This is a genomic window from Mesorhizobium carmichaelinearum (assembly GCF_900199455.1).
GTDB lineage: Bacteria > Pseudomonadota > Alphaproteobacteria > Rhizobiales > Rhizobiaceae > Mesorhizobium > Mesorhizobium carmichaelinearum.
The window spans coordinates 271,538-366,063 of record NZ_FZQR01000007.1 but is presented as its reverse complement, the minus strand read 5'-3'; the positions used below and the strand labels follow the sequence as shown (position 1 = coordinate 366,063).

The window sequence follows — 94,526 nt, the reverse complement described above, 5'->3', positions numbered from 1 at the left end:
TCTTCGGCCCGCCCCTCTCCGGTTTGTCGTCGCCTGGCCAAATCATCCCTCCCCCGCGGCGACGGACAAGCGTGCCGTCGCCGATTCTGCGTGCTGGCCTAGTATCGCCTATTGATCTACCAATCGATAGGAACAATGTAGAGTTGGTGGCCGGCCCCTCGCTGGCCGCCCTCCATGGCACTTTCGAGGCGATCCGCGATGCTCCGACAAATCTCCGAAGACGTCCGCGTCAATCTGAAGGACCGGTTGCGGGAAGTCCGCGACATCATCCGCCAGAGCCGCCATGACGGCACCGGCGACGCCAGCGTCCTGCGCGAAGCGACCAGCCATCTGCCGCCATTTCCGGGCAAAGGCATCGAGGGCCTGCTCAGCCATGCCGCCAGCGCCTTCGACGAAGCGTTGTCGATCGCCGAATCCTTTGTCCCGCACGAGCGCCCGATCAAGGTGGACGGCACGACCGTAAAGGGCCTCGGCACCTATTTCCCGGCCGGAAACGAAGACCAGCAGTTGAGTGCCGAGCGCCTGTTCCGGCGCGATATGTACTATCTGACCAAGGCTGTGCTGGCCGGGCTGAAGATCGAAAATGCCCGCATCCATGAAGCCGATTTCGCCGCCGCGCATGCCACGATGCGCAAGCGCCATGGCGATCTGCTGGCTGCCCTGGCCATGCCCGGAGCTGCCGGACTGCAGGCAATCGCGGCCACCTGCGCGGCGCTGCTGGTCGAGTTGCTCAACCAGCGTCCCGTCCGCTTTGGCGAGGCCGCGCCGGAAACGGCCGCGATTGGTGGTAGGGCACCTGACATAAGCTGCCTGGCGCCGGTGGTTCTGGCCTGCGGCCTGGCGACGACCGGCCGCGACGGCGCGCCGGAGCCGGACATGCTGGAGATCGCCATCCTGGCTGCCGATATCCGTCATGACCGCGTTGTGCAGGCCTGCGCCAAGGCAAGCCCGGTCGAGGAACTGACACCTGTCTTTGCCACCTTGCTTGCCCACTTGCCGTAAGCTCCAGCGGCGCTTCCGGAAATCTAGTCCCCGGTCGCCATGGCCGTGATCGTCTTCTTGGCGCGCTGAATCGAGGCCGGGCTCATCGAAAGCTCGGTCAGGCCCATCTCGATGAAGGCCGGGATCAGATCCGGCCGTCCGGCGGCCTCGCCGCACATGCCGACCATGATGCCGGCGGCGACGCCGGCTTTGGCCGTCAGCTCGATCGCCGACATGACCGCCGGATTGGTGACGTCGTTGAGCTTGGCCACGGTCGGGTTGAGCCGGTCGGCCGCCATGATGTACTGGGTCAGGTCATTGGTGCCGATCGAGAAGAAAGCCACCTCCTTGGCCAGCGCCGGAGCAATCAGCACCGCGGCCGGGGTTTCGATCATCACGCCGAGATCGAACGTCGCATAGGCCACGCCTTCGGCCTTGAGTTCAGCGGCGCATTCACCGACCAGTGCACGGGTGCGTGTGACTTCGGAAATATCGGACACCATCGGCAGCATCACCTTGATGTTGCCGTGCACGGCGGCCCTCAGCAACGCCCTGAGCTGGCGCTTGAAGATATCGGGCCGGTCGAGGCACATGCGGATGCCGCGCCAGCCGAGGAAGGGGTTCTCCTCGTCGGGAAACTCGATGCCGGCAATCGGCTTGTCGCCGCCGATGTCGAGCGTGCGCACGATGACCGGATGGGGCGCGAAGGCCTTGGCCAGCGCCGCATAGGTCTCGGCCTGCATGTCCTCCGAGGGAAGATGCATGTGGCGCATGAACAAAAGCTCGGTGCGGAACAGGCCGACGCCCATGGCGCCCGCCTCCTGCGCCGCCTCGATTTCCTCCAGCGAGCCGATATTGGCCGCGACCTCGATCACCTTGCCGTCGGCGCGCTTGGGCGTCACCGTCTTGAAAGCGGTCAGCCCGGCACGCTCCTTCGCCCCCGCTTCGACACGACCGGCGTATTCGGCGCGCGTCGCCGCGTCGGGGTCGATGATCACATGGCCCGTATTGCCGTCGAGCGCCACGTCGTGCGCGGTGCGCAAGGCATTGACCTGGTCGCCAAGACCGAGCACCGCCGGGATGCCGTGCGAACGGGCGATGATGGCGATGTGCGAGGTGGCGCCACCATGGCCGCAAATAACCCCGCCAATGCGTTTCAGCGGCGCGCGCGCCAGATCCCAGGCACCGATGTCGTCGGCGATGAGAATGGCGCCCTCGGGGATGTTTTCGAGACTGACGTCGTCCTGGCCCAGCAGCACCAGGCAGATCTGCCGTCCGACCGCATGGACATCGTCCGCCCGTGCATTGAGGTAATGATCGTCGACGGCGCTGAAATCGGCGGCGATGGTGGCGGCTGCGGTGATGACGGCCGAGACCGCATCATTGCCGCCCTTGATCGCCTTTTCGGCCTCGCCGGTCAGGCTGTCGTCGGCGGCGATATCCCTGAGTGCCGCGACGATGCCACGGTCTCCCGCCGACAGGCTGTCCTGCGCCAGGGCTCGGTCCATGCGCGCCTGGACGGCGGCGACGGCGGCACGGAACCTGTCGATCTCGCCGGCGATTTCGTCAGCCTGCAATAGGCGGCCCTGTCCGGCGATGTCAGGCGGGAAATGTGCGAAAGCCGGCCCGATGGCGACGCCCTCGCTGGCTGCGACACCGCGCAAGCCGTTTGCCTGACCGGGCACGGATTGGAGCACCGGTGCGGGTGCCGTTTCTTGGCCGGCATCATTGGCCGGGCTGTGCGGCTCGGCTTCATCGTCGAGGCCCGCCTTGGGGTTTTCCAGATAGCCGATCAGCGCTTCGATCGCCTCGATGGCGTCGGCGCCGTTGGCCCGCACGGTGACTTCCTGGTTTTCCTTGACCGCCAGCAGCATCAGCTTGACGGAACTCTTGGCGCTGACCGCCTTGCCGTCCTTGACCAATTCGACATCGGATTCGAAGCCCTTGGCGAGCTTGACGAACCGCGTGGCGGGACGAGCGTGCAAACCTTCATGCACTCTGACGATGGTCGAGCGTTCCATGGCAAATACTCTGCTTTTCCTAGCGCCGTGACCAGACGGGCAGCGGCGCGAATGCTTCAGGCGGCGATGGTGATGATCGCGTCTGTCTTCAGGGCGGCCACGAGCGCTTGGGCGTCGACCTGCGATGCGCAGATTTCGCCCGGCCTCTCGGCCTCGGTGGCGCCGTTGAACGAGATGACGACGTGGCCCATCTCGAGCACCTTGCTCCATGCACTGGAGCCAACCGCGGTAATGGTCGCGGAAACATCGCCAAGGGTGATCGAAGCGCCCTTGGCGGGCGCTCCGTCACTTGGTCCCTGCTCCGTCTTGTGGAGCACCGACACCTCGGCAAGCTCCGGCGGCGAGCCATCCGCAAACAGGATGACCACGCCCCCTTCGGCAAGATCCGCCACTTCGGGCCCGATGGCAGTGACCCGTGTTCTCAGCAGAACCGTCATATGGCGAACCTCATTTCCTTACTCTCTTTAAAACACGATCAGGCTGACGACCCAGGCGATAAGCACCGAGACCGGGCCCATGATCTGACGGCTGATGAGCACCGCCGGAACACCGATTTCGATCGTCTTCGGCTTGGCTTCACCGAGCGCCAGGCCGACGGGAACAAAGTCGCAGCCGACCTGGGTATTGTAGGCAAACAGCGCCGGCAGGGCCATCGCCGGTGAAATCGTGCCGTTGGCGATCTGCGGGCCGATGATGGCCACGCCGATGACCTGCGCGATGACGGCGCCTGGCCCGAGGATGGGAGACAGGAACGGCAGGCCGCAAATGGCCGAGATGATCAGCAGGCCGACGATGTTGTTGGCCAGCGGACCCATCGGCTGGGCAAGCACGTCACCGATGCCGGTGTACAGGATCAGGCCGATGAGCATGGTCACGAAGGCCATGAACGGCAGCACGTTGCGCACCACCTGGTCGATCGTGCGGCGGCCGGAATTGAAAAAGATGCCGACCACCCGGCCCATGACGCGGCCGATCGAGCTGATCAGGCCGATAAGCCCGCCTTCGCTCGGCAGCGGCTGTGGTGCCGCGGCAGCGTTGTTGTTGTTTGAACTCATCGATGCTGCTCCCCCCGCAGTGGTGACCGCCTCGGATCCGTCCGCCATTGTGACGTTGGCCGGCTTCACGCCCGAAACGTAGATATCCTCGGTGATGAACTGGGCGAGCGGCCCAGCCTGGCCGACCGGCGTCAGATTGACGGTCGGGATACGCTTGCGCGGATAGACGCCGCAGCGTGCGGTGCCGCCGCAATCGACGACGACAACCGCCATCTCGCCTTCGACCGGCGGCGCCTTGAAGCCGTCGACGGCTGTGGCGCCGGTCATGTCGGCGATCAACTGAGCCACGGGATGGATGCCGCCGCCGGTGACGGAGACGACCTTGTCGCGCTGGCTGGTCGGCTCGATGACGAGCGGGCCGCCCCAGCCTGTGTTGCCCCGGGAGATTTTTACGGCTTTGAATGTCTTGGCCATGATGTCCTCCCCGCCCTTACAGCTCGACGCCCTGGCGGCGTGCCATGATCATCGTGATGCGCTCGGTCAGCATGCCCTTGAGCAGGATGACGACGAGGCCGACAATGGCGTACCAGATCGCCACCTTGACGTGGTAACCGGCGACGACAACGCCCTTCTTCTCAAGCTCGAGCAGAGCCACGAGAATACCGCCCCAGACGAAATATTCACCCGGATTGATGTGCGGGAACAGGCCAAGCGGCGGGTGCACGTAGGACACGGCCGCGTCGTAGAAGGCCGGCTTGTGCTTTTCTTCCAGGAACGATCCGAACGTGTAGGCCATCGGATTGGTGAGGAAGAACACCGCCAGCAGCGGCAGCAGCGTATAGCGGGTCAAGGCAATCCTGCCGGCGCCGCGCGCCAGGCCGTGCACGCGCTCCTCGCCGACCAGTTCGGTGACGGCGTAGAAGGCGGTCATCAGCACCACCAGCGTCGGAATGATGCCGGTGACGAAGCCGGCGAACACTTCGCCACCCTTCTGGAAGATGCCGATGAAGTACTTGCCAATGGCGGTCAGCCAGCCAAGCTGCTCTTCCTGCTGGACTTCCTTCAGCTTTTCCTTGAACTGATCGACGGTTATCGGTCCGCTGTCTGCTTGCGCCAGGACAACGAGATGGTCGGATGCATGCTCGACGGCGAGCTTGCCATGCAATGCAGCATCCGAGACCATGGCACCTGCGACATGCAGATTGTGCACGGCCATGTCGGCATGCTGCGCCAACAACGAAAATACAGACATTTCTCCTCCTTATGCCGCCCGCCGGTTATCCCAGTCGGTGCGCGGCGTCCTCTAAGCCCTTGCTACGTTCAAACCGGACAGACCCGGCTTCTTCCCCGGCTCCGACCGTGCTTTGTCGATCTGTTCGATCGCTCGCTTCACGGCCTCGGCCACACCGGGTTCCCCCTCCCCCATGATCGCAGGGTTGGACCGGAGTCGATCGAGGGGAACACCCTCGAATTCTTGATGTCTTTTGAACTTGGTGAAGACGGACCGGCCGCTCATCACCATCAGGCGGCGCACGATCAGGTCAGGCGTCACCACGACGAGCGCGATGGTGCCCTTGGCCAACCGGCCGCGAAAATTGCCGGCTCCGACGAAGCCGTCCTTGTACTGGTCGGTGACGCCCCGGAAGACATCCGAATAGTGCCGCATCTGCAACCAGACGCCGAGCGACTGCAGCGCCCACACAATAACCAGCAGAAGCAGTCCCCACTGCCAAATCGCCATTCGGTTCTCCTCCCGAAGCCTCCGTTGAACCGCACCTTGGACCGGCACGAGACAACAGCAAAGTGAGAACATTTGTTTCCGCGAATGTCAATATGTATGATATTGGCCTCCACCACGCCATCCACAGGTCGTCTGCCGATTTCGGCGGCGGCATGGCTGTGCTAGCCTGTCAGCAAACGGGATGCATGAAATGGAACTGCCCTTCAGGGATGAACTGGCCCTAATGCCCGACCTGCGCCACCGCTTGCGGCAGCTGCGCTGGTTCCGCGCCACTTTCCGCGGCAGCGCCAAGGTGGTTTCCGACACGTTCGGCGTGCGTTTCGAGATCGACGAGGCGAAGCTGACAAGGGCTTTTCTCGACTGGGTCGAGATCATGGAGGCGCAGAAGCGCTTCGCCGCGATAGACCGCGCCGACTTCATCGTCTTTGCCGCCGGCCTCGTGCTGCGCGAGCTGATCAAGCAGGCGCCGGCCCGGGAAATCTCCGGCCTCGCCGAGCTCATCGAAACGGATCAGAATGCCGGCACGCTGGAAATCATCCGCTTCTGGCCGGAAGGCTTCCTCTACACCAACTACTGCGTCTCGGTGATTTCGGCGATCTATGAGCAGGAATTCGGCAAGGCGCCCAGCATCGACAAATGCGCCGACGATTTGCGCACCTGGTGGTCCTATCGCGAGAACGTGACCGAGATGCCGGCCTACGCGGTGGCTTTCCTCGACCGCTTCCTCGGCGCCGAACCGAACTGGATCACGCCGGACCGGGCACAGTCCCGGCAAGCCATGCAAAGGGCGCTCGGATCCGCGCGCGCAAGCGATGCGCTGCGCCAGCTTTGACTGCCCACCGTCTCATGCCCAAAACGCGCTCAAGACACCGCACTATTGAACATTTGGCTTTTTGCCGATAGCGATGTGCGAAATTTGACGTGAGGAGACGAGCGCGTGGCGCGACCAAGGCCTATCATTTTCGATTGCGACGGTGTTCTCGTCGACAGCGAGCCGCTGGCTGCCAGGGCCTATGAGCGCGTCTATGAAAAGCACGGCATGCCAGGCGTTCATGGCGGTATCATCGCCCAATGCGTCGGCATGAAGCAGTCCGACATCATCGCCAGGATCAGGGAATTGACCGGGCATCAATTTCCCGCCACGGCCGACGGCGACATCTGGGCCGAGACCAAGGTGCTGTTCACCGAGGAATTGAAGCCCACGCCAGGGATCGCCGCGTTCCTGCAAACGCTTGAGGGCGATCGCTGCGTCGCCTCGTCATCCTCCGTCGAGCGCATCAACCACAGCCTTGCTGTCACCGGACTGGCGCATTTCTTCGGCGAGGCGATCTACAGTTCCTCGATGGTCAAGAACGGCAAGCCGGCGCCCGATATCTTCCTGTTCGCCGCCGCCAGGATGGGCGTCGCCCCGGCCGACTGCATCGTCATCGAGGATTCGCCCTTCGGCATCCAGGGTGCGGTCGCCGCCGGCATGACGGCGATCGGCTACACCGGTGGCGGCCACACCTATGCCGAGCATGCCGCGCGGCTGACGGCGGCCGGTGCCGATTTCGTCTGCGCCGACTGGCAAGAAGTTAGCCGGCAACTGTCCGGGCTCGGCGTGCCGGCGTAGACTAGTACAGGCTGGGCAATCCAAGACCGGCCCATTCGCTGGGCGGAATCACTGCCCCCACACGGAAGTTGAGGGACAGCACCCTTGTCGCATCGGTGTCGACCTCACACCGAAAGCTCAAATGGTACCATGTGGTTGTCGTGCTGAAAGCGACATCCGACCCGTCAACTATATTGCCCGACTTCAGCGGAACTTTTGGCCATATGTAGGGAAAATAAGAAGCGTCCAACAGTTGCTGGTGCAACTCGCTGAAGCAAAGTAGGGAAGCACGCTCATTGCGAGGCACGCCGCCCATCGAGGTCGTAGCCAGCGCATCGCCGGTAGCGTCCTGCGAGTAGAGCCTGCGAACACGCGGAAGGCCCGAACCGTTCCGAGATGCAGACTTCGAGGCCTTTGAAGGGCTGGGCTTCGGCGCATTTGCCGGTTTGGGCTTTGGCGCTTCGGCTGATGTGGGAAGCTCGATCTCGCCGTCGCCGCCATCATCTGCCAAAGGCGCTGGTGCCGCGCCCTGTTGCTTGGCTACGTCGAGCGCCGCCTGCTTCTCCGCATGCTGTGTCGGCTTGGCATCCGCCGTCGCGGTTACCGGCTTCTCGTCGGCCTTGGTTGGATCTGCCGGCTGCTCGGAGTCAGGCGGCGTGGCAGACTGGTTCTCTGTGGGCTTCGGCTCGACAGGCGGCTTCGCATTGTCATCCTTGGCCGGCAACGGCGAGCTATCCTGAGCGCTGGCCCCATCCAGGGATTTCCTCGGGCCGGTATCCTTATCGCCGAACTGAAAGACAGGCTTCAGCACCTCGTTTGGCGGGGGCTTCCGAGGTTGCTTTCCCGGCGGAGGTGGGTTTTCAGCCTTCGGTTCAGGCGGCTTTTCGGCTTTGGGCTCCTTTGGCTGCGGTTTCGGCTTTGGCTGATCGGGCGGAGGGACGAGCGCGACATTGACCGGCTCCTCCTGCGGCTGTGGGGAAGGCACGGGCAGGCCATACACCAGAAGCGCCGCGACAAGCACGTGCAGGATCAGCGATGCGGGAATGCCCCACAACAGATACCGACGCCGTTCTCCTGTCTCGCCCATCATCCTGACCGATGTGGAATGAAATAGCGGCGGCTTCAAGCATAAGCACTGGATTGGCGTAAATTCGCCGCTGACAGCTTGTCGGTTTGGATCCCCACACCCAGGACAGCCCCACCAAGGCGCCGGGCGGCTCAACGAGCGGCTGCCCCACGATCCGATCCATCAAGACCCGGGATCAGCCAGTTCCCCGCCGCAAGGACGGGCGCCAATCCGGCCGACTGCATCGTCATCGAGGATTCGGCCTTCGGCAATCCAGGGCTCGGCGTGCCGGCCTAATTTAGCGGATACTTCGTGAATCCACGGCTGGCCCATTCGCCGGGCGGGATCAATGACCCGACACGGAAGTTGAAGGACAAGACCCTCGTCGCGTCGGCGTCGACCTCGCACCGAAAGTTCAGATTGTACCATTGGGTTCTTGTGCTGAAGGCGGCCTGCGGAGGGTTAAGAACGTTGCCTAGCTTCAGCGGAATGGTTGGCACCCATTTGGGTGTATAATCGGCACTTTGCAATTCCTGGTCCAGAACGTTGCCGCAAAGGTTGGCAACGCGCTGATCGCGCGGCACGTTCTCCATGGAGCTTGTGGCGAACGCATCGCCAGTTGCCCCCTGCGAGTAAAGCTTCCTGACGCCCGGAAGGCCGGAATAGATGGGAGATCCCGCAACGTCGGTGTTGGTGGGATTTGACCTTCCTGCCTTCCCGCTTGGGGCTTTGAAGGCCCCTGCGGATTTGAACTTCATCGGCTTTGCAGGTTTAGGCTTTGCCTTTTCTTCCGAGGATGGAGGCACAGGCTTGCCGCCGGGCTCGGCCGCCAATGGCTTTGGCACCGCGACCGCTTGCTTCTCCTCGGTTTGCGGCGGTGCCTCCTGTTTGTCCGGCTGCTGTTTGTCAGCATCCTCAGTCGCCTGCTTCTCCTCGCTTTGCGCAGGCTTGGCCTCCGGCGAGGCAGTTGCCGCCTCCTCGTCGGCCTTGCTGGTATCTGCCTGCTGCTCGGGATTTGCAGGCGGTGCGGACTGGTTGGGCACGGGCTTCGGTTCGACGGGCGGCTTCGCAGCCTTATCCTCGGCCGGCGACGGCGCATTGGCTTGAGCGCTGCCACCGTCGAGAGATTTCTCGGGCCCGGTATCTTTCTCGCCATACCGGAAAACGGGCTTCAGAACCGGAGTGTTCACCGGCTTAGGTGGCTGCTCGGGCGGCTTTTCCACCTTCTGTTCCGGTGGCTTTTCGGCTTTGGGCTGCTTTGGCGGCGGCGGAGGAACAGGTTTCGGCTTTGGCTGATCGGGCGGAGGCACGATCGCGACATTGACCGGCTGCTCCTGCTGCGGCTGTTGGGGAGGCGTGGGTATACCGTATAACAGGAGCGCCACGACAAGCACGTGCAGGATCAGCGATGCGGGGATGCCCCACAACAGATTGCGACGCCGTTCTCCTGTCTCGCCCTTCATCCTGACCGATGTGGAATGAAATAGCGGCGGCTTCAAGCATAAGCACGGGATTGGCGCAATTTGGCCACTGACAGCTTGGTGATCTGGACCACGACGCGCAGGGCCGTGTTCCCGGCGCGCGACTCAAAAGCTGCCAAGCAGATCCAGCATCACGGGGCTGTCCCTGCCGCCGGGATCAGCCAGCCGGACTTTATCCGCAGCCGTGCCTGGGCTCCACTCTCCAGCGTAACCGGGTCTGGCTGCTCGAAATGCAAGGTGAGGTCTGGACCGGCCGCGGGCGCGAATTCGATGCGTGCGGCGCCGCCCTGATAGACCACCCGTTTGACGAGGCCGTCGAAGCCGAGACCATCCGGCGAGACGTCGAGGTCGGCCGACCGGCAGCAGATCTTCGCGCCCGCGCGTGGCCGCTCGCCGGGGCGGCAGCGGACCACCAGCTCGGTTCCGAGAACCCGGACCTTGCAGTGGCCGCCATCTTCACTGGACAAGACATCCGCGGGTAACAAAATTCCTTGCGAGATGAAGGAGGCCACCATTTCGTTTGCCGGCTCATGATAGAGTTCGCGCGGCGTCGCCAACTGCATCAAGCGGCCGTGGTCCATCACCGCGATGCGGTCGGCCAGCGCCATCGCCTCGGCCTGATCATGGGTGATGTAGACGATGGTCGTGCCGGTGCGTTTGTGGAAGGCGGCGAACTCGTCCTCCATCGAGGCTCTGAGGTGGACGTCCAGATTGGCGAGTGGCTCGTCGAACAGCACCAGCGAGGGCGCGGCGACAAGGCAACGCGCCAACGCCACGCGCTGGCGCTGGCCACCGGACAGATTGGCCGGCCTGCGCTCGCCCATCCCCTGCAGATTGACCAAAGCGAGCGCGTCCTCGACCTTGCGGCGCGCAACCGCCTTGTCGAGCTTCGCCACCTTCAGCGAATAGCCGATGTTTTCGGCCACCGTCATATGCGGCCAAAGCGCGTAGTTCTGGAAGACGATGCCGACGCGCCGCTTCTCCGGTGCGACGCTGCCGCCGCTGTTCGACACGAGATCACTGCCGATGCAGATTTCGCCCGAGGTCACTTTCTCGAAGCCGGCGATGAGCCGCAGCAACGTCGTCTTGCCGCAGCCCGAGGGACCGAGCACCGCCAGGAACTCGCCATCGGCGACGTCGATCGAGACATCCTTGACCGCATCGAAATCGGCGAAGCTCTTGGTCACATGGTCGAGGCTCAGTCGCGCCATGGCAGAGCTCCGCTCGGAAGATGCGGGGCAAGCAGATTGGTCACCAGCATCAGCACGAAGGTGACCGCGACCGTGACGACCGACATCGCCGCCGCGTAGTTGGAATCGCCGCCCTGCTCGAAGGAAAACATCACCACACCAATGGTTTCCGAGCCCGAAGACCACAGCAGCGCCGAGACGGTGAGTTCGCTGAGCGCGGTCATGAAGATCAGCAGGCCGCCGGCGATGGCCGCCGGCGCGACCAGCGGGAAAATGATGGTACGCATGCGCGTGAACAGGCCGGCACCCGCCACTTGTGCGGCCTCTTCCAGCGCCCGGTCGATCTGGTGATAGCCGCTGATGGTCGGCCGCAGCGCCAGCACCAGGAAGCGGGCGAGGTAGGCATAGAGGATGATCCAGACCGTGTTGTAGAGTTGGATGCCGGTCAGCGGGATCGGCCGCAGGAAGAGCAACAGCGAGGCGATCGCCAGCACCACACCGGGCAAGGCATAGGGCAGCTCCACAGACAAATTGAGCAGCCGCACCCAACGCTGCTTGCCCCAGGCGATGAGATAGCCGACCGGCACGGCGACGACGACCGCAAAGAAAGCGGCGGCGATCGACAGCCAGAAACTGTTGAAGAAGGCGCGGTTGGCGGCGTCATGCTCGAACAGCACGAAGCGGTAATTGTCGAGCGTCGCCGTCTTGGCGGTGAGCGCGATGCCGTATCCCGGGACCAGCGAGGTCAGCACCAGCCCGAACAGCGGCAGGAACAGCACCAGCACGATCAGCAGCCACATGCCGGCCTGGACAACGGGCCGCCAGCGGCCGAGCTCATAGGGCTCAGCCGGCAGCGATGTCGAAGAAATCCGATAGTCGCGGCGGCGGCTCATCCCCTCCTGGGCGAGAATGCCGGCCATGGCGATGACGCCGATCAGCACCGACAGGAATGCGGTTTCGCCGAGCACGGCCGGACCGCCGCCCGCCAGCTTCTGATAGATGAGCGTTGGCAGCACCAGATAGTTAGCGGGAATGCCGAGGAAGGCCGGAATACCGAAATTGCCGACACAGGACACGAAGGCCAGTGCCGCCGCCGCCATGATCGACGGCGTCATCAAGGGCAGCACGATGGTGACCAGCACGGTGAACCAACCTGCACCGCCGGCGCGCGCGGCCTCGACCAGTTCGCGCGGCAGCTTGCGCAGCCCGGCGCGCACCAGCAGGAAGACCAGCGGACCATATTGCACGCCGAGCAGCAGGATGATGCCCGAGGTCGAATAGAGCGGGTTCTTCGTGCCGAGCGGCGGTGCTGCGCCAAACAGCTTGAGGAAGGGGCTGGCCGGGCCGAACAGTTGCAACCAGGCCAGCGCCGTCACCTGCGGCGCGATCATCAGCGGCATGACGTAGCACAGCACCAGGGCGCTGCGGCCGCGTATGTCGGTCAGCGAGACCAGCACCGCCACCGCCGTTCCCGACAGCACCGCAAGCAAGGTGCCGCCGATGCCGACGACCAGCGTATGCCAGGTCGCGATCCACGTCGCCTGGCTCCGCAATCCGGCCTCCACGGCCACTGTCGACAGCGTGCCGCCGGGTGCCGCGATCTCCTTGATGAGGCGCAGCATGGGCAGCAGCGAAAACAGCACGATGACGACAGCTACCACCGCCGTCAGGGCCATCTCCTGGCCCCGGCTTTCCCTGATGCGTGTCGCCATGATTGCGTTTCCTGGCATCGGTGCGGCGGAATGCCGTCGATCGACATCCCGCCGCGATTGCCGGCTCAGCCGCCGAACAGTTCCTGGAACTTCGCCTTGTCGGCGTCGGTCTTGGCGACGATCGCCTTGGTGTCGAACGGCATCACCTTGACCTTGACGCCTTCCGGCAGCCAGTCGGGGCGGCCGATCGAGGCGCGCGCCGGCAGATAGCCCATGGACAGCGCCAGCTTCTGGCCTTCGTCGGAAAGAATGAAATCGACGAACTTCTTGGCGCCGTCGACATTCCTAGCGGTCTTCATGATGGCGACCGGCTCAGTCACCGCCGGAACGCCTTCCGAGGGGAATACGAACTCGACCGGCGAGCCCTTCTTCTTGGCGTTCATCGCCATGAAGTCGACCAGGATGCCATAGGGCTTCTCGCCTGAGGCCACCGACTTCAGCACCGCGCCATTGCCGCGCACGCTGACGGTGTTGTTGGTCTTCAGCTTCTGGAAGAACTCCCAGCCATAGTTGGCATCGCCGGCGAAGCCCGAAAGCAGATAGGCGGCCGCACCCGAATAGAGCGGGCTCGGCATGACCAGGCCATCGGCATAGGCGGGCTTGGCGAGATCGGCCCAATGTTCCGGCTTTTGCGCGGCCGCGGTGTTGTAGACGATGCCGGTGGTGATCAGCTTGCTGCCGAAATAGGTCTTGTCGGCGTCATAGGCATCCGCCTCGATGCCGTCGAGCTTTGCCTCGGGATAAGGCAGCAGCCGGTCATCCTTCTTCAGCAGCTCCATCGAGACCGCATCGGCGATCAGCAATACGTCGGGCTGCGGGCTGCCAGCGGCGAACTCGGCCGCCATCTTGGTGAGGATGTCGCTGGTTCCGGAACGATAGATGGTCACCTCGATGCCGGGCTGCGCCTTCTTGAAGGCATCCACGGTCTTGGCCGCGTCGGCTTCCGGCTGCGATGTGTAGAGCGTCAGTGTTTCGGCGTTTGCCACGCCGGCAAACAAAGTCGCCGCGAGCGCCAGCTGGCTGGCCAGCAGCTTGATGAGTAGCGTCTTCATGAGACCTCCTGTCTTGTCTGTGCATGACCGGACCGGCCCCTGGCCGGCTCCCTGTCCCTTCCTCCCTGCACGGCCCATATGACTGGTGGATGACAGCGCACATGCGCGATCGGATCAAGCAACAACTTGGCTTGAAATGCTCTCGCGGCACGACAAGGGGGCCCGCGGAACTGGCCTTCCGCGAGCCTCATAACCATTGTGGCGGCTGATTTCTTGGCGTAACGGCACGCCCGGAACCATGCTGTCCCGGCGCTCCCCAAAGGGTGCCTCGACTGCCCTTAAACCAGCATGCCCATCGGGTTCTCGATCAGCCGCTTGAAGGCGACCAGCAGTTCCGCGCCAAGCGCTCCATCGACGGCTCGGTGGTCCGTCGACAGCGTCACCGACATCACGGTCGCTATTTTGATCTCGCCATTCTTGACCACCGCCCGCTCCTCGCCGGCACCAACCGCCAGGATCGTCGCATGCGGCGGGTTGATGACCGCGGCAAAGTCCTTGATGCCGAACATGCCGAGGTTCGACACCGCCGTGGTGCCGCCCTGATACTCTTCCGGCTTCAGCTTGCGGCTGCGGGCGCGGCTCGCCAGATCCTTCATCTCGTTGGAGATGGTGGACAGCGTTTTTTCGTCCGCATGCCGAATGATCGGCGTGATCAGGCCACCGGGGATCGAGACGGCAACGCCGACATCGGCATGCTTGTGCTTCACCATGGCGCTTTCGGTCCATGAGGCATTGGCATCCGGCACTGCTTTCAAGGCCATGGCCATGGCTTTGATCACCATGTCGTTGACCGACAGTTTGTAGGTTGGCGCGTCACCCTTGTCGGTCTTCTTCATCGGTGCGGCGGCATTGATTTGCGTACGCAGTGCCAGCAGCGCATCGAGTTCGCAGTCGAGCGTCAGGTAAAAATGCGGAATGGTGGATTTTGCTTCGACCAGGCGCCTCGCAATGGTCTTGCGCATGTTGTCGTGCGGGACGAGGTCGTAGGAGCCTTGCTCGAAGAGGCGCAGAACGTCCCCCTCCCCCTTGAGGGGAGGGTGGCCGGCCGAAGGCCGGTCGGGTGGGGTCGGTTCGACTGGGCTCGGCGCAAAGGCGGTGCCTTCTGAGGCGACCCCCTCCGTCCGCTTCGCGGACACCTCCCCCTCAAGGGGGGAGGAGATCGCGGCTTCGACATCCGCCTTAACCACGCGGCCATAGGGTCCGGAGCCTGTTAGGCCTGACAGGTTCAGCCCTGCTTCCCGGGCCAAACGACGAGCCAAGGGTGTCGCGCGGGTCTTCCCCTCCCCCTCGAGGGGAGGGTGGCCGGCCAAAGGCCGGTCGGGTGGGGTCGGTTCGACCGGGCTCGGCTCAAGGGCGGTGCTGGACTGGGAGGTGCCTCCTGAGGCGACCCCCTCTGTCGGCCTTGCCGACATCTCCCCCTCGATGGGGGAGATTGGCGCATAACTTTCATCATCGGCATAAATCCACGCAACCGGCGCGCCAACCGGAATATCGACGCCTTCCTTGCCGGTCACATCGCGCAGCACGCCGCTGGCCGGCGCATCAATCTCCATCGCCGCCTTGTCGGTCTCGATCTCGAACAGCACGTCGCCCTTCTTGACCCGGGCGCCTTCCTCGGCGAACCAGCGCGATATCTGTCCGGTCGCCATGTCCATGTCGACCTTGGGAAGAATGACTTCGGTCGGCATGGATCAGCGAACCCCTTTCACGAGGTCGCGCGCGGCGGTGATGATGTCGGGAACCTGCGGCACCGTGGCTTTCTCAAGCTCCGGATTGTAGGGGATCGGCGTCTCGGCGCCGCCCAGCCGCACGATCGGTGCATCGAGATAGTCGAACGCCTCGCTCTCGGCGATCATGGCGCTGACCTCGGCGCCGATTCCCAGTGTCTTGACCGCTTCGTAGACGCACATCAGCCGCGACGTCTTCTTGACGCTGTCGATGACCGTCTGCTTGTCCATCGGCCGGATGGTCCGGAGGTCGACGACTTCGACATCGATGCCTTCGGCTTCCAGCGTGGCGGCGGCATCGAGCGCCTTCTGCACCATGATCGAGGTGGCGACGATGGTGAGATCGCGGCCCTCGCGGCGGATGTCGGCCTTGCCGATCGGCACCGTGTAATAGCCTTCGGGCACCGGACCCTTCATCTTGTAGAGCAGCTTGTGCTCGAAGATCATCACCGGATCGGGATCGGCGACCGCCGCCAGGAGCATGCCCTTGGCATCATAGGGCGTCGCCGGCTGGATGACCTTCAGGCCCGGCACATGGCCAAGCCAGGCTTCCAGGCTCTGGCTGTGCTGGGCCGCCGCGCCCGTGCCGGAGCCGGCGGGAAAACGCATCACCACGGGCACCGAAACCTCGCCGCCCAGCATGAAGCGCATCTTGGCCGCCTGGTTCACGATCTGCTCCATGGCAAGCGTTACAAAATCGGAAAACTGGAACTCGAAGATCGGCCGCATGCCGGTGAGCGCAGCACCAACGGCGACGCCCGCTCCGCCCAGCTCCGAGATCGGCGTGTCGATGACGCGTTCGGTGCCGAAGCGCTCGACCAGATCGCCGGTCACCTGGAAGGCGCCGCCATAGACGCCGATATCCTCGCCCATCAGGAAAACGCGTTCGTCCATCTCCATGGCGATCGCCATGGCTTCCTGGATCGCCTGGGCGTAGCTCAGTTCACGCACCATCGCGTCCATCACGCCTGCTCCGTATACACGTAATTCCCGGTCTCGCTGACGTCGGGCGACGGGCTCGCCTTGGCGAATTCGATGCCGTCGGCGATCTCCTGCGCCACCTCACTGCGAATGGCCTCGATGCCCTTGTCGTCGATGAAGCCGAATTCCCGCAGCTCGTTTTCGAACAGCGTGATCGGGTCGCGGTTCGACATCCAGTCCTCGATCTCTTCCTTGGTGCGATAGCGGTTGCGGTCGCTCTTGGAATGGCCGCGATGGCGGTAGGTCTTGGACTCGATCAGCGTCGGCCCTTCGCCGGCGCGGGCGCGCTCGACGGCCTTGTAGGACGCCTCGGCGACCTCCGAGAAAATGTTGCCGTTGACGATGACGCCCGGCATCGAATAGGCGGCGGCGCGGTCGGCGATGTTCTTCACCGCGGTCGAGCGGGCGGTCGAGGTCGACATGCCGTAGCCATTGTTCTCGCAGACGAAAATGACCGGCAGCTTCCAGACCGCCGCTATGTTGAGCGCCTCGTGGAAGGCGCCCTCATTGTTGGCGCCGTCGCCGAAGAAGGAGACGACGACCTTGCCGGTCTTCATCATCTTGGAGGAGAGTGCTGCACCGACCGCGATCGGAATGCCGCCGCCGACAATGCCATTGGCGCCGAGATTGCCCTTGGCGACATCGGCAATGTGCATCGAGCCGCCGCGGCCCTTGCAATAGCCCGTGGTCTTGCCGAAGAACTCGGCGAACATGCGCTTCACCTCGGCACCCTTGGCGATGCAGTGGCCATGGCCACGATGCGTCGAGGTGATCTGGTCATCCTCGCCAAGCGGCATGCAGATGCCCATGGCGCTGGCTTCCTGGCCGATCGACAGATGCATCGTGCCGTGGATCAGGCCACGCATGTAGCTTTCCTCCGCGCCCTCCTCGAAGCGGCGGATGAGGTACATCTTGTAGAGCACCTGCTTGAGCTGCTCGGCGCTGTACTGGCGATAGACGAAAGGCAGGTTCGCGCGACTGTCCGCGACGGCTTTGCTGGCCCCGGCCATGATCAGGCTCCCACGGTTCCGTAGACGAGTTTGTCCTGGCGGGCGCGCAGTTCGGCGATCTTGGAGCCCGCGGCCGGGGTCGCATTCGCATAGGTGATGAGCTCGCCTTTCTTGATCGGCGCTATCACCGAGCCGCCTTGCAGCAGACCGCAAGGAATGGCCTTGGCGGCATGCGCTTCCGGCGCCGTCATGATCCAGGCGCGGTAGCAATATTCGCCGATCGCATCGAGTTTTTCACCCGGCTCCATGTCCTTCTTGGCCACCGCGGCGACTTCGGCCACCGGCTTCGCCAGCGGCACCATGTCGGCCTTGCCGTAGAGCACGACGCGGGCGCAGGTCAGCGGCACTTCGAGCGAGGTCAGGTGATAGGGACGATGGAAGGTGAAATACGGACCCTTGCCCATCTTCAGATCTTCCATGCGCTCCGAAATGCGCGGATGCGACATGTCGGCGACAACGAAGACGCCGGGCGCGACGCCCTTGCCGATCGAATAGTCGACGACGCCGACCCTGGACAGCACGCCGCCATCCTTTTCAGGCACCAGCACTTTCGACAGTTCGCCGAGCGTCGCGGCCGGGCCATGCATGCCGGCCTTGTCGGGCACCAGCCCGGTGGCATTGGCGATCGCTGCCATCTCGACCATGGTCTTCGAGCCGTCGACGAATTCGACCAGCATGCGCACATTCATATGCCGGCGCTTGGCCTCTTCCTCATAGGCGGGCGGCGTGGCGTCGATGTTGAGCGGGTTGTTCTTGCCCTTGCCGGCGGCAACGATCGGATGGCCCATGGCCGAGACAAACTCGATCAGCTCCATGCAGGAGGACGGCTCGTCGCCGGCACCGAGCGAATAGGTGACGCCCAGCCGGTCGGCCTCGCTCTTCAGATAGGCGCCGATGGTGACGTCGGCCTCGACATTCATCATCACCAGATGCTTGCCATGTTCCATGGCGCGCAGCCCGATTTCGGCGCCGACGGCGGGAACGCCGGTCGCATCGATCACCACGTCGATCAGATCATTGTTGATGACCAGGCTGGCGTCGTTGGTGACGGCCACCTTGCCGGCCTCCATGGCAGCCGTCATCGCCGAGGCGTTCGACACTTCGCGCGCATGCCCGGTTTCCTGGAAGGCGATGTCCACCGCCCTGCTGGCGGCGGGCAGATTCAGTTCCGAGATCGCGCCGATCTCGATGCCGGACATATGGGCAACGCGGGTGACGATGTCGGTTCCCATCTCGCCGGAGCCGATCAGCCCGATGCGGATGGGCTTGCCCGACTTGCCGCGCTCATCGAGATCGCGGGCAAGGCCCGTCAACGAAATATTGGAAGCCATACCGCTCATTCCTCCCACATTGCAGGCTTGTTCATTCGCTTGACGGGTATTGAACATCTGTATTTCTGTCAAGACTAATGTCCAATTTCACATGCTTTTTGGCACCCTTTCGCGGAGACCATGTGTGCGCCAAAAAGAACTGTGAAGCACGGCAACCGCGCAGGACGATGCGCGCAGGCAGACGATCGCCGGGACATGATCCTCGGCGCACCCGAGTTGGGGCTCGTTCGGCTGGTCTCGACGGTCGCTTCGTCACGACCGCTGGAACCCATTCTCGGAATGGAGACCTCTACAGAACTCGATCCGCCACCGGCGGCACCGGAAAATCGTGGAAATGCACGATCACCCCATCGGCATCGATGAAGATCACCGCATAGGCGGGTGGCTCGTGCCCCAGCCGCCACTTGTCCGAGAAATCGAGCGCGGTCTGATGGTTGGTGCTGCGCAGCGTGCTGATTGGTATGCCGCGCCAGCTGCCGGCGATCGGCCGATGGACATGCCCGGCGAAGATATGGCGGACATTGCCGTGGCGCGACAGGACGTCATGGAAGGCATCGGCGTCGGCGAGCCTGACCTCATCGAGCACCGGCATGTGGATCCGAAACGGCGGATGGTGCATGAAGAGGTAGGCCGGTCCGCGCGCTTCCCTGAGCTTTTCGTCCAGCCAGTCGAGGCGCGCCGCGCACAGCCTGCCCTCGACATGGCCGCTGTCCAGCGTGTCGAGCAGGATCAGACGGCCCTCTGTGCCATCGAACACGCTCTGCACGAATCCTTGCTCGACGGCAGCCTCCGGGAACATCTCGAAAAACAACGCCCGGCAGTCATGGTTGCCGAGCATCAGCCGGCAAGGCGGAGAAAATTGCGCCAGCCTGTCCCGCAGCGCCGCATAGGCGGCACGCTCGCCATCATTGGTCAGGTCGCCTGAGATCACCACCAGTTCGGCATCGGCATGGTTCTTGCCGACATCGGCAAGGCAGGCTTCCAGCCTCGCCAGTGGATCGGAGCCGTAGAGAAGGCTACCCGGCGTCATCAGATGCGGATCGGAGAGCTGGATGATTTTCATGGGCATCGACCTGTGGCTGCGGATTTCACGATGAACTGCGCAAAAGCTGCTCCGCATCATGCGGAACAAAACTGCCGCGCACGACGAGCGGCACGTTGAAGCGCTCGCGAATGGGCGCCAGATCCGGCTGCCGCTGGCGCAAGTCGAGCAATGCGACAGCCTTGGCGGCCATGGTTTCCGGATCCTGGCGAAAGGTGGTCAACTGATAGGCAAGCCAGCCGGCTTCCGGGACATCGTCAAAGCCGATCACTGCGAGATCGCCGGGGATATCGAACCCGACCTGACGGGCATGATCCATGACCCCGAAAGCGATGAGGTCATTGACGCAGAAGATCGCCTGCGGTCGATCCCGGTTATCGATGAGGGATTTGCCCGCCAGCAGCCCGCCGGCATAGTCCGTATCCCGGCCTCGCGCGATCACGACCTCGGCGCCCAGGCGCGCTGCCTCGGCGCAGAAGGCATCCTCGCGTTCGGTGATGGTGGGCGTGCCGGACAGCGATCCCGCCAAGCCAAGCCTGGTCATGCCGCGCGCGACGAACAGCGCGGCCGCGAGCTTCGCCGCCGCGCTGCCGTCAGTCTGGATGTGGTCGGCCTCGGGTTCGGAACGGCCGATGACGATCAGCGGTTGGCCGTTGCGCCGTGCAAGCTCGAAGAAGGACGATGGCGGCGAACCGGACAGGATGATCGTCGCCTCCGCGCGATGGCCAAGCAGTGTCCTCTGGGCCGATATCAGTTCCTGCTCGGTCTGGCCGGTGTTGATCATGACGGGAACATTGCCGCGATGGATCAGCGCCTTGGTCAGCGCCGCGGCAAGATGGGCGCGAAAGCCGACTTCCGGCTTGGTCACCACCAGCCCCACCAGCCGGCTCTGGTTGGCGAGCAGGCCGCGCGCCAGGTCGTTGACCTGATAGCCGAGTTCCTCGGCCGCGCGCATGATCTTCTCGCGCGTTTCCGTAGCCACGCTGGCGCCCGGTGTGAAGGCGCGCGACACCGCCGAACGCGACACGCCAGCCTGGCGCGCGACATGCAGCGCGCTGACCGAGCGAAGCTTGTCCGAGGTCTTGTCCCCTGTGGTCGAGTTCCTGTCGGCCGTCATCGGTTGACGCTCGAGGAAGTTTTCCTTCGTCATCATTCACCTGTTGCACAGCTGTGCACCGCGAGGCGCAACTGCCCGCTCCCTGGGGTCGAAATAGGAGGCCTAGGTAACGGCTTGATGACGGTTTGAGGGGAAAGCGCCTCCTCCCCCCTTGTCGTCAGCCGGTCTGCGACGCGGCAGGCGGCGGCGAAAACCTCCCGATCTTTCCGCTGCCGCCACCGCGATACAATGGACCGGGCGGCGATAAGGAAAGCATTTTTGCGAGGTAGTGGGAGGAAAAAGGCCGGAACGTGCGCCTTACTGTGCCGTCCAGCCGCCGTCCATCGGCAAGGTCGTGCCGGTGATCTGCCTGGCCGAATCCGAGCACAGGAACAGCGTCAGCGCCGCAAGTTCCTCGACGGTGACGAATTCCTTCGTCGGCTGTGCGGCGAGCAGCACGTCGTGCTTGACCTGCTCCTCGGTCATGCCGCGCGCCTTCATCGTGTCGGGGATCTGCTTCTCAACCAGCGGCGTCCAGACATAGCCCGGCGCGATGGCGTTGACGGTGATGCCGTCCTGCGCGACTTCCAGCGCCACCGTCTTGGTCAGGCCTGCAATGCCATGCTTGGCCGAGACATAGGCCGACTTGAACGGCGAGGCGACCAGCGCATGGGCCGAGGCCGTGTTGATAATGCGGCCCCATTTGCGTGCCTTCATGCCGGGCACCACCGCCTTGATGGCATAGAAGGCCGCCAGAAGATTGATGCGGATGATGGCTTCCCACTTGTCGTCGGGAAATTCCTCGATCGGCGCGACATGCTGGATGCCGGCATTATTGACCAGGATATCGAGGCTGCCGAACGCCGCCTCGGCGTCGTGCACCATGGCGCTGACTGCGGCGCCGTCCATCATGTTGGCGTCGGAATAGCGGCACTTGACGCCGAAATCCTTCTCGATGCCGGCGCGCTCCTGTTCGATCGCGGCGGCATCGCCGAGGCCGTTGATGGTGACATTGGCGCCCTCGGCGGCGAAGGCGCGGGCGATGGCCAGGCCGATACCGCTGGTCGAGCCGGTGACGAGGGCATTCTTCGAAGACAGGGAACCCATGGGAGATCTCGCGAGAGGTGAAGGAGCTGTTGGCGCACATAGTTTGTGCACCGCAACATAACAATGGCATGACCATATGTCATTGCGATTACAATGTTGTGATCCTTCGCAAACGCCTTGACGCTGGCATCGGCGCGGCGTGACATGGCACTGTCATGCTGCCGTGCAACATAATCCGCCTGCACGTCTCGTATGGATCGTTCCTCAACCAGCGGGTGAGAAGCTTGGAAATCGCCGATGTCGTGAAGCGCGCCTATGCGATGCCGCTGACCAACCCGTCCTTCCCACCCGGGCCCTATCGTTTCTTCGATCGCGAATACATCATCATCACCTACCGCACGACACGCGAGGCACTCGAAGCCGTCGTGCCGGCGCCGCTGGAGATTGACGAGCCGCTGGTCAAGTACGAATTCATCCGCATGCCCGACTCCACGGGCTTCGGCGACTACACCGAGACCGGCCAGGTCATCCCGGTGAAGTACAAGGGCCAGCATGGCGGCTACGTCCATTCGATGTATCTCGACGACGATGCGCCGATCGCCGGCGGCCGCGAGTTGTGGGGATTTCCCAAGAAGCTGGCCAACCCCAAGATCGTCCATGAAGGCGAGGTGATCGTCGGCACGCTGCACTATGGCAGCGTCCTGTGCGCCACCGGCACGATGGGCTACAAGCACCGGGAAGCCGATCACGATTCCGTGCTTGCAGCGCTTGCCGCTCCTAATTTCCTGATCAAGATCATCCCGCATGTCGACGGCACGCCTCGCATCTGCGAGCTGGTGCGCTATTACCTCACCGATATCACGTTGAAGGAGGCCTGGACTGCGCCGGCGGCGCTCGATCTGCGGCCCCATGTCATGGCCGACGTGGCCAAGCTGCCGGTGCTCGACATCGTGTCCGCCGTCCACTTCAAGGCCGACCTGACGCTTGGGTTGGGCGAAGTCGTCCACGACTATCTTGACGAGCACAGCCGGCTCGCAGCCAGCACAACCCAGCCGGAGAAAATTCGTGCTTGAACGCAACCGGAACAAGGAAGCCGCCGCGACGATCGCGGAAATCTCGGCGCAGTATGACCGCATCGCTCTGGTGTTCCAGGGCGGCGGCGCGCTCGGTGCCTATCAGGCCGGGGTCTACCAGGCGCTGGCCGAGGCCGGCTGCGAGCCGAGCTGGCTGTCCGGCGTGTCGATCGGCGCCATCAATGCCTCGATCATCGCCGGCAATGAACCCAGCCGCCGCCTGCAGCGGCTCGAACAGTTCTGGCAGACCATCTCGGGCCGCAAGATCTGGTCGTACACGCCTGAAGGCGACATTTACCGCGACATCCGCAACCGCACCTCGTCGTGGATGACGATGACCATGGGCCAGCCCGGCTTCTTCAAGCCACGCAACCCCAATCCCTGGTTCGAGCCGCAGGGCGCCGAGGGTGCGACCAGCTTCTACGACACCGCTGAACTGAAAGACACGCTGGAGAGCCTCATCGACTTCGACGTGCTCAACGACGGCAAGAAACGGCTGAGCGTCGGCGCGGTCAACGTGCGGACCGGCAACTTCGTCTATTTCGACACCGACAAGGTGCGCATCGGACCCGAGCACATCATGGCCAGCGGCGCGCTGCCGCCGGCCTTTCCATCGGTGCGCATCGAAGGCGAGTATTACTGGGATGGCGGCATCGTCTCCAACACGCCGCTGCAATATCTGCTTGACCAGGACGAGGACCGTTCGTCGCTGGTGTTCCAGGTCGACCTGTTCAGCGCTCGCGGCGTGCTGCCGCGCAGCATGCCGGACGTGCTGTCGCGCCACAAGGACATCATGTATTCCAGCCGCACGCGCCAGAACACCGACAATTTCAAGCGCATCCATGGCCTGAAGATGCGCCTGCTCGATGCGTTGAAGCGAGTGCCCAAAGAACAGCTGACGCCGGCAGAAGAAGCGCTGATCGCCGACTATTCCGATGCCGGCATCGTCAACATCGTGCACCTGATCTACCAGCACAAAGGCTATGAGGGGCATGCCAAGGACTATGAATTCTCCGGCACCTCGATGCGCGAGCATTGGGAGACAGGCTTGGAAGACACGCAGCGCACCTTGCGCCATCGCAAGTGGCTGATGATGCCGACCAATGTCGATGGCGTTGCCATCCACGATCTGCACAGAGAAGATCCGACCTGACATTTGCGTCCAGGACAAGCGGAGCAATCTTACAAAGCGGACTTCGCCCGCGAATCCTTCGCCGGTTGGTCAAACCGACGCCGCGCATCGTGCCTGTCACGAGCGCTGCCCAGACATGCGGAACAAGGATGCGATCCGCCTGGGCGTCACGATGAGTTCCGCGGCAGCTCGGAAAACTACAGTGCAAACGCATAGGCACTCCTTCACACCGTCGGGCAAGCTCCGCCAGACTGTGAAGTTCTTCTTCACAGCCTATCAACATTGTCGCGAATATTAGCTCGCTGAAAGCAGGTGTACATCTGAGCGCAGGCAAATGCGCCAGGCTCAATGGAGTACCGCTGATGACCGTCGAAGCTGTTTCACCTGCTCTCGTTCCATCGCGTGACGCCTGGCGCGGCCTACTCTGGTTTGCGCCGCTCACGTCACTTTGGCTCCTGGTGATCTACAGATGGCCGGCGATCCCGGCCACTGGCGTTCCGACCACGGCTCACCAGCTCGCAGCCCACGGGCTCATCGCGCTGGGATTATGGCTCGGCCTCGAGAACACGAGTCTGACGCCAGCTCAACGCCGCACGACCTGGCTGGCGATCATGATCCCGGACACGCTGTGGCTCGCCTTCGCCTGGAGCGCAGCGATCAACGGCGTCTTTCACGCCGGCACTGCGTCTTTTCCGGTATTGCCATCGGCGATCTTCCTACCGGTAATCATAGGGGCGCCGCTCTTGCTGCTCTCGAAGCGGATCGGGCTAGTGCTCGATGCCATGCCAGCGAGCTGGCTCGTCATGCTTCAGCTCTACCGCGTATTCGGCACATGGGCTATCGCGGCCTGGCTGCGTGGTGCGCTGCCCGGCGCGTTCGCAGCGCCGGCAGGCATCGGCGACATGCTGACCGGATTGTTCGCGTTGCCGGCTGCGATGGCAGTGGCGACCGGGACAGACAAAGGCCGGAGGGCGGCAACTCTCTGGAACATTCTCGGGCTTGCGGATTTCGCTGTCGCGATCACCATGGGCATGATCACCTCACCCGGCCCATGGCAGTTGATTGTCCCCGATGTGCAGAGCATCGGCGCAGGCGATTATCCGGGTGTGCTGACCCCTGCTTTCGTGGTGCCAAGCTCGATCCTGCTACACATGTTGTCCCTACGCCAACTGCGACGCCGTAACAGGGCGGAAGTTGCGCGGCGGTAGGAGTGAGCCTCGGCTGGAGCCGGCCAACGATTCCATCGAAAGCTGAACCGTTCGAAGCGGCGCGCCCGTTTGGGAAGGCGCACGCTCTAACTCTTCATTGGTCTTCGCAAGAAAGGCCGACAAAGAGAAACGGCGCCGCAGGTGGCGCCGTTCTTTTGAGGGTCGCCCGCTCAGAAAACCTGGCGGAAGACAATAAACAGCGTGAAGGCGAGCGCGATCGAGCATGGCAGGGTCAACACCCAGGCCAGCAAAAGATTGCGCACCGTCGACCATTGCAGGCCCGAGCCGTTGGCGGCCATCGTTCCGGCGACACCCGACGACAGCACATGGGTGGTCGACACCGGCAGGCCGAGCCGGTCGGCCATGCCGATGGTTACCATCGCCACGAGTTCGGCCGCCGCGCCCTGGCCATATGTCAGATGGCTCTTGCCGATCTTCTCGCCGACGGTCACGACGATGCGTTTCCAGCCGACCATCGTGCCGAGGCCCAACGCCAGCGCGACCGCGACCTTCACCCAGATCGGAATGAACTTCGTCGCATTGTCGACGGCCTTGTGGTAGTCGGTGACCGCCTTCAGGTCGGCGTCCTGCATTGGCAGCAGCTTCTTCTTGTCGATCAGCTTGAGCGCCTCGCCGATCAGGTAGATGTCGTTGCGGGCGTTGCTGACCAGATCGGTCGGCACGTTGTCGACCGAGGCATAGGGCTGCAGCGAAGCGGTCGTGTTGTGGATGTAGGTCTGCAGCGCAACCGTCGTCTGGTCGCTCCAGCTCCGGGTGCGCACGGCATCCTGGACGGCCGCCTTGGCAGCCTTGGCATCAGCGACCGTGACACCGGGCTTCGCATATTTGCCCAGCGCGGTCTCGACGTTGACCGAAGCCGCCTTGTAGGCCTCGAGATAGTTGATGTCGGGCGTACGGTTCAGCGCATAGGCCGTCGGCACGACGCCGATCAGGATCAGCATGATCAGGCCCATGCCCTTCTGCCCGTCATTGGAGCCGTGCGCGAAGCTGACGCCGGTGCAGGTGAAGATCAGCAGCCCACGGATCCACCATGGCGGCGGCGTGTTGCCTTTCGGCGCCTCGTAGAGCGCCGGATTGCGAACCAGAAGCTTCATCGCATAGAGCAGGATCGCCGCGGCGAAGAAGCCGATGATCGGCGACACCAAGAGGGTGATGCCGACATTGGTCGCCTGCGACCAGTCGACGCCGCTGGTGGCGCTGCCGGCCGGGGCCATGAACTGGTTGGCAAGGCCGACACCGATGATCGAGCCGACCATTGTATGCGAGCTCGAAGCCGGCAGGCCGAGGAACCAGGTGCCGAGATTCCACAGGATGGCGGCGACGAGCAGCGCGAACACCATGGCAAAGCCGGAGGAGGAGCCGACCTGCAGGATCAGTTCGACCGGCAGCAGCGACAGGATGCCGAAGGCCACCGCGCCGCTGGAGGTGAGAACGCCAAGGAAATTGAAGGCGCCGGACCACATCACGGCGAATTCGGCCGGCAGGGAGCGCGTGTAAATGACGGTCGCCACCGCATTGGCGGTATCGTGGAAGCCGTTGACGAATTCGAAGCCGAGCGCGATCAGCAGGGCGATGCCGAGCAGGATCCACGGCACGGTCTTGGCCACCGCCAGGTCCTGGCTCAGCGCGTAGCCGACATAGACCACGCCGACCAGAACCAGCACGCCGAAGGCCGGCAGGAACCACTTGGCGCTGCCCGAACTATCCAGCGGATGATCCGGTCTCGGAATGCCCGCCTCACTGGAAATTATGTCCACCATGTCCCACTCCTATTGCATTGCAGCAAAGAACTGGGAAAGACGCTATGTCCGGTCGATGAACCCTGTGTGACGCCAGAAAGGCCCTTTCCCTTGGCGCCCGCTCTCCTTCATGCAGCACCGGGGCTTGTCTTCAGGATCGCCGAGAACAGCGGATCGAAGGCACGGCTGATCGGCGCCGCGGCGGCGCCAAGCGCGATCGACCAGGGATCTGTGGTGCCGAGTTGCAGGCGCGGCAGCATCCTTCCGGGCCGGTCGGCGATCGATGGCAGCAACGGGTGCATCGCCTCGACGAGCCGGCGTGCCAGCGCTTCCGGCGCGCCGCTGGTCAGGATGACGGTCTGCGGATCGAAGATCGTTTCGATGAGATGCACGCTCCAGCGCAGATCATGCGCGGCCCCATCGATCCAGGCCATCATCTTCGTATCTTCGGCCAACACCAGGGCGTTCATCTGTTCGTAGATATCGCTGTCCGCCGGGTTGAGGCCGAGATGCTGGTAAAGCGAGGCCAGCGACGCACGGTGTTCGAGCGGCGTCGAGCCGGGACCGGCCGGCGCCAGCAGCGCCATGCCGATTTCGCCGGCATTGCCATGGCCGCCGCTGTAGAGCTCGCCATTGAGGATCAGTCCGGCGCCGATGCCGTAACCGACATAGAGGCAGACCGCGTGGTCGACGCCATGGGCCGCGCCGACGATGCGCTCCGCCGTGGCGCAGGCAGCGGCATCGTTCTGCAGGCCGACATTCAGCCCCGTGCCTTTGGCCAGCGTCTCCAGCAGCGGAAATTTCTGCCAAGCCGGCATCATCCATTTGTCGTCGGAATCCTTCAGGCCGAAAGGACCGGGCATGGCGACGCCGAGACCGACCAGCCGTTTTTCCGACTGGGCCGAAATGCCGGCCAGATCGCGGCGGACACCTGCGATCAACTCGAGGATGATCTCGACGCCCTTCGACGGCTCATCGAAAGGCAGGTTCGCCTCGGCCCGCGCCAGCACGCTGCCCATCAGGTCGACGGCGACCGCTCGCGTCAGATGGCGGTCGATATGCAGGCCGATGGCGAAGGCGCCTTCAGGCACCAGCCTGTAGGGGGTCGACGGCTGCCCCCTGCCCTTGCGCACCGCATCGAGTGCGACGACCAGGCCGTCGCTTTCGAGATCCTCGATGATGTTGGAAACCGCCTGCTTGGTGAGCTGCGTCGCGCGCGCCAGGTCGGCCCGCGACAGCGCGCCGTTGAGACGCAGCGCCTCGATCATGACACGGCGGTTGTGCGCGCTGGTGCCTTCCTGATTGGTGCCGCTTTTGGCGCGGATCGGGCTGATGTCATCCACCGGCGTTTCCCCTCTTGACTCCATTAGAATATTGATCGACTAATTAAGTCAAGCGAGTTGACTTAATGCAAACCGAATGCCCCAAAACAAGATGGCAAAGGCCCTCGGCCTGTCGCCACTGGTCAGCCGGGTAACCATCAGGTCACGCGACATGGATCCGGGAAGACGCTGCGAAACGCCCGCATCGCCGGCCCGACAACACCGGAAATGGGAGAAGAAGATGCTTAAGACAATCACCAAAACACTGGTCGGCGCGGTCTTCGCCGGAGGACTGCTCGTTCCCCACGCTTTCGCCGAAACGACGCTCAACGCGCTGTTCATGGCGCAGGCCGCCTACAGCGAGGCCGACGTGCGCGCCATGACGGACGCCTTCACCAAGGCCAACCCGGACGTCAAGGTCAATCTCGAATTCGTCCCCTATGAAGGCCTGCACGACAAGACGGTGCTCGCGCAAGGGTCGGGCGGCGGCTACGACGTCGTGCTGTTCGACGTCATCTGGCCGGCCGAATACGCCACCAACAAGGTGCTGGTCGACGTCTCGTCGAAGATCACCGACGACATGAAGAAGGGCGTGCTGCCCGGCGCCTGGACCACGGTCCAGTATGACGGCAAGTACTATGGCATGCCCTGGATCCTCGACACCAAATACCTGTTCTACAACAAGGAAATCCTGGAAAAAGCCGGCATCAAGGCACCGCCGAAGACCTGGGAAGAGCTTGGCGCACAGGCCAAGATCATCCAAGACAAGGGCCTGCTGAAGACGCCGATCGCCTGGAGCTGGTCGCAGGCCGAGGCCGCGATCTGCGACTACACCACGCTGGTCAGCGCCTATGGCGGCGACTTCCTCAAGGACGGCAAGCCGGACTTCCAGAATGGCGGCGGCCTGTCGGCGCTGAAATACATGGTCGACAGCTACAAGTCCGGCCTGACCAACCCGAATTCAAAGGAATTCCTGGAAGAGGACGTGCGCAAGGTCTTTGAGAACGGCGACGCCGCCTTCGCGCTGAACTGGACCTACATGTACAACATGGCCAACGATCCGAAGGACTCGAAGGTCGTGGGCAAGGTCGGCGTCGTGCCGGCACCCGGCGTCACCGGCATCAGCGACGTGTCGGCCGTCAACGGCTCGATGGGCCTCGGCGTCACCGCGGTCTCCAAGCATCCGGACGAAGCCTGGAAGTATATCGCCTTCATGACCTCGCAGGCGACGCAGAACCAGTATGCCAAGCTCTCGCTGCCGATCTGGGCCTCGTCCTATGACGACCCGGCCGTCACCAAGGGCCAGGAAGAGCTGATCGCCGCTGCCAAGCTCGGCCTGGCCGCCATGTATCCGCGTCCGACCACGCCGAAGTATCAGGAGCTGTCGACCGCGCTGCAGCAGGCGATCCAGGAATCGCTGCTCGGCCAGTCTTCGCCGGAAGACGCCTTGAACACCGCTGCGAAGAACAGCGGCCTCTAAGCCATTGTTCTCCAGTTACGGGCGGCCTTGTGCCGCCCGTGCTATGTCTGAAATCATGAATGAAGAGAGGCTGCTCTGATGTCGAGCACCTGGATGACGACCCGTGCCTGGCTCTTGATGCTGCCGCTCCTCGTGGTCATGGTCGCCGTCATCGGCTGGCCGCTGGTCGATACGGTCAACTTGTCCTTCACCGACGCCAAGCTGGTAGGCACCGGCGGCAATTACGTCGGCTTCGACAACTACACCAACATGCTGTCGAGCTCGAACTTTTCGCGCACGCTGGTGACCACGACACTGTTCGCGGTCATTTCCGTTGCCGCCGAAATGGTGATCGGCGTTCTCGCCGCCCTTCTGCTCAATCAGCAGTTCCACGGCCGCGCCGTCCTGCGCGCTTTGATGATCCTACCCTGGGCACTGCCGACGGTGGTCAACGCCACGCTGTGGCGGCTCATCTACAATCCCGAATATGGCGCGCTGAACGCGGCCTTGACGCAACTCAATCTCATCGACGCCTACCGCTCGTGGCTGGGCGAGCCGGGCACCGCGCTGGCGGCGCTGATCGTCGCCGACTGCTGGAAGAACTTTCCGCTGGTGGCATTGATCGCGCTCGCCGCATTGCAAGCGGTGCCGCGCGACATCACCGCCGCCTCGCTCGTCGATGGCGCGGGACCATTCAACCGCTTCCGCTTCGTCATCCTGCCCTATCTCGCCGGCCCGCTGATGGTGGCGCTGGTGCTGCGCACCATCGAGGCCTTCAAGGTCTTCGACATCATCTGGGTGATGACCCGTGGTGGTCCAGCCAACAGCACGCGCACGCTGTCGATCCTCGTCTACCAGGAGGCCTTCTCCTTCCAGCGCGCCGGCTCCGGCGCATCGCTGGCGCTGATCGTCACCTTGCTCGTCACCGTGCTCGCCGTCGCCTATGCGGCGCTGGTGAGGAAGACCGCCGGGAGTGCCGCCTGATGGAACGCAGGAGCCCCGCCTTTACGATCTTTGTCTATGTCTGCGCGCTGCTGCTCGCAGCCATCATCCTGGCGCCCATCGCCTGGCTGTTCATCATGAGCATTTCGCCGGCCGCCGACCTTGCCGCCAAGCCGCTGCGCTGGTGGCCGCAGGCAGCCGACTTCTCCCGCTACCAGACATTGCTGTCGACCGCCGAGAACAGCGCCGGCGCCGCCTTCACCTCGTCGCTGCGCAACAGCCTGGAGATCGCCGGCATGGCGACGCTGGCGGCCCTCGCTCTGGCGATCCCCGCCGGCTGGGCGGTGTCGCGCACGCCGGCGATCGGCTGGTCGCTGTCGATGGTCATCGCCACCTACATGCTGCCGCCGGTGGCACTCGCCGTGCCACTTTATATGGGCCTGTCGCATCTTGGCCTGCTCAACAACGTCTTCGGCCTAGCGCTGGTCTATTTGACCATCTTGGCGCCCTTCACCACCTGGCTGATGAAATCCGGTTTTGACTCGATCCCGCGCGAGATCGAGGCGGCGGCGATGATCGACGGCGCCGGCCTGTTCCAGACCCTGCGCATCATCACGCTGCCGCTGGCGGCACCGGTAATGGCGACATCGGCGCTGTTTGCGGTGCTGCTCGCCTGGGACGAATTCTTCTATGCGCTGCTGTTCACCTCCGACCAGCGCGCCAAGACCCTGACCGTCGCCATCGCCGATCTGGCCGGCGGCCGCGTTTCCGACTACGGGCTGATCGCCACCGCCGGCGTGCTGGCCGCTTTGCCGCCGGTGCTGATTGGCCTCGTCATGCAGCGCGCGCTGATCTCGGGCCTGACCAGCGGCGGTGTGAAAGGATGACAATGACTGCTGAAAAATCCCGGCCGGCCGGGCTGGTCGCCATCGACCGCGAAATGGCGCGCCAGCATGCGGATGCGCGTGCTTCGTTCGAGAACAACGCTGCCATGGCTGCAAACGTTGCCACCTCGATCAGGAGAACCGGTCGTCTGCTGCTGCTCGGCATGGGTGGCTCGCATGCGGTCGGGCGCGCCGTCGAACCGCTCTATCGCGCGCTCGGCATCGATGCGCTGGTGCTGCCGCTCTCAGAACAGCTCGGCCAGCCATTGCCTCTGGCAGGCAAAACGGTGCTGGTTACCTCGCAGTCCGGCGAGAGCGCCGAGGTCGTCAGGTGGTTTGCGCAGACTGGCAGCACTGCCGATGTTTTCGGCCTGACGCTCGAAGGCGGTTCTTTCCTCGCTCGCACCGCACCTTGCCTGGTCGGCGCCGGCGGCACCGAACTGGCCTTCGCCGCCACCCGCAGCCTGACCGTGACCTTCGCCTTGCATCTGGCCATCCTGACCGCACTCGGCGAAGACCCAAGTGCCGCTCTTGGCGCACTGGACCGGCCGCAAGACAACGACATCACGCAGGCGCTCGCCGCGTTGGAAAAGGTGACGAGCATCGTCACCTCGGGGCGCCGGCTGCAAGGTGTCGCCGAAGCGCTGGCGCTTGGTCTTACCGAACTGTCGCGCCTGCCCTGCTTTTCGCTCGAGGGCGGTCAGTTGCGGCATGGGCCAATGGAGATGCTCGGGCCGAAGATCGGCGTGATCCTGTTTCGCGGCAACGACCCGACCGCGGAACTGGTGACGGCGATGGCGCTTTCCGTGGTCGAGGCCGGCGCGCCGCTGGTGATCTTCGACGCCTCCGGGCAACCGCCAGTCGCGGGCGCTGTTACGCTCTCCTTCAAGCCGGCCTCGGGTCTCGCCGCGGTCTTCGCCATGCTGCCGGTCGCACAGCGCCTGATGATCGCCTTCGCCGATGCCCGCGTCGACAATGCCGGCACGCCTGTGCGCTCCACCAAGATCACCAGGAGCGAGTGATGCGTCCGCTTGCGGTGATCGGCAACGTCAATGTCGACCTGATCGTCGGCCCGGTCGCGCCATGGCCAAAGGCAGGCACGGAAACCGTCGTCGACCATGACGAATTGCGCGTCGGCGGCCAGGCCGGCAACAGCGCGCTCGCCTGGCAAGCGCTGGGCGTCGACTTCGCTATCGCCGCCAATGTCGGCGACGACCAGTTCGGCCAATGGCTTCGCGAGGCGTTCGGCAGCCGTGCCGAGACATGGCCGGTTCGCTCCGAAGGCACGACGCTGTCTGTCGGCATGACTCATCCGGATGGCGAACGGACCTTCTTCACCACGCGCGGCCACCTGCCGCGCTTCAGCCTCGCCGATGTCTTGTCCGTCCTCGATGGCAACGCGCTCTCTGGCGGTTACGCGCTGTTGTGCGGCTCTTTCCTGACCGACGACCTCACCCGCGACTATGATGCCTTCTTCGACTGGGCGGACAGCCACAACATCGCCGTCGCGCTCGACACAGGCTGGCCGATCGATGGCTGGACCGAGGCCAATTGCGCCGCCACGCGCGCGTGGCTTTCGCGCTGCGCGCTGGCGCTGTTCAACGAAGTCGAGACGGTAACCCTGGCGGGAATGCCAAGCCCGCAGCAGGCCGCGCGCGAGATCCGATCCAGCATGCGGCAAGGCGCAACCTTTGTCGTCAAGCGCGGACCGCGAGGCGCCATCGCCATCGGTCCGGACAGGGCGCTTGTCGAAGCCGTGGCGCCCGATGTCCGCGTCGTCGACACGATCGGTGCCGGCGATGTCTTCAACGCCGCCTTCCTCGCCGCCCTCGCCCAGGAACAACCGCTGTCCGCTTGCCTTTCCGCCGCGACGCATGTCGCCTCGCGCGCCATTTCCACTCTGCCTCGCAACTATGGCGGGCCGATGCAGTTCAAGGGATCCACGCATGAGCGCGCTTGAAATCCGCAACATCCGCAAGAACTACGGCAGCGTCGAAACGCTGAAAGGCATCGACATCGCGCTGCAGAGCGGTGAATTCCTGGTGCTGCTCGGTTCCTCAGGCTGCGGAAAGTCGACGCTTCTCAACATCATCGCGGGCCTCGCCGAAGCGACGAGCGGCGATGTGCTGATCGGCGGCCGCTCTATCCTCGGCGTCCATCCCAAGAACCGCGACATCGCCATGGTCTTCCAGTCTTACGCGCTCTATCCGAACCTGACGGTCCGCCGCAACATCGGCTTCGGGCTGGAGATGCGCGGCGTTGCCGCCGACGAGCGCGAAAAGGCGGTGGCCGAGGCGGCAAGACTGCTGCAGATCGAGGCCTTGCTTGACCGCAAGCCGAGCCAGCTTTCCGGCGGCCAGCGCCAGCGTGTCGCCATCGGCCGGGCGCTGGTGCGCAAACCGCAGGTCTTCCTCTTCGACGAACCGCTCTCCAACCTCGACGCCAAGCTGCGCCTGGAAATGCGTACTGAGCTGAAGCGCCTGCACCAGATGCTGCAGACCACCGTCGTCTACGTCACCCACGACCAGATCGAGGCGATGACGCTGGCGACACGCATCGCCGTCATGCGCGACGGCAGGATCGAACAGCTCGGCACGCCGGAAGAGATCTACAACGAACCGGCGACGCTCTATGTCGCCGGCTTTGTCGGCGCGCCATCGATGAACATGCTGCAGGCCAGCATCACCGGCGGCAAGCTGGCCATTGCCGAGTCCGATGTGCGGATCCCCTTGCCGGCCCGCTATGCGAATGCGGCGCGTGAGGGCGCACGGCTGGTCGTCGGCATCAGGCCCGAAGCGCTGCGCGTGGCGACCGCCCCGACGGATTTGTCATTGCCCGTGGAGATCGAGGTCGTCGAACTGACAGGACCCGAACTGGTCACCACGGCTCGCATCGGCGCGCAGCGACTGACGGCCTGCCTGCCGCCAAGATCTCAGGTCGCCAAGGGCGAAAAGCGCAGCCTCACCTTCGATGAGACAGCGCTTCGCTTGTTTGACCCGTCGACAGGCAAGGCCCTGCCGACGGTTTGAGAAAGGCCGCGCACGCCTGAAGACATGCGCGGCTTGGACTTTGGATGTCAGCGCGCCGGCGGTGCGTACATCAGGCCGCCAGCATTCCACAGCGCGTTGATGCCACGGGCGATTTTAAGCTGGCTGGACTGGCCGAGATTGCGCTCGAACATTTCGCCATAATTGCCGACCTTGGCGACGATGTTGTAGGCGAAGGCGGGGTCGAGCCCGATCTGCTTGCCATTGTCGCCCTCGACACCGAGGAACCGCCGGATTGTCGGGTTCTGCGATTTCAGCGAGGCTTCCGCATTGGCCTGGGTGACGCCTTCCTCTTCCGCCTCGATCAGCGAGAACAGCGTCCAGCGCACGATGTCGAACCACTTGTCGTCGCCCTTGCGGACGGCCGGGCCGAGCGGCTCCTTCGAGATGATATCGGGCAGGACGGCGAAGGCGGCGGGATCGGTCAGCTTCAGCCGCTGCGCGTAAAGGGCCGAGGCGTCGGTGGTGTAGACGTCGCAGCGGCCGCTGTCGAACGCCTTGATGATGCTGTCGGCGGAATCGATGACGACCGCCTCGTATTTCATCTGGTGGGCGGTGAAATAGTCGGCGACGTTCTGCTCGGTCGTCGTGCCCTGCTCGGCGCAGACCGTAGCGCCAGATAACTTCAGAGCGCTGTCGACGCCGAGCTCCTTGCGCACCATGAAGCCCTGGCCGTCATAATAGGCGGCGCCGACGAAGTGGATGCCCATGCCGGTGTCGCGCGACAGCGTCCAGGTCGACTGCCGCGACAGGATGTCGACGGTGCCGGCCTGCAGCGCGGTGAAGCGCTCCTTGGTCGACAGCGGCACATAGCTCACCTTGTCGGGGTCGCCGAAAACGGCAGCCGAAACCGCGCGGCAGAAATCGATGTCGAAGCCGCTCCATTTGCCCTGGTCGTCCGGCGCCGAGAAGCCCGCCACGCCCTGGCTGACCCCGCAGATGATCGAGCCCCTCTGCTTGACGATGTCGAATGTGTCCGCCTTCGCCGGCACGGCCAACATGGCCGATGCGAGCAAGAGCGCGCTGATCAATGCATGTCTCATGGTTTCCTCCCTTGATGAGGCAAAGCCTCTCCTGCCGCCGGCGCGTGACGCGCCGGACGTTCCCAAAAATCGTTGCTCCTGAATTCTGCTCACGCACCGCCAGGGCGGTGCGCAGATATGTCCTAAGCCCTTTCCGCCAGAACCGCCGCCAGCGTCTCGTCGAGAACGCCGACCAGATGATCGGCATTGGCCCGGCTGAAGATCATCGGCGGGCGCATCTTCAGCACATTGTCATGCGGCCCCTCGGTGCCGATCAGCACGCCGCGTGCCCTCACCCCGTCATTGATGCGGCGGGCAAGTGCGGTCGCCGGCGCCTTGCTCTTGCGGTCCTCGACCAGTTCGATGCCGAGGAAGAGGCCCTGGCCGCGCACCTCGCCGATGATGTCGTAACGGGCCTGCAAAGCCTTAAACCGCGCCATGAGATAGCTGCCGATCTCCAGCGCATTGCGCCTGAGGTCGTCGCGCTCGATGACATCGAGCACCGCGAGCCCGGCGGCGCATGACACCGGATTGCCGCCGAACGTGTTGAAATACTCCATGCCGTTGTTGAAAGAGGCGGCGATCTCTGATGTTGTCACCACGGCCGCCATCGGATGGCCGTTGCCGATCGGCTTGCCCATGGTGACGATGTCGGGCGTCACCCCCTGGGTTTCGAAAGCCCACCAATGGCTGCCGACACGGCCAAAACCGACCTGCACCTCGTCAGCCGCGCAAATGCCGCCGGCGGCGCGCACCATGGCGTAGACTTCCGCGAGATAGCCCTCCGGCAGGAACACCTGGCCGGCGACGCTGGGGATCGATTCCGCCAGGAACAGGCCGGGCGCGCGGCCTTGTCTGGCCATATCGGCGATCTGCTCGGCGACGCTTTCGGCGAACCGTTTTGCATGTTCGTCGACCGGCCATTCGGCCGGAGCATGGTAGCTGTCGGGAATGGTCGCCTCGAACACATGCGCCGGGCGCCCCTTGCCGCCCTTGCGCTTGTATTTGTAAGGGCTGAGATCGATCAGCTCCTGTGTCGTGCCGTGATAGGCCCAATCGAGCACGATCGCCTCGCTGCGCCCGGTATGGGTCTGCGCCATGCGCAGCATCAGGCTGTTGGCCTCGCTGCCCGAGCAGGCGAAGGACGCCACCGACAGCCCGGCGGGCAGCGTCGCGGTCAGCCGCTCCGCATAGGTGACGATCGCGTCGTGCAGATAGCGGGTGTTGGTGTTGAGCTTTGCCGCTTGGGCCGCGATCGCCTCGACGACGTCGGGATGGGCATGGCCGAGATGGCAGACATTGTTGAAGCAGTCGAGATAGGCGCGGCCGCGATCGTCGATCAGCCAGACGCCCTCGCCGCGCACGAACTTGATCGGCTCGGAATAGGAGATTGAGAGATTGGGCAGCAGCGATGCCTTGCGCGCGGCGACGATTTCAGGACGGGACCGACCGCTTTGGCGGAAGGTCTCGGGCGGAATGCCGGCGAGATCGGCGGCATCCGGAAAGAGTTCCTTCCACACGGCGAGATAACGTTCCTCGCCGACCCCAAGAATGTCGCGGGCGGCAAGGCTCGTATCCGTCGATATCTGGAAATGCAGATGCGGCGCCCAGCCGCCATTCTCGGCCGGTGTGCCCATCTCGCCGACAAGTGCGCCAGCCTCCAGACAATCGCCGGCCTTCAGCCGACGCCCGGCCTCATGCGCCATATGTCCCCACAAGGTCACGAAGGGCGGACAGCCCTGCGGACTATGCTCCAGCGCCACCAGGCAGCCATAGCCGAGCGGATCTTCCTCGATCTCGACGCTTCTGACGGTGGCCGCCAGCGGTGTGTAAAGCCGTGTCCCCGCTGGCATGAAAAGGTCGAGGCCGAGATGATTGGCCCGCCGCGCGCCTTCGACGAAACGCGACTGGAAGATGTCGCTGGTATAGACAGTGCGCGCTTCGCCCCATGGGCCGATGCCGAGTGCAATGCCATGCCCGGCGCAATAGGCATCCCACCAGGCGGTGGCCTTTTCGGGCTGCTGCGCGGCCGATGTCACCGTCATCGGATTGTGCGGATCGCCGTAAGGCACGAGCGCCTTGGCAAGCGTCGCCGGATGACGGTCGAGGATCGGCGCGAGCCGTGTTCGGTTTGCCGCGATCCAGCCTGTCACGGCGCGCGCTCCGGGAGCGGCCTCGAAGCCGCAGGCATGGCGCAGGATTGCCGTGGCGAAGCGCCGGTTCATCCTGTCCAGGCGACGCAGCAATCGCCAGGCCGGCGCCTCCGAGATCGAAAGATACGGATTGTCGGCGGTACGGTCCCTGCGCGCGGCCGACAGCGTCACGGAAGTGACGAGACGCATCGCGATGAGGTCGAAGAGCAGGTCGAGCTCATCCTCCCGCAATGGATATTCCGAATGGAAGCCGGCGGCCAACCGTGCGGCGGCGCCGATCGGATCCTCGGCATCGAGGATGGCATAGGCGCAGGCGACGGCAACCTCGGCGATCAGCACGCTGTGCAAGGCATCGCCGAAATCGATCAGTCCGGCGACACGCTCGGGCCTTTCGGGATCGACGAGCACATTCCAGTCATTGGCGTCGTTGTGGATCACCTGTGCCCGCAAGGACGGCAGCCGGGGGGCCACCACGGCATCGAAATGATCGAGGAACCGCTCCAGCAAAGCGCGGTCCTGTTCGTCATCAATGTGGTGGAGGCGTTGCCGCGCGGCACCTGCCTGGCGAATGTCCCAGTCGAACGAGCGCAAGGCGCCGGGGTGGATGAAACCTTGCAGCGCGCGGTCCAGCCGGCCGAGCGCGCCACCCAGGCTTTCGAGCAGCGCCGGCGTGGTCTGGCTCTCGGCCAGCGGCCGGCCGGGCAGCCACGACACCAGGCGCACGGCATGGTCCTCGCCGCCAGGCCCCTTGGCATGGGCGAGCGAACCGCCCTGCACCGTCTTCCTCAGACGCGGCACCGCCAGATCCGGGCTGTTGCGCGCGAGGTGATCGAACAATGCCGTCTGGAACTCGCTCTCGACGAGCGGTTCGCTGGCGTTGACGATTTTCAGGATCCACAGCGAATGGTCGGGGGCGGTCAGCTTGAAATTCTGGTCACGCTCGCTGTCGAGCGGCGCGACGCTGCCGGAAATGCCGAAGTGCCGCATCGCGATATCGACGGCGTCGTTCTGCGAGACTTGAGGCGCTGGGTGTGAAACGTTGGTCATCGGGATTCCGGATCTGCTTTGTCCGAGCTTGGCATGGGTCAAAAAATCGGGCATCCGGCAAAGCGTCGGTTGCGCCGGCACAATGACTGCATTGGCCGGCACATTAACGGAGCCGCTTGGAGCGTGACGTCATGAAAGAACTGGACGCCAAGGACCGGGACATCCTCGCCATTCTGTCGAAGGAAGCCCGCATCCCGCTGAAGACGCTTGCCGGGCGCATCGGCCTGTCGCGAAGCGCCACCAGCGAGCGGGTGGCTTCGTTGGAAAAGAGCGGCGTCATCAGAGGTTACCGGGCCGATATCGGTCAGATGGACGCCGGGCTTGTCTGCGCTTTCCTGCTGGTCACGCTGATCCGCACGCCGTCAATCGGCATTCTTGACCAGTTGGCGCGCTATCCGGAGGTGCGGCGCGTGTCGTCGGTGAGCGGCCAGCTCGATCTCATCGTCGAGGTCGAGGTGCCCTCGATCGACAGGCTCAACACGGTGCGCGACCTCATTGCCACGCTCGGCGGCGTCGAGGACCTGACAACCGCAATTGTCCTGCGCCGGGATATCGAACGCGCCGTAGGTTGAATGCCCGTAACAACGGTCATCCTTGGCGTCGCCTATTTGGCGATCTCCAGCAGGGACGAGACCAGCAGCTCGCGCTCGTCCTTCGACATCACCTCGGAATCGAAGAGGTTCATGCTGCGCAGCCCCTCGATGGCGAGGTAGCAAACCAGCAGCGATTTGAGGTCTTTCGTCTCGCCTTTCAGCCGTTCGAAAAGCTGCCGCTTGAATGTCTTTATCGGCGTCATGAAATCGGGATCCTCGGCAATCGCAGAAAAGATCCAGGACGCCGAGGGCTGCTTTTCCTCGCAATCATTGGCCGACAGTTTGATGTAGACGGCAAGCGGATTTTTGCCGTCGTCGCTGCTGTTGGCGGATTCCAGCGCTTGCTCGAAATCGCGCAGATAGCCCTCGACCAGCCCCTGCATCAATTTGGCCTTGGTCGGGAAATTGTAGAGCAGCCCGCCCTTCGACACGCCGGCGCGGCTGGCCACCGCCTCCAGCGACAGGCTGCCGGGCCCGGATTCCCGGGCGACATCAGCCGCTGCGGCGAGAATTTTCTCCCGCGAATTCGGTCGTTGGGCTCTCATGGCGCCTCCCTTCGCAAGCTTAGGCCCAATTGACAAGACCGTCCAGACGGTACAGTAAAGCCGCCATTATTTGAAATCGGGACCCGCAGTCGATATGTGTCCCGATGTCCGAGCTTCGCGCCGGATTTCGACTGAGGGGACTTCCTTGTTCAAGCGCATACTCCGTATCTTTATCATTATTTTGGTCCTGGCCGTGCTCGTCATCGTGGTCGGCGGCATCGTCGGCTTCAACTTCCTGCGCGACAATGGCATCAAGCAGTATTTCGCCACGATGAAGCCGCCGGCGGCGACCGTGTCGACGACCATCGCCAAGCCGTCGAGCTGGACCCCTGGCGTCGAGGCGATCGGTACGGTGCGAGCCGTGCGCGGTGTTGACCTGACGGTTGAGACAGCCGGCATCGTCAAGGAAATCCCCTTCCATGCCAACGAGAAAGTGGCGGCCAACGCGGTGCTGCTGCAGCTCGACGATGCCGTCGAGCGCGCCGATCTCGACGCACAGAAGGCGCAGGCCGCGCTCGATCAGGTGTCGCTGACCCGTGCCATCGAACTGACCAGGCGTGGTGTCGGCTCCGACTCGACGCTGGACAGTGCGCGTGCGGCGGCGTCCGCTTCGGCATCCCAGGTCACCAGGCTGCAGGCCGTGCTCGATCAGAAGCAGCTGACGGCGCCTTTCGCTGGCACCGTTGGCATCCCGAAGATCGACCTCGGCCAATATCTGTCGCCCGGCACCGCGGTGGTGACGCTGCAGGATCTCGACACGATGCGCGTCGACTTCTCGGTTCCCGAACAGCAGCTGCCGCTGCTCAAGATCGGTCAGACGGTTCGGCTGGGCCTCAGCGGCGCGGACATGCCATTTGCCGGCGCCATTCGCGGCATCGACCCCAAGATCGACCCGTCCAGCCGGCTGGTGAACATCAGGGCGGAAGTCGCCAATCCCGATGGCAAACTGACCCCTGGCCAGTTCGTGCAGGTGCGTGTCGAACTGCCCGAGGAGCAGAACGTGCTGTCACTGCCGCAGACGGCGCTGACCACCAGCCTCTATGGCGACTACATCTTCGTCGTGCAGCCGGCCAAGCCCGCCGAGGCCGCCCCGGCCAAGCCGGAAGAAAAACCAGCCGCCGCGGCCACCGACAAACCGGCGGACGCCAAGCCGGCGGACACGATGAAACCGGCAGCCGATGCCATGAAGCCGGCGGCTGATGCCATGAAGCCTGCCGCCGATGCTGCAAAGCCAGCGGACAAGGCCGCTTCCGATGCCACCAAGCCGGCAGCTACCGATCCGGCCAAACCGGCGGCGGAAGGCGACAAGCCCGCGCTGGTGCTGTCGCAGGTCTTCGTCAAGCCCGGCCGCCGCAATCAAGGCATGGTCGAGATCGTCGAAGGGCTGAAGGCTGGCGAAGAGGTCGTCACCGCGGGTCAGAACCGCCTGTTCAACGGCATGTCCGTCAACGTCGACAACACCATCGACCCGACCAAATCGGCGAACAAGCAGGCCGACCAGCAATGAGCTTTTCCGATCTCTTCATTCGCCGGCCCGTCCTGTCGACGGTCCTTGCCTGCATGATCCTGCTCTTGGGTTTCCAGGGCATCTTCAACCTGTCGATCCGGCAGTATCCGAAGGTTGACGAAACCGCGATCACCATCACGACGGCCTATCCGGGCGCCAGCGCCGACCTGATCCAGGGCTTCATTTCCGCCCCGATCGCGCGCGCCGTCGCCTCGACCGAGAACATCGACTACGTGACATCGTCCAGCCGGCCGTCCTCCAGCACCGTGACGGTGCAGATGAAGCTCGGCTCCAACCCCGACGTGGCGCTGACCGAAGTGCTGTCCAAGGTCCAGGGCGTGCGCGGCACCTTGCCGGACGCTTCCAAGGATCCGGTTATCGTCAAGGGCACCGGCCAGCAGTTCGCGATGATGTACATCTCGATGCAGAATCCGAACATGACGAAGGAGCAGCTGACGGAGTATATCGAGCGTGTCATCAGGCCCCGCATGTCGACGGTCGAAGGTGTCGCGGACGTCCAGATCTTCGGTGCCCAGCAATACTCGATGCGCGTCTGGATCGACCCGATCAGGCTTGCCGCGCGCGGCGTGACGGCGGCGGAAGTGCTGGCGGCAATCAACAATTCCAACTTCCTGTCGGCGCCCGGCAACACCCAGAACGAATATGTCGTCTCGTCGATCACCGTGCGCTCGACGCTGCAGACACCGGAAGCCTTCGCCGAACTGCCCCTGCGCTCGACCGACGGCAATGTCGTGCGGCTGCGTGACGTGGCCCGCGTCGAACTCGGCGCGGAAAACACCGACACCAGGGTCTCCTTCAACGGCAAGCCTGGAACCTTCCTCGCCATCTTCCCGACCCCGGCGGCCAACCCGCTGACCACCGCGGCAGCGCTCACCAAGCTTGTGCCGCAGATTCAGGAAACGCTGCCGAAAGGCATGACGATCGAGGTCGTCTACGACGCGACCGGGCAGATCAGCGCCTCGATCGACGAGGTGTTCAAGACTATCGGCGAGGCGGTTGCCATCGTCGTCGTGGTCATCCTGTTGTTCCTTGGCTCGTTCCGCTCGGTGATGATGCCGATCGTCACCATCCCGCTGTCGCTGATAGGCGTCTGCTTCCTGTTGTTTGCGGTGGGCTATTCGATCAACCTTCTGTCGCTGCTGGCCATGGTGCTGGCGATCGGCCTTGTCGTCGATGACGCCATCGTGGTGGTGGAGAATATCCACCGCCACATGGAAGAAGACCACATGTCGCCAATGCAGGCGGCGTTCAGCGGCATGCGCGAAATCGCTTCTGCCATTGTCGCCATGACAATGACATTGGCCGCCGTGTTCGCGCCTTTGGCCTTCACCGGCGGCCTGACCGGCGCGCTGTTCCGCGAATTCGCGGTGACGCTCGCCGGTTCCGTCGTGCTGTCGGGCGTCATCGCCGTCACCATCACCCCGATGATGTCGGCGCGCCTCCTGAAGTCCGGCACGCCGGGCCGTTTCCAGCGCATTGTCGATGGCATTTTCGCGCGGGTCGAGCACGTCTATGAGCGGGCCGTCACCGGTTCGCTGAACTATCGTCCTTTGACGCTGATCATCGTGCTCGCACTCGTCGGCGTAACCGGCTTCATGTTCACCAAGACTTCGAGCGAGCTGGCGCCGGAAGAGGATCAGGGCTTCCTGCTCTCGATCGTGACCGCGCCGACCTATGCGACATCGGACTATACCGAAACCTATGTCAACCAGATGCTCGGCCTGGTGAGGGATATTCCCGAAACGCGGGCGCAGTTCTCGGCGGTCGCCTTCGGTGGCACGACAAACAGCGCCTTCGTCGGCTTTGCCTTCAAGGATTGGGCTGAGCGCAAGCGCAGTTCGAAGGAACTGCAGGCCGACATTACGGCCCGCCTCGCCAAGGTGGCGGGTGTCCAGGCCTTCGTCTTCGCACCGCCGACGCTGCCGGGCTCTGGTGGCGGTCTGCCGATCGCCCTGGTGGTACGCTCGACCGGTGATTCCGCGGAAGTGTATAAGGCGGCCGAGCAGATCAAGAACAAGGCGCAGGCCTCCGGCCGCTTCATCGTGGTGCAGAACTCGATGTCTTATGACTCGCCGCAGGTGACCGTGACCATCGACCGCGACCGCGCCGCCGCACTCAACCTGCCGATCGCCGATATTGGCCGCACGCTGACGCTGCTGGTCGGCGGCGCCGAAGTGGCGCAGTTCGACCGCGACTCCAACAGCTATGACATTATCCCGCAGGTGCCGCAGCAATTCCGCGACAACCCCGAAAGGCTGGGCGAATATTTCGTGCGCAGCGTGACCGGCGAGATGGTGCCGCTGTCGGCCGTGGTGAAGATTTCGAACAATGCCTCGCCGGCCGCGATCGAACAGTTCAACCAGCTGAATTCGTCGACGATCTCCGCACTGCCGCTGCCCGGCGTCACCACAGGCGACGGCTTGAAAGTCCTCGAGGATATCGCCAGGGAGAGCCTGCCCGACACCTTCTTCATCGACTACTCCGGCCAGTCCCGGCAGGAGAAGGAACAGGGCAACACCATCCTGATCGCTTTCGGAGCGGCCATTATCGTCATCTATCTGGTGCTGGCGGCGCAGTTTGAAAGTTTCCGCGACCCGCTGATCATCATGATGGCGGTGCCGCTGTCGATCTTCGGCGCGATCGTGCCGCTCAATCTCGGCCTCGGCACGCTCAACATCTACACGCAGGTGGGTCTGATCACACTGATCGGCCTGATCACCAAGCACGGCATCCTGCTGGTCGAGTTCGCCAACCAGCAGCGCGAGGCGCATGGCATGCGGCGGCGTGACGCCATCATCGCCTCGGCCAAGGTGCGCCTGCGGCCGATCCTGATGACGACGGCTGCGATGGCGCTTGGTGTTGTGCCGCTGATCACGTCGAGCGGCGCAGGTGCGGCGGCCCGCTATTCGATGGGACTGGTCATCTTCACCGGCATCCTGGTCGGCACCATGTTCACGCTGTTCGTCGTGCCGATGTTCTACACCTTCATCGCCAGCAAGGACCTGCCGCATCTTGCGGAAAAGCCTGATCCGAAGCTGATGCCGGCATTGCCGGACTGATAGAGCAATTCCAGGAAAAGTGTGAAGCGGTTTTCCGTCCGGAATTGCGTTAAAACAAAGAGCTAGAGCAGTTCACCGTTTCATGGAAACGGTGAACTGCTCTAGAAAGCCGAAGAACAAAAAAGAGGCCGGAAAAATCCCGGCCTCTTTTTTTTGGCTGTGCTCGATACCGCCGGAATGTTCCAGCGGGAGTCCTGAACAGGCACAGCAGTCTGCCGGCCCGTTCCTCAGCCTGCTACTTGACGATAACGATGCTGGTGTTGGCCGGCCCGAAGGTCTCGACAAGCTGGTAGAAATCGGCCGCATTGTCGGGATGCAGCCGCACGCAGCCATGCGAGGCCGGCTGGCCGAGGCGCTTGATGGCATAGGTGGCGTGCACCGCGTAGCCACCGCTGAAGAACACCGAGTGCGGCATCGGCGCGTTGTCGTACTTCTTCGAATACCACATCTCATGCATGCGCGTCGGCTTGAACGAACCGGTCGGCGTCACATGCGCCCGGTCGCCGGTGGAAACCTTCCAGGCGAAGGTCGGCCGGCCATCGACCGAGACTTCCATGACCTGCTGTGAAAGCGAGACCCGCGCCACGATCTTGTTGGCGGCATGGGCCGCGCTGGCGCCGAAAAGAAGTGCCGTGCCCGTCAGCGCGGCGGCGGTGATGTTGATGAGCTTGGCGGAAATGGTGGTGTGCATGATGTCCCCTCTCTCTGCCGGTCCGGCCGGCTCCAATTCGATGAGCGGCTTATCGCTGCGGCATGTTTCGGACAGATTTCGCGAAATGCTCGTTTGTGTTTCGATTTTGTTTCCTCTGGTTAACGAACCAAGGGGTCATGGCGACGTCGATCCCGCTCGCAAATCGGAACAACAAGCAGCACATGGGTATTTTCTGTGAAACGAAAGTTCGAATTGCCTTAATATGAAAGGCTCAAGGGTGATCTCGAAACCAACCTGCAACAAAGCGCAGCTTCAGGCGGCATGATCCGGATACGGGCCGGAACGAAAGTTGACGTAACGAAAGCAGACGGCAACGACCATGGGAACGAAATCGAACACGCGGTCCTGGCTACTCAGGATCAGCATCGCGGCGGCGGCCATCGGCGGCGTCGGCACAGTTGCCGGCGGTCCTGTGGCAAGGCTGGCGGCGATGACCTCGAGCGAGATCTCTACCCTGCACGTCGCCCTGTTTTCCGCCTCGGTCTGGATTGTTTCCAGCCTGCGCATCGCTCGGCTCAAGGCCCTCTGGCGGGTTGGCCTTCGCTTGCTGGCATTGCGCGGCCCCTCCGGCAACTTGCTGCCGAGAGGACCGAAGGCCCGCGCCGCAGCGGGGGGCTCCGTGGGCGGCGCGGGCACTTCGGGAGTTTCCTGAAGCGACCCGCTTCAAATTTGATTTCTGGGAGTTGGAACGATGAAAACGAAATTCGCGGCCTCGGTGCTTTCCGCACTGCTTTATGCGCAGGGCCTGCTGGGCTTTGCCGCCCTTGCCACCGTGCTCCTCAAGGACCGCGCCGCCCACGCAAACGAATTCATCGTGAGCACCGATATGCCATCGGGTCCGTCACTGCTGGTTGTACGCTGAACAGCGGGAGCATCGGTGAATGGAAAATCCGATGCTCAGCCAGAATGACAGCCCAAGCGCGACGCCGTCAGTCGGCGAATTGCTGTGGCGGATCGAACCGGTAGCCGGCGCCACGTATGGTGGTGATGGTCTCGGTGTCGAGCTTGCGGCGCAGCCGCACGATGCGCGAATCGATCGAGCGATCGAAGGCGTCGGCATTCTCGGCCGGTGCCGCGGCGATGATGTCGTCACGTGTCAGCACCTTGCGGGGGCTCGCCAGGAACAGCCTGAGCAGCGCCACCTGACCGGGCGAAAGCTGTTCCTCCGTACCGGAGCGGTGCATGACGATGGCCGATCTCAAATCGACGGTCGCGTTTTCCAGCACGATCAGTTCCTGGATGCCCCTGCCGCGCCGCGAAAGCAGGCCGCCGACGCGGGCGGCGAGTTCCCTGACATTGAGCGGGCTTTCGACAACGTCGGCCGCACCCAGTTCGAGCGCCAGCACCTTGTCGACGAGATCGGCCGGCCGGCAGATCAGGATGAAATCGGGCCCGCCCTCGCCACCCTCGCCTTGGCCGCCATAGCGCCTGAGCAGATCGCGCCCCTCCGCCTGGCTGAGACTGTCGCCGACGACGACGACGTCGATGCCCTTGCCCGCCAGCAGCGATTCCGCCTCCCAGGGCTGCCGCGCCTGGCGCACATCATGGCCACGCCGCTCGAGATGGTCAGCGAGTTCGGTCGCCACCACCTCGGCGACGGAAACAAGCGCGATGACGGCTCGTGCTGCCATGTTTTCCAACCATTCCCTTGCAACCGGATATGAGTGCTGGACATGATGTTTATACCCAATCTACTTTCCACTGAAAGTGGCAGCGAGGGCATCGTGCGGGCAAGAATTGTTATCGTCGAGGACGAGCCCGACCTAAGGGACGCGGTAGCCGAATATCTCGGCGCCGCCGGCTATGATGTGGCGACCGCGGAAACTGCGGCCGCCGCGCGCAGCCTGATCGAGACCAAAGCCTTCCATCTGGCCATTCTCGACATCGCCATGCCTGGCGAGGACGGGCTGTCGCTCGGCCGCTGGCTGCGCTCGAAAATGCCGATCGGCATCATCTACGCGACCGCCGCCGGCACGGCGCTCGACCGCATCGTCGGGCTGGAACTCGGTGCCGATGACTATATCGTCAAGCCATACGAACTGCGCGAAGTGCTGGCGAGGGTGCGCAGCGTGCTGCGCCGCGTTCCACAGCCGACGGAACCGCAAGACAGGAAGGCCAGGACGGATCGCCGCTCGGTCGTTTTCGGCCCGTTCCAGGCCGATCTCGACGGCAGGCTGGTCACCGGCGCCAACGGCGCCGTGATCGACATGGCCAAGAGCGAATTCGACGTGCTGGAGGTTTTCCTGACCCGCGCCAACCGGCTTTTGACGCGCGCCGCGATCTCGGAAGCGATCGGCTTCACCGAGGATCCGGAATCGTCGCGTGCCGTCGACATCCGCATCATGCGCCTGAGAAAGAAGATCGAGGCGGACCCGGCCAACCCGAAATTCCTGCGCACGGTGCGTGGCGAAGGCTATATCTTCTCGCTGCCGACCGGCGACAGCAACTGAGCGCCAGACCCACAGGGTTCAGGTTCGCAGCCGCTGCTCGCCGATCGGATTAGGATTGGCATGACCTTGGAACAACGGCTGAAAATGACGGGCGAAGCGACAAGCACGGATATGCAGGGTTTCAGGCAGGGCGCGGCGATGGCGGCCGTGCGCGTCGTTCGCCGGCTGCGCGAAGCCGGCGACTGGCAACGCGAGATGGAAGGCATACTGGAAACCCTGTGTCGCGCCATGGAGTGCCAGCGCGGCATTCTGTTCCGCTTGCGCGAACTGCCCGGCCAGGGTTTTGCTCAGTCGGTTGCCGCCTACTGGATCGACCCCGACTTCGGCGGAGAGCTGGCGTCACCGACCGTCATCATGCAGTCGATCGTCAACTCCGATCCACTGCTGGAGCGGGTGGCTGAAGACGAACGGCAGGGTAAGATCTTCGCCGGGCATACGCGCAATCTCGAAGGTTTCCTTAGAACCGACTTCGAAAAGCAGAACATCAAGTCGTTCCTGTCGGTGTCGGTCTTCGCGCACGGCCATCTGTGGGGCACGCTTGCCGTCAATGACTGCGTCGACGAGCGCGAGTGGACCGACGAGGAAGAGGCGACGCTGCACATCATCGCGCTCGCCATCGGCGACGCCATCGAACACTCGCCCTCCGACGCCCATGCCAGCGAAGTGATACGACGCACCATGCTGCAGGCCTCGCTCGACGCCATCATCGTCATCGACGAGGCCGGATCGATCATCGAATTCAATCCTGCCGCCGAAAAGATGTTCGGCTTCCAGCGCAGCGACATCCTCGGCAAGGACCTGCTCGACACCGTCGTGCCGGAATACTACCGCAAGGGCTATTCCTCGGGTGCCGACTACATGTCTGGCCGCGGCGCGCCGATGGTCGGCCAGCGGCTGGAGACCGTGACGCAGAACGCCGCCGGCGAGGTGTTTCCAATCGAGCTGACGGCGACCGAGATGCGGGTCGCCGACCGCCGCCTGATCTTCGGCTCGATCCGCGACCTGCGCGACAGGCTGCGTGCCGAGGAAGAGATCAACCGGCAGCGCGAGAAGCTGCACCAGAACGAGAAGATGGCGGCGATGGGTTCGCTGCTTGCGGGTGTTTCGCACGAGCTCAACAACCCCTTGGCGGTGGTGGTCGCGCAATCGACGCTGCTGCATGAATTCGCCACCGATCCGCAGACCAAGGTGCGCGCCGAGAAGGTGCGTGCCGCCGCCGAGCGCTGCGGCCGCATCGTCAAGAGCTTCCTGTCGATGGTCCGGCTTCATCCGGCCGCGCAGGCCGAGACCGATCTCAACCAGGTGATCCGCGCCGCGCTCGAGGTGACCGCCTATGGCGCACGCTCGAGCGGCATCATCATCGACACCGATTTCGCGCCGGGTCCGCTGCTGGCCATGGCCGATGCCGACCACGTCACGCAAGTGGCGGCCAATTTCCTCATCAACAGCCAGCACGCACTGGCCGGCATTGCCGGCGACCGGCTGATCAAGGTGCGGACCTTCCGCAGCGATCGCGGCAATCCCGGCTTCTCGGTCGAGGACAACGGCCCCGGCATTCCCGAAGCGATCCGCAACCGCATCTTCGAATCCTACTTCACCACCAAGCCGGTTGGTGTCGGCACCGGCATTGGCCTGTCGATCTCGAAATCGATCATCGAACGGCACAATGGCAATGTCTGGTTCGAGGAAGTGCAGCCCAGGGGCGCGCGTTTCGTCGTCCAGTTGCCGGCCATTTCGGCGGGGAACGCCGCTGCCGGCGAAACCCAGCCGCGCTCGAGCGGCCTGCGTCATGCGCTGATCATCGACGACGAGCCTGACGTTGCGGGCTCCTTGTCCGACATTCTTGAATTGATGGGCATCAAGTCGCGGATCGCGCCGGTTTGGGAATCGGGCGCCGCCACCTTGAGCGGCCACATGCCGCCGGACATCGTCTTTTCGGACCTGCGCATGCCCGGCATCAGCGGCATGGCCATCTACCGCGAACTGCTGGCCGAGAGGCCTGAACTGGCACGGCGTTTCGTGCTGGTTACCGGCGACCTGATCGGCGCCAAGGCCGAAATCGAGGCCTTGCCGGCGCAGCAGCGGCCGCAGATCCTGGAAAAGCCGTTCAGCACGCTGGATGTGCGCAGCGTGCTTTCAACCATTGCCGAGCAAGCGGCACTGAACGGATAGAAAAAAGGCTCCCGGCCGACATGCGGGCGGGAGCCGAAGGGAGCGCTGGAGGAGCGCTCGGGGAGGTCAGAGCAGGAGCCCGAAGAGGGAACCGGTTTTCGGGATCATGCTTCGACAAAAATCAGAAAATGTTGGGCGTGTTGGTCAGCGGCGCGGCATTGGCGATCATGCGGATCGCACGGGCCTTGTGCGTGCCGGACTGCTGGGCGATGGCGCGCAGGCAATCGACGCTCTCGGCACCCCAGGCCTGGCCCTTGCAAGCGAAGTCGAGCGTCGGCATCGGCAGGCGAGCGGTCTTGATTGTCGTCGGCGCCCCGTCAACGACGTTGGCCGGCGGATTCAACGAAGCGAAGGCCGGCCCGACTGTCGGCGCGAACGCCATGCCGGCGAAGGCGCAAGCAGCCAGCGCCATGAACATGGCCATGGGGTGGTCGCTGGCGCGTTGGCGTAGGGCCAGTTTCGGGCGGCGGTCAGCGCGCTCTGGAGCCTGGAAGCGGTGTTCGCTGCTGATGGTCTCAACTTTCGCATGCATTGCCTTCCCCTTCGCTGCGTTTCTTTTTGATGATGAAACGAACTTAATCGCACTTTGTAACAGCACAAAATTGGTGCGGGACTGGCAATGTAACCATATTGCAACGGCGCCATCGGGCAAAACCAGGCAGAATCGGTCACGCCGACTCGCATTTCGCCGAGGCAAGCGAACTCAAGCCGGCTCTCGCCAGGCGATCCCGGCTAAGTTCCTGCCGAACACCAATTGGGCGAGGCGCCGGGAGCGCTTTCTTGCCCCCGGCGAGGCGTCTTGTTCCTCAGCCCGCACGCTTCGTGAAATCGCGCTTGAATGGCGTTTCGGAACCAGGGCTAACACCCGGATTCTCCGCGATTTTCTTGGCCGGCAGCTGTACCGAATTCAGCCGTGGGCGATCCAAGGAACCTGCCTTGGAATCCTTCGTACTTTCACAAGCCATTGCATTTCAATGCAAAATATGATTTTATTGAATGATTATTCAACAAAAAGAAGAGACGTTTTATGAACCCGCACCTCCGTGACGTGGCGATCCCCAACGATTGGGACCGGCGGGGACTACCGGGCTGGAGTTACCATTCCGATGCCCTTCTCGAACTCGAGAAGGAGCATGTTTTCCGCAACCACTGGCAGATCGTCGGCCATGTCAGCGACATCCCGAACGCCGGCGACTATCTGACCATGGACGTGGTCGGCGAGCGCGCTTTGATCGTTCGCGGCAAGGACGGCGTCGTGCGCGGCTTCAACAACATGTGCCGCCACCGCGGCAGCCGCGTCGTCGCCGACAGCCAGGGCAATTGCAAGAACGCGCTGGTGTGCCCGTTCCATGGCTGGGTCTACAATCTCGACGGCACGCTGCGTGGCGCCGCGCGTCCGCGCTCCTTCCCCGATCTCGACAAGACCGAGTTCGGCCTGATGCAGCTCGACCTCGAAATCTGGATGGGTTTTATCTTCATCCGCTTCCGCAATGGCGGACCGCAGCCTTCCGTCGCTGAGCTGATGAAGCCGATCGAGCCCGAATTCGCGCATTACAAGGCCGCCGACATGGTGCCGTCCTGGGGCATCTGGAGCCAGAAGACCCCGGTCAACTGGAAGTCGGTGCGCGATGTCGACAATGAGGGCTATCACGTCGCCATGGCACATCCTGCCCTGCAGGATCTCTATGGCGCGACCTATTTCGACGAGCCTTTCATCAACGGCGTGTCGCGCTCCTTCGCCACCTACAACCCGCATGCCGGCCGCCGCTGGAGCGTCAAGAACTACGTCAAGATCGCGCCGGAGCCGACGCATCTGCCGGATTATCTGAAGAAGGCTTGGGTCTATTACGGCATCTTCCCCAATGCGGTCATTTCGGTGATGCCGGAATCCGTGCAGTTCTATCAGGAGTTTCCGCTGTCGACGGGTGAAACCCTGCTGCGCGGCGCCATCTACCGCTACCGCGACGAAAGCCGCGAGCAGGCCGCCGCCAGATACCTGTCCTTCCGCATCGACCGCGACACCATGTCGGAAGATGTCCAGCTGTCGGTGTGGTCGAACGAATCCATGCTCTCCGAAGCCTTCGAGGGTTTTTACCTCTCCGACCTCGAATATGGCGTGCGCACCCACCACGACCATCTGCGCAAGATGCTGCCGGTGCTCGGCCTGGAAACCGCGCCCGAGGAGAAGGATATGTGGAATTTGAACGACGCGCTGAGGTCGCGGTCGTAGGACGCGGCCAATCACCGTTTGATAACCAAGCCACGCTATTGTGGGATTGGCTATCAACGGCCGTTGGGACCACGAAGCAGGCATGTCGAGTATTTCCCCGCTGCGAACCAATCCGACGGCGGGCATGGCCGTTCAGCTCCTGCAAGGCGTCAACGCCAAGGCGTCCGGCCGTGACCAGTCGGCAATGCCTGGGTTGGTGGGCGACGATCGCGCCAGCAAGGCAGTCTCGACGATCATCCGCATCCTCATGGACGCGAAGGGCAACACCGCCATCGCGGCTCAGGCGCCTGGCGCGACCGTCAGCGTGTCGACCGGGAGCGGCAACGACGCGGTATCGATAGACGCCAACGAGGCCGATATCGTCGACACCGGCGCTGGCAATGACGTGATCACCATCCGCACCTCAGGCGGCCTCTCGAAATGGGGCGGCGCCATATTGTCCTCGGTCAGCCGTATCTACGCCGGCAGTGGCAATGATGCGATCTCGATCACCGCACATGGCAGCGCCACCAACGTGGATGGCGGCGACGGCAACGACGCCATCGCAATCACCAGCACACAGGCCGGGCAGGAACCATTCGATCGCGGCATAGACGTCATCAACGGCGGCGGCGGCAACGACAGTATCGCGTTGTCAACAGCGTCCGACGTGGGCCGCGTCTATGGCGACGGCGGTAATGATGCGATCGCCATAAGCGCCGGCCGCTCCGTCTGGCAAGTCGATGGCGGTGACGGTAACGACCAGATCGCTATTGCTGCCGCCGGCGTGAGCCATGTCTATGGCGGCGACGGCCGTGACACGATCAATGTGGCCGCGCGGGGTACGAACCAGATCTATGCCGGATCGGGCGATGACATCGTGACTGTAAGCGCCGATCGCGCCTCCCGCGTGCATGGCGAGGACGGCAATGATGTGCTGCAAATCACCGCTTCCGATGTCCGCGATGTCGATGGCGGTGACGGCAATGACACGATCATCATCACCGGTGACAAGATCGCCTCCGTCCACGGCGGCGCCGGCGATGACAGGATCGTCTTGAACAACACCGGCGAGCGAGCCGCGCATGTTTTTCTGGTCAATGGCGAAGGCCACGACCAGATCGAGACCAATGGAGCACTGGCGATCTCGCGCTTCAATCAAGACGGCACGCAACGCCTGGACATGACCAATACAAAGGTCACCCAGAACGATGACGGCACGCTGACCATCGGCTTTTCGGACAGCGCCGACACCATGACCGTCAAGCTGACGGGCGCCATGGCCGGCACCAAGCTGGCCTTCGATATTCCCCGGGATGGAAGGACGCTCGTTATCCGCGCCGCCGATCAGCCCGTAAAAATGCCGTGGGAATAGCGCAGCCAACAGCGCGGGCGCGGTTAATTGGCGAAATGCCGGCAGGCAGGTGAGGGGCAGCGCCGGCTTTTGAGGTTATCGCTTTGTTGTCGCCCGAGATCTCAGCCAATCGCCGAAGCCAGCGCCGCCCCTCATCCGCCCTTCGGGCACCTTCTCCCCGTGAAACGGGGAGAAGGAAGAAGCCATCACCCCCGCCACACGCCCTCTTTCCTGAGATCATCCATCGTGCGCGAAATGCCTTCGCGCAGAATCCCGACCATGTCGTCGATCTGCTCGCGCGTGATGATCAGCGGCGGCGACATCACGCACATGTTGATCAGCGGCCGCACCAAGAGGCCGAGCTCATGGCAGTGGGCGTCGATGCGTTTGCCGACATCCTTGTCGAGCTGCAGCGGGTCCTTGCTTTCGCGGTCGGCGACGCATTCGACGCAGCCCATCAGCCCGGCGCCGCGCACCTCGCCGACCAGCGGCAGTTCTTCCAGCGTCTTCAGCTGCGCCTGGAAATAGGGCGCGACCGCCTGCGTATGGGCAAGCACACCTTGTTCCAGCAGGTCGAGGTTTTTCAGCGCCACGGCGCAGCCAACGGGATGGCTGGTGTAGGTCAGGCCATGGCCGAACATCGCGTCGGGATGGTTCGAGCGGCGCAGCTCTTGCAGCAGCCGTTCCGAGATGATGACGCCGCCGAGCGGGAAATAACCCGAGGTGACGCCCTTGGCGAAGGTGATCATATCGGGATCGATGCCGAACACATCACCCGAGGCGAAGACATGGCCAAGCCGGCCGAAGCCGGTCACCACCTCGTCGGAGACATAGAGGATGTCGTTGTCGCGGCAGATCTCGCGGATGCGCTTGAGGTAGCCGTCCGGCGGGATGACCACGCCGCCCGATGCCTGCACCGGCTCGCCAACGAAAGCACCGATCTTGTCGGCGCCGACACGGGCGACCGTGTCGCGGAACTGGTCGACCAGGAAATCCGTGAAGGCGGCAAGGCTCATGCCGTGCGGACGGCGGAACGGATCGGGCGAAGACAGCTTGATCACCAACTCGTCGGCGCCGTCCATCCAGTCGCGGTCGCGCGGGCGGCCGTTGAGCGAGGCCGACAGATAGGTCGAGCCGTGATAGGCGCCGCCGCGCGACAGGATCAGCTTCTTTTCCGGCCGGCCGCGCACATTGTTGTAGAACTGCATGAAGCGCAGCGCCGTCTCGACGGCCGAAGAGCCGCCGGTGGTGTAGAAGACATGGCTGAGATCGCCCGGCGCATGGCCGGCGATGCGCATGGCAAGTTCCGCCGACGGCGTGTTCATCGTGTACCAGGGCGTGTTGTAGGACAGCGCCATCGCCTGGTCGTACATCACCTTGGCCAGTTCCTCGCGGCGGTGGCCGACATTGACGCACCACATGCCGGCAGGCCCGTCGATCAGCCGCTTGCCGGTATTGTCGGTGATGTAGATGCCATCGCCCTCGCCGATCAGCGCGCGTGCTTCGGCACCCACGGAACCGGCGTAGGGCCAGGGCTGGATGAGATGGCGCTTGCCGAGTTCGACGGCATCGTCATCCCCGGACGCCGCCATTTCGCTCGCCTTCAGATCTCTCACCGCAGCCATCGTCGTCTCCACATCTCTATCATTTTTTCGGACTCCAAATTCGGCGTCAAAGCCCGGAAATACCGGCTTTCTTCACCTAATTTTGAATGTCCGTTCAATCAATATCTCAGAAATAGCGCTTGATTTCAATCCACGGATGCGCGCATGATGAAAGAAAGCCGGCAAGCTAGGAACGCGATCAGCAAAAGTGGTCACCGGTTTTGCGCTCGATCGCGTTCCAAAGATAAAGTGGGAACAACAGCCGGCGCCAGCACAATGGGATACTGCATGGCGGAACAGCCCAGGCCAGCAACCGAAATCACACCCGGAGCCCTGCCCCCCGGAGTCTGGCAATGACGGCGGCGGCGGAAGGGTCGCCCCCGTTGCGCATGACGCGGGCAAGACGAAATGCCCTTCTGCAATCCGAGCCCGTGCAGGGCTTTGCCCTGATCAGTCCGACCTTTCTCTACGCCCTTATCCTGCTGGTCCTGCCGATCCTGGTGGTCATCGCCCACTCCTTCTGGACGCAGCACTACCTGACCATCGACCGCACCTTCACGCTGGAGAATTACCGCGTCGCGTTGACCGAGCCGATCTACCGCGATCTGCTGTGGCGCTCGCTCTACATCTCGCTGACGGTCAGCCTGTTCACCGTCATCCTGGCCTACCCGATCGCCTACTACATTTCCTTCCATGGCGGCCGTCACAAGAGCCTGTGGCTGTTCCTCATCACCATCCCGTTCTGGACCAGCTATCTCCTGCGCGTGATGTCGTGGAAGGTCATCCTCGGCTATAACGGCGTGCTCAATTCCGGCCTGATGGGGCTCGGCATCATTGACGAGCCGTCGACAGCGCTGCTCTACAATTCGAGCGCCGTCATCATCACTCTCACCCATGCCTGGGCGGCCTTCGCCATCCTGCCGATCTTCGTCTCGCTGGAAAAGGTCGACCGCACGTTGGTCGAAGCGGCCACCGATCTCGGCGATGGACCCTTGCGCTCATTCCTGCGCGTGACCTTGCCGTTGTCGGCGCCGGGCGTCATCTCGGCGGCGCTGATCGTCATGATCCCGACCGTCGGCGACTATGTCACGCCGAAGCTGGTCGGCGGCAAGGACGGCGTCATGATCGCCAACGCTATCCAGGCGCAGTTCGGCAAGGCGGCCAACTGGCCACTGGGGGCCGCACTTTCCGTCACCACCATGCTGATCGTCACGCTGATGGCCGGCGCCACGGTGTTGATCATCCGCGCCTTGCAGAGGTTGGCACGATGAAGGCGCGGCGTTTCCTGTCGGGCGGCTGGCTGTCCGTCTATGCGTTCCTCTATATCGTCTTCCTTTATCTGCCCGTGATCTTCCTGCCGATCTTCTCGGTCAACGTCGCCCCGACACCGAAGTTTCCGCTCACCGGCTTCACGCTGCAATGGTATGCGGACCTGCCGCACACGCCGGCCCTGCTCGACGCCGCCTGGAACAGCCTGAAAGTCGGCGTCTGCGCCTCGATTCTCGCCACCGTGCTTGGTATCCTCGCCGCCCGTTCGATCACCCGCTACCGCTACCCTGGCCGCCGCACGATCAACGGCCTGATCATGGCGCCGCTGGTGTTGCCCGAGGTGATCGTCGCCATCTCTATGCTGCTGGTGATGCTGCAGCTGGGCTTGAGCCTGTCGCTGTTCACCGTCGTGCTCGGCCATGTCCTGATCTGCATTCCCTATTCGATGACGGTGCTGACCTCCGGCTTCGAGGGTTTTGATCGCAGCCTGGAGGAAGCCTCCGCCGATCTCGGCGAAAGCGCCTTCGGCACCTTCCGCAGGGTGACGCTGCCGATGGTGGCGCCGGCCATCATCTCCAGCCTGCTCGTCTGCTTCACCATCTCGCTGGACGAGTTCATCATCGCCTTCTTCCTGACCGGCACCGAAGCGACGCTGCCGATCTACATCTGGGGCCAGTTGCGCTTCGCCTCGAAACTGCCCGGCGTGCTGGCGCTGGGCACGCTGCTTCTGGTTGCCTCCTTCCTGTTGATGACCGTCGCCGAAATCCTGCGTCGCCGCGCGGCCAGACGCACCCAGAACGAGGGAGGCCTCTATGCCTGAACAGCCGCAGATCGAGCGCGCCCAATCCGATCGGGCCATGATCGAGATCCGCAACGTCACCCGCAGCTATGGATCGTTCAAGGCGCTGGACGACGCGTCCCTGACCATCAGGGAGGGCGAGTTCTTCTCACTGCTCGGACCGTCCGGCTGCGGCAAGACCACGCTGTTGCGCATGATCGCCGGCTTCGACAATCCGACCAGCGGCTCGATCGCGGTCGGCGGCCAACCGATGGAAGGCATCCCGGCCAACCGCCGGCCAACCAACATGGTCTTCCAGTGCTATGCGATCTTCCCTCACCTCAATGTCGAGCAGAACGTCGCCTATGGGTTGAAGCGGCTGAAGCTGCAGGGCGGCGAGGAGAAGCGCCGGGTCGAGGAGGCGCTGGCGCAGGTGTCGCTGACCGGGCTCGGCAAGCGGCTGGCCACAGAGCTGTCCGGCGGCCAGCGCCAGCGCGTGGCGCTCGCCCGAGCACTTGTCATGCGCCCCAAGGTGCTGCTGCTCGACGAACCCCTGTCGGCGTTGGACAAGAAATTGCGTGAACAGATGCAGGTTGAACTGCGCCGCTTGCAGCAGGCGGTCGGCATCACCTTCGTGCTGGTCACCCACGATCAATATGAAGCGCTCGCCATGTCCGACCGTATCGCCGTGATGTTCGGCGGCAAAATCGCGCAGGTCGCCTCGCCCAAGGAAATCTATCAGCGCCCGGTCAACCGCCAGGTCGCCGACTTCCTCGGCGGCATGAACTTCGTCAAGGCCGAGATCGTCGAGGAGAACGGCACCTCGCTGGTCGTCGACACGCTGGGCTTCGGCCGCGTCAAGACCGACAAGCCGAAGGCCTTCGTGCGCAATGGCGGCGCCGCAACGCTTGGCATCCGCCCCGAGCGCCTGCGCGTGCTGTGGGACAACGCCACGGCAAAATTCGAGGTCGCCGGCAAAGTGGTCGAACGCCACTATTTCGGCGAGATCACCCATCTGATCGTCGAAATACCGGGGCTGGAAAAACCGCTGTCGGTGACCGAGACCAACGATTTCGGCGCCGACGATATTCCGGTCGGCACCCCGATCCGCCTCGCCTACGATCCCGAGGCGCTGGTGGCGATGGGAGATTGAAGCTGCGCCACGATCTTGCGCGCCGCGATGCGTCCGGCAACGATCGCGCCCTCGACATAGCCCGGAAATGACGGCGACAGTTCCGAAGCGGCGAAATGGACCGGCGGCGCACCCGCAAGAATCGTTCGCTCGGCATCCCTCGCAGTCGCGTCGACGATAAGGTCGCTATAGGCGCCGCCGCTCCAGCGATCCTCTATCCAGTCGCGTGAGCTGAAATCGACGACATCGCCGGCATCCGGCCCAAGGGCTTCCTGCAACCGGGTGATCACTTCCGCACGCAGCCCCGCCGCATCGAACGCACGCCAGCGCAGCGCCAGCGGCCCGCCGATGAAGACGACGAGTGCTGCGTGCTCCGCGTCCTTGCTGGCGTCGCAGGCAAACAGCCCCGGCAGGTCGCGCCACATCACCATGCCGCTCAAACCCTGCTCGCGCCAGAACGGCCGGGGATAGCGCACCAGGATCTTGATCACCGCGCCGCTTTCCCAGACCCCAAGCGCCCGCCCGAGCAAGGGCGGCAAGGCAGGCGCGAAATCGAGCTTCGCGGCCGTCGCCGGCGGCAGAGCGACCAGCACCTGGCGCGCTTCGACCACGCCATTGCTGGTGACGACACGAGCGCCTTGGGGCCTATGCTCGACGCGCATGACCGGTGCGCCAAGCCGCACTAGGTCGCCGAGATCGCCAGCCAGATCCTCGGCCAGCGACTGCATCGTCTCGCGCAGGGAATACTGCAGCTCCGGCACCTCGTTGGTGATGCGCCGGTCATTGTCGATCAGGTGCCAGAGCGGCACCTTGTCCATCGCCAGGCACCACAGGCCTTCGATCATCGACCGGAAAGCCCTCTTGGCGTCGATGGGATCATGCTGGCGTTCGAGCCAGGCGGCGACGCTCATGCCTTCTATCGACGGGTCGTCCGGCTCGATGCCGTTCATGCGTTCGCGGATCGCCATCGCGCCGTGATAGGTCTGCTTGGCGTCCCTGGCCGGCATCGACGGATGGGTGATGAAATCACCCTCGACATAGGTTTCGACGAAGGTCTTGCCGCGCGCCTTCGCCAGCGCCATCACTTCCGGCATGTCCTGGCACAGGAACTGGCCGCCGCTGTCGATGCGCTCGCCAAGTCCGTTGTGTCTGGCTTCGACCCGCCCGCCGACGCGGTCGCGTGCTTCGAGCAGCAGGAAGCCGACGCCGGCCTGCTTCATCTCAAGCGCCGCCGACAGGCCGGTGAAGCCGGCGCCGACGATGACGACGTCGGTTCTTTCCAGTTCGCTCGTCAATAGCCGGCCTTGATCTTCTCGAACTCGTCGACCATGCGCTTCTTCAGCTCGGGCGCGACCGGCTGCTGGAACAGCGTCTTGTCGAGGAATTTGTCAATGTCGTCGAAACCGCGTTCGGCCAGCACCTTGTGGTCGATCGCGGCCATGCCGGCACTGTTGCCATGGCCGTAGCCGAACGTCGTGACCATGTATTTCGAAATGTCAGGCGCATTGACCGCGCTCAGGAAATCATAGGCCTGGTCGAGCTTGCCCGGCGCGTCCTTCATCAGCACGTAGCCGCACACCCAGGTCGACATGCCTTCCTTAGTGTCGCGGTTCATCGCGACGGGAACGCCTTGCCCGCTCATCGCGATCAGTGTCTGGCCCCAGCCCCAGGCAAGGTCGACCTCGTTGCCGGAAAAGGCCTGGTCGATGTCGCTCGAGTCGGTCCAGTAGAGACGCACGTTCTTGTGCACCTGGCGCAGGAAATCCGACGCCTCCTTGAACTGCGCGTCGGTCATCTTGGTCCAGTCCTTCAGGCCGATGACCAGGCTCGCCAGCGCGTAGGCATCGTCGACATTGTCGCCGATGGTGACGCGGCCCTTGAATTTCGGATCGGCCAGGATCCGCAGCGACTTCGCCTCATCGGCCGTCACATTGTCGGTGCGGTAGAGCAATGCCGTGTTGCCCCAGTCGAACGGCATGAGCCAGGCCTTGCCGTCGGCGGTGGTGGCGAGGTTCTTCATCGCCATGATGCCCGGATTGAGATCCTTCCAGCCGGCAATCCGGGAGGTGTCGAGCGGCTGCAGCAGGCCCGCGTCGCGCCATTTCGCCACGCTTTGCGAACAGGGATGCGCAATATCGGTCTTGAAGCCTGCCCGCATCTTCTCGAAGGCCTCATCCTCGTCGCCGAAGAAGGCAAAGGTCGGCTCGGCGCCGTGTTTGGCGGTGTAGGCGGGATGCAGCAGCGGATCCTCGTAACCGGACCAGTCGAACACCACGAGATCGCCGCCACCTTCCGCCCAGGCATAGACCGCGCCACCACCGATCATGCAGGCGGCGGTAAGCGCCAGGCGACGTAGCATTGGCGTCATGGTGAGAGTCCCCCATCGCGAAAAAGCTGCCGCGAGGTTAGGAGAAATCATCCGCTTTGGCGAGGCCCGTCCGCCCGCCATACCGGCAACGGACGGGCAGTCGTGCCAATCAATACCCGGCTTTGATCTTCTCGAATTCCGCGATCATCTTCAGCTTGAGGTCGGACGGCAGCGGCGACTGGAACAGCGTCTTGTCGACGAACTTCTGCACGTCGTCATAGCCTTTTTCCCTGAGGATCGCCTGGTCGACGCCGGCCATGCCCTTGGCATTGGCCTGGCCATAGCCCCAGTCCTTGACCAGCACTTTAGCGGTCTCCGGATCGTTGACGGCGTTCAGATAGTCATAGGCCTTGTCGATGTTGCCGGGCGCATCCTTGAACAGCACATAGCCGCAGACCCAGGTCGAGATGCCTTCGTTGGTATCCTTTACGGATTTGATCGGCACGCCGGCGGCGACCGACTGCACCGTCGCATCGTTCCAGGCCCAGGCGAGGTCGACCTCGCCACCGCTCAACAGCTGCACGATGTCGGTGGTGTCGGTCCAGTAGGAGCGGACGTTCTTGTGCACCTGGCGCAGGAAGTCGGATGCCTGCTTGAACTGGTCGTCTGTCATCTTGGTCCAGTCCCTCAGGCCGATGGCCAGGCTCGCCAGCGCATAGGCATCGTCGACATTGTCGCCGATCGACACCCGGCCCTTGAACTTCGGATCGGCGAATGCCTTCAGCGACTGCACGTCCTTGGCGTCGATCTTGGAGGAGTTGTAGGTGAGCTGGGTGTTGCCCCAGTCCCACGGCATGAACCACGCCTTGCCGTCATCGGTCGTGGCGAGATTTTTCATCGCCATGATGCCAGGATTGAGGTCTTTCCAGCCCGTGATCTTCGAGGTGTCGAGCGGCTGCAAGAGGCCTGCTTCGCGCCACTTCGTCACGCTCTGCGAGCAGGGATGGCCAAGATCGGCCTTGAAGCCGGAGCGCACCTTCTCGAACGCCTCGTCCTCGTCACCGAAGAAGGCGAAGGTCGGCGAATCGCCGTTCTTCTCGACATATTTCGGATGGAAGCTGGGGGCTTCATAGCCGGACCAGTCGAACACGATCAGGTCCTTGTCGGCGGCGACGGCGAGCGCTGCCGCCGAAGCCGCAAGCGCGCCGCCCAGCGCCAATGTCAATGTCAGGCGTCGGCTAAGGTTCTTCATGCTGTTCCATCCTCTTTTGGTCTTGCCGGTCTTGGCGGCCGGCTGTTGCTAACCGTAATGCTTCGGGAAGGCGGCGGCCAAAAAAGCGTTGGCCGCCTGCAGGGCTGTTTCTCGCGTCGTGTCCTCAGTGCCCATCATCAGCCGCAGCCACAGCCCCTCCAGCATGGCCGACAGCGCCAGCGCCATCACCTGCGGCTCATAGCCATACGAGCCGCTCTGCTTGAGCGTCGTGCAGAGATCGATGAAGACCTGCTGGTAATAATTATCGCGCGAACTGCTCAGCGCCTGATAGGTCGGCCGCGACTTGGCCTCGCCCCAGAAGGCCAGCCATGCGGCGAGCTTGCGCTTGTTGCAGATCGAGCGGTCGAAGTCGGCCCACACCAATTGCTGCAGCTGCCGCGCCGGATCGTCGCCTGCCTTCTGCAGGGAGGCGCGCCAATGCGCCGAATACTCGTCATACATGTGCTGCAGCGTCGCGATCAGCAGCTTTTCCTTGCTCTCGAAATGGAAGTTGACAATGCCACGCGACAGGCCCGCGCCATCGGCGACATCGGCCATCGTCGTCTCGGCATAGCCGCGCTTGGCCAGTGAATCGATCGTCGCCTCGATCAGCTGCAGCTGACGGACTTCCTTCGAAGCCTTGCGGCCGCGCTTTTCGGCATCGCCCTTTTGCGCCGTTTCGGCGGGAATGTCCCTGGCTTCGGAAGTCTTCATGGATGTGACGGTCTCCAGCATCGCCGGCTATCCAACCGGCTTCCAACCGCGCAGATGAGTGGGACGGTGCTCGCCACTGTCAAGCACCTTCTGCATGGCCTCCCAGGTTCGGATGTTCTTGTCGACATAGGCGGCGCCGACCACGGCGGCGGCTTGGCGGTAGAGCGATCCCTTGAGCCGCGCGAGCTCCCCGCGCGCCACCTCCCGGTACCACGGATTGCGGTCGCGCACGGTGACGTCGGCAAAGCCCGCCTTGCGCATCGCCTGCGCATAGCGCGCCGGCGAGGCCATGGCGAAGGACAGCCCTTCCGCCGCGATATAGGCCTTCATCTCGGGTGAGGGTTCGCCATCATGCCCAATCATCCAGTTGGAAGCGGCAAAGACGCCGCCCGGTTTCAGCACGCGGAAGATCTCGGCGAACAGGCTGTCCTTGTCAGGCACATGCAGCAGCGCGTCCTTGGAAAAAACGGTATCGAAGGAGCGATCGGCGAAAGGCAGTGGTCCGGGTGGCGCCTGGACGAAGTCAGCGCGGTCCGAGAGCCCGCGCTCGGCGGCTCGCCGTCTGGCCGCCTCGATCACCGGCTGCTCGACATCGAAGCCGGTGGCATGAGCGGCGCCATGGCGCTCGACCAGATGCAAGGTGATGCCGCCGGCCCCGCAGCCGATATCGAGGACCGTCTTGCCCCTCAGCGAAAGCCCTTCGACCACCCGGTCGACCTCTTCAGGTCCGCCCGGCGACAGGTAGCCCTCGCCCCACAGCGCCTCGAGGAAGCGGATGGCGGTGTCGTCATACTCGGCATCTGCCGTTTCGATCATCAGCCCTCGATCCCCAATCGACGAATGCTCAGCTCGAATGCCGGCAAAGCCTATCGCATGCCTGGGAAAACGCAACATCATTTGTTGAACATTCATTCAGAATAGCTGGACAGAATGGCCGATACCGTGCCAAATTCCGCTCATTCGGGAACAGATCACGCAAAAATGAACAGCGGGTCGCACAGAGCAATTCCAGGAAAAGTGTGAGCGGCTTTCCCGGGAAACCGCACAGAGCTTTCCCTTGGGAATTGCGAAGAAACAAAGAGACTGGGCCACAATGAAAGCTTGGGACGCGATCATCATCGGCGGCGGACACAACGGCCTGGTCAACGCCTGCTACCTGCAACGCGCCGGGCTCGATGTGCTGGTGGTGGAGAAGAACGGCTGGGTCGGGGGTGCTGCCACCAGCCGCGAGCTGACGCCGGGGTTTCTCTACTCCAACTGCTCCTATGTCTGCTCGCTGTTCCGCCCGGAAATCATGCGCGACCTCGAACTGCCGCGCTTCGGCCTGCAGGTCATTTCCTACGAAGGCGGCGCGGTGTTCACTCGCGACGGCGACTATCTCGCCAACTACCGCGACCATGATGCGCACCGGCGCGAATTCGCGCGCTTCTCCAGGCGCGACGCCGAAGCCTATGACCGCTACGCCCGCGACGTGACACGGCAGTGCCGCTTCATCCAGCCGCTGCTGATGCGCACCGCGCCCGACCCGACCAGCCTCAAGCCGCGCGACCTCGGCGAACTTCTCTACCTCGGCAAGAAATTCGCCGGCCTGTCGGCGGAAGAAATGGCACTGACGCTGCGCTTCTGGACCATGTCGATCTCGGAGTTCCTCGACGAGTATTTCGAGACCGATGTCATCAAGGCAAACTTCGCTTTGTCCGGCATCATCGGCACCGCGCTCGGGCCGATGTCGCCCGGCACGGCTTACGTGCTGCTGCACCACTATATGGGTGAGGTCGACGGCTCGGTCGGTGCCTGGGGCTATGCGCGCGGCGGCATGGGCGCGGTCACCAAGGCATTGGCCGCATCGTTCAAGGCCTCGGGCGGCACCATCCGCACCGGCGCCGAGGTCGACCATGTGCTGGTGAGCCGCGGCAAGGCCAAGGGCGTGGTGCTGGCTGGCGGCGAGGAGATCTATGGCAAGCTCGTCGTCTCCAATGCCGACGTGAAGCGCACCTTCCTGAAGCTGGTCGAGGAGAAGGAACTGCCCGACATCTTTCTGCGCCGGGTGAGAAACTTCAAGATCCGCGGCTCCTCCGGCAAGGTCAACATCGCACTCGATTCGCTGCCGGAATTCCCGGCGCTGCCGAAGGATTCGCCTGTCTATCGCGGCGACATGCATTTCACCGATTCGATGGAGCGCATGGAGCGCGCCTATGACGACTGGAAGGCCGGGCGCTGGTCGACCGACCCCTTCCTCGACATGGTGATCCCGACGACGCTCGACCCGACCATGGCACCGCCGGGCAAGCACTTCATGAGCTGCTTCGTGCAATACGCGCCGCCCAAGGTGAACGGCCGAGAATGGACCGATGCCGACCGCAACGGCTTCGCCGAAAGCGTGATTGCGCAAATCGCCGAATACTCACCCGGCTTCCGCGACCGCATCGTCCACATGGAAGTGCGCACGCCGCGTGAGATCGAGGCCGAGGTCGGGCTCACCGAAGGCAACATTTTTCAGGGCGAACTGACCTTCGACCAGCTTCTGTTCAACCGGCCTGTGCCGGGCTACGCGCAATACCGCTCGCCGGTGCGTGGCCTTTATATGTGCGGCTCCTCGACCCATCCCGGCGGCGGTGTCATGGGCGCGCCCGGCCGCAATGCCGCCGCCGAAATCCTGCGCGATCTCGCCAAATCCACCTCGCATATGAGCCCAGCCCATGACGTCATTTGATGCAATCGTCATCGGCGGCGGCCACAACGGCCTCGTCGCCGCCGCCACGCTGGCCAAAGCCGGCCACAAGGTGCTGGTGCTGGAAGCGGGCAGCGAAGTCGGCGGTGCCGCACGCACCGAGGAATTCGCCCCCGGCTTCCGCGTCTCCTCGATCGCTCATCTTCTGAACCGCCTGCATCCCGGTGTGGTGAAGATGTTGGAGTTGGAGAAGCATGGGCTGCAATTTGCCCGCACGGACTTCCTGCCGTCTGTGGCGCTGTCAAAAGACGGCCCGGCGCTGATGCTGCATGGCGCCTATGGCGAGGTGCTGACCGGAGCCAGTTCCTCCGAACAGTCGGCCTGGAAGGAACTGCGTGCGCAATTGCTGCGCTATGCCGGCATCTTGAAACCCTTCCTCTCCCGCCGCGCGCCCGATCTCGCCGGCATGTCGTTGCTGGAGACGGCAGCCCTTGGCCAGACCGCGCTGGCGCTGAAGAAGCTCGGCAAGGAAGACATGCGCGACTTCCTGCGCGTGCTCTTGATGAACGCCGCCGACCTGCTCGACGAACAGCTCAGGGATGACAGGCTGAAAGGCCTGCTCGCCTTCGACGCGACACTCGGCAGCCATCTCGGCCCGCGCTCGCCGACCTCGTTGCTCGGTCTCTACTATCGCCTGGCCGGCGAGACGGGCGGAGCGGCCGGTGCACAGGTCGTGCCGCAAGGCGGCATGGGCGCCGTCGTCGCCGCCATTCGCGCCGCGGCGGAGAAGGCCGATGTCACCATCCGCACCTCGGTTACCGCAGCAAAAATCATCGTCGAGAAAGGCCGCGCCGTCGGCGTCGCGCTCGACACGGGTGAGGAGTTGCGCGCCAGGACCATTGTCTCCGCCATCAATCCGGCGACCACTTTCCTCGAGCTTGTCGGCCCGCGCGAGATCGACACCGGTTTCGTGCGCAAGGTGAAAAACATCCGCATGAAGGGCGATACCGCCAAGCTGCATCTGGCGCTCGACCGGCCGCCACAGTTCACCGGTGCCGATGCCGCCGCTCACAAGGGCCGGCTGGTCATTGCGCCCTCGCCCGATCATGTCGAGCGCGCTTTCAACCCATGCAAATATGGCGAATTCTCACCCGAGCCGGTGATGGAGATCACCCTGCCCAGTCTTGCCGATCCATCGCTGGCGCCTGACGGCGCCTGTGTGCTCTCGGCGGTGGTGCAATACGCGCCCTACGCCTTGAAGGAAGGCTGGGCTGCCGGCAAGCCGAAATTCCTCAAGGTTGTCATGGCGCAGCTCGAGGCTCATGCGCCTGGCATCGGCAAGAGCGTCCTCCATGCCGAGCTGCTGACACCGGCCGATATCGAGGCGCGCTATCGCATGCCCGGCGGCCACTGGCACCATGGCGAGCTACAGGCCGACCAAATGCTGATCTCGCGCCCCGTCTCCGGCTGGTCGGGCTACGACACGCCGCTCGAAGGACTGTTCCTGGCCGGCGCCGGCTCGCATCCCGGCGGCGGTGTCTCCGGTGCACCAGGGCTCAATGCCGCGCGACGCATCATTGCGATGAAGGGATAGATCATGGCCCAGGCAACCAGGAAAAAGCCCGCTGCAAAGACGGCCGACGCGACCGTTTCCGCCCGCATCGCCGCGCAAGGTCATTTCCGCACGCTGCGCCTCGGCACGCCGTTCCAGCCGCGCCTCGATGCGCTGGCCAAAACCCAGGACTGGTACAATTGGGCCGGCTATCGTGCGCCGCATTCGCTGTGGGACGAGGAGCTCGAATATTTCGCCATCCGCAGCCAGGCGGCGCTGTTCGACATCTCGCCGATGATCAAATACCGGATCGAGGGGCCGGACGCCGAAGCCTTCCTCGACCGCGTCACCTTGCGCGACGTCACCAAACTCAAACCCGGCCGCGTCCACTACACCGCATGGTGTGATGACGAGGGTTTTGTCCTCGACGACGGCACGCTGTTCCGCCTCTCGCCGACCCGCTTCCGCCTCTGTTCGCAAGAGCGTCATCTGCCGTGGCTGCTCGACGGTGCTATTGGATTCAACGTCACCGTCGAAGAAGAAACCGAGGCCGTCGCCGGGCTCGCGCTGCAAGGTCCAACCTCCTTCGCGGTGCTGCGCGATGCCGGCTTCGCTGGTGTCGAGAAGCTCAGGGTTTTCGACCTTGCGGATTTCCCGCACGACGGCGCAACCGTCACCATCTCGCGCACCGGCTTCACCGGCGATCTCGGCTACGAACTGTTCGTGCCGGCCGACAAGGCGCTGAGCCTGTGGGACCGGTTGATGACAGCGGGCGAGCTGCGCGGCATCCGCGCCATCGGCTATACCGCACTCAATCGTGCCCGGCTCGAGGCCGGGCTGATCGTCGCCAATGCCGACTTCACCACCGCCGAGCATGCCATCCGCGCCGACCGCTTGCGCAGGCCCGACGAGATCGGTCTCGGTTTCATGATCGATCCGGAGAACGCCCATTTCAACGGTCGCCGCGCCATCCTCGAAGCGCGCGCCAAACGCAAGCTGCGCCATGTGCTGGTCGGGCTGGAGATCGAAGGCAACATCCCGGCCGAACACGCCATCGTCTATCACAAGAAGCATCAGGAGGTCGGCCTGGTCAGTGCCGCCATGTGGTCGCCGATGGCCAAGCGCAACATCGCCATCGCCTCGCTGGCGCGGCCCTATGGTGATACTGTCGTGGAAGACCTCTGGGTCGAGATCTACGCCATGCGCGAGCTGCAGTATCAGAAGCTGATGAAGCGGGCCAAGGTGATGCCACGGCCCTTCATCAAGCTCGATCGCCGCACCGCCAATCCGCCGGCGGATTTCTGACCATGGCCGACGAAGCGGAGCTGGAAGCGGCCGAGCAGTGGCAGCTGGTCAACACGCCGCTCGGCGAAAAATGGTCCGGCCGCACGCGCTATGCCGCCGCCATGTTCTTCTACAAGCGCGACGAGATGAGTGCCGAGACACTCGAAGTCTACCGCATCTGCGCGCGGCTGGACTCAGAGAACCCGCTGCCGATCATCCGCGACCGCGGCATCGGCAAGGATTGGCTGAAAAGGATGGGTTTCGAGTAGCGCCTGCGCGCTATCCAATGGTTCTTTCGAGCATGCTCAACCAGTTGCGGTAAGCGATCTTCTCGATCAGCGCCCGGCCGAAACCACGCGCGGCCAACGCATCGATCAGCTTCGGCAGGCCGGCGACGTCGCCGATGACGGCCGGGATCATGGCGCCGTCGAAATCGGAGCCGAGGCCGACGCCGTCCTCACCCAGCGCCTGCAGCAGGGAATCGACATGACGCACCATGATGTCGAGGCTGGTGTCGGCATTCATGCGGCCGTCCTCGCGCAGGAAGCCGGTCGCGAAGTTCAGCCCGACCATGCCGCCGGACTCGCGGATGGCGCCGAGCTGCCAGTCGGTGAGATTGCGCGAATGGGTGCAGAGCGCATGCACGTTGGAGTGGGTGGCGACCAGTGGTGCATCACTAAGCGCAACCACGTCGCGAAAACCTTTCTCGTTGAGGTGCGAGAGGTCGATCATGATCTTCAGCTGATTGCAGGCCTTGACCAGCGCCTTGCCGGCATCGGTCAGCCCCGGGCCGGTGTCCGGCGAGGACGGAAAGCGGAACGGCACGCCGTTGCCGAAGGCGTTCGGCCGGCTCCAGACGATGCCGAGCGAGCGCAGGCCGGCGGCATGCAGCACGTCGAGCATGGTCAGTTCGGGATCAATCGCCTCGACGCCCTCGATGTGGAAAACCGCGGCGATCGTGCCTTTGGCCATGGCGTTGCGCACATCGCCGGCGGTGCGGCAGACGGCCAGAGCCCCGGCCCGTTCCAGCCGGAACAGGATCGAGGCCATCGCGATCGTCGAGTTCAGCGCATCGGCGCGCGGCACCTCCGGCGGCAGCGGCTCGCTGTCGCTCGGTGCCGAGGGTACGGCGCTGCGCCTGGCCTTCTCGACCGGCGGCGGAAAGATCGCGAACATGCCGCCGGCAAAGCCGCCCGCCTTGGCGCGCGGCAGGTCGATATGGCCGCCCGACTTGCCTTCGACGAACAGCTTTTCGACGTCCGTGTCCTTCGACTGATACAGCCTGAGCAGCGTATCGTTGTGGCCGTCGAAGACGGGGACGAGGTCGGTTTCGGTCATAGGGGGATCATTCAGTTCGTTTGTCGGCACGGCGAGATATCATATCTAGGCAAGATATCCGGTCGCGGCAAATGACAAAGCCAGCCGGCAGCGGGGACTGCCCCTTTATCCCCCCGCTGCAGCCTATCGATGACGTGCCTGCGCTACCCTACTGCTTCAGCACGTCAGCCCATTCCGCGTGGCGGCGGAACTGGGCGTTGGCGAACGGGCAAAGCGGGATGATCTTCTTGCCCGCCGCGCGTGCATCCTCGACGGCGCGGGTGACGAGCCGAAGCCCGGCGCCTTGGCCGCGAAACGCGTCCGGTACTTCGGTGTGGTCGATGATGATCTGGTGTTCGCCGATCTTGGTGAAGGTCATCTCGGCCTCGGCGCCGCCGGGGCCACGCAGGACATAGCGCCCCTTGGAGCCGTGGTCCTCCAATTCGATTTCAGGCAATTGGTCGGGCATGTCTAAACTCCTTGAGCGACACCGGCAAAGAGCCGCCGGGCCGCCTCGATTTCATTTGGCCGCACCTCGTGCCCGCCTTCGTGCCATTCCACTGTGACATCGGCACCATCGGCACGCAAATAGGCCTCAAGCCGCGTCGTCAGGTTCGGCGGACAGATCGGATCGCGCTTGCCGGCGGTCAGCAGCATGTGGCGGCCGGCGAGGCTGCCCTTGACCTGCGGCTCGAACGGGATCAGCGGATGCATCAGCACCGTGGCGTCGAACAGCCCGGGCTCGGCGAACACCACCGAGGCCAGTATGTTGGCACCGTTGGAATAGCCGAGGCCAAGCACCGCCGAGGGCTTTGCCGCCCCGACATGGGCCGCGTCGACATGCGCCTTGACGAAGGCCACCATCCTGTCCGTTGCCCGCGCCAGATCGTCCATGTCGTAGACACCCTCGCCGGTGCGACGAAAGAAGCGCGCCGCACCGTATTCGGACACATCGCCGCGTGGCGAGATGATGGTGGCCTGGGGCACGAGATCGCGCCCTGGCGACAGAAGCTGGCTCTCGTCACCGCCGGTGCCGTGGAAGACGAAAAGTAAGGGACCGCCCGGCGAACCGGGCAGCACCTTGTGGATGTAAGCGTCCTTGCTCATGGTCTTAGCCTTCCAGCTTCTGCAGGTGCTGTTCGAGATAGGGCCGCAAATGCTGGTGCTGCGTCGGCAGCTTCAGCGCTTCGCCCAGATGCGCGGTGTCCTCATCCCTGTCGAACCCCGGCTCATTGGTGGCGACTTCGAACAGCACGCCGCCCGGCGTGCGGAAATAGATCGCCCAGAAATAGTCGCGGTCGATCACCGGCGTCACCCCATAGCCTGTGTCCATCAACGCCTTGCGCACTTCGAGCTGCTTGGCGCGGTTCTCGACGGCGAAGGCGACGTGGTGGACCGAGCCGGCGCCGAGATCGGCGAAGGCTGCGGTCGGCAGCGATTCGATGTCGACGACATCGGCACCATTGCCGTTCTTCATGGCAAGCCGTCTGACATTGCCCGATTTGTCGACTTCCTCGTAGCCCATGAATTTCAACAGCTCCTCGGTGGCGCCGCCATCCTTCAGCCTGAGCGAAACCGAGTGAAAGCCGCGGATCGCCTCGTCAGTCGGGATGCCGCCTTTGGCCCATGGCGTTCTGCTATCGGCCTTGTCCTCGACAAGCGCGAAACCGTCGCCGTCAGGACCGGCAAATCTGAGCCGCTTCTCACCGAAACTCTCCTCGCGGGAAACACCGCTCACACCTTCGTCGGCGAAGCGCTTTTCCCAATAGGCGAGCGTGTCTTCCGGCACCGAGTAGACCGTGGTGCCGACTTCGCCGACGCCGTGACGGCCCTTGCCGATGTTGGGAAACGGAAAATAGGTCATAACCGAACCCGGCGTGCCGGCCTCGTCGCCATAATAGAGGTGGTAGACGTCGGGCGCGTCGAAATTGACTGTCTTTTTGACCCGGCGCAGGCCGAGCTTGTGGGTGAAGAAATCATTGTTCTGGCGCGCATCCCTGGCCATCGAGGTGACGTGATGCAGGCCCTTGATCTGGTCGAGCATTGTCTTGCTCCTTCCCTTGGTGTTTGTGCGGCCCTCGCCGCTTTCCACGCCAATATGAGGACACGGCCGCTTGCGGCAAAGGCGGCAAACACAGAATGGACTGTGCTGTAAAAGTGAACGATGGAAAGAAATTTGTTCACCAATCGACTAACACGGGCGGTCTTGCGCCCTTGATGGAAATCGGTTCCATGAATGGCATTCGACCAACCAGCGAAAGGTATCGCGAGTGACAGGAAAAGCCAGGCGCCCGAATGTTCTCCTGATCACTTGCGACCAGTGGCGCGGTGATTGCCTGTCGGCTGCCGGCCATCCCGTGGTGAAGACGCCGAACGCCGACGCGCTGGCCGCCGAGGGCGTGCTGTTTAAGCGCCACTATGGCGGCGCCGCACCCTGTTCACCGGCGCGCGCCTGCCTCTACACCGGCCTCTACCAGATGAACAACCGCGTCTGCCGCAACGGCTCACCGCTCGACGCCCGTCATGGCAACATCGCGCAGCACGCGCGCAGCATCGGCTACGATCCGACGCTGTTCGGCTATACCGACGTGTCGCTCGATCCACGCCTGCTGGCACCCCGTGATCCAAGGCTGAAAAGCTATGAAGGCGTGCTGCCGGGATTCACGGCGCGCCAGCTGCTGCCGGAGCACCAGAAGCAGTGGCTGTCCTGGCTGAAGCAGCAGGGCATCGATGCCAGCGCCGGATTTCCAGGCATCCACCGTCCCGTAGACGAGGACGACAGCGGCGACGCCGTGACCGAGGCACCGCCGATCTATTCGAAAGACCATACGCCGGCGGCTTTCCTTGTCGGCGAGTTCCGCCGTTGGCTTGGCGAGCAGGAGCAAGCCACGCCCTGGTTCGCGCATCTCTCCTTCATCAGCCCGCATCCACCGTTCATCGTACCGGAGCCCTACAACACACAATACGATCCAGCCGACGGCCCGGCCTTTCACCGTGCGGAGAGCTGGCGGGCCGAAGCGCAAAGCCATCCCTATCTCGCCTATGATCTCAGCCGGCAGAAACGCGCCAAGTTCCGCCCCGGCGCCGCAGGCAAAGTGCACGACTGGAGCGAGGATGATTTCCGCCGCATCCGGGCGATTTATTACGGCATGATCTCGGAGGTCGACGCACAGCTTGGCCTGATATGGCAGGCGCTCAAGGCTTCGGGCGCGTGGGACGACACAATCATTGTCCTCACCTCGGACCACGCCGAGATGATGGGCGACCATTTCATGCTGGGCAAGGGCGGCTACTTCGACGGCAGCTACCACATCCCGCTGATCATTCGCGATCCGCGGCATGGCAAGGCTGCCGGCAGCACGGTGGATCGCTTCACCGAAGCGGTAGACATCTTGCCCACACTTATAGACCTGCTTGGCGAGCCCCCCGAACCGCATCTCGACGGATGGTCGCTGAAACCATTCCTGAGCGGCGGAACCCCCGCCATCTGGCGCGACGCCGCGCATTGGGAGTTCGATTTCCGCTCGATCGCGGATGGCGAGGCCGAAACGCATTTCGGCATTGCCTCGCGCCAGTGCAACCTGGCTGTCATCCGCACCAAAAAATTCAAATACGTGCATTTTGGCGGCGGCTTGCCACCCCTGCTTTTCAACGTCGAGACCGACCCTGGCGAACTGACCAACCTCGCCACCAGCCCCGCGCATCTGTCCACCCGTCTTGAATTCGCCGAGCGGCTTCTCGCCTGGCGGGCCGAACATCTCGACCAGTCACTGGCGCTGGCGGAGTTGACGGAAACTGGCGTGGCGGGACATGTGAGTAAGGCAATAAGGGAGTAAGGCAGTAAGGCAGTGTGTTTGGATATACCGGCACCGACGCCGCACCCTACTGCCCTACTGCCCTACTGCCCTACTGCCCTACTGCCCTACTGCCCTACTGCCCTACTGCCCTACTGCCCTACTGCACAATCAACCGCTGCTGGTCGCGCTTCTCGGCATAGCTGCCCTTGTCATAGGCAGGCTGTGCCTCGAGCTGTTCCTTGGTGAAGGTGGTGTAGAGATATTTCTTGCCGTCCTTGTCGGTCATGAATTTGAGATTATCCAGGCCGACCGCCACCTCCTTCTCGCCAATGCCAAGGAAGCCTCCGACATTGACGATCACCGCGTCGGTCTTCTTGTCGGGCGTCAGCACGACATCGCCGATCTCCCCGACCTTGGCGTCGTTGGCGCCGTAGACCGTCGCACCCTTCAGATCGTCACCTCTGATTTCGCCAACCGGCATCGCCGTCAGCGTCGACTTGTCGATGGCAGCCGTCTGAGTCTGATCAGGGGCGATGGCATCAGGCGTAGCAGCTGTCTTGTCGGCCGGAGCGGCAGCAGGAGCGGCCGGAGCGGTTGCCGCCGGTTCGTTGGATGCAGTCGTTGCCGGCACCGGGTCATAGGCCTTGCGGTTGAAATCTGGCTGCGCCTGCAGCTCTTCCTTGGTGGTCTGCGCCACCAGCCAGCGGTCGCCGTTCTTCTCCGCCCACTGCGCCTTGCTGAAATCATAGCTGACATTCTTGGCACCGAGGCCAAGGAAGCCGCCAACGCCGATGACCAGCGATTCCGCCTTGCCTTCGTTGTTCAGCACGATGTCGTTGACGCTGCCGATATTCTGCGCGTCATCGCCGCTGCCGTTATAGACGGTCTCGCCAATGATGTTGGTGGCGAGGTTGCCGTCGGCACGCTTCACCGGCTCTGCCGGGGCGGTGGCAGGTGCCTGCGCGGTATCCGTCGTCGCAGGCGCCGTAGGGGCTGCCGCATCCGGCGAAGTGGCGGGGGCCGGCGCGGGCCCATAGAGCTTGCTGTCGAATTCCGGATGCGCCGTCAGCTCGTCCTTGGTGGTCTGGGCAACCAGCCAGCGATCGCCGTTCTTCTCGGCCCATTGCAGCTTGTCGTAGTCAAAGGCGACGTTCTTTGTGCCAACGCCAAGGAAGCCGCCGACGCCGATGACAACCGATTTCGCCATGCCGTCCTTGTCGAAAACGACATCGCTGACCTTGCCGATGTTCTCGGCATCGTCACCGGTGCCGTTATAGACGGATTCGCCGATGATGTTGGTGACGATGCTGCCTTCGGCACGAGGCATTGGAGCTGTGGCCGCAGGCTCCTGGACGGATGGTGCGGCGGCCGGTGCAGGGGTCGTCGCGGTCTGCGCCAAGGCGCCCGTCGCGATCAACGTTGCGAGTGCGGTCGTGGCTAAAAGGGTGCGGATCATGATGGTCTCTCCTGCTGTGTGATTTCGTGCACGCCGCATCCTGTCGAACCGTCGCTGGGAAGATCGGACGCGGCATCTCCACGGGTTCACAACGTCGTGACCATGCTGTTGTTCCGACAAAATTGGGGTGGATGTCTCAGTCAAAAAGCACGGAGCAGTTGCGCGGCGGCCGGAGAACACGCGCCGAATTGCACCCTTCCAACGGAACCTTTACAGCTTCGCCACGTTTCAGCCTTCGGCTGGGCACGTCCGGCCCGTTTTGGACCGACACGACGGAGCGGGGCATGAAATTTGCAGCGGTGCTGAACCGGGATGGCGGCACCTTACGCACCACCGACCTCGCCGCCTTCTCCGACAGGATGCGTCAGACGCTGGAAGCCGCAGGCCATTCCTTGAGCATTGACGTGGTTGCCGGCAAGGATGTGGTGGAAAGCCTCGACAGCGCCGCTTCGCGCCGTGCCGTCGATGTCGTGCTGGCCGCCGGCGGTGACGGAACCATTTCAGCGGCGGCCGCGAGGCTGATGGGCAAGAAGAAGGCGCTTGCCATCTTGCCGGCCGGCACCATGAACCTGTTCGCGCGTGGCCTCGGCATTCCGCAGTCGCTCGATGCCGCGCTGAAATCCTTCGCCGACGGTGAGATCATCGCCGTCGACATGGCCACCGCCAACGGCCGGCCCTTCGTTCATCAATTCTCGATCGGCATGCATGCCAAGATGGTGCAGCTGCGCCAGGGAATGGAATTCGGCTCGCGCCTGGGCAAGATCGGAGCTTCGGCCAAGGCGGCATGGGCGACAATCAAGAACCCGCCGGCGATGAACGTCACGCTCACTATCGGCAAGGCTGAGATGACGGCGCGCATCTCAGGCATCGGCGTCACCAACAATCTGTTCGGTGAAGGCCATCTGCCTTATGCGGACAACCCATCGGGCGGCGTGCTCGGCATCTATGTCACGGTGGCGCAGCAGCGCGCCGAGCTGGTGAAATTCCTCTTCAATGTGGCGCGCGGCAAATGGCGCGACAACGAACATGTCGAGATCCATCAGGCCGACCGCACCGTCCTGAAAATCCATTCCGGCAGCAGAAAGTTCCGCGCCGTCATGGATGGCGAACTGGTCGGGCTCGAGCGTGAGACGACGATCGAAATCCGGCCCGGCGCGCTGAATGTCCTGGTGCCGGCCAGCATTGCCGAGGCAAAGGCCGCCTGATGCGATCTCCAACGATGACGGCCGAAACTCTAGAGCAGGTCGCCGTTTCACCGAAACGGCGACCTGCTCTATCTCTTTGTTTTGACGCAATTCCCAAGGGAAAGCGCTACGCGCTTTTCCCGGGAAAACCGCTTCACACTTTTCCTGGAATTGCTCTAGCCGCTCGGCGCGCTTCCTTGCTGCGTCGCTGGTGTCTTGGTCGCCTCACCGTAGATTTCGGCGATGCCCCAGGCAGCAAAGGCCAGAAGCAGCGCGGCGATCAGGATGCGCAGGCCGTGCCAGCCCCACCGCCCCTGACGCGCTTTGTCCTCGGGAATGATCTTGGCCATGGCCGGTCCTTGTTTCGCTCCACGCCCGTGGGCGCGTTCAGCAAATCACGGTCGGGTAACGGTTCCTCGCTAGGATGGTTCCGGGAATGCCACCTTGTCATCGGCCGATGGATCGGCAAGACGGCGAAGACCGGCATGGGCATTTGGGGATTGGGGTGAACAGCAAGGCGGAAATAGGGGCCAGCCTGCCAGCCGAGGTGGCGCTTGCGGTCAATGCCGAAGACCGGCTGGCCGTGCTGCATGGGCTCGAGATGCTGGATACGGCGGCCGACCCGGATTTCGACCGCATCAGCAGCCTTGCCGCGGCGGTGATGCAGGCGCCGATCGCCCTGGTCACGCTGGTCGATCTCGAGCGGCAATGGTTCAAGTCGTGCTTTGGCCTCGACCAGATCGAGACCGCGACCGACATTTCCTTCTGTGCCCATGCCATCGCCGCCGGCGACGATCCCATGGTGGTGACGGACGCGACGACGGACCCGCGCTTCAAAACCAACCCGCTGGTCACCGGCAAGCATCATGTGCGCTTCTATGCCGGCGCGCCGATGGTGGTGGCGGGTGCCAGGATCGGCACGCTGTGCGTGCTCGATCGCAAGCCGCACGCCTATCCCTCCGGCGCCAAGCTCGATCAATTGAAGACGCTGGCCGGCCTTGCCGCCAGCCTGTTCACCTTGAAGGACGCGACCCGCAGCGGCGCCATCGCCGAGGCCGCCCTGGCGCGCGAGGAAAAGCGGCGTGCCATCGCGCTCGACGCTGCCTCGCTTGCCAGCTGGGCATGGGATATCCGCACCGACATGATCGAATGCGATGTCCGGCTGTCGGAACTGTTCAACCTGCCGCGCTCGACCCGCCTGCGGGCGCGCGATATCCTGACCGCCATCGATCCGCGCGACGTCTACCAGACCGAAACCCGCTTTCGCGATGCCCTGTCCGGCAGCGACGACTATTTCGGCGAATACCGGGTGAAAGGCTTTCATCCGCCGCGTTGGGTGGCCACGCGCGGCCGCGTCATCGAGCGCGACGGCGACGGCAAGCCGACGCTGATCTTCGGCGTCAACTACGACATTTCCGAACGCAAGCTTGGCGACGAGCGGCAACGACTTTTGCTGCGCGAGCTCAACCACCGCGTCAAGAACACGCTGGCAACCGTCCAGGCGCTGGCGACGCAGACCGTGCGTCATGCCCGCCAGCCGAGCGAATTCCTCGACGCCTTCGGCGCCCGGCTTCAGGCGCTGGGCATCGCCCACAATCTCTTGTCCGACCGCGAGTGGCGCGGCATCGGCATCCGCGAACTCGTCCAGATCGAGATCAGGCCTTTTGACACCGCCGACCAGCCGCGCATCGCCATCTCCGGCGCCGACTTTTTGCTGTCGCCCGACCAGGCCGTCGGCCTCGGACTTATCCTGCACGAACTGGCGAGCAACGCCCTGCAATATGGATCGCTGTCGATTGCATCGGGCAAGGTCGATCTCGACTGGAAGACACAAGGCAGGAAGGGCGGCCGTCGCCTGGTGCTGACCTGGCGCGAAAGCGGCGGACCGGCAGTCGCCCCGCCGCAGCGGCACGGCTTCGGCTCGATCCTCATCCGCCGCAGCCTGGCCAAGGTCATTTCAAGCGAAGTGACCCATGAATTCCGGCCGGAAGGCGTCTTCGCCGAAATATCGATGCCGTTGGAAGATCTGTCCAAGTGACGGACCACAATCGGGAGCGGCGACGTTATTTCCCCTCCCCGCCATCCGGATCGTCGGGCTTCACATTCTCGCGGTAGATGGCATAGGCGGCGAGCGCCACGGCAGGGCCGAGAATGACCCCGAGGCCGCCTTTTCCCCTGAGCAATGTCGGCAGCACGGCGAGTGCGGCCGCGATGCCGAGCGCCTTCATGTCGACACTGCGCCGCCTTGCCTCGCGGCGGGCGCGGGCGCCGGACATCAAGCGATGGATCAGAAGAACGAGGCCGGCGATCACCAGGAAGCCGACACCGAAGCCAAGCGCCGCGGCGAATGATCCATAACGGGCCGCGGCCCAGATATAGGCCGCCCCGACCAGAAAGCCGAGGCCGCAAAGTGCCGCCAAAGCGGCTATCGCATAGACGATGGCCGCCGTACGTGCGCGACGTATGGCGGCGATGGTTTCACCCGAGGCGAAACCCGAGAGCAGGGATGCCAGCAGACCCATCTCAGGCGGAACTAGCGACGCGCAAGCAGGGCGAAGAGGAAGCCGACGCCGGCGGCGATCGCCAGCGACGTCACCGGCTTTTCGCGGACATTTGCCAGCAACTGCGCCTCGATGTCCTTGGCACTGCCGCGCAGGTTGTCAAACGCAGCCTCACCCTGCGCGCGCAATTGCTCGACGCCCTCGGTGGCCGCGCGGCGGGCGGTGCCATAGCCATGTTCACCGGTCTTGGCCAACTGTTTGGTAAGCTTGTCGATATCGGCCTTCAGCTGACGGATGTCGGCTTCGAGGTCCGAATTCGCCCGCGCCTCGTTGGCGGTCTTCCCTGCGGCGGTTGCCATTGCTTAACTCCTTGTGATTGCTCGATTTCAAACGCGCCGTGCGTCTCAAGGTTCCGGCATCGGGACAAACTAGAGCAACTCCGGGAAAAGTGTGAAACGGTTTTCCCGGGAAAAGTGCGTAGCACTTTCCCTTGGGAGTTGCGTCAAAACAAAGAGATAGAGCAGTTCGCTGTTTCCGTGAAACGGTGAAATTGCTCTAACCGAAAACATGCGCGTGCGCACCAATCGCCAATACATGGCGAGAGGCGCGTCGTCAGATCAGGGGGCGACGCCCCTCGCCCAGCCCTTCCCAGCCGGCGAGCAACTTGAGCGCTTCATTGTCGACGACCTCGCAACCACCATCCCGCCAGACGATCAGCTTGCGATCCATCAGTTTGCGGATCGTCTTGTTGGTGTGAACCAGCGACAGGCCGAGCGTATCGGCTATGTGCTGCTGCGTGATCGGAATCTGGATGGATTTCTTGCCGTTCAGTCCGACGACTTTGGCACGGCTGCCGATGAAGGCGATAAGGTAGGCGGCGCGTTCGATCGCGCTGCGGCGGCCGACACTGAGCAGGTTCTCGTCCAGCATGCGTTCTTCACGCGACGCGATCCAGGTTATGTCGTAGGCGAGACCCGGATGGTTGCGGTAGAGTTTGTGCAGATTGTCGCGCTCGAAGACGCACAGCAGCATTGGCGACAGGGCCTCGACGGAATGCTGCATTTCCCCCATGACGCTGCCTTGCAGGCCGATGAGATCGCCGGGCATGAGATAGTTGAGGATCTGTCGGCGACCATCCGGCAAAAGCTTGTAACGGAACGCCCAGCCGGACAGCACGGTGTAGAGGTGGGCACTGTGGCTTCCCTCCACGAGGACCGTGGCGCCCTTGTCGACCGCCAGTTCCCCCTTCTTGAATGTGCTGATGAAGGCGAGTTCCTCTTTTTCGAACTCCCGGAAGACCGGTAGGGGTCGCAACGGGCAATTCTCGCAAGGGTATTGGCGGCTTGCGAAAGAACGTGCATTCTGGCTTGGCATTTCGACCCCTTCGAAAGCCTGCCGGTCGGCAGGCCGGTTTCAAACGCTTTGCCGGGGATCGGGTTCCGCCGCTGGTGGCATGTCTTTTTTAAATGACAGCGCGCGGAATTGCGATCATGACTCCCGGCGTTTCAAGGAGCGATTACCCGTGCCCCATTTGCTTGACGGATTGCGAATTCTTGTCCTGGAGGACGAATTCCTCATCGCCATGGATGTAGAGCAGCTCTGCCGCGACCACGGGGCCGGCGAGGTGGTGGTTGCCCGCGACCTTGCCGAGATCGATGACCGGAAGATCGCAACGCAATTCGACGCGGCCATCGTCGATCTGATGCTGGGCGGTACCTCGACGCTCGAATTCGCGGCAGGTTTGCGTGAAACAGGCGTCCCGTTCGTGTTTGCCTCCGGCTATTCGGACGCTGACGAGATCAAGGCATCCTTTCCGGGGGTGAGGCTGGTCACCAAACCCTATTCAGGCGAAGATCTCGTCGAAGCGGTGGCGCTGGCGTATGGACGTGGCTCTCCAGGATAAGACCGATGCGGCCGCATCCGGATTCCGCTATCCAGACCTCGCGTCAATGCGCCGCCGTCCCCGTGACCTGGGCCGAGATCGCATCGGGACCATATTCGTCCTCGCCCGAAATCTTCAGGATTTCCTGCAGGCGCGTGCGGGCCCTGCTGACGCGGCTCTTGATCGTTCCGACCGCGCAACCGCAGATTTCGGCGGCCTCCTCATACGAGAAGCCCGATGCGCCGATGAGGATGATGGCCTCGCGCTGGTCCTCCGGCAATTGCTCCAGAGCGCCACGGAAATCCTTGAGATCGAGTTGGCCGTGCTGGGCCGGATGCACGGCAAGCCTGGCCGTCATGATGCCGTCGCTGTCCTGTACCTCGCGGCCGCGTTTGCGCATCTGCGAATAGAATTCATTGCGCAGGATGGTGAAAAGCCATGCCTTGAGGTTGGTGCCGGGCTGGAAGCTCTCATGCTTGTCCCAGGCCTTGACCAGCGTTTCCTGAACGAGGTCGTCGGCCTTGTCGGCATTCTGCGTCAGCGACACGGCAAAGGCCCGCAAGCTCGGGATTGCCCCAAGCAGATCGGTCTTGAAGCCTTGGGAGACCGCTGCCATGCCTCAGTCCTTCTTCTGTGCGGGTTCGGCCTGTTCCAGCTGGCTGAGCAACTGGGCAAAGCGATCCGGCACATCGTCGGAGACCAGCTCGTCATAATATTGTTTGAGTTTGCGACCGATTTCGGAGTTCGGCCCGAGCGGATCGCCGGCACCGTTCCGGCGCCTGCCCACGGCGCCAGCCAAAATATCTTTCGTCATGTCCTTCATTTCGCCCTTATATTCCCAGCACTCAGGCCGCTCATATTCAACTCAACACAAGGCCAGCGGCACCCTCGTCTGGTTGCCCATCCCAACGCCAAAACGCCGCTCCCGCCTATTCGTTCCATAGCGGTCGGAACTTTTTCGGAAAACCCGCGTTGTATTAGCGGGGCTTGCAATCAGCTTGACCGCAATCCATCCAACCACGTCATTCTGAGGGAGACGTCTTATCATGAGTTTATCCGCCACCATCGCACCGCACCTGCCGTTCCTGCGCCGCTTCTCGCGTGCCGTCTCGGGATCGCAAGAGAGCGGCGACGCGCTGGTCGCTGCGATGCTTGAGGCCATCATCGCCGACGTCGACATCTTCCCCGAGGCATCGAGCGACCGTATCGCGCTCTACAAGGTTTTCGCCAAACTCTTCACCTCGGTGGCCATCCGCGTGCCACAGGAGCAGGCCCAATCGGCATGGGAGCAGCGCGCCGCCGCCAATCTCAACGCGATCGCGCCCCTTCCCCGCCAGGCCTTCCTGCTGGTTGCCGTCGAAGGCTTCAGCGAAGACGAGGCGGCCGAGATACTGGACGTCGGCGACCAGCAATTCTCCGAGCTGCTTGCCCAGGCAAGCAATGAGATTTCCCGGCAGGTGGCGACCGATGTGCTCATCATCGAGGACGAACCGCTGATCGCCATGGACATAGAGGAGATGGTCGAGAGCCTCGGTCATCGCGTCGTCGGAACGGCGCGCACGCACGCCGAAGCGGTGACGATGTTCGGCAAGACGCGGCCGAAGATGGTGCTGGCCGACATCCAGCTCGCCGACGGCAGCTCGGGCATCGAGGCCGTCAACGAGATCCTGTCGTCAACCTCGGTGCCGGTGATCTTCATCACTGCTTTTCCCGAGCGCCTGCTGACCGGCGAGCGCCCCGAACCGGCCTTCCTGGTGACCAAGCCGTTCAATCCCGACATGGTCAAGGCGCTGATCAGCCAGGCGCTGTTCTTCGACCGCCAGGCGAAGGCCGCGGCATAGGACCGCTTCTTTTCCGGCAGGAATACCCGACAATCAAAGGCCGTTCGATGCGATGCATCGGGCGGCCTTTTGGCAACCCGATCCATCAACCGAGAATTTCGAGAGCTCCACCCCGAACCATTTGCAAGCGCCGTCTTTTTCAGCAAAGGGTGGAACAAACCACATCCACCTACGTTTTCCCTGCATCATTCGGAAGGAGATGAACCATGCTTTACTGGGCGCTCGTATTTCTCGTCGTGGCGATCATAGCCGGCGCGCTTGGTTTCGGCGGCATCGCCGGCACATCTGCCGGTATCGCGCAGATATTGTTCTTCATCTTTCTCGCCTTCCTGGTCATTTCGCTGCTGGCCGGCCTGTTCAAACGGGCGTGAGGGCGAACACCTATCCGAGCGAACACTGGAAGCCGCACCCCTCAAACGGTTTCCAGCCACCGCCGGACGGAGCCCTTCAAAAGGCACCGTCCGGCGGACCGTTTTAGGGGACAGGTTTCCGGGAAATTTCATTTGGGAACCCATTTCACAGTGAGCCGTTCAGCCTGAGTTGGGTGGACAGATCGACCGATGCGCTCCAGGACTGCAGATAGAACGGAAGGCGCACGGAGCGACGAAGTCATCGCCCTGCATCCGGCAGAAAGTGGCATGCAGCTTGGCCGGGCTCTTCTCCACGCACTGCACAATGCCGGCATTTCCGTTCTCTATCAGGATCGCGAGATGAAAACCGTATGGGCTCGCAACATGCGCGCGCCCTGGGCTTCGGACAATTCCGACAGCAATGGCATTTTGCCGATGGCGCAGGCCGATCGCATCAGCGCCGCCAAGCGCGATGTGGTCGCGACCGGCAATCCAGAGCGACTTGAGATCAGTGTTCCGGTCGAGAACGGCGTCCGCTGGTTTCAGATCTGGGTCGATGCCGACCGGGGCGACGCCGGTGACGTGCAAGGTGTCGTCACCACCATGGTCGAGACGACCGAGCAAAAGCGGCGCGAACAGACACTGACAACGCTGCTGCGCGAGGTCAGCCACCGCTCGAAGAACCTCCTGGCGATCATCCAGAGCATCGCGACCCAGACCGGTCGCTATTCCGATGGCATCGGCGACTTCCTGACGCGTTTTCGCGGCCGGCTGCAGTCTCTGGCCTCCTCCCAGGATCTGGTGACATCCTCGAACTGGCGCGGTGCGGCCCTTCATGAACTGGTGACGAGCCAGGTCGGCCGCTACGGGACGAACACGTCGCACGGCCTTCGCTTCCGGGGCGCCAATCCCTATCTCAATCCCAATGCCGCCCTGCATATCGGCCTGGCGATGCATGAGCTCGCCGTCAACTCGGTCAGCTACGGCGCCCTGTCCCGGCCGGATGGATTCGTCGAAGTGACCGCCAATCTCAACACCGCCGCCACTGGCGAGGTTGCCCTGTCGCTGACATGGGCCGAGACCATAGGAGCCAATGGCGGCCGGGGGAATCAAAAGCGTTTCGGCAGCGTCGCGCTGGAGCGGGTGGTGCCTACATCGCTCAGCGGAACCGCGAGCCTCGACATCGCGGACGGCCGCCTTGAATACCGCCTTGTCGTCCCGCACAGCAATTTCGAGACGCAGTGAGTGACTCTATCTCTTTGATTTAGAGGCGGATTCAGATTTCAGGTCGATCTGACCTGAAATCATCCGGCTCTGGCGGCAAGCAACGATCCTTAACCGGCTGTTCACCATAAGAGCGGATGTTGTTTTACCCAGATACCGCTGCAACCTGCTGGGCTGCGGCACGGTGTGGGGAGGAATGTTTGACAGTCACCGACATGAACAGACTGGAACAGGCCGCCCGTGTTTCGATGGGCGAATTTCAGGATCCCGAAGCATCCGCGGAACCACTTTCCTCGCCGCATCACACATTGCTATGGGGTATCGTCCTGGCGGCGGCCGCGACAATTCTCCTCATCGCCGTGTTCCAGCTGACCTGACCTAAATCCCTGCCGGCAACAGTACCCGGCGTTCAACCGCTTGCAGCGCTGGCATTATTCGCGTGTCCAACCCCGACCGCTCAGGAACTTTCGGCCGATCTGGGTCGTTATTGTCGCGAGAGGACATGTCGCCATGGAACACATCGCTGCATTGCTGCTGGTCATCGGTTGCACCAATTCGATGACCGAGTGCCACGAACTGCCGGTGCCGGTGAGCATTTTCGAGACCGCCGACGCATGCACCGCCGAACGCCCCTTCGCCCTGGGCGACGTGCAGGGACAGGCGCAGCATATTGTCGCCAAATGTCTCGCTGTCGATCCCGCGCTCGAGGATGACTATGATCAGATCGTCTGGAATGTGCGTCCCGATGGCAACCTCGACGCCTCTTTGGCCATTTCCAGCCTGGTCATGGCATCTAACGCAGTACGCCCAGAAAAAGACTATCTTAGCCAACAATAAATTCGAGCAGCAAAGGCCGTCATTTCGTGCTAAATGGCTGTTGGTGCTTACCAAAGTGTGGACACAAAGTGAGGAGTGACTCTATGCGGAAGATGATTATTGCCATGGTTGCGGTGGCTGCTCTCAGCGGCTGCACCTCGACCGAGCAGGACGTCGTTGGCGGCGGCTTGATTGGCGCCGGTATCGGCGGTCTGGTCGGCGGCGGCAAGGGCGCGCTGATCGGTGCGGCTGTCGGTGCCGGTTCCGGCCTGCTGGTTCGCAATCTGCGCAACGGCTATTGCCAGTATCGCGATCATCGCGGCCGGATTTACACGGCGCGCTGCAACTAATTCGGCGATAGTCGAAACTTCGATCCGGAGGCCGGCCCGCCGGCCTCCGGATTTTGCACGTATTGGCATTCGATTGCCATCCGCCTGGCTGGTCGCGGTCAGCCAGTCAGCGGGATTCGTATTTCCACCTTCAGACCATCGGCCTGAAAATCGCGCTTGATCGTGCCGCGCAGTTCGCGCGTGACATTGAGGTCGATCAGCTTGGTGCCGAATCCGGTCTCGGCCGGCGCCTCGACTTTTTTCTTTCCGGCCTCCCGCCAGTTCAGCGCCAGCGTCCGCTCGCGCCCACGCCCTTCCACCGACCAGTCCACCTTGAGCGCCCAGTCACTCCTGAGCGAATTGGCGGAATTGCCGGCTTCGCCGTATTTCAGCGCATTGGTTGCCAGCTCATGGAAGGTCAGGCCAAGCGCCTGCGTGGTGGTCTCGTCGAGCAGCACCTCCGGTCCCGACAACAACCCCTCGGGCAGGTCCTTGCCGAACACCTGGCCAAGCTCGATGCGCAGGAGATCGGCGAGATCGGCCTTCTGCCAGCGCGAGCGCGTCAGCATGTCCTGGGAGGCCGCCATCGCCTGCAGCCTGGCCGAGAAGGATGCCGAGAACTCGTTGACGTCGGTCGCCCGCGAAGCCGTCTGCCGCGCGATCGCCAGCACCCGGGTGATCGAATTCTTGATGCGATGCTTCATCTCCTGCAGCATCAGGTCTTTTTCGAGCAGGCTCTTTTCGGTCGTCTCGTGCAGGCGCGATGCCGCTTCATAGGCCCGCTCCTGATAGCGCGCCACCAGCGCGATGGCGCCCGCTGCCAGCAGGCCGAACAGCCCCAGCATCACCGGGATGGCGCGTGACGACGGCTGCGAGAAAGCGCTGGTCGGCCTGAACAGCACCGTCCACGGCCGGCCGGCCACAGTGATCTTGCGGGTGACCAGCAGCCGGTCGCCAAAGGACGAAGCCGGCGGCGTCTCCGACCGGAACAACAGATTGTCGCTGTTTGCCGCGCCGTCATAGATCTCGGTGTTGACCGGCAGCAGCGGCGCGCGGCTGAGCGCGATCTGAAACAGGTCGCGGGCCCGGAAGGCTGCATAGAGAAAGCCTGCGGTCGAGGACCGCGATGCGTTGATCACCTCCGGCGCGGTTTCAACGTTGAGCCGCACGAAGACCAGGAAGCCGGGGAAGGTCTGTGTCGCACCCGTGCCCTGGCCCAGCTGCACCAGGCCGCTCGCGTGCTGCTGGTCATCGGCCATTGCCTTCTCGATCGCCGCGCGCCGTGCCGGCTCGCTGAACATATCGTAGCCGATACTGGCCTGGTTGGACGGATCCAGCGGCTCGAAGAGCATGATGGGCGCGCGCCAGGGCTGCGTCGTTTCCGGATAGACCGGATGGCTGACGCCAAAATCATGGAGGATGTCGCGCTCAACCGCCGCCTCGTCGCCCGTCTTGACGAGTCCAAGGAAGCCGATACCGCGCAGGCCAGCGAAATTGTTGTCGACATCCAGCGCGTTGAAGAACGCCTTGAACTCGTTCTGCGAGATGTCGCCATTGCGGGCGTCGAACAGCGCCTGTGTCGACCGCAGCAGCGACAAATGCAGGTCGATACGGCTCTCGATCCGGTTGAGCGCATCGTCGGCCGCCGCTTCGAATTTGATGCGGGAGGCCTCCTGCGTCGCGAAATAGGCGAACCCCGCCATGGTCATGCTGATCAGCGCAACGGCGATGAACGCGACAATCGGAAAAAGTTTCTTCAACGGATGATGCGGTCCATGAGCAATACCGGACCTTTATGGGCAACTCGCCGGGTCAACACAATGGCAGGGCCAAGCCATCGCGATCACTGGCATATCACGTGAGCGGCAACCGGCCGTGCCCAATCGAGCCGGTACCGGGCGCCGACGGCGCCTTAGGCGGCGATCTTCAGCGCGCCCGGCCCGGGAATGGCGCCCGGAGGGCATTTGCCCAGGATGATCATGCCGAGCACCTCGTCCTGGGTGACGTCGGTGGTGCGCGCAGTGCCGACGACCTGGCCGTTCTTCATGACGCAGACCCGGTCCGCCAGCTCGAACACATCGTGAATGTCGTGGCTGATCAGGAAGATGCCGATGCCATCGGATTTGAGCTGCTTGACCAGTTCGCCGACCTGCGCCGTCTCCTGCGGGCCAAGGGCGGCCGTCGGCTCGTCCATGATCAGGATGCGGGCGTTGAACAGGATCGCGCGCGCAATCGCCACCGATTGCCGCTGGCCGCCCGACAGCTTGATGACCGGCTCCTTGAACCGCTGGAAGCGCGGATTGAGCCGGCCCATCACCTTGCGGGCCTCGGCTTCCATGGCAACGTCGTCGAGCGTGCCCCAGCCGGTCATCAGCTCGCGACCGAGGAACAGATTGGCGGCGGCGTCGACATTGTCGGCCAAGGCGAGGGTCTGGTAGATCGTCTCGATGCCGTATTTCTTGGCATCGCGCGGATTGGCGATCAAAGCCTCCTCGCCATTGACGAAGATCTGGCCGCCGTCGCGCTTGTAGGCGCCGGATAGGATCTTGATCAGCGTCGACTTACCGGCGCCGTTATGGCCGAGCAGCGCCACGACCTCGCCGGGGAAAAGATCGATCGAAGCATCGTCGACGGCGCGGATGCCGCCAAAGGCGATCGAGATGTTGCGCATGTCGATCAGCGGCGTGCCAGAGGGGGCAGTTGTGGGGGCAGTTGCGAGAGCGGTTTTGTTGGCCATGATCGTTTCTCCCCCTAAACCCGCTTGCGATAGACGGTGTCGAGCCACACCGCGATGACCAGCACGGCGCCGACCACGATGCTCTGCAGCGGCGAGTCGATGCCGAGCAGCACCATGCCCGACTGCAATGACTGCATCAGAAGCGCGCCCAGCATGGCGCCCATCACCGTACCGGCGCCACCGGCGAGCGACGTGCCGCCGATGACAGCGGCGGCGATGACCAAAAGCTCGTCCAGCGTGCCCAGTGCATTTGTCGACGCGTTGAGCCGGGCCGACGAGATCGCCGCGCTGATGGCGGCCAGCACGCCCATGATCATGAACACCTTCATGGTCACCCAGCGCGTGTTGATGCCGGCAAGTTCGGCCGCCTCCGGATTGCCGCCAATGGCAAAGACATAGCGGCCGAAACGCGTGCGCTTGGTGATGAAGGTCATGATGATGCCCACTGCCACCGCCATCAGCACCGGTATGGCAATGCCATGCGCGATGAACAGCCCGCCCTCGGGAACGGTAATGCCGTTCTGCTGGGCGTACTGGCGCACGATGCCGATCGGCCATGGATAGGAATTGGCGATCCAGACGGCGCCAAGGATAGCGGCGCAAGCAACCACGCCAAGCAAGGTCTCGGCCCAGACGGGGCGCAGCGGAAAGTGGAACCGCTTGCGCTGCGACCTGCCGTTGAGCAGCATGAAGGCGACCGCCACGCAGGCGACGACACCGACGATCCAGCTGGCAGTGGCGCCGATCGAGCCGCGTGGTCCGCCGCCCATCAGCTGGAAGGTTGTGTCGAGCGGCGCGACCGTGCGCCCGCTGGTGATCAGCCATGCCATGCCGCGCCAGACCAGCAGGCCGCCCAGCGTCACGATGAAGGCCGGAACCTCCATATAGGCGATGATGAAGCCCTGGAATGCACCGATCAGCAGACCAAGCACCACGCCTGCCGCCAGCGCGATGATCCAGAGCCAGGGATTTCCAAGCTGGAAACCGATGACGCGAATGAGGAATTCGGCCTGCGCCACGCCCATGATCATGCCGATCACACCTTCGACGGATCCGACCGAGAGGTCGATGTTGCGCATGACGATGACCAGCACCATGCCGGTCGCCATGATCGCGACCGAAGAGGTCTGCACCGACAGGTTCCACAGATTGCGCGGCGTCAGGAAAAGCCCACCCGACAGGATATGGATGCCGACCCAGATGACCAGCAGCGCACCGACCATGCCAAGCATGCGCGTGTCGAGTTCGGTGGCCTTGAGAAACCGTCCAACGGCGCTAAGCTCGGATGCGCGCGCCTTGTCCGCCGCAGTGCTGCCGACCGGTTGATTAGAGGTCGTGTCGGTCATGCTATCCTCCCACCGGTTTACCGTCTGGCGCGGATGCCGGAACATGGATGCTATTTGCTTTCCGCAGTCATTTGAAGCGGGAAGCCCCTTGAGAAACGCCGCGGCTTTTGGGCCGCGGCGTCGATGTCGAACAGTATTGCGCCGTTTAGTTGCAGGCCGCGACGCTGCCGGCGGCGACGCCCGCGCAGACTTCGTCCTTCTTGATCCAGCCGGCGTCGATGACGACGTTGAGATTGTCCTTGGTGATGGCGACCGGGGTCAGGAACAGCGACTTGACGGTGTTGCCGCCAGGTGTCGTGAAGTCCTTCACACCAGCTATGTCGGTCATCTTCTTGCCGTCGGCCAGCTGGGAGGCGATCTCAGCGGCGTTCTTGCCGAGTTCGCGCGCGTCCTTCCAAACCGACACGGTCTGGGTACCGAGCGCGATGCGGTTCAGCGCGGCATGGTCGCCGTCCTGACCCGACACCGGCACGGTGCCGGCGAGACCTTGCGCCGTCAGCGCCGCGACAACGCCGCCGGCGGTGCCGTCATTGGCCGCGACGACCGCGTCGACCTTGTTGTCGTTGGCGGTCAGGAACTGTTCCATGTTCTTCTGGGCGTTGGCGGGCAGCCAGCCGTCCGTATAGGCCTCACCGACATTCTTGATCTTGCCGCTGTCGATGGCCGCCTTGAGCACTTCCATCGAGCCCGAGAACAGGAAGTCGGCATTCGGATCGGAGCCCGAGCCCTTGATGAAGACGTAATTGCCTTCCGGCTTGGCCTTGAACACCGCAGCGGCCTGCAAGCGGCCGACTTCCTTGTTGTCGAAGGTCAGGTAGAAGACGTCCTTGTTCTCGATCAGGCGGTCATAGCCGACGACCGGAATGCCTTCGTCCAACGCCTTCTGCACGGCCGGGCCGATGGCCGAGGCGTCCTGCGCCAGGATGATCAGCGAATTGGCGCCCTGCGAGATCAGGCTCTCGACATCGGTAAGCTGCTTGCCGGGATTGGACTGTGCGTCGGCGGAAATGTACTTGTCGCCGGCAGCCTCGATCGCCTTCTTCATGGCGGCTTCGTCGGTCTTCCAGCGCTCTTCCTGGAAGTTGGACCACGAAACGCCGATGACCTTGTCCTTCGCCTGCGCGACCGACGCAAGCGTCAGCGACATGGCGACACCCGCCAGGATGGCGGCTGTGAATCTCTTCATGATATTCCTCCCTGCGCCGCGTATGGCGCGACCAAACTGGCCCTAAGGCCGGCACAGAGGCTCTATTTTTTCGAGCCTCGAAAAAACACTGATCCAACACCGGAACGCTGTCAACAACGATTCTGATGGATTTTGATGTCCCCGCGAATTTTTTTCGAGCCTCGGAATAAATAAATGACAGGACGGGCCGCTTCTGCCAGTATTTGTTCGTGTCGCCGGCAGCGTTTGAGGGGCCGGAGGAACCGCGGCGACCGGGAGGATGTGGGAAAACATGTCGGTCGGAATCCGTCACGACGATCTGCGCCGGCGCAACCGCGCGATGGTGATTGCGGCCGTGCGCCGGGCCGGCCGGCCCTCGCGCACCGAGATCGCCGCGACCACCGGCCTCAGCCATTCGACCATATCGGCGATTTCCTCCGATCTGATCGGTGAAGGCATCCTGGCCGAAGGCAAGCCGAGCGAGGCCGGCTCACTGAAGCGCGGCAGGCCGCAGGTCGGCCTCGGCCTCAACCCGGAGGCCGCGGCCGTCATGACCGTGGTGCTGTCGCTGAATTTCCTGTCCGTCGCCGTCATCGACTATGCCGGCCAGGTGATATCGGAGGAACAGCGCCGGCTGGACACGCTGACCATGTCGCGCGAAGCGCTGATCGGCGAATGCGTCGCCATCGTGCGGCGCCGCCTCGAGGATCCCGATATCGACGTGCGCAGCGTCGCCCGCATCGCTCTGGCGATCCAGGGCATCACCGACACCGAGGCCCGGGCGATGCTGTGGTCGCCGATCACGCCGCAGACCGACATCGCCTTCGCCGACATCCTCGAAGCCGAGTTCGGCATCCCCGCCACCATGGAAAACGACTGCAACATGATGGCGGTAGCGCTGCGCTGGCGCGATCCCGAGCGCTACCGCGACGACTTCATCGCCATCCTTTTGTCGCACGGCATCGGCATGGGGCTGGTGCTGAAGGGCGAGCTGTTTACCGGCACCCATTCCTCGGGCGGCGAGTTCGGCCACATGATCCATCGGCCGGGTGGTGCGCTCTGCCGCTGCGGGCGCCGCGGCTGCGTCGAGGCCTATGCCGGCAACTACGCCATCTGGCGCAATGCCCGGCAGCTCAGTGAGGACACCGAGCCGGTTGCAGATGTCAGCGACGCGCAGATGCGGGCGCTCGCCGCGACGGCGCGGGAACGGGACGGGCCTGAGCGCGAAGCCTATCGCAAGGCCGGCGAGGCACTCGGCTACGGCCTCGGCAGCCTGTTCGCGCTGATCGATCCCGCACCCGTCGCCATGGTCGGCGTCAGCGCCGCCGCCTTCGACCTGATCGAGCCGGCATTGCGCGAGGCGATCGCCCAGACTGCCGGCGGCCACCACTCGAAATCGATTTCATTCGACACCGAACCGAACGAACTGCCGCTGATCCGCGAAGGCTGCGCCATGCGCGCGCTGACCTTCGTCGACCAGGAGATTTTCGCGCCGGGCGTGCAGGGTAAGTCAGGCGTTGCCGGCAAGAACGTTGCCTGAGTAACGCGCAGGGATATGTTGAGATTCAGGTCAGGCCGAGTCGAGAATGGCGGGTTCCGAGAACCGGAACGGAGCGGACATTTGGGTCCGTGAGTACCGGAAGCGCAGGAAACCGCCATTCGCAGGCCGGCATCACCTGAATCTCAACATATCCCTAATCTTCGCGGATCGCGTAGCCCGCCCCACGAATGGTGCGGATGACGTCGGGCATGCGGCCATTGTTGACCGCCTTGCGCAGGCGGCCGACATGCACGTCCACGGTGCGCTCGTCGATGTAGATCGTCTCGCCCCAGACATTGTCGAGCAGCTGGCTGCGCGAGAACACGCGACCGGGATGGCGCATCATGAATTCGAGCAGGCGGAACTCGGTCGGCCCGAGCCGGATCTCGCTCTTCTTGCGATAGACCCGGTGCGATTCGCGGTCGAGCACGATGTCGCCGACCTTGAGCACGCTGGACAGCACTTCCGGCTTGGCGCGGCGCAGCAGCGCCTTGACGCGAGCCATGAATTCCGGCGTCGAGAACGGCTTGACCAGATAATCGTCGGCGCCGGTGGAAAGCCCACGTACACGGTCGCTTTCTTCGCCCCGCGCGGTCAGCATGATGATCGGCAGCCGCTCGGTCTCGGGCCGCATCCGCAGGCGCCGGCACAGTTCGATACCAGACACCGCCGGCACCATCCAGTCGAGCACCAGGAGATCGGGCACGTTTTCCTGCAGCCGGATCTCGGCCTCGTCGCCGCGCGGCACCACCTCGACCTGGTAGCCCTCGGATTCCAGATTGTAGCGGAGCAGCACCCCCAGCGGCTCCTCATCCTCCACCACCATGATGCGTGGCGCGATCATCGTCTGGTCACCTCCAAAGCAATTCCCGGAAAAGTGTGTAGCGGTTTTCCGTCCGGAATTGCGTGAAACAAAGAGATAGAGCGGTTCGGCGTTTCCACGAAACGATGAGCCGCTCTAGCGCTCAGGCCACCGGCGCCGACATCGCCGTCTCGTCCTGCTTGGGGCGATTGGCGGGCAGCTGCGTGCCGGTCAGGACATAGTACGCGTTCTCGGCGATGTTGGTCACGTGGTCGCCGATGCGTTCGAGATTCTTGGCGCAGAACAAGAGGTGCGTGCAAGCCGTGATGTTGCGCGGGTCTTCCATCATGTAGGTCAAGAGTTCGCGGAAGACGGACGTGTATTTGACGTCGATGCGTTCGTCGTCGGCACGCAGCTTCGCCAGTGCGGCGGCATCGCGCGCCGCATACTCCTCGATCACGCCCTGCACCTGGATCAGCACCAGCTGCGCCATGGCGTCGATGGAGTGCGACAGGTCGCGTGGCGTGGCGGTGAGGCCGACAGTGCCGACGCGCTTGGCGATGTTCTTGGCAAGGTCGCCAATGCGTTCGAGATCGCCGGCCATGCGGATCGAGCCGACGACATGACGCAGATCGTCGGCCATCGGCTGGCGCTTGGCGATCAGCGTGATGGCGCGGTCGTCGAGTTCGCGCTGGCGCGCGTCCATGATGGCATCGTCGGAGACAACACGCTGAGCAAGCGCGTTGTCGGAATTCAGCAGTGCCTTGGTGGCGCCGCCGACCATCGAGCCGGCGAGGTCGCCCATGTCGCTGATCAGCCTGCTGATCTGTCCGAGATCCTCGTCGAAGGCTGCAACTGTATGTTCGGCCATGATCCTGGTCCTCGTATGCGTGCGATCAGCCGAAGCGGCCGGTGATGTAGTCTTGCGTGCGCTTCTCGCGAGGCGACGTGAAGATCTTCTCGGTTTTGTCGAACTCGACCAGTTCGCCCAGATACATGAAGGCGGTCTGCTTCGACACGCGTGCCGCCTGCTGCATGTTGTGGGTGACGATGACGATCGTGTAGTCGGCCTGCAGCTCGTCGATCAGCTCCTCGATCTTGGCGGTCGACAGCGGGTCGAGTGCCGAGGCCGGTTCGTCGAGCAGGATGACCTCCGGCTTCACCGCCACGGTGCGTGCGATGCATAGCCGCTGCTGCTGGCCGCCCGACAGGCTGAGGCCGCTGGCGTTGAGCTTGTCCTTGACCTCGGTCCACAGTGCCGCGCGCTTCAGCGCCTGCTCGACACGGCCGTCCATCTCGGCCTTGCTGATCTTCTCATAGAGCCTGACGCCAAAGGCGATGTTCTCGTAGATCGACATCGGGAACGGCGTCGGCTTCTGGAACACCATGCCGATCTTGGTGCGCAGCAGGTTGAGGTCCTGCGAGCGGTCGAGAACGTTCTGGCCGTCGAGCAGCACCTGGCCCTCGGCGGTCTGCTTGGGATAGAGTTCGTAGATGCGGTTGAAGACGCGCAGCAGCGTCGACTTCCCGCAGCCCGAAGGGCCGATGAAGGCGGTGACGCTGCGCTCGGGCAGCGACAACGTGATGTCCTTCAGGGCCTTCGACTGGCCATAGTAGAAGTTGAGGTTCTTGACCTCGATCTTAGCCTTGGCCACCGCCTCGGCGGCGATCGTCATGTCTGGAGACAACATCTGGCTCATTTGTCCTCTCTGCGTCCGGTCAGGCTGCGCGCAAAGATGCTGAGCGCGAGAACCGTCAATGTGATGATGAGTGCGCCGGTCCAGGCCAGCTGCTGCCATTCCTCGTAAGGGCTGAGAGCGAACTGGAAGATGGTGACAGGCAGGCTGGCCATCGGCGCGTTGAGATTGCTCGACCAGAACTGGTTGTTCAGCGCCGTGAAAAGAAGCGGTGCGGTCTCGCCGGAGATGCGGGCAATGGCC

General features: G+C 63.4%; 89 protein-coding genes (1 of these 89 cut by a window edge). 38 read left to right on the top strand and 51 right to left on the bottom strand.

The window, feature by feature from the left end:
* The first annotated feature begins 198 nt into the window (after positions 1-198).
* Positions 199-1,002, top strand: coding sequence for a hypothetical protein (locus tag CKW40_RS18895; protein WP_095201371.1), 804 nt, complete (start codon positions 199-201; stop codon positions 1,000-1,002).
* A 23-nt stretch (positions 1,003-1,025) separates the two neighbouring features.
* Here CKW40_RS18895 and ptsP read toward each other — a convergent pair whose 3' ends face one another.
* From ptsP to CKW40_RS18870, 5 genes are read right to left on the bottom strand one after another with little or no spacing between them, the layout of a single operon-like run.
* Complete coding sequence (ptsP, locus tag CKW40_RS18890; protein WP_095201370.1) at positions 1,026-3,002, bottom strand: phosphoenolpyruvate--protein phosphotransferase; 1,977 nt, start codon at positions 3,000-3,002, stop codon at positions 1,026-1,028.
* 56 nt (positions 3,003-3,058) lie between these two features.
* Entirely contained in the window at positions 3,059-3,439 is a 381-nt protein-coding gene (locus CKW40_RS18885) for a PTS glucitol/sorbitol transporter subunit IIA (RefSeq protein ID WP_095201369.1), read from the bottom strand.
* A gap of 27 nt (positions 3,440-3,466) precedes the next feature.
* The gene (srlE, locus tag CKW40_RS18880) at positions 3,467-4,471 is read right to left on the bottom strand and encodes a PTS glucitol/sorbitol transporter subunit IIB (RefSeq protein WP_095201368.1); all 1,005 of its coding nucleotides are present in this window, start codon (positions 4,469-4,471) and stop codon (positions 3,467-3,469) included.
* Positions 4,472-4,487: 16 nt separating this feature from the next.
* On the bottom strand, positions 4,488-5,249 hold the full coding sequence (gene srlA, locus CKW40_RS18875) for a PTS glucitol/sorbitol transporter subunit IIC (RefSeq protein WP_095201367.1): 762 nt from the start codon (positions 5,247-5,249) through the stop codon (positions 4,488-4,490).
* A gap of 51 nt (positions 5,250-5,300) precedes the next feature.
* Positions 5,301-5,738 (bottom strand): transcriptional regulator GutM, encoded by a 438-nt coding sequence (locus CKW40_RS18870; RefSeq protein ID WP_095201366.1) that lies wholly within the window; start codon positions 5,736-5,738, stop codon positions 5,301-5,303.
* Between the two features lie 190 nt (positions 5,739-5,928).
* On the opposite strand from CKW40_RS18870, the gene CKW40_RS18865 reads away from it, so the two are divergent.
* Both CKW40_RS18865 and CKW40_RS18860 read left to right on the top strand, forming a co-directional pair.
* Positions 5,929-6,570 (top strand): hypothetical protein, encoded by a 642-nt coding sequence (locus CKW40_RS18865; protein WP_095201414.1) that lies wholly within the window; start codon positions 5,929-5,931, stop codon positions 6,568-6,570.
* 105 nt (positions 6,571-6,675) lie between these two features.
* A complete protein-coding gene (locus CKW40_RS18860) occupies positions 6,676-7,350 on the top strand; it encodes an HAD family hydrolase (protein ID WP_095201365.1) in 675 nt (224 codons plus the stop codon).
* A gap of 1 nt (position 7,351) precedes the next feature.
* Here the strand turns inward: CKW40_RS18860 and CKW40_RS18855 are convergent, their stop codons facing one another.
* The 12 genes from CKW40_RS18855 to CKW40_RS18800 form a co-directional block, all read right to left on the bottom strand.
* Positions 7,352-8,419, bottom strand: coding sequence for a DUF930 domain-containing protein (locus tag CKW40_RS18855; RefSeq protein WP_095201364.1), 1,068 nt, complete (start codon positions 8,417-8,419; stop codon positions 7,352-7,354).
* 269 nt (positions 8,420-8,688) lie between these two features.
* Positions 8,689-9,858, bottom strand: a complete 1,170-nt coding sequence (locus tag CKW40_RS18850; RefSeq protein WP_095201363.1) for a DUF930 domain-containing protein — start codon at positions 9,856-9,858, stop codon at positions 8,689-8,691.
* Between the two features lie 149 nt (positions 9,859-10,007).
* Complete coding sequence (locus CKW40_RS18845; protein WP_095201362.1) at positions 10,008-11,087, bottom strand: ABC transporter ATP-binding protein; 1,080 nt, start codon at positions 11,085-11,087, stop codon at positions 10,008-10,010.
* Positions 11,075-12,778 carry an ABC transporter permease gene (locus tag CKW40_RS18840; RefSeq protein WP_095201361.1) on the bottom strand — a complete coding sequence of 568 codons (1,704 nt, stop codon included), beginning with the start codon at positions 12,776-12,778 and terminating at the stop codon, positions 11,075-11,077. The genes CKW40_RS18845 and CKW40_RS18840 overlap by 13 nt, the downstream gene beginning before the upstream one ends.
* A gap of 65 nt (positions 12,779-12,843) precedes the next feature.
* Positions 12,844-13,830, bottom strand: a complete 987-nt coding sequence (locus CKW40_RS18835; RefSeq protein ID WP_095201360.1) for an ABC transporter substrate-binding protein — start codon at positions 13,828-13,830, stop codon at positions 12,844-12,846.
* Between the two features lie 278 nt (positions 13,831-14,108).
* Positions 14,109-15,518: a pyruvate dehydrogenase complex dihydrolipoamide acetyltransferase gene (locus CKW40_RS18830; RefSeq protein ID WP_095201359.1), complete on the bottom strand. Its 1,410-nt coding sequence runs from the start codon at positions 15,516-15,518 to the stop codon at positions 14,109-14,111.
* A gap of 3 nt (positions 15,519-15,521) precedes the next feature.
* Entirely contained in the window at positions 15,522-16,520 is a 999-nt protein-coding gene (locus tag CKW40_RS18825; RefSeq protein ID WP_095201358.1) for an alpha-ketoacid dehydrogenase subunit beta, read from the bottom strand.
* On the bottom strand, positions 16,520-17,548 hold the full coding sequence (locus tag CKW40_RS18820; RefSeq protein WP_095201357.1) for a thiamine pyrophosphate-dependent dehydrogenase E1 component subunit alpha: 1,029 nt from the start codon (positions 17,546-17,548) through the stop codon (positions 16,520-16,522). Before CKW40_RS18820 ends, CKW40_RS18825 begins: the two co-directional genes overlap by 1 nt.
* Before the next feature lie 2 nt (positions 17,549-17,550).
* Positions 17,551-18,879 carry an NAD(P)H-dependent oxidoreductase gene (locus CKW40_RS18815; protein WP_095201356.1) on the bottom strand — a complete coding sequence of 443 codons (1,329 nt, stop codon included), beginning with the start codon at positions 18,877-18,879 and terminating at the stop codon, positions 17,551-17,553.
* A 289-nt stretch (positions 18,880-19,168) separates the two neighbouring features.
* Positions 19,169-19,942 (bottom strand): phosphodiesterase, encoded by a 774-nt coding sequence (locus CKW40_RS18810; RefSeq protein ID WP_095201413.1) that lies wholly within the window; start codon positions 19,940-19,942, stop codon positions 19,169-19,171.
* A gap of 25 nt (positions 19,943-19,967) precedes the next feature.
* On the bottom strand, positions 19,968-21,038 hold the full coding sequence (locus CKW40_RS18805; protein ID WP_095201412.1) for a LacI family DNA-binding transcriptional regulator: 1,071 nt from the start codon (positions 21,036-21,038) through the stop codon (positions 19,968-19,970).
* Between the two features lie 297 nt (positions 21,039-21,335).
* Complete coding sequence (locus tag CKW40_RS18800; RefSeq protein WP_095201355.1) at positions 21,336-22,124, bottom strand: 3-hydroxybutyrate dehydrogenase; 789 nt, start codon at positions 22,122-22,124, stop codon at positions 21,336-21,338.
* Positions 22,125-22,348: 224 nt separating this feature from the next.
* Here CKW40_RS18800 and CKW40_RS18795 point away from each other — a divergent pair, with 224 nt between their 5' ends.
* From CKW40_RS18795 to CKW40_RS18785, 3 genes are all read left to right on the top strand, one after another.
* Positions 22,349-23,137, top strand: a complete 789-nt coding sequence (locus CKW40_RS18795) for an acetoacetate decarboxylase (RefSeq protein ID WP_095201354.1) — start codon at positions 22,349-22,351, stop codon at positions 23,135-23,137.
* Complete coding sequence (locus tag CKW40_RS18790) at positions 23,130-24,290, top strand: patatin-like phospholipase family protein (RefSeq protein ID WP_095201353.1); 1,161 nt, start codon at positions 23,130-23,132, stop codon at positions 24,288-24,290. Before CKW40_RS18795 ends, CKW40_RS18790 begins: the two co-directional genes overlap by 8 nt.
* Before the next feature lie 341 nt (positions 24,291-24,631).
* On the top strand, positions 24,632-25,477 hold the full coding sequence (locus tag CKW40_RS18785) for a DUF8737 domain-containing protein (RefSeq protein ID WP_095201352.1): 846 nt from the start codon (positions 24,632-24,634) through the stop codon (positions 25,475-25,477).
* A 170-nt stretch (positions 25,478-25,647) separates the two neighbouring features.
* On the opposite strand, the gene CKW40_RS18780 is transcribed toward CKW40_RS18785, so the two are convergent.
* Positions 25,648-27,258 carry an inorganic phosphate transporter gene (locus CKW40_RS18780; RefSeq protein ID WP_095201351.1) on the bottom strand — a complete coding sequence of 537 codons (1,611 nt, stop codon included), beginning with the start codon at positions 27,256-27,258 and terminating at the stop codon, positions 25,648-25,650.
* A gap of 107 nt (positions 27,259-27,365) precedes the next feature.
* Positions 27,366-28,580, bottom strand: a complete 1,215-nt coding sequence (locus CKW40_RS18775; RefSeq protein ID WP_095201350.1) for an ROK family transcriptional regulator — start codon at positions 28,578-28,580, stop codon at positions 27,366-27,368.
* 220 nt (positions 28,581-28,800) lie between these two features.
* Here CKW40_RS18775 and CKW40_RS18770 point away from each other — a divergent pair, with 220 nt between their 5' ends.
* The 6 genes from CKW40_RS18770 (at position 28,801) to CKW40_RS18745 (ending at position 34,873) form a co-directional block, all read left to right on the top strand.
* Positions 28,801-30,039 (top strand): extracellular solute-binding protein, encoded by a 1,239-nt coding sequence (locus CKW40_RS18770; RefSeq protein ID WP_095201349.1) that lies wholly within the window; start codon positions 28,801-28,803, stop codon positions 30,037-30,039.
* 78 nt (positions 30,040-30,117) lie between these two features.
* Positions 30,118-31,002 carry a carbohydrate ABC transporter permease gene (locus CKW40_RS18765; RefSeq protein ID WP_095201348.1) on the top strand — a complete coding sequence of 295 codons (885 nt, stop codon included), beginning with the start codon at positions 30,118-30,120 and terminating at the stop codon, positions 31,000-31,002.
* Positions 31,002-31,847: a carbohydrate ABC transporter permease gene (locus CKW40_RS18760; RefSeq protein WP_095201347.1), complete on the top strand. Its 846-nt coding sequence runs from the start codon at positions 31,002-31,004 to the stop codon at positions 31,845-31,847. Before CKW40_RS18765 ends, CKW40_RS18760 begins: the two co-directional genes overlap by 1 nt.
* Positions 31,844-32,866 (top strand): SIS domain-containing protein, encoded by a 1,023-nt coding sequence (locus CKW40_RS18755; protein ID WP_095201346.1) that lies wholly within the window; start codon positions 31,844-31,846, stop codon positions 32,864-32,866. Before CKW40_RS18760 ends, CKW40_RS18755 begins: the two co-directional genes overlap by 4 nt.
* Entirely contained in the window at positions 32,866-33,804 is a 939-nt protein-coding gene (locus CKW40_RS18750) for a PfkB family carbohydrate kinase (protein WP_095201345.1), read from the top strand. The genes CKW40_RS18755 and CKW40_RS18750 overlap by 1 nt, the downstream gene beginning before the upstream one ends.
* On the top strand, positions 33,791-34,873 hold the full coding sequence (locus tag CKW40_RS18745) for an ABC transporter ATP-binding protein (RefSeq protein ID WP_095201344.1): 1,083 nt from the start codon (positions 33,791-33,793) through the stop codon (positions 34,871-34,873). Before CKW40_RS18750 ends, CKW40_RS18745 begins: the two co-directional genes overlap by 14 nt.
* 47 nt (positions 34,874-34,920) lie before the next feature.
* Here the strand turns inward: CKW40_RS18745 and CKW40_RS18740 are convergent, their stop codons facing one another.
* Both CKW40_RS18740 and CKW40_RS18735 read right to left on the bottom strand, forming a co-directional pair.
* Complete coding sequence (locus tag CKW40_RS18740; RefSeq protein WP_095201343.1) at positions 34,921-35,934, bottom strand: amino acid ABC transporter substrate-binding protein; 1,014 nt, start codon at positions 35,932-35,934, stop codon at positions 34,921-34,923.
* A gap of 122 nt (positions 35,935-36,056) precedes the next feature.
* Positions 36,057-39,113 (bottom strand): aminotransferase class III-fold pyridoxal phosphate-dependent enzyme, encoded by a 3,057-nt coding sequence (locus CKW40_RS18735; RefSeq protein WP_095201411.1) that lies wholly within the window; start codon positions 39,111-39,113, stop codon positions 36,057-36,059.
* A 131-nt stretch (positions 39,114-39,244) separates the two neighbouring features.
* On the opposite strand from CKW40_RS18735, the gene CKW40_RS18730 reads away from it, so the two are divergent.
* Positions 39,245-39,685: an Lrp/AsnC family transcriptional regulator gene (locus CKW40_RS18730; RefSeq protein ID WP_095201342.1), complete on the top strand. Its 441-nt coding sequence runs from the start codon at positions 39,245-39,247 to the stop codon at positions 39,683-39,685.
* Between the two features lie 32 nt (positions 39,686-39,717).
* Here the strand turns inward: CKW40_RS18730 and CKW40_RS18725 are convergent, their stop codons facing one another.
* On the bottom strand, positions 39,718-40,251 hold the full coding sequence (locus CKW40_RS18725; protein ID WP_095201341.1) for a TetR/AcrR family transcriptional regulator: 534 nt from the start codon (positions 40,249-40,251) through the stop codon (positions 39,718-39,720).
* A gap of 145 nt (positions 40,252-40,396) precedes the next feature.
* Between CKW40_RS18725 and CKW40_RS18720 the strand changes: the two genes are divergently transcribed.
* Together CKW40_RS18720 and CKW40_RS18715 are read left to right on the top strand one after the other, a co-directional pair.
* Positions 40,397-41,758: an efflux RND transporter periplasmic adaptor subunit gene (locus CKW40_RS18720; protein ID WP_095201340.1), complete on the top strand. Its 1,362-nt coding sequence runs from the start codon at positions 40,397-40,399 to the stop codon at positions 41,756-41,758.
* On the top strand, positions 41,755-44,838 hold the full coding sequence (locus CKW40_RS18715) for an efflux RND transporter permease subunit (RefSeq protein WP_095201339.1): 3,084 nt from the start codon (positions 41,755-41,757) through the stop codon (positions 44,836-44,838). The genes CKW40_RS18720 and CKW40_RS18715 overlap by 4 nt, the downstream gene beginning before the upstream one ends.
* A 235-nt stretch (positions 44,839-45,073) precedes the next feature.
* Here the strand turns inward: CKW40_RS18715 and CKW40_RS18710 are convergent, their stop codons facing one another.
* Positions 45,074-45,529 carry a L,D-transpeptidase gene (locus tag CKW40_RS18710; protein ID WP_095201338.1) on the bottom strand — a complete coding sequence of 152 codons (456 nt, stop codon included), beginning with the start codon at positions 45,527-45,529 and terminating at the stop codon, positions 45,074-45,076.
* Positions 45,530-45,802: 273 nt separating this feature from the next.
* Positions 45,803-46,057, bottom strand: a complete 255-nt coding sequence (locus CKW40_RS43800; protein ID WP_179298007.1) for a hypothetical protein — start codon at positions 46,055-46,057, stop codon at positions 45,803-45,805.
* A 184-nt stretch (positions 46,058-46,241) separates the two neighbouring features.
* On the opposite strand from CKW40_RS43800, the gene CKW40_RS18700 reads away from it, so the two are divergent.
* Positions 46,242-46,412: a hypothetical protein gene (locus tag CKW40_RS18700; RefSeq protein ID WP_095201336.1), complete on the top strand. Its 171-nt coding sequence runs from the start codon at positions 46,242-46,244 to the stop codon at positions 46,410-46,412.
* Between the two features lie 67 nt (positions 46,413-46,479).
* Here the strand turns inward: CKW40_RS18700 and CKW40_RS18695 are convergent, their stop codons facing one another.
* A complete protein-coding gene (locus CKW40_RS18695) occupies positions 46,480-47,181 on the bottom strand; it encodes a response regulator transcription factor (RefSeq protein WP_095201410.1) in 702 nt (233 codons plus the stop codon).
* Between the two features lie 45 nt (positions 47,182-47,226).
* On the opposite strand from CKW40_RS18695, the gene CKW40_RS18690 reads away from it, so the two are divergent.
* The gene (locus tag CKW40_RS18690; RefSeq protein ID WP_179298013.1) at positions 47,227-48,000 is read left to right on the top strand and encodes a response regulator; all 774 of its coding nucleotides are present in this window, start codon (positions 47,227-47,229) and stop codon (positions 47,998-48,000) included.
* A gap of 84 nt (positions 48,001-48,084) precedes the next feature.
* Positions 48,085-50,172 (top strand): PAS domain S-box protein, encoded by a 2,088-nt coding sequence (locus CKW40_RS18685; RefSeq protein ID WP_179298012.1) that lies wholly within the window; start codon positions 48,085-48,087, stop codon positions 50,170-50,172.
* A gap of 121 nt (positions 50,173-50,293) precedes the next feature.
* Here CKW40_RS18685 and CKW40_RS18680 read toward each other — a convergent pair whose 3' ends face one another.
* Positions 50,294-50,704: a hypothetical protein gene (locus CKW40_RS18680; protein ID WP_095201335.1), complete on the bottom strand. Its 411-nt coding sequence runs from the start codon at positions 50,702-50,704 to the stop codon at positions 50,294-50,296.
* A gap of 495 nt (positions 50,705-51,199) precedes the next feature.
* Between CKW40_RS18680 and CKW40_RS18675 the strand changes: the two genes are divergently transcribed.
* On the top strand, positions 51,200-52,402 hold the full coding sequence (locus CKW40_RS18675; RefSeq protein WP_095201334.1) for an aromatic ring-hydroxylating oxygenase subunit alpha: 1,203 nt from the start codon (positions 51,200-51,202) through the stop codon (positions 52,400-52,402).
* A gap of 82 nt (positions 52,403-52,484) precedes the next feature.
* Positions 52,485-53,756 carry a calcium-binding protein gene (locus CKW40_RS18670; protein WP_095201333.1) on the top strand — a complete coding sequence of 424 codons (1,272 nt, stop codon included), beginning with the start codon at positions 52,485-52,487 and terminating at the stop codon, positions 53,754-53,756.
* Positions 53,757-53,941: 185 nt separating this feature from the next.
* Here the strand turns inward: CKW40_RS18670 and CKW40_RS18665 are convergent, their stop codons facing one another.
* Complete coding sequence (locus CKW40_RS18665) at positions 53,942-55,360, bottom strand: aminotransferase (protein WP_095201407.1); 1,419 nt, start codon at positions 55,358-55,360, stop codon at positions 53,942-53,944.
* Between the two features lie 332 nt (positions 55,361-55,692).
* On the opposite strand from CKW40_RS18665, the gene CKW40_RS18660 reads away from it, so the two are divergent.
* From CKW40_RS18660 to CKW40_RS18650, 3 genes are read left to right on the top strand one after another with little or no spacing between them, the layout of a single operon-like run.
* Positions 55,693-56,610, top strand: a complete 918-nt coding sequence (locus CKW40_RS18660; RefSeq protein WP_095201332.1) for an ABC transporter permease — start codon at positions 55,693-55,695, stop codon at positions 56,608-56,610.
* Complete coding sequence (locus CKW40_RS18655) at positions 56,607-57,428, top strand: ABC transporter permease (protein WP_095201331.1); 822 nt, start codon at positions 56,607-56,609, stop codon at positions 57,426-57,428. The genes CKW40_RS18660 and CKW40_RS18655 overlap by 4 nt, the downstream gene beginning before the upstream one ends.
* A gap of 37 nt (positions 57,429-57,465) precedes the next feature.
* The gene (locus CKW40_RS18650; RefSeq protein WP_095201406.1) at positions 57,466-58,539 is read left to right on the top strand and encodes an ABC transporter ATP-binding protein; all 1,074 of its coding nucleotides are present in this window, start codon (positions 57,466-57,468) and stop codon (positions 58,537-58,539) included.
* On the opposite strand, the gene CKW40_RS18645 is transcribed toward CKW40_RS18650, so the two are convergent.
* The 5 genes from CKW40_RS18645 to CKW40_RS18625 form a co-directional block, all read right to left on the bottom strand.
* Positions 58,503-59,813, bottom strand: a complete 1,311-nt coding sequence (locus CKW40_RS18645) for a flavin monoamine oxidase family protein (RefSeq protein WP_095201330.1) — start codon at positions 59,811-59,813, stop codon at positions 58,503-58,505. The two genes, CKW40_RS18650 and CKW40_RS18645, sit on opposite strands and share 37 nt — an antisense overlap.
* Positions 59,810-60,886: an extracellular solute-binding protein gene (locus tag CKW40_RS18640; protein WP_095201329.1), complete on the bottom strand. Its 1,077-nt coding sequence runs from the start codon at positions 60,884-60,886 to the stop codon at positions 59,810-59,812. The genes CKW40_RS18645 and CKW40_RS18640 overlap by 4 nt, the downstream gene beginning before the upstream one ends.
* Before the next feature lie 109 nt (positions 60,887-60,995).
* The gene (locus CKW40_RS18635; RefSeq protein WP_095201328.1) at positions 60,996-62,078 is read right to left on the bottom strand and encodes an ABC transporter substrate-binding protein; all 1,083 of its coding nucleotides are present in this window, start codon (positions 62,076-62,078) and stop codon (positions 60,996-60,998) included.
* 48 nt (positions 62,079-62,126) lie between these two features.
* A complete protein-coding gene (betI, locus tag CKW40_RS18630; protein ID WP_095201327.1) occupies positions 62,127-62,813 on the bottom strand; it encodes a transcriptional regulator BetI in 687 nt (228 codons plus the stop codon).
* A gap of 6 nt (positions 62,814-62,819) precedes the next feature.
* Positions 62,820-63,608: a methyltransferase domain-containing protein gene (locus tag CKW40_RS18625; protein WP_095201326.1), complete on the bottom strand. Its 789-nt coding sequence runs from the start codon at positions 63,606-63,608 to the stop codon at positions 62,820-62,822.
* Between the two features lie 277 nt (positions 63,609-63,885).
* On the opposite strand from CKW40_RS18625, the gene CKW40_RS18620 reads away from it, so the two are divergent.
* The 4 genes from CKW40_RS18620 to CKW40_RS18605 are packed head-to-tail and all read left to right on the top strand — an operon-like array spanning position 63,886 to position 68,568.
* Positions 63,886-65,505, top strand: a complete 1,620-nt coding sequence (locus CKW40_RS18620; protein ID WP_095201325.1) for a phytoene desaturase family protein — start codon at positions 63,886-63,888, stop codon at positions 65,503-65,505.
* The gene (locus CKW40_RS18615; protein ID WP_095201324.1) at positions 65,492-67,057 is read left to right on the top strand and encodes a phytoene desaturase family protein; all 1,566 of its coding nucleotides are present in this window, start codon (positions 65,492-65,494) and stop codon (positions 67,055-67,057) included. Before CKW40_RS18620 ends, CKW40_RS18615 begins: the two co-directional genes overlap by 14 nt.
* A gap of 3 nt (positions 67,058-67,060) precedes the next feature.
* Positions 67,061-68,320, top strand: coding sequence for an aminomethyl transferase family protein (locus CKW40_RS18610; RefSeq protein ID WP_095201323.1), 1,260 nt, complete (start codon positions 67,061-67,063; stop codon positions 68,318-68,320).
* A gap of 2 nt (positions 68,321-68,322) precedes the next feature.
* On the top strand, positions 68,323-68,568 hold the full coding sequence (locus CKW40_RS18605; RefSeq protein ID WP_095201322.1) for a hypothetical protein: 246 nt from the start codon (positions 68,323-68,325) through the stop codon (positions 68,566-68,568).
* Positions 68,569-68,578: 10 nt separating this feature from the next.
* Here the strand turns inward: CKW40_RS18605 and CKW40_RS18600 are convergent, their stop codons facing one another.
* The 4 genes from CKW40_RS18600 to CKW40_RS18585 all read right to left on the bottom strand — a co-directional run bounded on the left by CKW40_RS18600 (position 68,579) and on the right by CKW40_RS18585 (position 71,660).
* Entirely contained in the window at positions 68,579-69,637 is a 1,059-nt protein-coding gene (locus CKW40_RS18600) for a dipeptidase (protein WP_095201321.1), read from the bottom strand.
* 148 nt (positions 69,638-69,785) lie between these two features.
* Entirely contained in the window at positions 69,786-70,085 is a 300-nt protein-coding gene (locus CKW40_RS18595) for a GNAT family N-acetyltransferase (protein ID WP_095201320.1), read from the bottom strand.
* 2 nt (positions 70,086-70,087) lie between these two features.
* A complete protein-coding gene (locus CKW40_RS18590; protein ID WP_095201319.1) occupies positions 70,088-70,723 on the bottom strand; it encodes an alpha/beta hydrolase in 636 nt (211 codons plus the stop codon).
* Between the two features lie 4 nt (positions 70,724-70,727).
* Entirely contained in the window at positions 70,728-71,660 is a 933-nt protein-coding gene (locus CKW40_RS18585; RefSeq protein ID WP_095201405.1) for a VOC family protein, read from the bottom strand.
* A 226-nt stretch (positions 71,661-71,886) separates the two neighbouring features.
* Here CKW40_RS18585 and CKW40_RS18580 point away from each other — a divergent pair, with 226 nt between their 5' ends.
* Entirely contained in the window at positions 71,887-73,452 is a 1,566-nt protein-coding gene (locus CKW40_RS18580; protein ID WP_095201318.1) for an alkaline phosphatase family protein, read from the top strand.
* A 118-nt stretch (positions 73,453-73,570) separates the two neighbouring features.
* Here the strand turns inward: CKW40_RS18580 and CKW40_RS18570 are convergent, their stop codons facing one another.
* Positions 73,571-74,869 carry a PRC-barrel domain-containing protein gene (locus CKW40_RS18570; protein ID WP_095201316.1) on the bottom strand — a complete coding sequence of 433 codons (1,299 nt, stop codon included), beginning with the start codon at positions 74,867-74,869 and terminating at the stop codon, positions 73,571-73,573.
* 284 nt (positions 74,870-75,153) lie between these two features.
* Here CKW40_RS18570 and CKW40_RS18565 point away from each other — a divergent pair, with 284 nt between their 5' ends.
* Positions 75,154-76,074, top strand: coding sequence for a diacylglycerol/lipid kinase family protein (locus CKW40_RS18565; protein WP_095201315.1), 921 nt, complete (start codon positions 75,154-75,156; stop codon positions 76,072-76,074).
* A 155-nt stretch (positions 76,075-76,229) separates the two neighbouring features.
* Here CKW40_RS18565 and CKW40_RS43795 read toward each other — a convergent pair whose 3' ends face one another.
* Entirely contained in the window at positions 76,230-76,403 is a 174-nt protein-coding gene (locus CKW40_RS43795; RefSeq protein ID WP_095201314.1) for a hypothetical protein, read from the bottom strand.
* A 155-nt stretch (positions 76,404-76,558) separates the two neighbouring features.
* On the opposite strand from CKW40_RS43795, the gene CKW40_RS18555 reads away from it, so the two are divergent.
* A complete protein-coding gene (locus CKW40_RS18555) occupies positions 76,559-78,091 on the top strand; it encodes a sensor histidine kinase (RefSeq protein WP_095201313.1) in 1,533 nt (510 codons plus the stop codon).
* A gap of 25 nt (positions 78,092-78,116) precedes the next feature.
* Here the strand turns inward: CKW40_RS18555 and CKW40_RS18550 are convergent, their stop codons facing one another.
* The 3 genes from CKW40_RS18550 to CKW40_RS18540 all read right to left on the bottom strand — a co-directional run bounded on the left by CKW40_RS18550 (position 78,117) and on the right by CKW40_RS18540 (position 79,928).
* On the bottom strand, positions 78,117-78,575 hold the full coding sequence (locus CKW40_RS18550) for a hypothetical protein (protein ID WP_095201312.1): 459 nt from the start codon (positions 78,573-78,575) through the stop codon (positions 78,117-78,119).
* A gap of 11 nt (positions 78,576-78,586) precedes the next feature.
* Positions 78,587-78,913, bottom strand: coding sequence for an ElaB/YgaM/YqjD family protein (locus CKW40_RS18545; protein WP_095201311.1), 327 nt, complete (start codon positions 78,911-78,913; stop codon positions 78,587-78,589).
* Between the two features lie 253 nt (positions 78,914-79,166).
* Positions 79,167-79,928 (bottom strand): Crp/Fnr family transcriptional regulator, encoded by a 762-nt coding sequence (locus CKW40_RS18540; protein WP_095201310.1) that lies wholly within the window; start codon positions 79,926-79,928, stop codon positions 79,167-79,169.
* Positions 79,929-80,007: 79 nt separating this feature from the next.
* On the opposite strand from CKW40_RS18540, the gene CKW40_RS18535 reads away from it, so the two are divergent.
* Positions 80,008-80,457, top strand: a complete 450-nt coding sequence (locus tag CKW40_RS18535) for a response regulator (protein WP_095201309.1) — start codon at positions 80,008-80,010, stop codon at positions 80,455-80,457.
* Positions 80,458-80,500: 43 nt separating this feature from the next.
* Here the strand turns inward: CKW40_RS18535 and CKW40_RS18530 are convergent, their stop codons facing one another.
* Together CKW40_RS18530 and CKW40_RS18525 are read right to left on the bottom strand one after the other, a co-directional pair.
* Positions 80,501-81,052, bottom strand: coding sequence for an RNA polymerase sigma factor (locus CKW40_RS18530; RefSeq protein ID WP_010911883.1), 552 nt, complete (start codon positions 81,050-81,052; stop codon positions 80,501-80,503).
* A gap of 3 nt (positions 81,053-81,055) precedes the next feature.
* Positions 81,056-81,259: a NepR family anti-sigma factor gene (locus CKW40_RS18525; RefSeq protein ID WP_095201308.1), complete on the bottom strand. Its 204-nt coding sequence runs from the start codon at positions 81,257-81,259 to the stop codon at positions 81,056-81,058.
* A 223-nt stretch (positions 81,260-81,482) separates the two neighbouring features.
* On the opposite strand from CKW40_RS18525, the gene CKW40_RS18520 reads away from it, so the two are divergent.
* From CKW40_RS18520 to CKW40_RS18495, 6 genes are all read left to right on the top strand, one after another.
* Positions 81,483-82,277 carry a response regulator gene (locus tag CKW40_RS18520; RefSeq protein WP_064990804.1) on the top strand — a complete coding sequence of 265 codons (795 nt, stop codon included), beginning with the start codon at positions 81,483-81,485 and terminating at the stop codon, positions 82,275-82,277.
* A gap of 206 nt (positions 82,278-82,483) precedes the next feature.
* Positions 82,484-82,648 (top strand): DUF1328 domain-containing protein, encoded by a 165-nt coding sequence (locus CKW40_RS18515; RefSeq protein WP_027031438.1) that lies wholly within the window; start codon positions 82,484-82,486, stop codon positions 82,646-82,648.
* 189 nt (positions 82,649-82,837) lie between these two features.
* Complete coding sequence (locus CKW40_RS18510) at positions 82,838-83,872, top strand: sensor histidine kinase (RefSeq protein ID WP_095201307.1); 1,035 nt, start codon at positions 82,838-82,840, stop codon at positions 83,870-83,872.
* 179 nt (positions 83,873-84,051) lie between these two features.
* Complete coding sequence (locus CKW40_RS43790; protein WP_179297994.1) at positions 84,052-84,228, top strand: hypothetical protein; 177 nt, start codon at positions 84,052-84,054, stop codon at positions 84,226-84,228.
* 133 nt (positions 84,229-84,361) lie between these two features.
* On the top strand, positions 84,362-84,688 hold the full coding sequence (locus CKW40_RS18500; RefSeq protein ID WP_095201305.1) for a hypothetical protein: 327 nt from the start codon (positions 84,362-84,364) through the stop codon (positions 84,686-84,688).
* An 83-nt stretch (positions 84,689-84,771) separates the two neighbouring features.
* Complete coding sequence (locus CKW40_RS18495; RefSeq protein ID WP_019861598.1) at positions 84,772-85,017, top strand: YMGG-like glycine zipper-containing protein; 246 nt, start codon at positions 84,772-84,774, stop codon at positions 85,015-85,017.
* 98 nt (positions 85,018-85,115) lie between these two features.
* Here CKW40_RS18495 and CKW40_RS18490 read toward each other — a convergent pair whose 3' ends face one another.
* From CKW40_RS18490 to xylF, 4 genes are all read right to left on the bottom strand, one after another.
* Positions 85,116-86,756: a CHASE domain-containing protein gene (locus CKW40_RS18490; protein ID WP_095201304.1), complete on the bottom strand. Its 1,641-nt coding sequence runs from the start codon at positions 86,754-86,756 to the stop codon at positions 85,116-85,118.
* A gap of 152 nt (positions 86,757-86,908) precedes the next feature.
* Positions 86,909-87,733: an ATP-binding cassette domain-containing protein gene (locus tag CKW40_RS18485; RefSeq protein ID WP_095201303.1), complete on the bottom strand. Its 825-nt coding sequence runs from the start codon at positions 87,731-87,733 to the stop codon at positions 86,909-86,911.
* A gap of 14 nt (positions 87,734-87,747) precedes the next feature.
* Positions 87,748-89,079 carry a sugar ABC transporter permease gene (locus CKW40_RS18480; RefSeq protein WP_095201404.1) on the bottom strand — a complete coding sequence of 444 codons (1,332 nt, stop codon included), beginning with the start codon at positions 89,077-89,079 and terminating at the stop codon, positions 87,748-87,750.
* Positions 89,080-89,224: 145 nt separating this feature from the next.
* Positions 89,225-90,265 carry a D-xylose ABC transporter substrate-binding protein gene (xylF, locus tag CKW40_RS18475; protein ID WP_095201302.1) on the bottom strand — a complete coding sequence of 347 codons (1,041 nt, stop codon included), beginning with the start codon at positions 90,263-90,265 and terminating at the stop codon, positions 89,225-89,227.
* 271 nt (positions 90,266-90,536) lie between these two features.
* On the opposite strand from xylF, the gene CKW40_RS18470 reads away from it, so the two are divergent.
* Positions 90,537-91,784, top strand: coding sequence for an ROK family protein (locus CKW40_RS18470; RefSeq protein WP_095201403.1), 1,248 nt, complete (start codon positions 90,537-90,539; stop codon positions 91,782-91,784).
* Positions 91,785-91,938: 154 nt separating this feature from the next.
* On the opposite strand, the gene phoB is transcribed toward CKW40_RS18470, so the two are convergent.
* The 4 genes from phoB to pstA form a co-directional block, all read right to left on the bottom strand.
* The gene (gene phoB, locus CKW40_RS18465) at positions 91,939-92,628 is read right to left on the bottom strand and encodes a phosphate regulon transcriptional regulator PhoB (protein WP_032917568.1); all 690 of its coding nucleotides are present in this window, start codon (positions 92,626-92,628) and stop codon (positions 91,939-91,941) included.
* Positions 92,629-92,749: 121 nt separating this feature from the next.
* Complete coding sequence (phoU, locus tag CKW40_RS18460; RefSeq protein ID WP_095201301.1) at positions 92,750-93,457, bottom strand: phosphate signaling complex protein PhoU; 708 nt, start codon at positions 93,455-93,457, stop codon at positions 92,750-92,752.
* A gap of 25 nt (positions 93,458-93,482) precedes the next feature.
* On the bottom strand, positions 93,483-94,286 hold the full coding sequence (gene pstB / locus CKW40_RS18455; protein WP_027053973.1) for a phosphate ABC transporter ATP-binding protein PstB: 804 nt from the start codon (positions 94,284-94,286) through the stop codon (positions 93,483-93,485).
* Positions 94,283-94,526, bottom strand: the final stretch of a protein-coding gene (gene pstA, locus CKW40_RS18450) for a phosphate ABC transporter permease PstA (protein WP_095201300.1). It continues 608 nt past the right edge of the window; only the last 244 of its 852 coding nucleotides appear in the window; its start codon lies off the right edge, out of view; it ends in the stop codon at positions 94,283-94,285. The genes pstB and pstA overlap by 4 nt, the downstream gene beginning before the upstream one ends.

What these genes read in the sequence shown, in the direction of transcription:
- CKW40_RS18725 (WP_095201341.1), bottom strand. Translation starts at nt 40,251, where the DNA reads ATGAGAGCCCAACGACCGAATTCGCGGGAGAAAATTCTCGCCGCAGCG.
- CKW40_RS18805 (WP_095201412.1), bottom strand. Translation starts at nt 21,038, where the DNA reads ATGACGGCCGACAGGAACTCGACCACAGGGGACAAGACCTCGGACAAG.
- CKW40_RS18735 (WP_095201411.1), bottom strand. Translation starts at nt 39,113, where the DNA reads ATGACCAACGTTTCACACCCAGCGCCTCAAGTCTCGCAGAACGACGCC.
- CKW40_RS18655 (WP_095201331.1), top strand. Translation starts at nt 56,607, where the DNA reads ATGAAGGCGCGGCGTTTCCTGTCGGGCGGCTGGCTGTCCGTCTATGCG.
- CKW40_RS18845 (WP_095201362.1), bottom strand. Translation starts at nt 11,087, where the DNA reads ATGGCGCGACTGAGCCTCGACCATGTGACCAAGAGCTTCGCCGATTTC.
- CKW40_RS18530 (WP_010911883.1), bottom strand. Translation starts at nt 81,052, where the DNA reads ATGGCAGCGGTCTCCCAAGGCTTCAAGACCGATCTGCTTGGGGCAATC.
- CKW40_RS18855 (WP_095201364.1), bottom strand. Translation starts at nt 8,419, where the DNA reads ATGATGGGCGAGACAGGAGAACGGCGTCGGTATCTGTTGTGGGGCATT.
- CKW40_RS18865 (WP_095201414.1), top strand. Translation starts at nt 5,929, where the DNA reads ATGGAACTGCCCTTCAGGGATGAACTGGCCCTAATGCCCGACCTGCGC.
- CKW40_RS18615 (WP_095201324.1), top strand. Translation starts at nt 65,492, where the DNA reads ATGACGTCATTTGATGCAATCGTCATCGGCGGCGGCCACAACGGCCTC.
- CKW40_RS18765 (WP_095201348.1), top strand. Translation starts at nt 30,118, where the DNA reads ATGTCGAGCACCTGGATGACGACCCGTGCCTGGCTCTTGATGCTGCCG.
- CKW40_RS18675 (WP_095201334.1), top strand. Translation starts at nt 51,200, where the DNA reads ATGAACCCGCACCTCCGTGACGTGGCGATCCCCAACGATTGGGACCGG.
- CKW40_RS18670 (WP_095201333.1), top strand. Translation starts at nt 52,485, where the DNA reads ATGTCGAGTATTTCCCCGCTGCGAACCAATCCGACGGCGGGCATGGCC.
- CKW40_RS18470 (WP_095201403.1), top strand. Translation starts at nt 90,537, where the DNA reads ATGTCGGTCGGAATCCGTCACGACGATCTGCGCCGGCGCAACCGCGCG.
- CKW40_RS18820 (WP_095201357.1), bottom strand. Translation starts at nt 17,548, where the DNA reads ATGGCCGGGGCCAGCAAAGCCGTCGCGGACAGTCGCGCGAACCTGCCT.
- CKW40_RS18635 (WP_095201328.1), bottom strand. Translation starts at nt 62,078, where the DNA reads ATGAAGAACCTTAGCCGACGCCTGACATTGACATTGGCGCTGGGCGGC.
- CKW40_RS18525 (WP_095201308.1), bottom strand. Translation starts at nt 81,259, where the DNA reads ATGAAGGACATGACGAAAGATATTTTGGCTGGCGCCGTGGGCAGGCGC.
- ptsP (WP_095201370.1), bottom strand. Translation starts at nt 3,002, where the DNA reads ATGGAACGCTCGACCATCGTCAGAGTGCATGAAGGTTTGCACGCTCGT.
- CKW40_RS18535 (WP_095201309.1), top strand. Translation starts at nt 80,008, where the DNA reads ATGTCTTTTTTAAATGACAGCGCGCGGAATTGCGATCATGACTCCCGG.
- CKW40_RS18730 (WP_095201342.1), top strand. Translation starts at nt 39,245, where the DNA reads ATGAAAGAACTGGACGCCAAGGACCGGGACATCCTCGCCATTCTGTCG.
- CKW40_RS18755 (WP_095201346.1), top strand. Translation starts at nt 31,844, where the DNA reads ATGACAATGACTGCTGAAAAATCCCGGCCGGCCGGGCTGGTCGCCATC.
- CKW40_RS18715 (WP_095201339.1), top strand. Translation starts at nt 41,755, where the DNA reads ATGAGCTTTTCCGATCTCTTCATTCGCCGGCCCGTCCTGTCGACGGTC.
- CKW40_RS18545 (WP_095201311.1), bottom strand. Translation starts at nt 78,913, where the DNA reads ATGGCAACCGCCGCAGGGAAGACCGCCAACGAGGCGCGGGCGAATTCG.
- pstB (WP_027053973.1), bottom strand. Translation starts at nt 94,286, where the DNA reads ATGAGCCAGATGTTGTCTCCAGACATGACGATCGCCGCCGAGGCGGTG.
- CKW40_RS18700 (WP_095201336.1), top strand. Translation starts at nt 46,242, where the DNA reads ATGAAAACGAAATTCGCGGCCTCGGTGCTTTCCGCACTGCTTTATGCG.
- CKW40_RS18520 (WP_064990804.1), top strand. Translation starts at nt 81,483, where the DNA reads ATGAGTTTATCCGCCACCATCGCACCGCACCTGCCGTTCCTGCGCCGC.
- phoU (WP_095201301.1), bottom strand. Translation starts at nt 93,457, where the DNA reads ATGGCCGAACATACAGTTGCAGCCTTCGACGAGGATCTCGGACAGATC.
- CKW40_RS18605 (WP_095201322.1), top strand. Translation starts at nt 68,323, where the DNA reads ATGGCCGACGAAGCGGAGCTGGAAGCGGCCGAGCAGTGGCAGCTGGTC.
- CKW40_RS18585 (WP_095201405.1), bottom strand. Translation starts at nt 71,660, where the DNA reads ATGCTCGACCAGATCAAGGGCCTGCATCACGTCACCTCGATGGCCAGG.
- CKW40_RS18595 (WP_095201320.1), bottom strand. Translation starts at nt 70,085, where the DNA reads ATGCCCGACCAATTGCCTGAAATCGAATTGGAGGACCACGGCTCCAAG.
- CKW40_RS18680 (WP_095201335.1), bottom strand. Translation starts at nt 50,704, where the DNA reads ATGCATGCGAAAGTTGAGACCATCAGCAGCGAACACCGCTTCCAGGCT.
- CKW40_RS18780 (WP_095201351.1), bottom strand. Translation starts at nt 27,258, where the DNA reads ATGGTGGACATAATTTCCAGTGAGGCGGGCATTCCGAGACCGGATCAT.
- CKW40_RS18515 (WP_027031438.1), top strand. Translation starts at nt 82,484, where the DNA reads ATGCTTTACTGGGCGCTCGTATTTCTCGTCGTGGCGATCATAGCCGGC.
- CKW40_RS18600 (WP_095201321.1), bottom strand. Translation starts at nt 69,637, where the DNA reads ATGACCGAAACCGACCTCGTCCCCGTCTTCGACGGCCACAACGATACG.
- CKW40_RS18625 (WP_095201326.1), bottom strand. Translation starts at nt 63,608, where the DNA reads ATGATCGAAACGGCAGATGCCGAGTATGACGACACCGCCATCCGCTTC.
- CKW40_RS18815 (WP_095201356.1), bottom strand. Translation starts at nt 18,879, where the DNA reads ATGGCTTCCAATATTTCGTTGACGGGCCTTGCCCGCGATCTCGATGAG.
- CKW40_RS18480 (WP_095201404.1), bottom strand. Translation starts at nt 89,079, where the DNA reads ATGACCGACACGACCTCTAATCAACCGGTCGGCAGCACTGCGGCGGAC.
- CKW40_RS18485 (WP_095201303.1), bottom strand. Translation starts at nt 87,733, where the DNA reads ATGGCCAACAAAACCGCTCTCGCAACTGCCCCCACAACTGCCCCCTCT.
- CKW40_RS18665 (WP_095201407.1), bottom strand. Translation starts at nt 55,360, where the DNA reads ATGGCTGCGGTGAGAGATCTGAAGGCGAGCGAAATGGCGGCGTCCGGG.
- CKW40_RS18495 (WP_019861598.1), top strand. Translation starts at nt 84,772, where the DNA reads ATGCGGAAGATGATTATTGCCATGGTTGCGGTGGCTGCTCTCAGCGGC.
- CKW40_RS18660 (WP_095201332.1), top strand. Translation starts at nt 55,693, where the DNA reads ATGACGGCGGCGGCGGAAGGGTCGCCCCCGTTGCGCATGACGCGGGCA.
- CKW40_RS18740 (WP_095201343.1), bottom strand. Translation starts at nt 35,934, where the DNA reads ATGAGACATGCATTGATCAGCGCGCTCTTGCTCGCATCGGCCATGTTG.
- CKW40_RS18610 (WP_095201323.1), top strand. Translation starts at nt 67,061, where the DNA reads ATGGCCCAGGCAACCAGGAAAAAGCCCGCTGCAAAGACGGCCGACGCG.
- srlE (WP_095201368.1), bottom strand. Translation starts at nt 4,471, where the DNA reads ATGGCCAAGACATTCAAAGCCGTAAAAATCTCCCGGGGCAACACAGGC.
- CKW40_RS18540 (WP_095201310.1), bottom strand. Translation starts at nt 79,928, where the DNA reads ATGCCAAGCCAGAATGCACGTTCTTTCGCAAGCCGCCAATACCCTTGC.
- CKW40_RS18750 (WP_095201345.1), top strand. Translation starts at nt 32,866, where the DNA reads ATGCGTCCGCTTGCGGTGATCGGCAACGTCAATGTCGACCTGATCGTC.
- CKW40_RS18770 (WP_095201349.1), top strand. Translation starts at nt 28,801, where the DNA reads ATGCTTAAGACAATCACCAAAACACTGGTCGGCGCGGTCTTCGCCGGA.
- srlA (WP_095201367.1), bottom strand. Translation starts at nt 5,249, where the DNA reads ATGTCTGTATTTTCGTTGTTGGCGCAGCATGCCGACATGGCCGTGCAC.
- CKW40_RS18650 (WP_095201406.1), top strand. Translation starts at nt 57,466, where the DNA reads ATGATCGAGATCCGCAACGTCACCCGCAGCTATGGATCGTTCAAGGCG.
- CKW40_RS18870 (WP_095201366.1), bottom strand. Translation starts at nt 5,738, where the DNA reads ATGGCGATTTGGCAGTGGGGACTGCTTCTGCTGGTTATTGTGTGGGCG.
- xylF (WP_095201302.1), bottom strand. Translation starts at nt 90,265, where the DNA reads ATGAAGAGATTCACAGCCGCCATCCTGGCGGGTGTCGCCATGTCGCTG.
- CKW40_RS18690 (WP_179298013.1), top strand. Translation starts at nt 47,227, where the DNA reads ATGTTTATACCCAATCTACTTTCCACTGAAAGTGGCAGCGAGGGCATC.
- CKW40_RS18510 (WP_095201307.1), top strand. Translation starts at nt 82,838, where the DNA reads ATGCGCTCCAGGACTGCAGATAGAACGGAAGGCGCACGGAGCGACGAA.
- CKW40_RS18895 (WP_095201371.1), top strand. Translation starts at nt 199, where the DNA reads ATGCTCCGACAAATCTCCGAAGACGTCCGCGTCAATCTGAAGGACCGG.
- CKW40_RS18810 (WP_095201413.1), bottom strand. Translation starts at nt 19,942, where the DNA reads ATGAAAATCATCCAGCTCTCCGATCCGCATCTGATGACGCCGGGTAGC.
- betI (WP_095201327.1), bottom strand. Translation starts at nt 62,813, where the DNA reads ATGCTGGAGACCGTCACATCCATGAAGACTTCCGAAGCCAGGGACATT.
- CKW40_RS18825 (WP_095201358.1), bottom strand. Translation starts at nt 16,520, where the DNA reads ATGGACGCGATGGTGCGTGAACTGAGCTACGCCCAGGCGATCCAGGAA.
- CKW40_RS18745 (WP_095201344.1), top strand. Translation starts at nt 33,791, where the DNA reads ATGAGCGCGCTTGAAATCCGCAACATCCGCAAGAACTACGGCAGCGTC.
- phoB (WP_032917568.1), bottom strand. Translation starts at nt 92,628, where the DNA reads ATGATCGCGCCACGCATCATGGTGGTGGAGGATGAGGAGCCGCTGGGG.
- CKW40_RS18640 (WP_095201329.1), bottom strand. Translation starts at nt 60,886, where the DNA reads ATGACGCCAATGCTACGTCGCCTGGCGCTTACCGCCGCCTGCATGATC.
- CKW40_RS18760 (WP_095201347.1), top strand. Translation starts at nt 31,002, where the DNA reads ATGGAACGCAGGAGCCCCGCCTTTACGATCTTTGTCTATGTCTGCGCG.
- CKW40_RS18550 (WP_095201312.1), bottom strand. Translation starts at nt 78,575, where the DNA reads ATGGGTCTGCTGGCATCCCTGCTCTCGGGTTTCGCCTCGGGTGAAACC.
- CKW40_RS18785 (WP_095201352.1), top strand. Translation starts at nt 24,632, where the DNA reads ATGACCGTCGAAGCTGTTTCACCTGCTCTCGTTCCATCGCGTGACGCC.
- CKW40_RS18710 (WP_095201338.1), bottom strand. Translation starts at nt 45,529, where the DNA reads ATGCACACCACCATTTCCGCCAAGCTCATCAACATCACCGCCGCCGCG.
- CKW40_RS18840 (WP_095201361.1), bottom strand. Translation starts at nt 12,778, where the DNA reads ATGGCGACACGCATCAGGGAAAGCCGGGGCCAGGAGATGGCCCTGACG.
- CKW40_RS43795 (WP_095201314.1), bottom strand. Translation starts at nt 76,403, where the DNA reads ATGGCCAAGATCATTCCCGAGGACAAAGCGCGTCAGGGGCGGTGGGGC.
- CKW40_RS43800 (WP_179298007.1), bottom strand. Translation starts at nt 46,057, where the DNA reads ATGCGCAGGCTGGAAACAATCCAGACCGAGGCGGAAAACAGGGCGACG.
- CKW40_RS18685 (WP_179298012.1), top strand. Translation starts at nt 48,085, where the DNA reads ATGACGGGCGAAGCGACAAGCACGGATATGCAGGGTTTCAGGCAGGGC.
- CKW40_RS18800 (WP_095201355.1), bottom strand. Translation starts at nt 22,124, where the DNA reads ATGGGTTCCCTGTCTTCGAAGAATGCCCTCGTCACCGGCTCGACCAGC.
- CKW40_RS18620 (WP_095201325.1), top strand. Translation starts at nt 63,886, where the DNA reads ATGAAAGCTTGGGACGCGATCATCATCGGCGGCGGACACAACGGCCTG.
- CKW40_RS18835 (WP_095201360.1), bottom strand. Translation starts at nt 13,830, where the DNA reads ATGAAGACGCTACTCATCAAGCTGCTGGCCAGCCAGCTGGCGCTCGCG.
- CKW40_RS18885 (WP_095201369.1), bottom strand. Translation starts at nt 3,439, where the DNA reads ATGACGGTTCTGCTGAGAACACGGGTCACTGCCATCGGGCCCGAAGTG.
- CKW40_RS18830 (WP_095201359.1), bottom strand. Translation starts at nt 15,518, where the DNA reads ATGCCGACCGAAGTCATTCTTCCCAAGGTCGACATGGACATGGCGACC.
- CKW40_RS18695 (WP_095201410.1), bottom strand. Translation starts at nt 47,181, where the DNA reads ATGGCAGCACGAGCCGTCATCGCGCTTGTTTCCGTCGCCGAGGTGGTG.
- CKW40_RS18850 (WP_095201363.1), bottom strand. Translation starts at nt 9,858, where the DNA reads ATGAAGGGCGAGACAGGAGAACGGCGTCGCAATCTGTTGTGGGGCATC.
- CKW40_RS18590 (WP_095201319.1), bottom strand. Translation starts at nt 70,723, where the DNA reads ATGAGCAAGGACGCTTACATCCACAAGGTGCTGCCCGGTTCGCCGGGC.
- CKW40_RS18570 (WP_095201316.1), bottom strand. Translation starts at nt 74,869, where the DNA reads ATGATCCGCACCCTTTTAGCCACGACCGCACTCGCAACGTTGATCGCG.
- CKW40_RS18565 (WP_095201315.1), top strand. Translation starts at nt 75,154, where the DNA reads ATGAAATTTGCAGCGGTGCTGAACCGGGATGGCGGCACCTTACGCACC.
- CKW40_RS18500 (WP_095201305.1), top strand. Translation starts at nt 84,362, where the DNA reads ATGGAACACATCGCTGCATTGCTGCTGGTCATCGGTTGCACCAATTCG.